Genomic DNA, 89,168 nt, shown 5'->3' on the forward strand with positions numbered 1-89,168 from the left:
GCGACGATCGAGGCCGCCTGCCCCGCATCGGCGCTGCGCAGGTCGTCGCGTGCGAGGTCCGCCTCGGTCAGGCTGCGCGCGGCGGCTTCGGCTGTACCCGCCTCCAGCCCGCCCAGTTCCAGCGCGCGCGCGCCCGTCGCGCGATAAAGCAGCCCCGTGTCGAGATGGGCAAAGCCGTAATGCGCGGCCACCGCGCGCGCGATGGTACCCTTGCCCGCCGCCGCGGGCCCGTCGATCGCGACCGTCAGAGCCATGCGCTCACCCCCCGGCATCCTTGTTCACAGCGACCTTCGTCGTCATTTCCGGATCGGCTTGCGGCGCCTGCCGCACGCCCGGTTCGATGTCGTAGTAATCGCCCTTGTCGTCGGTGAAGATGTGGCCCGCGATGCTCAGCCCCGTCTCCCCGTCGAGCGTGCCCGCCCAGATCGACAGGTTCTCGCCTCCGCCGTCGAAGAACACGGAGGAGCCGCAATCAGCGCAGAAGCCACGCTTGCCGGAATCGGAACTGACATACCACTTCACGTCCCCCGCAACGGTGATGTCCTCTCGCCGGGCCGCGGTCGCGGCACCGTAATGGCCGGAGGTCTTGCGGCACTGAACGCAGTGACAGGCGATCACCGGGCGCATCTCGCCCTCGACCATGTATTTCACCGCGCCGCACAGGCAGCTTCCGCTATGTCGCTCGCTCATCGACCTCTCCTTCGCTGCCCCCACATGTGGCGCGGGGGCCGCGCAGGGCAATTCAGCCGTTCACCAGACGGAAGGAGGCGCCCATCGCCTCCATCAGCGGCAGGAAGTTGGGGAAGGACGTCTCGACCACGCGCGCATCGTCGATGGTGACGGGGTTCTGCGCGGCCATGCCGAGGCAGAAGAAGCTCATCGCGATCCGGTGGTCGAGCCGGGTGCCGACCGTCGCCCCTCCCGGAACCGCGCCGCCGGTGCCATGCACGGTGAAGCTGTCCTCGGTCTCCTCGACCCGGACGCCGCACGCCTCCAGCCCGCGCGCCATCGCGTCGATCCGGTCGCTTTCCTTCACGCGCAGTTCCTTGACGCCGCGCATGACGGTCGTGCCCTCGGCCATCGCGGCGACGACCGAGAGGATGGGATATTCGTCGATCATGCTCGCGGCCCGCTCGGGCGGCACCTCGATGCCCTTCATCGGGCCGAAGCGGGCGCGCAGGTCGGCCACGGGCTCCCCCCCCTCCTCCCGCTCGTTCTCGAAGGTCAGGTCCGCGCCCATCTCGCGCAGCGTGGTGTAGAGCCCGGCGCGCGTGGGGTTAAGACCGATGCCCGGCACCAGTACGTCCGACCCTTCGCAGATCAGCGCGGCGCAGACGGGGAAGGCGGCGGAGGACGGATCGCGCGGCACCGCGATCGCCTGCGGGCGCAGCTCCGGCTGGCCCTTGAGCGTGATGACCAGCCCGTCCGTCTCGACCTCGGCGCCGAAGCCGCGCAGCATCCGCTCGGTATGGTCGCGGGTGGCCTCGATCTCCCGCACGATGGTGTCGCCGGGTGTGTTGAGCCCGGCCAGCAGCACGGCGGACTTCACCTGTGCGGAGGGCACCGGCACCTCGTAATCGACCGGGCGCGGACGGTCCGCGCCCACCAGCGTCAACGGCAGCCGCCCGCCGGAGCGTCCGTGCGCCTGCGCCCCGAACAGCGACAGCGGGTCGGTCACGCGGCCCATGGGGCGGGAGCGCAGGCTGGCATCGCCGGTGAAGGTCGTCGCGAAGCCGTGCGTCGCGACCGTGCCCATCAGCAGCCGCACCCCGGTGCCGGAATTTCCGCAGTCGATCAGGTCCGACGGCTCGGAGAACCCGCCGACGCCCACACCGTGCACCGACCAGTCGCCCGGCCCGTGCCGGATCACGTCCGCGCCCAGCGCCTGCATGGCCTTGGCGGTGTCGAGCACGTCCTGCCCTTCGAGCAGGCCCGTCACCGTCGTCTCGCCCACCGCCATCGCGCCGAAGATCAGCGAACGGTGCGAGACGGACTTGTCGCCCGGAATCTCGGCCGTGCCGTTCAGGCGCGCGCCGGGAACGGCTTGCATGGGACGGGGATCGCCGGGCTGGGACATGGATGCTCCTCGTGTTGCTGGCGCCTGACTAGCGCGCGGCGGGCGCGGCGCGAAGTGGAAATTCAGGTCCGGCGGAAGGTCAGGTAATGCGGCACGCGCCCCTCGCGCAGGGCCTTGGCCTCGTAGCGGGTGCGGTGCCAGTCGTCCCACGGTTCGCGCCAGTCGGTCGGGCCCTCGGCCAGCCACTCGAACTCCGGCAGGGTTCCCGTGACTTCGAGCGTCTGGCGCACGTAGTCGGGAATGTCGGTGGCGACACGGAACTCCCCGTCCGGTCTCAAGGCGCGGGCGACCGCGACAAGGTTCTCGGGCACGACGAAGCGACGCCGGTGATGCCGTGTCTTGGGCCACGGATCGGGGTAGAGCAGGAAGACCTTGTCGAGCGATGCCTCCGGCAGCACCTCTAGCAGATCGCGCGCGTCGCCGGGATGGACGCGCACATTCTCGACCCCTGCCTCGCGCATCTTCGACATGAACTGCGCCACGCCGTTGATGAAGGGTTCGCACCCGATGATGCCCACTTGCGGGTAGGTGCGCGCCTGGTGGAACAGATGCTCGCCCGCGCCGAAGCCGATCTCCAGCCAGACCGGCGCATCGCGCCCGAAGAGCGCAGCCAGGTCGAGCGGTGTCCGCTCCGGGTTGTCCGCACGCGTCACGCCCGTCGGCTGGATCTCGCGCAGCGCACCGTCCATGTCGCGCTGCTGGGCGGGGCGCAGCTTCTTGCCATGCCGCCGTCCGTAGAAGTTGCGCCAGGGCGTGCCGTCGGGCCGCAGGGCCGAGCGGGTCTTGGCCATCAGGACCATCGGCAGCTCGACGCCGTCCTTGGTGGTCGCGACCGTGCCGCCCCGCTCCTCGTAGCCGTGCGCGGCGTAGAAGCCCCGCGCGCCCATGCTCGACGTCACCTCGATCGCGCGCGCGCCCTCCTCGAACAGCGCCGCCTCCGCGTGCTGCAACAGCTGCTGGCCGATGCGCCGTCCCTGAAAGGCCGGATCGATCCAGAGCGCGGTGATCCGCCCTCCGGAGGTTTCCTCCACCGGGGCGAAGCCGACGAACCCGGCAAGCGTCCCCCCGGCCAGAGCGAGGCGGTGGCGCACGCCCTCCGCCTCGGCCTCAGCATAGGCGTCCTGCCGCCGGTTCGCAGCCCAGGCGGCGCGCTGGGCCGCGTCGTAATGGGTATCGGACAGCGCCGCGATGGCCGCGCGGTGCACGCGCAGCATCTCGGTCGCATCTTCGGCGCAGGCCGGGCGAAAGGCGATCTCGGTCATGGGGCGCTCCGCCTGCGAAGAAGGTCGGCGTGGCCGGTCAGATCGCGCGCTTGAGCGCGTCGACGAGGTCGGTCTTCTCCCACGAGAAGCCGCCATCCGCCTCGGGCGCGCGGCCGAAATGGCCATAGGCCGCCGTGCGCTCGTAGATCGGCTTGCCCAGTCCGAGGTGATCGCGGATGCCGGAGGGCGTCAGCGTCATGACCTCGGCCACGGCCTCCTCGATCACGCTCTCGTCCACCTCGCCGGTGCCGTAGGTGTCGCAATAGATCGACAGCGGCGCGGGCACGCCGATGGCGTAGCTCAGCTGGATCGTGCAGCGGCTGGCGAGACCCGCGGCCACCACGTTCTTCGCAAGATACCGCGCGGCGTAGGCGGCGGAGCGGTCGACCTTGGTCGGATCCTTGCCCGAGAAGGCGCCGCCGCCATGCGGGGCCGCCCCGCCATAGGTGTCGACGATGATCTTGCGGCCCGTCAGGCCCGCGTCGCCATCCGGCCCGCCGATCACGAACTTGCCCGTCGGGTTCACATGCCAGACGGTCTTGGGCGTGATCCAGCCATCGGGCAGCTCGCCGCGGATATAGGGCTCGACGATCTCGCGCACCGCGGCGCTGTCGAGGCTCTCGTCCATGTGCTGAGTGGACAGCACGATCGAGGTCACCTCCTTGGGCATGCCATGCTCGTAGCGCAGCGAGATCTGCGATTTCGCGTCCGGGCCCAGCACCGCGGCCTCGCCCGACTTGCGCGCCTCGGCCAGCTTCTTGAGGATCGCGTGCGAATAGAGGATGGGGGCCGGCATCAGCTCGGGCGTCTCGGTGCAGGCATAGCCGAACATGATCCCCTGGTCGCCCGCCCCGTCGGTATCCACGCCCTGGGCGATGTGGCTCGACTGTTCGTGCAGCAGGTTGGTGACCTCCATGCTCTCCCAGTGGAAGCCCTCCTGCTCGTAGCCGATATCCTTGACGCAGGCGCGGGCGATCTCCTCGATCCGGCCCATGACGCTCTCGGGTCCCCGGACCTCACCGCCGATCACGACACGGTTCGTGGTCGCGAACGCCTCGCATGCCACCCGCGACTGCGGATCCTCGGCCATGAACGCATCGAGAATCGCATCCGAGATCCGATCGCAGACCTTGTCGGGATGCCCCTCGGACACCGATTCCGAGGTGAAGAGGTAGTTCTGACGCGCCATGAAAGTTGCTCCGCATTAAACTGTACAGACCGGCGAAGCAGGAAGCCGCCGCAACCGGAAGGGAAGCCCGGCGGGCTTCAACGCAGCGGTCTAGCCAAGCCGCACGGGAATGCCAAGCGAATCCGCAGGTTCGTCATCGCGGCACAACGGCTTATCTGGCCCGCCATCTGCCGTCAGGAACCGGACATGCTGCAGCTCGACCCAAGGGACGTCTTCTACTCGATCGTCGGACTGTCGCTGCTGCTGCTGACGCTGCAGCCCGCGCTTGCCCGGTATCGCCTGCTGAACCTGCCGTTGCTCTTCGTCGCGATCGGGGCCGGGCTCGGCATTGCCGGGGCCCCGATGCTCGACCCGCGTGGCGGGGGGCTGATCGCGCTGGTCATCGAACATTCGGCCGAACTGATCGTCATCATCTCGCTATCGGGCGCGGGTCTCGCCATCGACACGCCCTTCGGATGGAAGCGGTGGCAGCCGACGATTCGGCTGCTGGCCATCGCGATGCCGCTCACGATGCTCGGCGTGGCCCTCGCCGGAAGCTGGATCACCGGCCTGTCGGTGGCGGGCGCGGTGCTGCTGGCCGCGGCGATGGCCCCGACCGATCCGGTGCTGGCCCGCTCCGTCCAGGTCGGCCCGCCCGGAAAGACCGAGTCGCCGGTGGAACTGGCCCTGACGGCGGAGGCGGGTCTGAACGACGGGCTGGCCTTCCCCTTCATCTATCTCGCCATCACGCTCGCCGCGGTCGCCGCGCAGGGGGGCGGCGCCTGGTTCGTCGACTGGCTGGGCTACGACGTGCTCTACCGCATCGCGGTCGGGGTCGCCGTCGGCTACGCCACGGGCGCGATCATCTCGCGCCTGGCGATGAGCCGATACGGCGACGCCCATCAAGGCGCGTGGAACTCCATCGTGATGATCCTCGGCGCGACGATGGTGTCCTACGGCGTGACCGAGGCGGTCGATGGCTACGGCTTCCTCGCCGTGTTCTTCGCCACGCGCGCGGGCCGCGCCAACACCCGCGGAACCGAGAACGAGGGCTACGAGAAATACGTCCATCACGGCGCGGACCAGCTCGAATCGATCCTGCTGGTCCTGCTCCTGATCTGGTTCGGCAGCTTCGTCGCCGGCGGCGGGCTCGCCGGGCTGCGCGCGGGCGAGGTGGCGGTCGCCGTGCTCCTCCTGTTCGTGATCCGCCCGCTGGCGGGCTGGATCGCAATGCTGGGTTATCGCTGCGAGCGGGTCGAGGCGCACAAGATCGCCTTCTTCGGCATCCGCGGCATGGGGTCGGTCTTCTACATCGCCTACGCCCAGAACCACGGGCAGTTCGCGGACATCGATTCGATCTGGCGAATCGCCGCTGTGACCATCCTCGGCTCGATCGTCGTCCACGGGTTCGCCGCCAATTTCATGCTGCCCGGAGAAGAGGATGACGAGGTCCACCCCTACCGCGCGGACGACCCCGAAATCACCACCGAGGCCCCCCGTGAAAAAATTTCGGGGGAGTGAATTTTTCATCTTCACAGGTGGCATCATTGGTCCTATGTGACCGCTCAGACGCCAACGCACGCGCCTCTGGCACGGCAAATCGCACGGTTACGCAGCGACGGTAACGTCTCCCTTGGAAGTGAGCGGTCATATATGGCCGGGTCTATTGGAGATGACCATGAACGCCTTCGTAACCGACCTGTCGGGTCGTCCCCGTATTGCTGTCTCCTCGCGTGTGGAGCAGTATATCGCAGCCCATGATTTCGACCGCCCGACGCTCGTGCTCGACACCGAAGTCGTCGCGCGCAACTACGCCGCCCTCGCGCAGGGCCTGGGCCGCGCGCGCATCCACTACGCGGTGAAGGCGAACCCGGCGCGGGAGATCGTCTCGACCCTCGTCGGTCTCGGCTCCGGCTTCGACGCGGCCTCGCGCGGCGAGATCGAGCTGTGCCTGTCGCTCGGCGCCCGCCCCGAGAGCATCTCCTTCGGCAATACCGTCAAGCGCGCCTCCGACATCGCCTTCGCGCATGAGGCCGGCATCACCCTCTTCGCCGCCGATGCGGAGGAAGAGCTGGAGAAGATCGCCGCCCACGCCCCCGGCGCGCAGGTCTACATCCGCCTGATCGTCGACGCGTCCGAGGCCGACTGGCCGCTCAGCCGCAAGTTCGGCTGTGCCCGCGACAAGGCGGTCGACCTGCTCGACCGGGCCGTTCTGCTGGGGCTGGAGCCGGTCGGCTTCTCCTTCCATGTCGGCTCGCAGACGCGCAAGTCGTCCATGTGGCGCACCACGCTCGACCAGATCGCCTCGATCTGGCGCGAGGCACGCCGCTCGGGCCACGATCTGACCCTGCTCAACATCGGCGGCGGCTTCCCGGCCTTCTACGGCGAGGCGATCGACGATCCCGCGACCTATGCGGCGGAAGTCATGGCCGAGATCGCGCAGCGCTTCGGCGACGTCCCCCACGTGATGGCGGAGCCGGGTCGCGGCCTCGTGGCCGAGGCGGGCGCCATCGCGGCGGAAGTCCTGCTGGTCAGCCGCAAGTCGGACAACGACCTGCACCGCTGGGTCTATCTCGACATCGGCAAGTTCTCGGGCCTGGCCGAGACCATCGACGAGGCGATCCGCTACCAGTTCCTGACCGCCCGCGATCACGAGGCGACGGGCCCGTGCATCCTGGCCGGTCCGTCCTGCGACAGCGCCGACGTGCTCTATGAAAAGCGCCCGGTGAACCTGCCGCTGGGTCTGCGCGGTGGCGACAAGGTGATCATCCGCAACTGCGGTGCCTACACCTCGTCCTATTCCTCTGTCGGCTTCAACGGCTTCCCGCCGCTCGACGTCGTCGTGATCTGATCCCGCGGCGGCGGCCCGGTCCGCACGCGCGGTGGCGCCATCCTACGCCACCCTGCGGACCGCCCGCCGCTTCACTTCCTGCAAATATCCCCGCCGGAGGCTCCATCGCCCGCAACCCGGCACGAAAAAGGCCCCCGGCGTCATACCGGGGGCCTTCTCGCATATCAGTGCATCTGGATCAGGCGAGGGTCTCGTCGATCTCCTTGCAGGCCTTGACCAAGCCCTTCACCGCGTCGATCGAGTTGTCGAGCATGCCCTGCTCGTCCTCGTTCAGCGAGATCTCCACGACTCGCTCGATCCCGCCCTTGCCGATCACCGTCGGCACGCCGACATACATGCCGTCGAGCCCGTAGGCCCCGTCCACATAAGCCGCGGCGGGCAGCACCCGCTTCTGGTCCTTCAGATAGGCCTCGGCCATCTGCACGGCGGACGCCGCGGGGGCGTAGAAGGCCGAGCCGGTCTTGAGGAGGCCCACGATCTCCGCCCCGCCGTCGCGCGTGCGCTGCACGATCTGGTCGAGCTTGTCCTGCGTGGTCCAGCCCATCTGCACCAGGTCCGGCAGCGGGATGCCCGCGACGGTGGAATAGCGCGTCAGCGGCACCATCGTGTCGCCATGCCCGCCCAGCACGAAGGCCGTCACATCCTTGACCGACACGTCGAACTCGTCGGCGAGGAAGTGGCGGAAGCGCGCGCTGTCGAGCACGCCGGCCATGCCCACGACCTTCTCGGTCGGCAGGCCCGAGAATTTCTGCAGCGCCCAGACCATCGCGTCGAGCGGGTTGGTGATGCAGATGACGAAGGCGTCGGGCGCGTGGTCGCGGATGCCCTCGCCCACGGCCTTCATGACCTTGAGGTTGATGCCCAGCAGGTCGTCGCGACTCATGCCCGGCTTGCGCGCGACGCCGGCGGTGACAATGCACACATCCGCACCCGCGATCGCGGAATAGTCGTTGGCACCCGACATGTCGGCATCGAACCCGTCGACCGGCGCGCTTTCCGCGATGTCGAGCGCCTTGCCCTGCGGCGTGCCTTCCGCGATGTCGAACAGCACCACGTCGCCCAGTTCCTTGAGCGCCAGCAGATGCGCCAGCGTCCCGCCGATCTGTCCCGCCCCGATCAGGGCAATCTTCGCTCTCGCCATCTCCGCTCTCCCTATTGGCCAGTGAGGTTGGCGCTTGCCTATCGCCAAATCTTGTGCGCTGCAAGAATTGTGCAACGCGTTCACGTGGCTATAACCATTTGTGGTTCACGCCTATCGAATGACGACCCTTGCTCGGACGACAAATGACACGCCTCAACACCCCCGCTTCCGGTCGCATGGACCGACCCGCCGTCTCGTCCCGACTCCTTCTCGTCGTGATCTTCGCCGTCCTCGCGCTCGCCGTGGGCGTCCTGACCTTCAGTTTCCTGGGCGAGAGTGCCGCCCGCGAACAGGTGCGGCAGACCACGCAGGTCCTCACCCATCTGCGCGGCGCGATGCGCGCGGGGCTGAGTGCCGAGACGGGCCAGCGCGGCTATCTGCTGACCGGGGCACCGGCCTATCTCACGCCCTATACGAGCGGTCGTATCGACTGGATCGACGAGTTGGACGCCCTCGCAGCGGTCATCGAAGCCGATCATGTCGACGATGTGGCCGCTTTGCGGGACATGGCCGAAGAGAAACTGGCGGAACTGGCCGAGACGGTGGATCTCGCCAACGAGGGGCGCAGCGGCGCGGCCTTGGCCATCGTGACCTCCGACCGCGGCAAGCGCTTGATGGACGAGTATCGTCGCGCGTCGGACGAGCTGGAGGCCACACGGCTGGCGCGCCTGGACGACGCCGCCGACCGCGCCCAGCGCCGCAATGTCGCGGTGATCGTGATCCTGCTCACGCTCGGGCTCGTCGTCATCGGCCTCATCCTGCTCAGCCTGTCGCTCGAACGCCGCACGGTGCTGGCCGAGGCGGCGAGCCGCGACATGTCCGCCCTGCGCGCCGCGCGGGAGAAATCGGACCTGCTGGCACGCGAGCTGGACCACCGGGTCAAGAACCTGTTCGCCGTGGTCATGGCCATCATCTCCCGCTCGCGAGGGGCGGAGGAGGAGAGCACCGAAGACGTGCTCGCCAAGCTGCGCAAGCGGATTCATGCCCTGTCGGTCGCGCATTCCGTCAGCACGGGTCAGCTGGAACAGCGTGTCGCGTCGATCGAGGATCTCGTCCACGCGGCACTGGATCCGTACGACGACGGATCGACCGAGATCCGCATCGACGGCCCCGCCGCCACGGTGTCGGCCGGCTCCATCACCTCGTTGGGCCTGATCCTGCACGAACTCGCGACCAATGCCGCCAAATACGGCGCGCTATCGACGCCTTCGGGCACGCTCGACATCGCCTGGCGCGAGGATGGCCCCGACCTGCACCTGACATGGCGGGAGCGCGGGGCGAAGATCGCGCCCGACGCAGGCGAGGACAACGGTTTCGGCTCCGTCATGATGCGCGCATCGGCCCGCCAGATCGGCGGCGAGCTCGAACGAACATTCGAACCGGACGGTATTCTGATCAATTTGCGCTTCCCGTTGGACGGTTTGTCGCATTAACTTGTGTTATGCAATTGGAGTGCGTGGAATGGTGATCGCTGCAAACGGGCCCCTAAATGGCGGCGGTGCGAGCGTATCGCTCACCGATCGTCGTATCCTCCTGGTGGAGGACGAGGGGATGCTGGCCCTCGATCTCGAACTCGCGCTCGAAGATGCGGGCGCGCGCCCGCTTGGGCCTGTGATGCGCGTCGCGCAGGGACTCGAATTGCTGGCAGCCGATCGCGAGGCGATCGACGCCGCGATCCTCGATCTCGACCTGCATGGCGAGGATGTCTATCCGATCGCCGACAGCCTGGTCGAACGGGGCGTGCCGTTCCTGTTCCACACCGGACACGGGCGCCGGTCGGAGTTGCAGGCGCGCTACCCCGATGCGCCCGTCTTCCTCAAGCCCTCGATGGTCGAGAAGCTGCTGGCCTGCGTCGCGGACCTCGCCGACGGCTGAGGTGGAGCTGAACCTCGCCTTCTTCGCGCTCGCGATCCCTGCGGTCCTGTTCGCGGGCATCTCGAAAGGCGGGTTCGGCTCCGGAGCGGCCTTCGCCGCCGCCCCTTTCCTCGCCGTGGCGGTCCCCCCGCAACTTGCGGTCGGTGTCATGCTGCCCTTGCTGATGCTGATGGACGTGACGAACCTGCGCAGCTACTGGCGCAAATGGGTCTGGCCGGACGCGCGGGTGCTGATGATCGGCATGGTGCCGGGGGTCGTGCTCGGCGCGCTCCTGTTCAGCGTCACCAGCGACGATGTCGTCCGGGTGGCGATCGGGCTGATCGCGCTCGGCTTCGTCGCCTTCCAGATCGCGCGCGCACGCGGCTGGATCCGGGTTCCCCCGACGCGGACCTCGCTGCTGCGCGGCGGGGTGTGGGGTGCGGCGTCGGGCTTCACGTCCTTCGTCAGCCACGCGGGCGGGCCGCCCGCCGCCGTCTACCTTCTGGGCCGCGGCCTCGACAAGCAGAGCTATCAGGCCACGACGGTGCTCATCTTCTGGTGGGTGAACATCCTCAAGTTCTTCCCCTATGCGGCACTCGGGCTCTTCACGCGCGAGACCGTCATCGCCAATCTCGCCCTCGCCCCCGTGGCGATCGCAGGCGCGCTGATGGGCGTCCGCGCACACCGGCTGGTGCCGGAGCGCGCCTTCTTCGCGCTGACCTACATCTTTCTCGTCGCCACCGCGCTGAAGCTGTTCTGGGACGCGGCGACCTAGCTCGCCACCCCGGTCGCGGGGCGGCCGGGCGCGTCCGTCCAGTACTCCCCGGCCGCCAGCACGCAGGTGCGCCCCTCGGGCACCGTCAGCGTGACGGTCCAGCGTCCCGTCTCCTCGGAGACGTAGACCTCGACGATGCCGCGACGGTCGAGCGCCATGGCCCGGCGCGATTCCCCCAGGTCGTCGGTCAGACGACGGATCAGTTCGTTGCGCTCGGGGCAGCGCCCGGTATCGGCGCTGGCATCGGTGGCGATCAGGCCCGCGCCGAACAGGATCAGCGCGCTGGAAAAGGCTTTCTGGGCAAAGGTCATGACAATCCTTTCATCCGCCGAAACACGGTGGCGGGAGGTGAAAATGGCTCTGGCTGGAAAAGCGGCGCGATCAATCCTGCGCCTCCCAGAACTCTCGTCGACTGGCCCTAATGAAAGGTTAACGGCAGAAAATCACGGGAGCGGCATCAACCGCGACATTTTGTTTCGCACCCACTTGCACATCGCGGCCGAGCGGCTAGTGTGCGGCGCAACACAACGAGGTATCCGCCCATGACACATCGCCCCCGCCGCTCCGTCCTCTACATGCCCGGCGCCAAGGAGCGTGCGCTGCAAAAGGCCGCGACCCTCGCCGCCGACGCGCTGATCCTCGATCTGGAGGATGCCGTCGCCCCGCAGGACAAGCCCGCGGCGCGCGACCTCGTAGCCCGCACGGTGGCCGAGCGTCCCTACGGTCCGCGCGAGGTGGTGATCCGCATCAACGGTGCCGATACCGAGTGGGGCGCAGACGACCTCGCCGCCGCCGCGCAGGCCCGCCCCGACGCGATCCTGCTGCCCAAGGTCGAGAGCGCGGCGCAGCTCGCCACCGCCCGAGAGGTCGCGGGGGACGTGCCCCTGTGGGCGATGATGGAGACGCCGCGCGGCATCCTCAACGCGTCCGAAATCGCCGCCGCACCCGGCCTCGCCTGCCTCGTCATGGGCACCAACGACCTAGTCAAGGATCTGCACGCAGCCCACGTTCCGGGCCGCGCGCCTCTGATCCCCGCGCTGGCACAGTGCCTGCTGGCCGCCCGCGCGGAAGGCATCGCCGCCATCGACGGCGTCTTCAACGCCTTCAAGGACGACGAGGGCCTGCGCGCCGAATGCGAGCAGGGCCGCGACATGGGCTTCGACGGCAAGACCCTGATCCACCCCGCGCAGCTTTCCGTCACCAACGCGGTCTACGGCCCCTCCGACGCCGCGCTGGAGGAGGCGCGCGCCCAGATCGCCGCCTTCGATGCGGCGGAGGGCGGCGTCGCCGTCCATGACGGGCGCATCGTCGAGAACCTGCATGTCGAGAACGCCCGCCGCCTGCTGGCCGAGGCCGAGGCGATTGCGGCGTTGGAGGCGGCGGCGTCCTGACATAGTCTCGACCCGCAACCGGCCGGCGGAGGGTTTTCCATGTCCATGCTCATCCTGATCTTCGGCGTCGCCCTGTGGTGGGGCGCGCACCTGTTCAAGCGGATGGCCCCCGATGCGCGCGCGCAGATGGGGGACCGGGGCAAGGGCCTCGTCGCCCTCGGCCTCGTGGTGTCGATCGTGCTGATGATCGTCGGCTATCGCGGGGCCGATCACGTGGATATCTGGTTCCCGCCCGCCTGGACCGTTCACATCAACAACCTGATGATGTTCGTTGCGATCTTCCTGCTGGGTGCGGGCAGTTCGAAGGGCCGCGCGCGCAGCTGGTTCCGGCACCCGATGTTGCTGGGCTTCCTCACCTGGACCATCGCGCACCTGCTTGTGAACGGCGACCTCGCCTCCATCGTGATGTTCGGCGGGCTGGGTCTGTGGGCCATCGTCTCGATGCTCGTCATCAACCGCGCCACGCCCGATTGGCATCGCCCCCCCGCGGGGGCTATCGGCGGCGATGTCCGCCTCGTCGTGATCACACTCGTCCTGTTCGCCGTGATCACGGCGATCCATTCCTATTTTGTCTGGCCATTTCCGGGGTAAACCATGATCGCCTACCGCCTGCTGACCCATGAGGATAGCTCCGCCTTCTGCCACAAGGTCACCGACGCGCTCGCCAAGGGCTGGACGCTCTATGGCGACCCGACCTACGCCTATGACGCGGACAAGGGCGTGATGATGTGCGCGCAGGCCGTCACCAAGGACGTGCCTGGCGATTACGACCCGTCGATGAAGCTGGGGGCGCTGTGATGGCGGCCAAGACCAATCCCGGCCGCTTCTTCGAGGATTACCGCGTCGGCGACACCATCCCCCACGCCATCCCGCGCACCGTCGGCGATGGCGAGCGCGCGCTCTACCACGCGCTCTACCCGGCCCGCCACGCGCTGCACTCCGCCGACAGCTTCGCGCAAGCCTGCGGCCTCTCCGCCAGCCCCCTCGACGACCTGATCGCCTTTCACACCGTGTTCGGCAAATCCGTCCCCGACATCTCGCTCAACGCGGTCGCGAACCTGGGCTATGCCGAGGGTCGCTTCCACCGCCCCGTCATGCCGGGCGACACGCTGTCGGCGAGCTCCGAGGTGATCGGCGTCAAGCAGAACTCCAACGGGCGCACCGGCGTGGTCTGGGTGCACACCACGGGCCGCAACCAGCGCGAGGAGATCGTGCTGGACTTCAAGCGCTGGGTCATGCTGCGCAAGCGCGATGCGGACAGCCCGGCGCCCGAAACGGTCGTCCCCGACCTGGCCGAGGCCGTCGCCGCCGACGCCCTGACCGTGCCGGAGGGCCTGACCTTCGCCGATTACGACTTCACCGTCGCGGGCGAGCCGCACCGGCTCTCCGACTACACGGTCGGCGAGATCATCGACCACGTGGACGGTGTCACGATCGAGGAAGCGGAGCACATGCTCGCCACCCGCCTCTGGCAGAACACCGCCAAGGTCCATTTCGACGCGACCCATCGCGAGGATGGCAAGCGGCTGATCTATGGCGGCCACGTCATCAGCCTCGCCCGCGCACTCAGCTTCAACGGGCTGGCCAATGCGCAGCTGATCGCGGCGATCAATGGCGGGGCCCATGCCAATCCCTGCTTCGCGGGCGACACCGTGCGCGCCTGGTCCGAGGTTCTGGACGTGGCGCAAACCGCGCATCCCGGCATCGGCGCGTTGCGTCTGCGGCTGGTCGCGACACGCGGCGCGGCGGGCGAGCTGCGCGGCGAGGACGGAAAGTACCTGCCCGAGGTCCTGCTCGACCTCGACTGCTGGGCCCTGATGCCGAGCTGACGCGTGTGGAGCCAATGCGTGATCACACGGCAATTCGTGTGATCACAAAACCTCGCGACCGGGCGAATTCGCTCGCAACTGCGGCAAAAGGCCGGGATTCGAGGGTTTGGCCACGCCGCCCTTTGGTCTAGGTTGCGCCGCAGGACATGTAAGCACGCCCCCTTCCCGAGCGGGGCCAGCCAATCACCGGAGGGCCCATGGCCGACGTGAACCGCGGGAACCGCCCGCTCTCGCCGCACCTGACCATCTACAAGCCGCAGCTGACATCGATGACGTCGATCCTGACGCGGATCACCGGCAACGCGATGCTGATCGCGGCGCTGCTCATCACCTGGTGGTTCCTGGCCCTGGCCGCGGGCCCCGAAGCGTTCGAGACCGCGACCTGGTGGATCACCTCGATCGTCGGCGACATCGTGATGCTCGGCTCGGTCTGGGCGCTGTGGTACCACTACCTCGCCGGGCTGCGGCACCTCTATTGGGACACCGGCGCGGGCCTCGATCTGGAGACGGCCTACAAGCTGGGCTACGCCGTGATCGGCGGCTCCTTCGTCCTGACCCTTCTCACCATCATCGTCGTCTGAGGGAGGCCCCCATGGATTTCCGCACCGACCGCAAGCGCGTCATGGGCCTCGGCTCGGCCAAGGACGGGACCGAGCATGCCTGGAACATCAAGCTCAGCTCCATCGGCCTCGCCATCCTGATTCCGCTCTTCATCTTCACCTTCGGCGCGACGCTGGGTTCGGATTACGAGACCGCACTCGCCACCTACCAGCGCCCCTTCCCCGCCATCGTCGCGATCCTGACGCTTCTGGTCGGCTGGCTGCACTTCAAGCAGGGCGTGCAGGTGCTGATCGAGGACTATACCGGCGGCGGCACGCGCACCGCCCTGATCGTCGCGATGACCTGCCTCAGCTACGCCGCGGCGGCTGCTGGCGTCTTCGCCATCGTGACCATCGCGCTCTGAGAGGAACACCATGTCGTCTTACGAATTCACCGATCACGTCTACGATGTCGTCGTCGTGGGTGCCGGCGGCGCCGGTCTGCGCGCGACGCTCGGGATGGCCGAACAGGGCCTGCGCACGGCCTGCATCTCCAAGGTCTTCCCGACCCGCTCCCACACCGTCGCGGCGCAGGGCGGCATCGCCGCGTCGCTCGGCAACATGGGGCCGGACAGCTGGCAATGGCACATGTACGACACCGTGAAGGGGTCTGACTGGCTGGGCGACACCGACGCGATGGAATACCTCGCGCGCGAGGCGCCCAAGGCGGTCTACGAGCTGGAGCATTACGGTGTCCCCTTCTCCCGCACCGAAGAGGGCAAGATCTACCAGCGCCCCTTCGGCGGACACACCACCGAGTTCGGCGAAGGCCCGCCCGTGCAGCGCACCTGCGCCGCCGCCGACCGGACCGGCCACGCGATCCTGCACACGCTCTACGGCCAGTCGCTGAAACAGCAGGCCGAGTTCTACATCGAGTATTTCGCGACCGACCTCATCATGTCCGAGGACGGACAGTGCCAGGGCGTCATCGCGTGGAAGCTCGACGACGGCACCATGCACCGCTTCTCCGCCAAGATGGTGGTGCTCGCGACCGGCGGCTATGGCCGCGCCTATTTCTCCGCCACCTCCGCGCATACCTGCACGGGTGACGGCGGCGGCATGGTCGCGCGCCAGGGCCTACCGCTGCAGGACATGGAGTTCGTCCAGTTCCACCCGACCGGCATCTACGGCGCGGGCTGCCTGATCACCGAAGGCGCACGCGGCGAGGGCGGCTACCTCACCAATTCCGAAGGCGAGCGGTTCATGGAGCGCTATGCGCCCACCTACAAGGACCTCGCCTCCCGCGACGTCGTCTCGCGCTGCATGACCATGGAGATCCGCGAGGGTCGCGGCGTCGGCAAGGATGGCGACCACATCCACCTGCATCTCGACCACCTGCCCGCCGAGGCACTGGCCGAACGGCTGCCGGGCATCTCCGAGAGCGCGCGCATCTTCGCGGGCGTGGACGTGACGAAGGAGCCGATCCCGGTGCTGCCGACCGTCCACTACAACATGGGCGGCATTCCCACGAACTACTGGGGCGAGGTGCTGAACCCCACCGCCGATAACCCCGACGCGATCGTGCCGGGCTTGATGGCCGTGGGCGAGGCGGGCTGCGCCTCCGTGCACGGGGCGAACCGCCTCGGCTCCAACTCGCTGATCGACCTCGTGGTCTTCGGCCGTGCGGCGGCGATCAAGGCGGGCAAGGTCGTGGACCCCGAGGCCGCGAATCCCGAGATGAACCAGGCCAGCATCGACGCGGCGATGGAGCGCTTCGACGGGCTGCGCCACGCGGACGGCTCCACCCCGACCGCCGAGCTGCGCCTCGACATGCAAAAGGCGATGCAGGCCGACGCCGCCGTCTTCCGCACCGACAAGACACTCGGCGAGGGCGTCGAGAAGATGAAGGTGATCGCGGGGCGGATGTCCGACATCAAGGTCACCGACCGCTCGATGATCTGGAATTCCGACCTGATGGAGACGCTGGAGCTGACGAACCTGATGCCCAACGCGCTGGCCACCGTGGTCGCCGCCGAGGCGCGCAAGGAAAGCCGCGGCGCCCATGCGCACGAGGACTACCCCGATCGCGACGACGAGAACTGGCGCGTCCACAGCCTCGCAGTCGTCGACGGCGCGGACGTGGACCTCGCCATCCGGCCGGTGCATCTCGACCCGCTGACCGCAGCGAACGATGGCGGCATCGACCTCGCCAAGATCGCGCCGAAGAAACGCGTGTACTGAGGAGACGGACGAATGGTTGAACTAGCCCTCCCCAAGAACTCCCGGATCACCAAGGGCAAGACGTGGCCCAAGCCGTCCGGCAGCAATATCCGCACGTTCAAGATCTATCGGTGGGACCCCGACACGGGCGAGAACCCGCGTCTCGACACGTACTTCCTCGACATGGACGAGTGCGGGCCGATGGTTCTCGACGCGCTCATCAAGATCAAGAACGAGATCGACCCGACGCTGACCTTCCGCCGCTCCTGCCGCGAGGGGATCTGCGGGTCCTGCGCGATGAATATCGGCGGCATCAACACGCTGGCCTGCATCTACGGCCTCGACGAGGTCACGGGCGACATCGCGATCTACCCGCTGCCGCACATGCCGGTGGTCAAGGATCTGATCCCCGACCTCACGCATTTCTACGCCCAGCACGCGAGCATCATGCCGTGGCTGGAGACCAAGACGAACCGCCCCGCGAAGGAGTGGCGCCAGTCGATCGAGGATCGCAAGAAGCTCGACGGCCTCTACGAGTGCGTGATGTGCGCGTCCTGCTCCACCGCCTGCCCGTCCTACTGGTGGAACGGTGACCGCTATCTCGGCCCGGCGGCGCTGCTGCACGCCTATCGCTGGATCATCGACAGCCGCGACGAGGCGACGGGCGAGCGGCTCGACCAGCTCGAGGATCCGTTCAAGCTCTACCGTTGCCACACCATCATGAACTGCACCAAGACCTGCCCGAAGGGCCTGAACCCGGCGAAATCGATCGCCGAGATCAAGAAGATGATGCTCGAACGCCGGGTTTGATCCGCGCTGCAAGAGACGAAGGCCCCGGCACCGCGCCGGGGCCTTTCTCGTTTCGGGATCAAACGACCGTGCCGACCCCCAGCGAGATCGCGACGTAGAAGCAGATCGTCGCCGCCAGCACGAAACCGTGCCAGATCGCATTGGAAAATTTCAGCCCTTCCCAGCGGTAGAAGATAACCCCCACGGTGTAGAGCAGCCCGCCCACGATCACGAGGACCGAGACGGCCACGGGCAGCGTCGTCACCGCACCGAGGATCACCCACGCCCCCATCCACCCCATCGCGAGGTAGAGCAGCACGCTGCCCCGCGACGAGCGGAAGAAGATCTTGCGCAGCACGCCGTAGAGCGCGACGCACCACATCGCGGCCAGCAAGACGTAAGCCGACGCGGTGCCGATTAGCACGACGAAGGGCGTGTAGGTGCCCGCGATCTTGACGAAGATCGCCGCGTGGTCGAACCGGCGGAAGATCGGCCGCGCCGCCTCCCACGGCGTGAAGTGGTAGAGCGACGAGGCGACATAGGTCGCGATCAATGCCAGCCCGTAGACCGTGACTGCCGCGACCCGCGCCGCGTCCTGCGTCATCGCGGTCCAAAGCACGATGGCCGTGGCGCCCATCAACGCGCCGATCACGCCGATTGCGTGCACGGTGCCGTCGGCGACGCGTTCGCCGCAAGAATAGCTCGGGTAGTGATTGGGATCGCTCGTCATGCCTCGCAAGATAGGACGCCCGAAGCCCGCTGACGATGCACGAATGCGTGCCTGCGACCTCCTGCCCCGACGTCACGGTTTCGTGCGGCGCCCCGCTCGCCGCTTTCCCGGCGCGGGGCGGCGACCTATCGTTGCAACAGGGGGCCAGATGCGCCGGTATATCATCATCATCGCGGCCGTCCTCGGGGCGGCGCTGACCGGCTGGGCCGGCTACGAGAGCTGGCAGTGGCTGCGCCGCGCCCCGCTGCGCGCGGTGGAGGCTGCGAACGCGGCGCTCTACACCCGCATGACCGAGGCGCGAGGCGACTGGGCGCAGGGCTGCTCGCAGGCCGCGCTGACGCCCGCGCTGACCGACAACGTTCTGCCCTATTCGACCTTCTCCCATTGGGGCATCGCCCGCTCGGACGGTGTGGCCTGCACGCAGGACACATGGCTCGCCGTGACCTGCACGATGCCGCCGGGCGGCACGGTGGTGCTGACGCGCGGCATGGCGACGACCGGGTTGATCAACACGGCCGGATCGGCGCGGATCGTTCTGGTCACCGCCGACGCCATCGGCTGCCTCGCCGCGGACTGATCACTCCGCCCCCCAGCCCTCGCTCGCCATCTCGTGCAGACGGCTGGCCGTGCGCTGGAACTCGAAGGCCCCGTCCCCTTCGGCATAGAGCGCATCGGGCTCAGCCGCCGCCGAGATCACCAGCCCCCGCTTCGCCTCATAGAGCGCGTCGACCAGCGTGACGAAGCGCTTGGCCGCATTGGCACCGTCGCGGCTCAGCCGCGGCACGTCGTCGATCATCAGGGTGCGCACCGTCTCGGCCAGCGCCAGGTAGTCCCCTGGCCCCCAGGGCTGCTCGCACAGTTGCGCGAAGGTCCCGCGCCCGATTCCGTTGCGATAGCGCGGCACGGTGATGTCACGCCCCTTGCGCGGAATGTCGAGCGGCGCGCCATCCCCGCCCGCCAGATCGTGCCACAGGTCGTCCATCTTCGCATCGGCCTCCGGCCCGGTGAAATAGACTTCCCGCCCCGCCAGCCGCCCCAGCCGGTGATCGGTGCCGCTGTCGAGATGGTGCACCTCCATCCGCTCCTTGATCAGCTCGATGAAGGGCAGGAACAGCTGCCGGTTCAGCCCGTTCTTGTAGAGCTGGTCCGGGTGCCGGTTCGAGGTCGCCACCACGATCGAGCCGCGGGCGAACAGCTTTTCGAACAATCGCCCCACAAGCATCGCATCGGTGATGTCGGTGATCTGCATCTCGTCGAAGCACAACAGCACGGCGTCCTCGGCGATCGCCTCCGCCACCGGCTCCACCGGATCCTCGCGGCCCCGCGCGCGCGCGCGGCCGATCCGCTCGTGCACGTCCTGCATGAAGGCGTGGAAATGCACGCGTCGCTTGGCCTCGACAGGAGCGCCGTCGAAGAACAGGTCCATCAGCATCGACTTGCCCCGCCCCACCCCGCCATAGAGGTAGAGCCCCGGAATATCCGCCTCGCGCGTCCGCTCGCGGCCCCAGCCGAACAGCCCCAGCCGCACCTTGCGCCCCGCTCCGGGCTCATAGCCCTTCAGCCGCGTGTGCAGCAGTTGCAGCTTCTCGACTGCCAGCCGCTGGGCGGGGTCCGCCTCCAGCGTGCCGTCGGCGATCAGCTTGCGGTAGCGGGGCAGCGGGCCGGATGTCGTGTCGTCACTCATGGCCTCGCAGATAGGCCAACCCGGCCCCGCCCGCCATCCCGACGGTTCAGGAAAACTGAACCGTGCCCCCACAATTCCGCGTTTGCGCCCGCGCGCGCGCCGTCGCATCCTACGCCCCGCGAAGGAGACCCGACATGAGCCAGAGCCGCCTCGTCACCCCCGTCCTGATCGCCGGATCGCTCATCATGCTCGTGGGCTTCGGCATCCGCGCCAGCTTCGGCGTGTTCCAGATCCCGATCGCCGAGGAGTTCGGCTGGCTGCGCGCCGAGTTCTCGCTGGCCATCGCGGTGCAGAACCTCGCCTGGGGGATCGGGCAGCCGATCTTCTCCGCCATTGCCGAGCGGTTCGGGGATCGCAAGGCCATCGTGCTGGGCGCGATCACCTACGCCATCGGCCTCGCGCTGACCGCCTGGGCCGTGACGCCAGCGCAGATGCAGCTTCTGGAGATCCTCGTCGGCTTCGGCATCGCGGGCACCGGCTTCGGCGTGATCCTCGCCGTGGTGGGACGGGCTACGGCGGACGCGCATCGCTCGATGGCACTCGGCATCGCGACCGCCGCAGGCTCCGCCGGTCAGGTCGTGGGCCCGCCTGTGGCCGCGGCCCTGCTGGGCGTGATGGACTGGTCGGGTGTGTTCCTCATCTTCGCCGCGCTGATCCTCGCCTCCCTCGCCTTCCTGCCGCTGATGAAGGTGCCCCAGCCCGCGCCGCAAAGCGCCGTGGACGAGACGATGGGCCAGATCCTCGGCCGCGCCTTTCGCGACCCGTCCTACGTGCTGATCTTCGTCGGGTTCTTCTCCTGCGGCTACCAGCTGGGCTTCATCACGGCCCACTTCCCCGCCTTCGTGGCCGAGGTCTGCGGCCCGATCGCGCCGGGCGGCCTGCTGGACGGGATCGGCATTTCCGACACCGCGACGCTGGGTGCCTGGTCCATCGCCCTGATCGGCATCGCCAATATCGGCGGCACGATCCTGGCGGGCAAACTCGGCGGAACCATGACGCGCAAGTATCTGCTGACCGGCATCTATGCAGGCCGCACGGTGATCGCCGCCGCCTTCATCCTGATGCCGATGACACCGCTGACAGTCATCGTCTTCTCGATCACGATGGGCAGCCTGTGGCTCGCCACCGTACCGCTGACCTCGGGGCTGATCGCGCATATCTACGGGCTGCGCTTCATGGGTACGCTCTACGGCATCGTGTTCTTCTCCCACCAGCTCGGCAGCTTCCTCGGCGTCTGGCTGGGCGGGCGGCTCTACGACATCTACGGCACGTATGACGCGGTCTGGTGGGTCGGCGTGGGCGTCGGCGCGTTCTCGGCCATCGTGCACCTCCCGATACGGGAGGCGCGCCCCGCCGCCCCCCTCGCCGCCTAGCCGCGGCGCCGCAGCCAAGCCACGACCGGCAGCGTCACCAGATACATCGTGATGCCATAGACCCCGGAGGCGAGCGCGAAGGGCCCCAGCGTCTCGCCCCCGCCCACCAGCGCACCGACGGTGATGCCGAGCGATCCGTTCTGCACCCCCGCCTCGATCGCCACGGCGATCCGCTCCGCCCGGCTTAGCCCCGCACCCCGCGCGAAGGCATAGCCGAGGCCGAGCATCACCAGGTTCAGCACGATCAGCAGCGGCCCCAGCACCGGCAGGTTCTCGACGAAGATCCCCCAGTTCGCCACCAGCGCGCCCAGGATGATGATGACGAACAGCACCGTCGCCACCGCCGACACCCCCCGCTCGATCCGCTCGGCCAAGCCGGTGGCGAAGCGGCGCAAGGCGACGCCGAGGCCCACCGGCACAGCCGTCAGCGCGAACATCGTGAAGGCCAGCCCGGTGACATCCACCTCCGGCGCCTCGGCCCCCAGGAAATACCCCACGGCCCCGGCGACGATCAGCGGCACCGTCACCACGCTCAGCAGGCTGACCACCGCCGTCAGGCTGACCGACAGCGCCACCGCCCCGCCCGCCAGCTTGGTGATGATGTTAGAGGTCACGCCCCCCGGCGCGCAGGCGAGGATCATCACCCCCACCGCCAGTTCCGGCGGCAGGCGGAACACGAACAACAACGCGAAGGCCACCAGCGGCAGCAGCACCACCTGGCACGCCGCCCCGATCAGAAAGGCACGCGGCATCCGCGCCACCCGCCCGAAATCGGCGGGCACCAGCCCCACCCCCAGCGAGAACATGATGAACGCGAGCGACAGCGGCAGCACGACGGTCAGCAACATTTTCCATCCCCTTTATCGTTGTTTTGCCGCCAGCTTGACCCGCCGCGCGGCGCTTGCCCACCCCGTTCGCGCCCCCGAAACCGCTTTGATTGGCCGCGACACGCAACACTCCCTTGCCATGACGCCCCCGCACCGCAACAAAGACCGCGACCCATGATCTGCCCATCAGCGAGGACCACCCGATGCCCAAGACCGACCAGCTCTTCTCCGACCGAATGCTCAGCCTCGGCCTCGCCCGCGTGTCGGAGGCCGCGGCCATCGCATCGGCGAAATTGATCGGCTCGGGCGACGAGAAGGCCGCCGACCAGGCCGCCGTCGACGCGATGCGCACGCAGCTCAACATGCTCGACATCTCGGGCGTCGTGGTGATCGGCGAGGGGGAGCGGGACGAGGCGCCCATGCTCTATATCGGCGAGGAGGTCGGCACCGGGAAAGGACCGGGCGTCGACATCGCGCTCGACCCGCTCGAAGGCACCACGCTGACCGCGAAGGACATGCCCAATGCGCTCGCCGTCATCGCGATGGGCCCGCGCGGCTCGATGCTGCATGCGCCCGACGTCTACATGGACAAGCTCGCCATCGGGCCGGGTTATCCCAAGGGGCTCGTGACGCTCGACATGTCCCCGACCCAGCGCATCCAGGTCATGGCCGCCGCCAAGGGGGTGGAGACCTCGGGCGTCATGGTCTGCGTGCTCGAACGCCCCCGCCATCAGGAGCTGATCGAGGAGATCCGCGCGACCGGCGCGCGCATTCGCCTGATCACAGATGGCGACGTGGCCGGCATCATCCACACCGCCGAGGCCGAGAAGACCGGCATCGACATGTACATGGGATCCGGCGGCGCACCCGAAGGCGTGCTGGCCGCCGCCGCGCTGAAATGCATGGGCGGCCAGATGCAGGGTCGCCTGCTGTTCCGCAACGACGATGAGCGGGGCCGGGCCGAAAAGGCAGGGATCGAGGATCTCGACCGCGTCTACGACCGCGACGACCTGGTGACCGAGGACGTGATCTTCGCCGCGACCGGCGTCACCGACGGCTCGGTCGTGCAGGGCGCACGGCGCGACGGCGACTACCTGGAGACCGAGACGATCCTCATGCGCTCCAAGACCGGCTCCGTCCGCCGCCTGTTCTACCGCCAGAAGAACCAGTAACCCCTCTGCCGCGCCCGCGGCAGGCCCCCTCTCCCGCGTGCGGGAGAGGGCGGGGGGTGAGGGAGAGACCCGCATGACCGACGCCCTGATCCTCGTCGACATCCAGACCGCCTTCGCCGACACCGCCTATTGGGGCGCACGCAACAACCCTGATGCCGAAGCGAACGCCGCCCGCCTCCTCGCCCACTGGCGCGAGCGGAACCGGCCGGTGATCTTCATCCGCCACATCAGCACGACCCCCGGCTCACCGCTGAAGGGCGACGGCACCGCGATCCAGCCCATCGTCGCCCCGCAAAGCGGCGAGCCGGTGCTGGAGAAATCCGTCAACTCCGCCTTCATCGGCACCGATCTGGAGGCGCGCCTGCACGCGCTCGACGCGCGCGCCGTCACCATCTGCGGCCTGACCACCCCGCATTGCGTGTCGACCACCACGCGCATGGCCGCCAATCTCGGCTTCGACGTGACGCTCGCCCACGACGCCTGCGCCGCCTTCACCCAGAACGTCCAGACTTCGTGGCGCGGCGGCCCCCTGCCCGATCCGCAGACGATCCACGAAGCCGCAATCGACGCGCTGCATGGCGAGTTCTGCACCGCACTCGCGACCGACGCGATCCTTCAGCGATAATCCTGCGGGCGGAAGCCGTCACCATCGCGCAGATGCGTCTCCGCCCCCGGCACGATATCGGTGTTCTGCACCGCCACCGCCTGCCAGCCCTCCCCTCCGCGCATGCAGACGAAGATCAGGATGGTCTGCCGGTCCTCCGCGACCGTGCCATCCGGCGCGATCTGCCCGCTCAGCCGCATCCGCGCGTGGACCACGGCCACGCGGTCGCCCAGCCGCCGGACCTCGACCCGCCGGACGCTCAGTTCGGAATTGCGAAAGAAGGTCGTCAGCCCGTAGTGATGCGCCCGCTCGATCGCCGCGCGATCGCGCCACCACAACCCCACCACGTTGACGAAATCCGCATCGGCCGTGCAGAGCCGCGCCAGCGCCCCCGCATCGCGCGCCATCCAGGCCGCGGCGAAGGCATGGGGCAGGTCCTCGGGCGCCTCCACCATTTCATCTTCCCCCAAATACGCGAGATTCCGCGCTCAGTTCACCTCGACCACCTTGCCGGGGTTGAGGATGCCCTTCGGATCCATCGCCTGCTTGATCGTGGCCATCAGCTGCCAGCCGTCGCCATGCTCGTCCTGCATGTATTTCAGCTTGCCCATGCCGACCCCGTGCTCCCCGGTCACGGTCCCGCCCAGCCGCAGCGCCCGCTCGGCCATGCGGTGTGCCAGCCGCTTGGCCTCGGCCAGTTCCTCCGCGCTGCCCTCCTCGATCAGCAGGGCGGCATGGAAATTGCCATCGCCCACATGGCCCAGGATCGGACCCATCAGCACGCTTTGCGAAATATCGTCCGCCGTCTCCCGCACCGCCTGCGCGAGCGCCGAGATCGGCACGCACACATCCGTCGTCACCGCCCGGCAGCCGGGGCGCAGCGCCTTGACCGAGTAGTAGGCATTGTGCCGCGCGTGCCACAGCTTCGCGCGCACCTGATGATCGGTCGACCAGTCGAAGGCCGATCCGCCGAACTCGTCGGCGATGTCGCGCACCGTCTCCGCCTGCTCGGCCACGCCGGCCTCCGAGCCGTGGAATTCCAGGAACAGGTGCGGCGTCTCCGGCATCTCGCGCCCGTCGGCGAGGTTCACGGCCCGCACGCATTCGGCGTCCAGGAACTCGATCCGCGCCATCGGAACGCCCATCTGCATCACCGCCTGCACCGCGCCCACCGCCGCGTCGATGTCGGGAAAGCCGCAGACCGCGCTCGCCGCCGCCTCGGGCTGGCCCTGCAGCCGCAAGGTCAACTCGGTGATGATGGCGAGCGTCCCCTCGCTGCCGACGATCAGCTTGGTCAGGTCGTACCCGGCCGAGGATTTGCGCGCCCGGCTTCCGGTGCGCACGATCCGCCCGTCGGCCAGCACCACCTCCAGCGCCAGCACGTTCTCGCGCATCGTGCCGTAGCGCACGGCGGTCGTCCCGCTCGCCCGCGTGGCCGCCATGCCGCCCAGCGAGGCATTGGCACCGGGATCGACCGGGAAGAACAGACCGGTCGCGCGCAGCTCGGTATTCAGCGCCTCGCGCGTGCAGCCCGGCTGCACCCGGCAATCCATGTCGCCCTGGTTGACCTCCAGCACCGCCGCCATCTCCGCGAAGTCGAGCGTGATGCCACCGCGCACCGCCAGCGCATGCGCCTCCAGCGAGGTGCCCGTGCCCCAGGCCACGATCGGGCAGTCATGCGCGGCACAGGTCTTCACGATCTCGCTGACCTCGTCGGTCGAGCGGGGCAGGATCACCGCGTCGGGCAGGATCTCGTCGAAATAGCTCTCGTTGCCGCCATGCAGCGCCCGCACGCTGTCGCCGGTCTGCACGCGGTCGCCGAAGCGCTTGCCCAGCTCCGCAATGGCCGATTGAATGCTCATATGTCCTCCCCCGGTTTAGACGCACCTTCTGCGCAGCCGCTTTGTAACTGTCAAAGGACGACCCATGACCGAAGGCCATGACGGCCCCTACCCCGCCCCGATCGAGACCGCGCCGCGCCGCGTTCCGGCCGAGTGGATCGACTATAACGGCCACATGAATGTCGGCTACTACTCGATCGCGATGGACCAGGCGCTCGACCGCATGTTCGACGCGCATCTCGGCCTCGGCGCCGCCTATACCGAACGCACCCGCCACGGCCCCTACGTCTTGCAGATGCACATGCACTACCTGGGCGAGATCCTCGAAGGGGAAAGCTTCACTGCCCGGTTCACCCTGCTCGACCACGATGCGAAGCGCCTGCACATCCTGGGCGAACTGGTCGTCGACGGCACCGTGCGCGCGCTCAGCGAACAGCTCATCATGGGTGTGGATCTGGAAACGAGGCGCAGCGCCCCCTATCCCGACTGGGCGCAGGCCCGCTTCGCCCGGATGCTCGCCGACCATGCGCACGCCCCGCGCCCGCCCCAGATCGGCAGGCCGCTCGGCATCCGGCGCTAGAACACCATGCCCCAGACTCGCCACAGCATGTAGACCGTGCCCGCCACGAAGACGTAGCCGATCAGCGCCAGCAACCCGTCGCGCCCCAACAGCGCCAGTCCGAAGGCCATGATCGCGATGGCCGCGGGCAACATCGCGAAGGGCACGAAGCCCAGGATATAGATCGACAGCGCCAGCAGCGCGCAGATCACCGAGATCAGCGTGCGCGCCGCGGCGTTATTCACGAACATCTTGAACCGGGTCTTGAGCAGGCGGTCGATCCGCTTTGCCCAGGGCCGCGCCTTGTCGACCGCGCCGCTCAGCTTTTCCCGCTCGATCTCCTTCTTCTCCAGGAAATCCGGGATCCAGATCCCGCCCGAGCCGAACCAGCTGTGGAAGATGAACAGCAGGATCAGCGTCGCCACCACGTCCGGCACGCCCGGAATGCCGCCCACGAACGGAATGATGAGGATGCCCGACAGCACCACCAGCACCGCGCCGAGCGAACGATCCTCGAAAGAATGGACCAGATCGCCCACGCTGGTCCCCTCCTCGTCGACGGTTTCACAGAAATCGTCGAGCACGTCTTCGAGCGGTCTGTTTTCCTTCGCCATGTGGTCCTCCTCGCACGGCAACGCGACAAAGGCGGCAAGGTTCGGCGCAATCGTGCCCGACGCCTGTTGCGCCGTGCCGCGACCGCGCGTAAACCACCGCCAATTTGCGCTCCATCTAGCCCGAGGATGCACTATGCCCAAGCGGACCGATATCTCCTCCATCATGATCATCGGGGCGGGGCCCATCGTCATCGGCCAGGCTTGCGAGTTCGACTACTCCGGCGCCCAGGCCTGCAAGGCCCTGCGCGAGGAAGGCTACCGCGTCATCCTGGTCAACTCGAACCCCGCCACGATCATGACCGATCCGGGCATGGCCGACGCCACCTATATCGAGCCGATCACGCCCGAGGTCGTCGCCAAGATCATCGAGAAGGAGCGCCCCGACGCGATCCTGCCCACGATGGGCGGCCAGACCGGCCTCAACACCGCGCTGGAACTCGACGACATGGGCGTGCTGGAAAAGTTCGGCGTCGAGCTGATCGGCGCCAAGCGCGCCGCGATCGAGATGGCCGAGGACCGCAAGCTCTTCCGCGAGGCGATGGACCGGCTCGGCCTCGAAAACCCCAAGGCCACCATCGCCAACTCGATGGAGGAGGCGATGGCCGCGGTCAACGAGGTCGGCCTGCCCGCCATCATCCGCCCCGCCTTCACGCTGGGCGGCACCGGCGGGGGCGTCGCCTATAACCGCGAGGATTACGAGGCGATCTGCCGCTCCGGCCTCGACGCCTCCCCCGTCAGCCAGATCCTGATCGACGAAAGCCTGCTGGGCTGGAAGGAATACGAGATGGAGGTCGTGCGCGACCGCGCCGACAACGCCATCATCGTCTGCTCCATCGAAAACGTGGACCCGATGGGCGTCCACACAGGCGATTCGATCACCGTCGCCCCGGCGCTGACCCTGACAGACCGCGAATATCAGGAGATGCGCAACGCCAGCATCGCCGTCCTGCGCGAGATCGGGGTGGAGACCGGCGGCTCCAATGTGCAATGGGCCGTGAACCCCGAAAACGGCCGCATGGTCGTGATCGAGATGAATCCGCGCGTCTCCCGCTCCTCGGCGCTGGCGTCCAAGGCGACGGGCTTCCCGATCGCCAAGATCGCGGCGAAGCTCGCCGTCGGCTACACGCTCGACGAGCTCGACAACGACATCACCGGCGTGACCCCCGCCAGCTTCGAGCCGACCATCGACTATGTCGTGACCAAGATCCCGCGCTTCGCCTTCGAGAAGTTCCCCGGCTCCCAGAACAACCTGACCACCGCGATGAAATCGGTGGGCGAGGCCATGTCCATCGGCCGCACGATCCACGAATCGATGCAGAAGGCCCTCGCCTCGATGGAGACCGGCCTCACCGGCTTCGACGAGATCGCCTTCGACAGCCGCGAGGCACTGGTAGCCGAGCTTGCCCGCGCCACGCCCGACCGGTTGCGCGTAATCGCGCAGGCCATGCGCGACGGCCTGTCGGACCTCGACATCCAGGGCATCACCGCCTTCGATCCGTGGTTCATCGCCCGCATCCGCGAGATCGTCGCGGCGGAGGAGACCGTGCGCGAAAACGGCCTGCCCGAGGACACCGACGGCATCCGAGAGCTCAAGATGCTGGGCTTCACCGATGCCCGCCTCGCCACGCTCACGGGCCGCACCGAGACCGAGATCCGCCATGCCCGCCACCGCGCCGGCGTGCGCGCCGTGTTCAAGCGCATCGACACCTGCGCCGCCGAGTTCGAGGCGCAGACCCCCTACATGTACTCGACCTACGAGGCCGACATGATGGGCGAGGTCGAGTGCGAGGCCCGGCCCACCGACGCGAAGAAGGTCGTCATCCTCGGCGGCGGCCCAAACCGGATCGGCCAGGGGATCGAGTTCGACTATTGCTGCTGCCACGCCTGCTTCGCGCTGACCGACGCGGGCTACGAGACCATCATGGTCAACTGCAACCCGGAAACCGTCTCGACCGATTACGACACCTCCGACCGCCTCTATTTCGAGCCGCTGACGCTGGAGCATGTGCTGGAGATCCTGCGCGTCGAGCAGGAGAACGGCTCGCTCCACGGCGTCATCGTCCAGTTCGGTGGCCAGACGCCCCTGAAACTCGCCAACGCGCTGGAGGCGGAGGGCATCCCGATTCTCGGCACCTCGCCCGACGCGATCGACCTCGCCGAGGACCGCGAGCGTTTCCAGGCCATGCTGGGCAAGCTCGACCTCAAGCAGCCCCGCAACGGCATCGCCCATTCCGAGGCGGAGGCCATGCAGATCGCGGCGGAAGTCGGCTACCCGCTGGTCATCCGCCCCTCCTACGTGCTGGGCGGTCGCGGGATGGAGATCGTGCGCGACACCGCGCATCTGGAACGCTACATCGCCACCGCCGTGCAGGTCTCGGGCGACAGCCCCGTCCTGCTCGACAGCTACCTCTCGGGCGCGGTCGAGGTCGACGTGGATTGCCTCTGCGACGGCACATCCGTCCATGTCGCGGGCGTGATGGAGCATATCGAGGAGGCCGGTGTGCATTCGGGCGACAGCGCCTGCTCCCTGCCGCCCCATTCGCTCGACGCCGACATCGTGGCGGAGCTGAAGCGTCAGTCCGAGGCGATGGCGCTGGAACTCGGCGTCGTCGGACTGATGAACGTGCAGTTCGCCATCAAGGACGGCGAGATCTTCGTGCTGGAGGTCAACCCCCGCGCCAGCCGCACCGTGCCCTTCGTGGCCAAGGCCGTGAACTCTCCAATCGCCAGCATCGCCGCGCGCCTGATGGCGGGCGAGATGCTCGGCGCCTTCGAGCTCAAACCGGCCGAGACCGACCACATCGCGGTCAAGGAGGCGGTCCTCCCCTTCGCCCGCTTCCCCGGCGTCGATACCCTTCTCGGGCCGGAAATGCGCTCGACCGGAGAGGTCATGGGCCTCGACACCAATTTCCCCCGTGCCTTCCTCAAGGCGCAGATGGGCGCGGGCGTGAAGCTGCCCGATCACGGCACCGCCTTCGTCTCGATCAAGGATGCCGACAAGGGCGCCCTGATGCTGGAGGCCGCCACTGTTCTCTTCGCGATGGGCTTCGAGATCCTCGCCACATCCGGCACCGCCGCCTGGCTGGCCGAGAACGGGATCGAGGCGACGCGCGTGAACAAGGCGCACGAGGGTCGCCCGAACATCGTCGACGCGATGAAGGATGGCCGCATCTCGATCGTGTTCAACACGACCGAGGGGGCTCAGTCGATCGAGGACAGCCGCGAGATCCGGCGCGTCGCGCTCTACGACAAGATCCCCTACTACACGACCGCGGCAGGCTCCCGCGCCGCGGCCCTCGCCATGCGCAACCGCCTCGAAGGCGACATCACGGTCACCCCTCTGCAAGCCCTCTGACCTCGGTCACGAACGGCTCCGCAAGCGCCCCCTCCCCCGCCCGCGGGGGAGGGCCGGGGTGGGGGTATCCGCCACAAGGCGACCGTTAACTCCCCGTTAACACCCGCCGACAACTGCCATACGCATGCCATACGCGTGCCATACGCATCGCATACACGGTTTTTCAGCGTTTCAGCGCCGCCACCACGGCGTCCGCACCCAGCGGATCCTCGGGCGCGGGGCGGTGGCTCAGCACATGCGTGGTGCGCTTGTGCAACGGCCTCTCCCCCCCACGCCCGATGCGCAGCAGCCGATACCGCCCCCCCGACAGCTCGGCCTGCACCTCTACCGCATCCGGCCCCGGCCGGACCAAGCCCCTGACTTCGAAGCGAAATCTCATGCCCTCCCGGCCGTCGAGCCAGATGGCGCCGAGGTGATCGTCAAGGGTCGGGAAACTGCTGCTGTCGAACACGGGTGCGATCTTTTCTTGATCTTCCTTAACTCCAGATTTCGCGGCAACGCGGTTCCTGTCAACCAGATATTGCGGTATTGTGACGGTCCGACCGAGATGCGAGGCCACCGGAAAAATCGAGACATGGCAAAGCTTTACTTCAATTACTCCACGATGAACGCGGGCAAGAGCACCGTCCTGTTGCAGGCCAGCTACAATTATCGCGAACGGGGCATGGACACGCTCCTGCTCACCGCCGATCTCGACCGCCGCGCGGGCGAAGGCCGCATCGCCAGCCGCATCGGCATCGGCGCCGAGGCCGAGACCTACCGCCCCGAGGACGATCTTTTCGCACGCGTTTCCAGTCACTTGGATGAGCGTAAGCTGGCCTGCATCTTCGTCGACGAGGCGCAGTTCCTGACCAAGGATCAGGTCTGGCAACTCGCCCGCGTGGCCGACGATCTCAAGGTGCCCGTCATGGCCTTCGGCCTGCGCGTCGACTTTCAGGGGGAGCTGTTTCCCGGCTCCGCCACCCTGCTGGCCCTCGCCGATTCCTTACGTGAAATCAGGACGATCTGCCATTGCGGGCGCAAGGCGACGATGGTCATCCGCCAGGACGAGGACGGGCGCGCCATCACCGAAGGCGCGCAGGTCCAGATCGGCGGCAACGAGACCTATGTGTCCCTCTGCCGCCGCCACTGGCGGGAGGCAACCGGCGACAGACAGGCCGCCGGTTAACCGAATCTCAACTCACGGCAGGTATTTCTGCGTGAAGCGGACGACTTTCTTCACCGTGTCGTTCTGGAACAGGCGCGGCACGTAATACTGCCCCGCCGCCCGCTTGGTGACCTCGGTCATCGTCGGATAGGGAGAGACCATGTTCGTCAGGGCAGAGATCTTCAGCCCGTTCGCGATGGCCAGCGCATAAGGCTGAATCAGCTCGCCCGCCCGCATCCCGACGACGGAGGCACCGACCGGCTTTCCCTTCACGACCATCACCTTGATCAGGCCCTCGGTCCGCCGCTCCGCCTGCGCCCGGTCGTTCTCGTCGAACTTGAATCGCAGCACCTCGACCGCGTCGCCATGCTCCTCGCGCGCCTGCGCCTCAGTCAGGCCGATCTGCGCGATCTCCGGGTCGATATAGGTGGCCCACGGAATATGCCCGGTCTTGGCCTTCGACGGCAGACCGAACAGCATCGAGCGGATGATGACGCCCGCGTCATACCCCGCCTTGTGCGTGAATTGCAGCCCGCCGGTCACGTCCCCGATGGCGTAGATCCGGCGATTAGAGGTGCGCAAACCGTCGTCTACTTTCACCGCGCGGTCATGCTCCACCCCCGCCTTGTCGAGGTCGAGCGAGCCGATATTGGCCTTCCGCCCCACCGCGACCAGCAGGTGCGAGCCGCGGATCGTGCGCCCGTCCTCCGACGTCACGCTCACCCCGCCGTCCGACGACACGGAGGCGACCTTGAACCCCTCCTCGATGGCCACGCCATCGGCGCGCACATGCTCCAGCGCGATCTCCACCAGCTCGGGATCGTCCTTGCCGAGCGCCTTGTCCCCCTCCAGCACCGTCACCGGCACGCCGAGCCGCGCATGGGCCTGCGCCATCTCCATCCCGATGGGACCGCCGCCGATGATGATCAGCCGGTCGGGCGTTTCGCGCAGGTCGAAGATCGTCTCGTTGGTCAGGTAGTCGACACCGTCGATTCCCTCGATCGGCGGCACGAAGGGGGAGGAGCCGGTGGCGATGACGAAACGGCGCGCCTCGATCACCGTATCGCCCGCCTGCACCTCGGTCTCGGAGATGAAGCGGCCATAGTCCTGTATGACCTTTACGCCCATCCCCTCGAACCGCTCGACGCTGTCATGCGGCGCGATGGCCCCGATCACGCCCGCGACGTGATCCTTCACCGCGGCGTAGTCGACCTCGGGCGTGACGGATTTTACCCCGAACACGTCGGAATTGGACTGCGCGTGCGCATGGTGGGCCGCGGCGATCATCGCCTTCGACGGAACGCAGCCGTAATTGAGGCAGTCGCCCCCCATCTTGCCGCCTTCGATCAGCACCACCTCGGCGCCCATCTGGACGGCCCCCGCCGCGACGGAGAGCCCGCCGGAGCCTGCGCCGAGGATGCAGATATCTGTCTTGATGCGGTTCATGTCTCAGTCCTCCACCGGCAGGGCGGACTTGCCCCGGACGGCCTTGATGATGATGGGAAGGGCGGCGAGCGCGCAGAGGCCCAGGATCGGCCCGATGATCTGCGGCTCGAAGATGATGCCGAAATCCGGCGTCTCGCCGCGGGCGAATACCTCGCCCAGACCGACGCCGACCCAGGTGAAGACGATGGAGCCGGGCATGATCCCGAAGAAGGTCGTGAAGGCGAAGTTGCGCAGCGACACGCCCACCAGCGCCGGGATCAGGTTCGCGGCGAAGAAGGGAATCGCCGGCACGAGGCGCAGCAGGAACAGGACCGATATCTCGTTGTCGCGCAACGCCTGCTTGATCTGCGCGACCTTGCCGCCCGACGCGTCCATCTTGGCCGCCAGCGACTCGCCCAAGCCCGCCTTCGCGGCGAGGAAGATCGCGATGGCCCCGATCGTCGCCCCCGTGACGGAGAACAGCACGCCGAAGACCAGCCCGAACAGGAAGCCGCCCGTCAGCGTCATGATCGCGGCACCGGGCAGCGAGAACGCGACGATGACGATATAGGCGACGATATAGACCAGAGCGGCCAGCACGTAGTTCTCGTCCCGCCAGGCGATCAGCGCCTCGCGATTGTCGCGCAGAGTTTCGAAGGTCAGGTAGTCGCGCAGGAAGACGAAGCCGAGAACGGCGACGACCAGTATGGCGATCAGCGGCAGGGCACGGCGGAGGTCGAAGCCCTTGTCGGGCGCGGGATCGGACATGGGGTTTCCTTTCGGGCAGATGGGGTGTCGTTGACTTGCGGGACATCTGCGGTTGGCGGCCACGGGCTGAAAGGGGCCTCACGCCGGGTTGACCCCGACCGCCAAAATGTTTCACCCGTGGCCTTCGACAAATCGACCTCGCGGCAATTGACTTCGCCAAAGGCCCGGCATAGTCAGGCGGCTCATTGAGACAACGGGTGACGAATCCGGCCATCGGGTCGTCACCGCCGCGCGCCCTCGAGGTCAGCCGCGGCCCGAGCTGAAGGCCCCCGCGGGGGATGAGGAGACTGAGATGAAGCGCACCTTCCAGCCCAGCAATCTGGTCCGCAAGCGCCGCCACGGCTTCCGTGCCCGCATGGCGACCAAGAACGGCCGCAAGATCCTGAACGCGCGCCGCGCCCGCGGCCGCAAGAGCCTCAGCGCCTGATAGCGCAGGCCATGACGGTTCAGCCGCCGGCCGCGTCGCCCGACCGGGACGATGCGTCGGCGGTTTCGTCATGCGCGGGTGATACACCGCGACAAACCATGTCGGTCCTGAAGGAGCGGCGCGATTTCGTCGCCGCTTCGCGCGCGCGCAAGCACGCGGCAAAGGGGATGATCGTGCAGATGCGCACCCGGCGCGCCGACGAGCCCTCTCCCACGTCCATCCGCGTTGGCTTCACCTGTTCCAAGAAGGTCGGCAACGCCGTCGCCCGCAACCGGGCCAAGCGGCGCCTGCGCGAGGTCGCGCGCGCGGTCCTGCCGGGCGAGGGCCGTGCAGGGCAGGACTACGTGCTGATCGGGCGCAACACGATTACGGCAGAGCGGGATTTCGAGGCCCTGAAACAGGATCTGCGCGACGCGCTCGCGCGCCTGCATCGATGAGCCCGCTCGCCCGGTTGCTCGCCCTGCCCGTGCAGGCCTACCGGACGGTCTTCTCCCCCTTTGTCGGCCATAACTGCCGCTACCAGCCGACCTGCTCGGCCTATGCGCTGGAGGCGCTGGAGCGGCACGGCGCCGTGAAGGGTGGCTGGCTCGCCGCGCGGCGCATCGCGCGCTGCCATCCCTGGGGCGGGTCGGGCATCGACAACGTGCCCGAGTGATGTCCCAACGGAAAAGGCCCCGGACGATGCCGGGGCCTTCGCTCGATCCGATCTTGCGCGAAGATCAGAGGCTTTCCTCGATCCAGCCCTGCAGCGCAGCCTTGGGGGCCGCACCGGTCTTGTTGCTGACGACCTGGCCGTCCTTGAACAGGAACAGTGCCGGGATGCCGCGCACGCCCAGCTGCGCGGGCGAATTGGGGTTCTCGTCCACGTTGACCTTGGCGATCTTCACGCGGCCCTCGTAGGCGTCGGACAGCTCTTCGAGCGCCGGGCCGATCTGCTTGCAGGGGCCGCACCACTCCGCCCAGAAATCGACGACGACGGGGATGTCGGATTTCAGGACGTCGGCGTCGAAGCTGTCATCGGTGACTTTCACGGTGGCCATGGCGGGGCTCCTTTCGAGCTGCATCAGGTATGTCTCAGGCGTCGGAGGCCAAACCTAGGGACGCCCCCGACCCCGGTCAAGGGAGGCGCACGCGACCCAGCGCAGCGGTCACCAGCGCATGCGGCAGCACATCCATCCGCCCGGTCGCTGTCCAGACCAGCGCCAGCTCGACGGGCACCGGATCGAAGGCCGGGCCGAGCACGGCGAGATAGGCGCCCATCTGCCGCAGCAGCGCCTCGGGTGTGTCCTCGACGCTCGCAGGAACGACGCGGTTCGACTTGAAATCGGCCACCAGCACACGGTCCGGCAGACGGACCAGCCGGTCCACCCGGCCCGTCAGGACATGGCCGCCGATGCGACCCGCGACCGCCGCCTCGGCCAATGCGTCCGGCCCGAACAGCGGCGCAAGGTCTGGCTCCGCCAGCAGCGCGTCCACCTCCGCCACGACGGCCGCTCGCAGGTCCTCGGGCAAGCGTGCCAACGCCGTGTCGCGCAGGATATCGGGATCGGCGGCACGCGGCAGGTGGTCGAGCAGATGGTGGATCACCTCGCCACGCAGCAGGGCGAGTGCGGTCTCGTCGCCCTCTCCCGGCAGCGCGTGCGCTCCGCCCAGATCGGAGGGGCGCAGCACGCTCTCCGCCTTGGGCGGCGCGACGATCTCCCATCCAGGGGGCGCGGCGGATGGCGTGTCCTGACCGGCCTCGGGCGTCGTGGTTTCCTCCGCTGGCCAGAGGTGGTCGAGCCTTCGCATCGAACCGTCGAGCCCCTCGATCGCATCCGCCTCCACCGGGTCGAGCGTCGCGAGGCCCGCTTCGACAAGATCGTACCAGGATGATGCAGATTTCCCGCGATTCCCGGCGCCCGCCACGATCAGCCAGTGCTCCGCCCGCGTGAGCGCGACGTAGAGCAGGCGCTCCCGTTCCCGCTGCTCGTCCTCCTTCTTCGCCGCCACCGGCCCGTCCTCGAAGGCGGTCTGCGGCGTCTCGCGCCAGACCGGGCCCAGCGGGGTGTCGAGCACGAGCGGCGCGCCGTGGCTGTCCCAGCGCCCGGTCTGGGGCAGGATCACCACGGGTGCCTCAAGTCCCTTCGCGCCATGGACCGTCATGATGCGCACCGCGCCGCCGCCCTCGTCGAGCTCGCGCTTGATCTCCAGCGTGTCGGGGGTCAGCCAGTCGAGGAACCCGCCCAGCGTCGGCGCCTCGGTTCGCTCGTATGCGAGCGCCTGGTTCAGAAGCTCGTCCAGCGCCTCCGCCGCTTGCGGGCCGAGGCGCGCGACCATGCGCCGCCGCCCGTCATGGCGGATCAGGATGCGTTCGAGGAACTCGTAGGGCCGGATGAAATCGCTCTCGTCGCGCAGGTCCTGCAGCAGCGCCGCCGCGTCCGCATGGGCCGGATCGTCCTGCAACCGCGCCAGCAGCCGCGTGCGACCACGATCATGCGCCAGACGAAACAGCGCGTCCTCGTCCACCTCGAACAAGGGCGAGCGCAGGGCGGCGGCCAGCGAGAGGTCGTCATCGGGCGTGACGGCGAAGCGCATCAGCGCCAGCAGGTCGAGCACCGCCAGCTCGTCCCCCAGCTTCATCCGGTCTGCCCCGGCGACCGGCACGCCTTCGTCCTTCAGGAAGTAGATCAGCGCGTGGAACATCGGCCCGCGGGAGCGAAAGAGGATCAGGATATCCGACGGGCGCAGGGGCCGCGCGCCATCCTCGCCGGGCATCGGCGTCCCCGCCCGCAGCATCGCCGCGACCTGCCGCGCGATGATCCGCGCCAGCCGCAGATCGGCCCGGTCGGCGGAGGGCATGTCGACGGGATCGTACCAGGCCCCCTCGCTGTCGTCCTTCTCGCTCTCGAGGAAGGGCCACAGGTCCACGCGTCCCGGCTTGTCCTGCGCGAAGGCTTCGTGGCGCACCTCCTCCGCCACGCCGCCGCGCCCCTCGACGGCGAAGACCGCATCGGTCAGGCGCAGGATCGGCGCGGCCGAGCGGAAGGAGACGTCGAGCGCCACGGGCGCGAAGGGCTTTCCCGCCGCGTCAAGCCGGTCCCGGAACAGGTCGCGCATCCGACCGAAGGAGGCGGGCTGCGCGCCTTGGAACGAGTAGATCGACTGCTTCTGATCACCCACGACGAACAGGGTCCGCTCGGCCCGTTCGACGCCCTCGCCCGCGTAGAATTCCGGCGTCAGCGCCTCGATCACCTGCCATTGCAGCGGCGAGGTGTCCTGCGCCTCGTCCACCAGGATATGCTCGATCCCGCCGTCGAGCTTGTAGAGCACCCAGTCCGCGATGCCCGGCTGCGTCAGCAACACATGCGTGCGCCGGATCAGGTCCTCGAAATCGAGCGCGCCGACCTCCGCCTTGGCCGCGTCGTAGCGATCGAGGAAGGCCCGCGCGAAATCGTGCAGGGCCTGCGTACGGGCGATCAGGGCGCGCGCCAACCGCGCGCGGCGTGCCTCTGCGACCCGCTCGGCCAGCGCGGTCAGCCGGTCCGCCTCGTCGCCCGCCAATGCCTTGGCCGTCGGCTTGTTCACACCGGCGAAGGGTTTTGGCCCGAACGGGTCCTTCGCGCCCGAACCGAACAGCGCCACCTCCTCAAGCGCCGCGACGGCCTTGTCCGGCGTATCGGCATTCAGGGCGCGCACGACCTTCGGCAACTTGTCGCGCTGCTCCGCCGGCGATCCGATCTCGGCCATCACCTCCGCCAGCCGCGCCAGCAACGCGCGGTCGGCATCGTCCACGACCGGACTCGTCGCGAGCGGGTCGAGTTCCAGCGCAGCCTCCAGCGCGGCTTGGTCGAGCGGTTCGGCGAAGGCGTCCCGCTCCTTGAGGATGCCCTCGATGACCGCCTGCGGCCCGTCGCCGGGACAGTGGCGCGCAAGGGCGGCGAAGACCTCCGGCTCCTCCTCCGCGATCCGGTCCATCAGGTCGGCCTGCAGCGCCTGCGCCTCCGGCTCGTCGATCTCGCGAAAGCCCGGCGACACCCCGGCCTCCAGGGGAAAGCGGCGCAAGATCGTGCCGCAGAAGGCGTGGATCGTCTGGATCTTCAGCTCGCCCGGCGTCTCCAGCGCGCGGGCGAAGAGCTGCCGTGCGTGGGCGAGGTCGACCTCTCCCGTCTCCTCCAACGCGGCGAGCTCGGCGCGCAGCTTCGCATCGGGCATCATCGACCAGGCGCCCAGCCGCGCGAAGAGGCGGTTCTTCATCTCGGCCGCCGCGGCCTTGGTATAGGTCAGGCACAGGATGTGCTCGGGCGCGGCACCATGCAGCAGCAGCCGCGCCACCCGGTCGGTCAGCACCCGCGTCTTGCCCGAGCCCGCGTTCGCCCCCACCCAGGCCGATCCCGCCGGGTCGGAGGCGCGGTTCTGCGCCCGGCTCGCCGCGCTCAATTCGACGGTCAGTCCCATGACCCCACCTTCATGCGCACCGGCTCCGCCTCGTCCGTCCACTCGCCGTAGCGTGAGAGGTGATCGTAGTCGGAGGGATACTTGATGAATTTCGGCCGCATCCGGGCGGGGTAGCCGACCTCGCCGAAATAGTGCCGTGACAAGAGCGCCTCCAGCCGCGCCCACACATCGGCGAGGCTGTCGGCACCCTCGTCGATTATCCGCACCGTGGCGGCGGAGTCGAGGCCGATATAGGCCAGCCGCTCGACCGCCTGCACGCCCAGCGACGCGAACCCGCCATCCCGCGCGATCGCGGCCTCAAGCGGCAATTGCAGGGCGAAGTTCTCGACCTCCGGCTGCGTGGGCGGCTTGCCGGTCTTGTAGTCGTAGATGCGCAGGCCTTTCGCGCCCCGGTCGATCCGGTCCGCCTTGGCTGTCAGCCGAAAACCGAGCGCGGGTATATCGCGCCCGCCCTCGATCTCGTAGGCGACGGGGGCGGCGTGCTCCAACCGCTCCACCTCCCCCTCGATCAGCGGATCGGCGATGCGCATCAGCCGCGCATGCCACAGCGCGCGCGTGGAGGGCCACGGCACGCGGGCCGACAGGACCTCGCGCGCCGCCGTTTCCAGCGCCTCGCGCGGCTCCTCGCCCGCGTGCATCGCCGGGACGAAGCGCTCCATCACCTTGTGCAGCACGTCGCCCCGTTCGAGCGCATCCGCCTCGCGCCCCGGCTGATCGAGCCGTCGCAAGCCGAGGATGTAGCGCGCGTAGATGGCGTAGGGATCACGAATCAACGTCTCGACCCCCGTGGCACCGAGCTTCGCGATCCGCGCCGCCTTGGGTCGCGGCGCGGGTCGGGGCGCGCGGGGCCAATCGTGCGAAGGCCGGTCGAGGGCCGCAGCCGCGCGCAGATGTGCCGCGCCGCGGGCCCGCATATCGTCCAGGGCCTGTTTTCCCGGATCGCCCATCCCGCCGATCAGGTTCGTCAGGCGGATCAGCCACCGGCTCGCCACGCTGGGGGAGCCGTCCGTCCGGGCAGCGCGGCTGAGGATGACCTCCGGCGCGTTCGCCGCGTTCTGCACATCATGTGCGGCGAGGCCCGTCTCGCGCTCGGGCATCGGCAGACCGAGCGTGCGCCGCATCCCGCGGCTTAGCCACGGATCGGGCGCGGGGCGTTCCGGCCAGATCCCCTCGTTGAGACCGGCGAGGATCGTCACGTCCGCTCGCAGCATCCGGGCCTCCAGCGCGCCGAGGATCGCGACGCCGGGATGCGGCAGGAAGGCGGCAGGGCGCACCATCGCGGCGCGCATCTCGGCATCCAGCAGGCGCATGAGATCGTCGCGCGTCAGGCCCGCCATCGCGTCGCTGGCCTGTTCCATCTGCAGGAACACCTGTTCGAGCGCCGCACCCGTCTCTTCGAGCCAGAAGCTGGGCGCGCCGCCGTCCACGCCCGCGGACAGGGTCGTCGCGACGCTGCGCAGCGTGGCGAGGACGACCGACGGCTCCGCATCCGCGCCGATCCTGGCCAGCGGGTCGAGCGCCGCGCGCAGCCAGGCCATCCAGGCTTGCGCCCCCTCATCGTTCTTCCGCTCGCGCGCCCAGTCCTCCAGCCGCTGCCAAACGACCTCGGGGGTGGCGAGCGTCTTGCACCCCGTCTGCAATCCGATGACGCGCCGCAGGTGCAGCCGCCGCGTCTCGCCAGCGCCGCCGATCAGCGGATGCTTGAGCAGGGCGACCAGCGCCGCGGGGTCGGGCGGGTCGCCGATCATGTCCATCATGAGCCGCATCGCGATGCCCGGCGGCACGAGGTGCAGGGGGCGGCCGGCGCTGTCATCCGGGATCAGCCGCCAGTGGTCGAGCGCCGCGCCGACCCGGCGCGACAGCGTCCGGTCCGGGGTGACGAGCGCGACGCTGCGGCCCTCCTCGACCGCCGAGCGCATGGCGCAGGCGATGGCGAGCGCCTCCTCCCGCTCCGTCGCGGCCTCGATCAGCCCCAGACCCGCCGTGGACTCCGCCAGTTCGGCCGCGCGTGCCGGGGCTTCCTCCAGCCAACTCGCCGTGACGGGCGCGGGGCGCAAAGCCAGCGAGATCAACCGCCCGCGCGCGGTGTTGCGGTCGGTCGCGACCCATTGGCCCAGGTCGGCGGGCTCCACGTCGAGGTCGAGCAACAGACGCGCCAGTCCCGCCTGCGGGTGGTCGGGAGAGGCGGCGACGCCGTCCTCGGCCCAGAACGCCTCGGGCAGGTCGGGATCGTGACCGGGCAACAGCACCGCGCCCTGCGGCAGGCGCAGCACCGCCGCCATCAGGCGCCGCATCCAGGGGCGGGAGCCGGTCGACCCGGCTATGATCACGGGATGTTCGGGCGGCGCGGCGCTCCAAGCGGCCTCCAGTTCCGTGACCGCCGCGTGACACGCGACTTGCGGGTCGACATGGCCTGGCTCGACCTCCGCGAGGATGGCGGGCCACGCCTCCACGACCAGCTTGAGGAATTCGAGCGACAGCTGCCAGTGCCGCGAGGCGTCCCCGACCTCCGCGTCGAGCAGCCGCTCGGGCGGCACGCCCTCCTCCTGCATCAGGTCGAGCAGGTCGAGCAGCCGGTCGGTCAGGTCGAACACCGCCATGCGCGGCGCGAGATCGGGCCGCGCCTCCACCAGCCCTCGCACCAGGCGCGCGACATGCAGCTTGCGCCGCAGCGGATCGACGGCGCGCGCGGTGGCGAAGCCGGTCAACAAATCCTCGACCCCGCCGATGCGCGGAAGCAACCCGGCGAAACGCCCGTCGCGCTCCATCCGCTGTTGCAGGCTGCGCTGCGCCCGGCGGGTGTTGAGCCGAAGCTCGACACCGGCACGCGCGAAGGGGTCGAGCCCCGACATGCGCTGCGCCAGCCCGTCAATCAGGCTGCCCGCGAAATCCGCTCCGGCCGGAAGGGCGAAGACACGCGGCCCCCCGGCGAACATCAGCACGCCTCCGCCAGCATCGCCTCCGCCACGCCGATGCCTTCGGGTGTGCCGACATCGACCCAGGGCGCGTCGCAGACCGTTCCGTGGAGCGTTCCGGCCGCGAGCATCTCGTCCCAGACCCGGTTGAGCGAATAGGGCGAGGCGCCGATGCGCGCGATCCGTTCGGTTCGCAGGATCTGCCAGCCCGAGTAGACATAGGGCGCGCTGTCGCGGTCGCCGCGCCGGACCAGCCGCTTATCCTCGGCCAGAAAGAAATCACCCGGCCCGGCATGCGCGCGACATTGGTCGCGCGGCACGAGGAGCAGGCAGGCCTCCATCCGCTCTGCCCATGCGGCGGACAGCGCCGCCAGCGGGTCGGCATGGTCGGCCCACACGGCATCGGGGTTCACCGTCAGCACCGGGTCCGCGTCCAGCAGCGGCAAGGCAAGGGCCAGCCCGCCGCCCGTCTCAAGAATCTCCTCCTCCCGCGACAGATGCGCCCGGTTTCCGATCGCCGCCGCCACCTTGTCCGCGTGGTGATGTGCGTTGACGACGATCCGGTCGATCCCCGCGCCCGCGACCCGGTCCAGGGCCCGGTCCAGCAGGCTGCGACCGGCGACCTCCAGCAGCGGCTTGGCCGTGTCGCGCGTGAGCTCGCGCATGCGGGTGCCGAACCCGGCGGCGAAGATCATGGCGGCGTCGGGCAGGCTCATCGCGCGGCCCTCAGCGTTTCACGCAGATCCGCCTCGGGCGCCGGCACCTGACGCTCGATCCAGGCGCGAAGCTCCGCCAGGTCGGGATGGGCGAGGTCGCGCTGCAGATGATCCCAGACCCGTGGCATGAGATCCAGATAGCTCGACTTGCCGTCGCGCAGCCACAGCCGTGCGAAGATGCCGAGGATCTTGATGTTGCGCTGCGCGCCCCAGGCGGCGTAGGCCGCGCGGAACTCGCGCTCGTCCGCGCCGCTGCGCGCCAGGTGACGCCGGATCATCGCCTCCCGCATCTCTTCCGTGGTGTCGCGCCGCGCATCCTCGAGCAGCGAAACGAGATCATAGGCCGGATGCCCCGCCAACGCATCCTGGTAGTCGAGCAACCCGACACGGCCCACGCCGTCGCGATCCGGCAGCCAGATCAGGTTCTCCGCATGATAGTCGCGCAGGACCACCGCCCGTGTCGACAGATGCGGCAGCAACGCCCGCGCGACGGCCGCCTCGAACGCGACGATCCGTGCTGCATCGCAGGCCCGCCCCGCGCCAGTCAGATACCAGTCCGTCAGCAGTCGCGCCTCGCGCAGGATGGTCGACAGGTCATAGGGCGCGAGCCCCTCCGTCCCCCGACCCTCGAGATCTCCGAGAAGGTCCACCGCCGCAGCGTAGAGCGTGGTCTCGTCCGCCGTCGCGGCGACGCGGGCATAGAGGTCGTCGCCCAGATCCTCCAGCAGCAGGAAGCCGCCGTCCTCGTCCCGCGCGATGATTTCGGGGGCGCTCAACCCTCGGGCACGCAGCAGTTGCGTGACCGCGACGAAGGGCCGGACATCCTCGCCCTTCTCGGGCGGCGCATCCATCAGCACCACGGCGCGCGGTCCCGCGACGCGCATGTAGCGCCTGTTGGAGGCATCGCCCGCCAGCAGCGCGATCTGCGCCCCCGCCCAGTCGGTGCCCGCCACGAAAGCGTGCATCCGCGTGTCGCGATCAGTCATTCGGCACCGCCTTTCGCGTCCAGTCCCATCCGTCCCCATAGGGCCGCAGGGTCGCGCGACGCCCGACCCCGACGATTTCCAGCGCGATCTCCAGGCACCGTCGCGGTCTCTCGGCCCCGAGGCGTTCCGGCCATTCGATCAGATGCATCACCGTGTCGTCCTCGAAATCGATGCCCAGTTCCGCCAGTTCCTCGACCGAACCGAGGCGGTAGAGGTCCATGTGCCACATGGTGCCGCGCGCGGTCTCGTATTCCTGCACCAGCGTGTAGGTGGGCGAGGGCACCTCCTGCCCCGGACTCGTCAAGGCACGGATGATCGCGCGCGAGAGATGCGACTTTCCCGCACCGACGACGCCCTGCATCAGGATCGCGTCTCCCCCGGCCAGCCCGTCCGCCAGCGCCGCGCCGAACCGATCGGTCGCGGCCGTGTCGGGCAGATCGATGATCAGCGGCGGGCTATCGGAAGGTTTCGGCGACATGCTTTCCGTCTATCAGACGGCCACACCTTCGCAAGCCGGATCGGATCGCGGCGGCGAAACCCGCGGCAGGTCCAGAATGGCGAGAGGGATGGTCGCGTCGATCCTCAGCGTGCCCCCCTCCGGCAGGAACAACTCTCCACCCACATCCGCGAGGTAGCGCCGCAGCAGCGTGATGGGGAGGGTTTCGGCGATATCGGACAGGCCTTGCGTCACGTCCGGGCAGCGCAGCGAGATGACCGCCGCGTCCGGGCGGCAGCACAGATGGATCGCCACGCACGTTTCCGGCTCCAACGTATCGGAGGCGGCGAGCAGCAGGTTGCGCACGGTCCGCCGCACCAGATCATCCATCCGGTGCACGGGGATGTCGCGATCCGGGGGCGGCAGGTCCACCTCGATCCCGAGGTCGGGATGGGTATTACCGAATTGCGAAACGCCGTCGCGCAGCAGGTCCGAAAGCGTGGGAACATGCACATCGACCCGTGGCGCCAGCGTCAGCATCGTCGCACCGCCGGTCAGATCGCGAAGCTCCACCGAGGTCGCACCCTGCGTCGCGCGCAACAGCACGCCATCTGAACCATCCGCCGTATCGCCCGCACGCGGATCGGTCACGAACTGGCGCAAATCGTCCCAGATGCGGCCTTCGCCGAACTGCTCTGCGCATCGCCGTGCCACCTCGCGAATCGCGCCCGCCCCGGCGAGCTTCGCCTCCTCGGCATTGTCGAGCAGGGCGCGGAAGGCTGCGTTGGCGAAGGGCATCGCACCGCTGACATCGAAGATCGCCTGGGCATCCGGTTGCAGGTCCAGCGCGGCGTCGCGCAGTTGCATGCCTTCGCGATACTGCTGCTCGAGCGTGACGGCAGGCGTGATGTCTTCCAGCAGGAACGCGATCGCTCCTTGCGGATGCGGGCGGCCCACGATGCGCAACGTGCGCCCCGAGGACTGGACCCAGACTTCCGAAAATTCGCTTGGCCCCCCGTCCCGGCCCAGCTTCACCAGCTGCTCGCGCCATTCGCGGAAATCGCGTCGATCGGGCAGCGTCTGCCGCTCCCGCAGGTGGTTGAGGAAGGCCGGCAGGCTGGGCCGACCCGCCAGCCAGGCCGGATCGAGCCGCAACAGCTCGGCCAGCGCCGGATTGAACAGTCCCAGCTCGCGCGCCTTGCCGAAGATCGCGAGCCCGATCGGCAGGTGCGCAAAGGTCTCGGTCAACGTCTCGACGAAGCGGTTGAGCGCCGCCTCCGCCTTGACCAGCCGGTCGACCGGCACGGCATGCAGGAGCGCCTCCCCCTGCCCGGCGGGCGTGATGTGCAGATCGTAATGATGCGGCGCTCCGCCATCGGTCGCCGCGACCTCGACTCGATGACAGCCGTCCAGTTCGTCGCGGCTCAGCTCCGCCCCCCGGCGGCGCAGTTCGACGGGTATGCCCTCGCAGCCCGCACGGGCATTCGTGCTTCGGACCGATTGCGCGGCATCGAGCGTCCAGCTCAGGATCGGGGCCGCCTGCAACAGCGCTGTCGCATCGTCCTCGCCGCTGCCCGCAGCCCGCTGGGGCATTCCCAGGGAAACCACCGACACGAATGCGAAGGCCCCGCGTACCTGCCCCGCGATGTCGAGCGTGCCGCCCGTCAGGGCACCGCATTGCAGCTGGAAAGGCGATCCCGTGCGCTCCAGCTCCGACAAAGCGGTGCCGAGCGTCGGACGATCCGCGGCCGACACCTGCTCGCAGAATGCGGGCAGGCCAAGTGTCGCGGTACCCGTCACGTCCCGCAGCATAGCGCGGTCGAGCCTGAAGATCCGCTCCCGCCGGGCGAGCGACGCCGAATCGCCGATCTGCCCGGCTTGGGCACGAAGGGTCCACAAACGGCGGGCGAGCAGGACGAGGCTGACCGCCCCCACCAGCAGCAGGCCCAGTACCGGGTTGTGGATCCATTCGCTTGACGACCCCAGCATCTTCGCGCTTCCTCCCCGTCCAGACCCCCATATGGCGCCCGAATGGTTAAGGGAGCGTTAAGCGACCCGTTAACGATTTCGTTGGTTCTCGCCCAGCGCCGCGCGCGACCTGTCGCCGACGGGGGCGATCGACTCGCGCGGCCAGACGACGTCGACCACGGCACCCGGGGCGCGGGCGAACTCGGCGGCGCCCTCGATCTGCCGACGCCGTCGCGACACATGCGCGTTGGCGAAGGTCAGCTTCGCGCCCGAGCGTTCCAGCAGGGTCTTGGCGATGAACAGCCCCAGCCCCATGCCCTGATAGCCCGGCCTGCGCCCGCGCCGCCGGCGCGCAAGGAACGGATCGCCGAGACGGCCCAGCAGCTCGGTCGGGAAACCCGGCCCGTCATCGCCTACCGCGATCCTCAGCCGCTCCAGATCCCAGGTCGCGTCGACCCAGACCGTCGTCTCGGCGAAATCGACCGCGTTCTGGATCAGGTTGCGCAACCCGTGCACGACCTCGGGTGCCCGGCGCACCACCGGCTGCCGATCGGTCGGATCGACATGGGTGATCCCGTCGAGCCGCCGGATCACCGCCTTGCCGCGATCGAGATGCGGCCCCGCCGCCTCGTCGATCAGAACCGACAGCGGCACGTAGCGCAGGTGCAGGTCATCCTTCCCCGCCTGCCCCATGTCGGCGAGGATCGTGCGGCACCGCTCGGCCTGCGCGCCGATCAGGCGCACGTCCTCGAACAGGTGCTCGGGAATGCCGTCGGTGTCCTCCAGATCGTCCGCCAATTCCGCCGCCGTCAGCTTGATGGTGGCCAGCGGCGTGCCCAGTTCGTGCGCCGCAGCGGCCACGACCCCGCCCAGCGAGGATAGACGCTGCTCGCGCGAGAGGGCCATCTGCGTCGCGATCAGCGCCTCGGACATGGCATGGTTGTCGCTCGTCACCTTGCCGGCGAAGATGCCGAAGAACGTCGTGAAGACGGACACCGACAACCACATGCCGAACAGGTAGATGTCGGGCAGGTCCATCACCGTCCCGCCCGCGGCCATCAGCGGCCGATACCAGAACAGCATCAGCGAGGCGAGCGCGATGGCCACCAGCCCAAGCGTCATCGTGTGGCGGACCGGCAGCGCCGTGGCCGCGACCACCACCGGGCCCACGATCATCACCACGAAAGGATTGGTCAGCCCACCGGTGATCGCGAGGATCAGCGCGAGCTGCACCACGTCGAACAGCAGGATGGAGAAGGTATAGCCCGCGGCGAGCCGCTTGTTCTCCGGCAGGACGATCGCGCCGATCAGGTTGACCGCGACGGACAGGGCGAGGATCGACAGGCACGCCGCGACCGGCAGGTCGAAACCCAGCGCGTAATTGCCGAACAACACGGCGGCGAGCTGACCGCAGATCGCGATCCAGCGCAGGTTGAAGACGGTCCGCCAGCGCACCCAGTCCCGGCGCGACGGCGTCGCCTCTATCCCGGTCTCCGCGACTGTGCTCACGAGGCGACCGGGACGCTTGCGGTCAGCGCTGCGTGGCGAGGAAGCGCGCGACCTCCGCCTGACCGCTGCGCGCACGGTAGGACATGCGTGAACGCGCGGAGTCGTCGCGCAGGAAGCTCTGCAGGAACCCGGTCGGGTCGCTCACGTATTGCGCGATGTTCTGCTCGGTCCAGACCAGGCCCGCCTGGCCCGCCGCGCGCACGCTGTCGCCATAGGCGAAGCCGGGCACACTGCCCGCGCGACGTCCGATCACGCCGTAGAGGTTCGGGCCCGTCCGGCCCCGCCCGGCGATCGTCGCACCGTTGGGCGCAGTGACCATGTGGCAGGACTGGCATTGCTGAAACGCCTGCGGGCTCTGCGCAAGGCCGGGCACGGTCGACAGCGCGATCGCGGCGAGGGCGATGAGAAAGCGATTCATAGGCATACTCCCGAAGACGCCCGGACAGGGGCGATGGCGTATAGGTTAGCCCCATATGCGCATCCGGACCAGACGATCAAGTCCGCGCACCCCCGCTCTCCGCTTCGTGAGCGGCCCGCTCAGGCCACCGCGCGGGCCAGCGCGCACTGGCTCCACAGGCTGTGCAGCGCCGTGACCAGCCGGTCGATATCGCCGTCATCGTGCAGCGGCGAGGGGGTGAAGCGCAGGCGTTCGGTCCCCTTGGGCACGGTTGGATAGTTGATCGGCTGCACGTAGATCCCGTGATCTGCCATCAGGATGTCGGCCAGCATCTTGCACTTCACCGGATCCTTCACCATCACCGGAACGATGTGCGACGGGTTGTCGAGATGCGGGATCCCCGCCTGATCGAGCTTCGCGCGCAACCGTGCGACCTGCCGCTGCTGGCGCGCGCGCAGGCCTGTTCCCTCGCCGCCCTTCAGGATGCGGATCGACTCCGCCGCCCCCGCCGCGACCGCGGGTGGCAGCGCGGTCGTGAAGATGAAGCCGCTGGCGAAGGAGCGGATGAAATCCACCAGTTCGACCGAGCCGGTGATGTAGCCGCCGACCACGCCGAACGCCTTGCCCAGTGTTCCCTCGATCAGCGTCACCCGGTCGGCGAGGCCGTCCCGCTCCGCGATGCCGCCGCCGCGCGGGCCGTAGAGCCCGACCGCGTGCACCTCGTCGAGATAGCTCATCGCGCCGTAGCGCTCGCACACGTCGAGGATCTCGCCGATCGGCGCGATGTCTCCGTCCATCGAATAAACGCTCTCGAACGCCACGACCTTCGGCGCGTCGGGATCGAGATCGGCCAGCTTGCGCTCCAGATCGCGGGGATCGTTATGCGCCCAGATCCGCTTTTCGCAGCGCGCATGTCGGATGCCCTCGATCATCGAGGCGTGGTTGTAGCTGTCGCTGAGGATTGTGCAGCCGGGCAACCGCGCGCCCAGCGTGCTCAGCGCCGCCCAGTTCGACACGTAGCCCGAGGTGAACAGCAGTGCCGCGTCCTTGCCATGCAGATCGGCCAACTCGTTCTCCAGCAGGACGTGGGAGTGGTTGGTGCCCGAGATATTGCGCGTCCCCCCCGCGCCCGCGCCGCATTTGTCGAGCGCGTCGTGCATAGCCTGAAGCACCTGCGGGTGCTGACCCATGCCCAGATAGTCGTTGCCGCACCAGACCGTGACCTCCTCGGCCCCCTCGCCATGGTTGCGCGCTCGGGGGAAGGAGCCGCGATGCCGTTCCAGTTCCGCGAAGACCCGGTAGTTGCCCTCGGCCCTGAGGGCGTCGAGCTGCCCGCGGAAAAGCGCGTCATAGTCCATCTGCCAGTCCCCTCGCGGCCGATGCCGCTTCTTCTTCCCGTTCTCGTTTCGCGCCCCGATCTAGGCGATCGTGCGCCGCAGCGCCAGCGCCGGGATGACGCAGGCGTCAGGTCCCTATGGCATGGAGCGTATGTCCCGGACCATGATTTAGATCAATTCCAATCCGCGGGGAAGTCTCCGACCGCGTGACACGACGTTTCGCAAGCCTATCATGCGAGCCATGTCCGATCTCGCCCCCCTGCCCGACCGCCTCGCCTTCCTCTTCGACGGGGCGGGACATGCGGTGAAGGACGCGCCCCCGGTTCCGCCGGGATCGCCGCCGCGCGGCGGGTTCAGCTGGCTGCACCTGCGCCGGGATGCGGAGGGCACGCGTGCCGCCCTAGATGCCTGCGACCTCGACGGGTTCGTCGTCGAGGCGCTGATGGCCGAGGAGACGCGCCCCCGTTGCACCGTGCACGGCGACGGCGCCCTCGTGAATCTGCGCGGCGTGAACCTCAATCCCGGCGCGGAGCCCGAGGACATGGTCTCGATCCGCCTTTGGGTGGAGGCGGAGCGGGTCATCGGTATCTGGATCCGACCACTTCGCGCCGTGCGCGACATTCTCGAGGCCGCCGATCGCGGACAGGCCCCGACCACACCCGGTGCCTTCGTCGCGCGGCTGGCCTTGCGTCTCGCCGACCGGGCCGAACCGTCGGTCGCGGCCCTCAACGAGCGGATCGACGATCTGGAGGATCTCGTCCTCGACGAACGCGCCAGCATCCCCCGCCTCGATCTGTCGGACCTGCGGCGGGAGGCGATCATCCTGCGCCGCTACATGCTGCCCCAGCGCGATGCTCTGACGACGCTGGAGATCGAGGATCTGCCCTGGCTGACAGCCGACGACCGCTCCCGCCTGCGCGAGGCGGCGGAGCGCGTGTTCCGTCTGGGCGAGGATCTCGACGCGATCCGCGACCGCGCGCAGGTGGTGCACGACCAGATCATGGACCGGCGGGCCGAGCGCATGAACGGCCAGATGCTGATCCTGTCGGTCGTCGCCGCGATCTTCCTGCCGCTGGGCCTGCTGACCGGGCTGCTCGGCATCAACGTGGGCGGCGTCCCCGGCACCGAGAGCCCCTACGCCTTCTGGTGGGTCTGCGCCGCCCTCGTCGCGCTGACCGGCGGGCTGGTCTGGCTGTTCCGCCATCTGGGCATGTTCCGCTAGAGCCCGACGCGTCGTCCAGTCTCTGGACAATACCGTCCGCGCCCGCATATGCGGGAAGGCGACCCACAGGCCCGAGGATCCGATGACCGACAAGCTCCTGCTGCGCGCCCTCGCGGGCGAGACCCTGCCCACGCCCCCCGTCTGGATGATGCGGCAGGCGGGCCGCTACCTGCCCGAATACCGCGCCACGCGCGCCAAGGCAGGCAGCTTCCTCGACCTGTGCTACACGCCCGAACTCGCCGCGGAGGTCACGCTCCAGCCGCTGCGCCGCTACGCCTTCGACGCGGCGATCCTGTTCGCGGACATCCTGCTGGTGCCCCAGGCGCTGGGTGCCGATCTGACCTTCGTGCAGGGCGAGGGGCCGCGCCTCTCGACCGTCACCTCCGTCGCCGATCTCGCGCGCCTCGGCCCCGTTGACGATATCGACGAGACCCTGTCTCCGATCTACGAGACCGTGCGCATCCTGCGCCGTGAACTGCCCGCGGACGTGCCGCTGATCGGCTTTGCCGGTGCGCCCTGGACGGTGGCCACCTACATGATCGCGGGCCGCGGCACGCCCGACCAGGCCCCCGCGCGGCGGCTTATGTATTCCGACCGCGCGACCTTCGAGGCGCTGCTCGACCGCATCACCGACGCCACCATCCACTACCTGTTGCAGCAGGTCCGGGCCGGGGCGGAAGTCATCAAGATCTTCGACAGCTGGGCCGGTGCCCTGCCCGGCACGGAATTCGCGAAATACGCCATCGCGCCCGCGAAGCGCATCGTCGACGCCCTGCGCGCCGAGCATCCCGACCTGCCGATCATCGGCTTCCCGCGCATGGCGGGCGGCAACTATGCCCGTTTCGCGGTGGAGACCGGCGTGCAGGGCCTTGCCCTCGATACCTCGGTCGATCCGGCCTGGGCGGCGGACCATCTGCAGCCGCGCACTTGCGTCCAGGGCAATCTCGACCCGCTGCTGCTGGTGCAGGGCGGGCAGGCGCTGACCGACAAGACGAAGGAGACCGTGCGCGCCTTCGCCAACGGGCCGCATATCTTCAACCTCGGGCACGGCATTACCCCGGACGCGAGCCCGGACAACGTGCACCGCATGCTCGAGGCCGTGCGTGGCTGAGGGTCGCCTGACCCTCACCTCTCCCGGCCTCCTGAGGCCCGGCCTCACCCGGACGGGCCCTCGCAACCTTCAGATCATGGCATATCCCGACCGCCTTGGCGGCATCGTCTCGGGCAAGTTCACCTATTTCAACCGCCTGGCCGACCATTGCGCCGAGATCGGCTTGCCCGTCCATCTCTACGACCTCAGGACCGCCTCCGTCCTGCGCCGGTCCGAGGATGATTTCCACCTGTTGATGACCGACAAGCCGAGCTACGCGCCCAACACCCTGGTCACTCTGCCGCATTACCTCAACGGCTACTGGTATCTCGACGAGCTTGCGCCCCGGCACCACTCGACCCTGCGCCTGCTGCCCTTCGACGCGGACAGCGTCCCGCTACCCGCCGCGCGCCAGACCTTCCGCCGCCTGCGCGCGAAGTTTGTGGAGGGCAACCGCTCGAAATATCAGCAGGCCCCCGCCGGGGCCGATCTGCCCCAAGGCCTGATCGCGATCTTCTGTCAGGAGCTCGTCCCGAGCGACCTGACGGTCCCCTATGTCGAGCAGTTCGCGATGATCGACGCCGTCATTACCGCGCGCGCCGACCGGCCCGTCTACATCAAGCCCCATCCCCTGCAATCGAAGGAAGCGCGGACGCGGCTGGATGCGCTGCACCGCCCCGAGGCGGGCGTGCACGTCACCGACGCCTCGATCCACGACCTGCTCGCCGCCGCCGCCGTCTCGGTCACGCAATGCTCCGCCGTCGCCTTCGAAGGCTACCTGCACCGCACGCCCGCCTTGCTGTGCGGCCAGACCGATTTCCACCACATCGCGACGGTCGCAAGACATGCGGACGAGATCGCGGCCGCGCTCGACACGGCCATCGCCGGCGCCCCACCCTTCGTTCCCTATCTGCACTGGCATATGAGCCACCTTCTGCAGCCCAAGGAGGACGATTTCCTCCCCCGCTTCTGCGCGCGGGTGCGGGACAAGGGCTTCGACCTGCCCGACCCGGTGATCCTGTCCCAGCGTTAACGCCGCCTTAACCCTGGGCCGTTGAGATGGGCGCAGGTCAGGGAGGATCGCATGGTCGCACGCGCGCACACGGTCGCATTCCAGGGCGTCGAGGCGCGCCTGGTCGAGGTGCAATGCGCGCTCTCCTCCGGCCTGCCCGCCTTCCACGTCGTCGGCCTGCCCGACAAGGCGGTGAGCGAGGCGCGCGAGCGGGTGCGCGCCGCCATGACCTCGATGGGTCTCGCCCTGCCGTCCAAGCGGATTACCGTGAACCTGTCGCCCGCCGACCTTCCCAAGGAGGGCTCGCATTTCGACCTGCCGATCGCGCTTGCCCTGCTGGCCGCGATGGACGTGATCCCGGCGGAGGAGGCAGACCGCCACGTAACGCTGGGCGAGCTGTCGCTCGACGGCTCGACGGTCAAGGTCGCGGGCGCACTACCTGCCGCGATGGCGGCGGCGGAGGCCGATTGCGGCCTGATCTGCCCCGAAGCCTGCGGGGCCGAGGCCGCCTGGGTCGGCGCCTGCCAGGTTCTCGCCACCCCGTCGCTGCTCGCCATCGTCAACCACTTCAAGGGCCGCATGACCCTCGCGCCCGCCCAGGCGGGGGAGGTCCGCGCCGACCTGCCTGCCCCGGATCTGGCGGACGTGAAGGGCCAGGAACGGGCCAAGCGCGCTCTGGAAATCGCCGCCGCGGGCCGCCATCACACCATCCTGGTGGGCGAACCCGGCTCCGGCAAATCCATGCTCGCCGCCCGCCTGCCCGGCCTGATGCCCGACCTCACGCCCGCCGAGGCGCTGGAAACCTCGATGATCCAGTCCCTCGCCGGAGAGATCGAATCCGGCGGCATCTCCCGCCGCCGCCCCTACCGCACGCCGCACCACACCGCCTCGATGGCGGCAATCGTCGGCGGCGGCAGGCGCGCGGGACCGGGGGAGATCAGCCTCGCCCATAACGGGGTGCTCTTCATGGACGAGTTTCCCGAGTTCTCGCGCCAGGTGCTCGAAACCCTGCGCCAGCCGGTCGAGACCGGTGACGTGGTGGTCGCGCGCGCCAATGCCCATGTCCGCTACCCCTGCCGCTTCATGCTCGTGGCCGCCGCCAATCCCTGTCGCTGCGGCTACCTGCCCGATCCCTCGCGCGCCTGCGCCAAGGCACCGGTCTGCGGGCAGGACTATCTCGGCCGCATCTCCGGCCCGCTGATGGACCGGTTCGACCTGCGCATCGACGTGGCCCCGGTCTCGGTCGCCGACCTGACCGGGGAGGCGCAGGGCGAAAGCTCCGCCACCGTGGCCGCCCGCATCGCCGCCGCGCGCGCGGCGCAGGCGCGCCGCTTCGCCGATCATCCCGGCCTGACGACCAATGCCGACATGGAGGGCGATCTGCTCGACCGCTACGCCGCGCCCGACGCCGAGGGCCGCGCGCTGATGACGAAAATCGCCGAGAAATACCGCCTGACCGCACGCGGCTATCACCGCATCCTGCGGGTCGCCCGCACCATCGCCGACCTCGCGGGCGATGCCGACGTGGCCCGCCCGCACGTGGCGGAGGCCGCCTCCTACCGCCTCGCGATCTGAAGGCGCGGATGCCTCCGGCGGGGATATTTGGACGAAGCAGAAAGCCACCTTCTTCTTCGTGATAGATATCCTCGCGCGGCAGCGCGAAACCGCGTCGCGTCAGAAGAAGCTCTGCGGATCGATGTCGATGGCGATCCGGTAATTCGCGCGCGGCACCACCCCTTCGACCCATTTCGCCAGCAGCGGTTGCAGAGCCAGCCCCTTCGGACCCTTCACCAGCAACCGCACGCGGGAGCGGCCCCGGATCCGGGCGATCGGCGCGGGCGCGGGTCCGAAGAGTTGCGCGCCCCCATCCGTCAGCACATGCGCACGCGCGGCCAAGGCGCGGGCGAGGTCGAAGGTCTCTCGTTCCTCCGGTCCCGACACGACGATGCCAGCCATCTTGCCGAAGGGCGGCGCGCCCGCCGCCTGCCGTTCGGCCGCCTCGGCGCGCCAGAACGCCTCCTCGTCGCTGCCGAGGATCGCGCGGATCACCGGATGGTCCGGCTGGTGCGACTGGATCAGGGCCAGCCCGGGGCGGTCCGCCCGCCCCGCGCGCCCCGCCACCTGCCGGATCAGCTGGAACGTCCGCTCCGCCGCGCGCAGCTCGCCCCCCTGCAGTCCGAGATCCGCGTCGATCACACCCACCAGCGTCAGCAGCGGGAAGTTGTGCCCCTTCGCCACCATCTGCGTGCCGATGACGATGTCGGCAGCCCCGCCCGCGATCTCCTCGATCCGGGCCTTCAGCGCCCGCGCGCTCATCGTCATGTCAGAGGACAGCACTGCCGTTCGCGCCTCCGGGAAGCGGCGGGCGACCTCCTCGGCCAGCCGCTCCACCCCCGGACCGAGCGCCGCCATGTGGTCGGGATTACCGCAAGCCGGGCACTCGGTCGGCACCGGCTTCGTCGCGCCGCATTGGTGGCACATGAGCCGCCCGAGGAACCGGTGCTCGACCATCCGCGCATCGCAATCGTCGCAGCCGACCTGGTGACCGCAGGCCCGGCACAGCGTGAGCGGCGCGTAGCCGCGCCGGTTGAGGAACAGCAGCGACTGCTCCCCGGCGTCGACCCGGGCGCGCACCGCATCGGCCAGTGGCTCCGAAATCCAGCTCTCCCGCTCCAGCTCATCGACCCGCAGGTCGATCGCACGCATCTCGGGCAGCCGCGCCTCGCCATACCGCTCCGTCAGGTCGAGCCGCGCGTACTTGCCCGCCTCGGCATTGCTCCACGTCTCGAGCGACGGCGTGGCCGAGGCCAGCACGACCTGCGCGCCCGACAGAGAGGCGCGCAACACCGCCATGTCGCGCGCGTTGTAGAGGATGCCGTCCTCCTGCTTGTAGGAACCGTCATGCTCCTCGTCGACGATAATAAGCCCCAGATCGGCGAAGGGCAGGAACAGCGCCGACCGCGCGCCCACCACCAGCCGCGCGCGCCCCTCGGCCACACCCATCCAGGCCCGCCTGCGCCCGGCCTGCGTCACGCCCGAATGCCACTCGGCAGGCGCGGCGCCGAACCGCGCCTCGACCCGCGCGATGAACTCGCCCGTCAGCGCGATCTCGGGCAGCAGCACCAGCGCCTGCCGCCCGGCGCGCAAGGTTTCGGCGACCGCCTCGAGATACACCTCCGTTTTGCCCGAGCCCGTCACCCCCTTCAGCAGCGTGGTGCCGTAGCGGCGCGCGCGCACCGCCTCGCTCAGCACCTCCGCCGCCGCGCGCTGGCCTTCATTCAGCACCTTGCCCGGCAAGTCGGGGTCGAGCGGCGCAAAGGGCGCGTCGCGCGGGGCCGCCTCGCGCAGCAGCACGCCCTGTTTCTCCAGCCCCTTCAGCACCGAGGAGGTCACGCCTACCAGCGCGGCCAGTTCGCCGGGCGCGAAGCCGAGCCCCTCGTGCTCCTCCAGGAACGCGATAACTCGCGTCCGCGCATCGGTCATCCGGTCGGGCCGCGCATCGGTCAGCCGCAGGACGTGCCGCTTTCCGGGCGGCTCGCCAAGCCCCGGCGCGCGTGTCGCCAGCCGCAGCGCCGCGGGCAGCGGCGTCATCGTGTAGTCCGCCAGCCGTGTCAGGAACTCGCGCATGGTGGCGCTCATCGGCGGCACGTCGAGCACGGCGGCGATGGGCCGGATCTTCGACAGATCGTAATCGCCCGCCCCCGGCCCCCAGACCACGCCGCCCACATGCCGCGGCCCCAGCGGCACCTTGACGAAGGCGCCGACCCGCACGCCCCCCTCCGGCGCACGGTAGTCGAGCGTCCGCTCCGGCATCGACGGCGTCAGGACCGCGGCGAGCGCCCCTTCGGGCAGGGAATCGGGTTGGGAGGACAAGATGCGCACCGCTCGCGGTTCCAGGGCCTCCAGATGTGCGCAGGCGCCCGGCAGGATCAAGACCCGCATCGCGGGGAACCGATCCCGATCATATTTCACGCGCAAAAATTATAAGTGCTGAAACTGCATAAAAACCGGGCATGTCAGCGCTGTCGCGACGCAACACAATTCGGGATAGCGATTTTTCGTTTGACTCGTGAATTAAAGTTCGCACTGTGTGACGCAACGTCGAGAGGCTTGCGCCAAGCAGGCCCGTTGGGAAGGAATCGCAGATGTTTTCGGCACGGGCACTCATCCTCGCCCTCGCCGCCGGTCTCGCCGGTGCGGCACAGGCGGACGAACTGGTCGTCGGCGTCAGCTGGTCGAACTTCCAGGAGGAGCGCTGGCGCACGGACGAGGCCGCGATCCGCCGCGCGCTCGATGCCGAGGGCGCGCAATACATCGCCGCTGACGCGCAATCCTCCTCATCGAAACAGCTCTCCGACATCGAGTCGCTGATCGCACAAGGCGCCGATGCGCTCATCATCCTCGCACAGGATGCCTTCTCGATCGGCCCTGCCGTGGCCCGTGCCCGCGACGAGGGCATCCCCGTCATCGCCTATGACCGCCTGATCGAGGATCCGGGCGTGTTCTACCTGACCTTCGACAATATCGAGGTCGGCCGGATGCAGGCTCGCGCGGTACTCGAGGCGCAGCCGCAAGGCAACTACGTGATGATCAAGGGCTCGCCGACCGATCCCAACGCCGATTTCCTGCGCATGGGACAGCAGGAGGTCCTGCAAGAGGCGCTCGACAGCGGCGCCATCACCATCGTCGGCGAATCCTATACGGATGGCTGGCTGCCCGCCAATGCTCAGCGCAACATGGAGCAGATCCTGACCGCACAGGACAACGACGTCGACGCGGTCGTCGCCTCGAACGACGGCACCGCGGGTGGAGTGGTGGCGGCCCTCGCCGCGCAGGGCATGGACGGTATCCCCGTCTCGGGTCAGGACGGCGACCGGGCCGCGCTCAACCGCGTGGCGCTCGGCACGCAGACCGTCTCCGTCTGGAAGGATGCGCGCGACCTGGGCGACGCGGCGGCCAAGATCGCGGTGATTCTCGCCGACGGCGTGCCGCTCGACGACATCGTCTACGCCTCCGACTGGACCTCGCCCTCGGGAACGGTGATGAACGCGATGTTCCTCGAACCCGTGCCGATTTTCCGCGACAACCTCGACCGCGTGGTTCGCGCCGGTTGGATCGATCGGGATACTCTCTGCCAGAACGTCGCGCCGGGCCAGGTCGAGGCCTGCGACTGACCACAGGACACGAGATCCCCCTTGGAGGGGGTAAGGGCGGTGGAAGGGGGCCAGCCTTCCCCGCCCGACCTTTTTCAGCCCCGCGACAGCGCGGCCGCCAGCCGGTCGAAGACCAGCCTGACCCGCGCGCTCGTCATCAACTCGGCATGCGCGACCAGCCACAGCGGCACCGGGATCGGCGGCAGATCGGGCAGCACCCGCTCCAGCCCCGGCACGGCCTCCGCCATGTCGCGCGTCATGAAGGTGATCGCCGCGCCGTGGCGTACCATCTCCCGCATCGCGATCCCGCTATGCGACACGACGGCGACCCGCATCTCATCCACCGGCAGGCCCATCTCGCGCAGGAAACCGTCCATCCGCGGCGACCGCTCGATCATCGCGAAGCCGTGTCCCGCCAGATCGGATGGCACCCTCGGCCGCCCGTGCCGCGAGATCCAGCCCGACGCTGCATAGAGATGCGCGGTCGTCTCCCCCAGCTTTCGGGCATACAGCTCCGGCTGCTCGGGCCGGGCATGGCGCAGCGCGATGTCCGCCTCGCGTCGCCGCAGATCGGACAACCCGTTCGAGGTCACGATCTCCAGTTCCAGCCCCGGCGCCTCCCGACGCAAGTCCGCGAGGATCGGCGGCAGCACGTCCACCGCCATCACGTCGGTGGCGGAAATACGGACCAGTCCCGTGACCTCACGCGCCTGCCCTGCCGCCAGCGCCGAGACATCCGCCGCCGCATCCGCCATCCGCTCCAGATGCGCGCAGAGCCGCGCGCCGATCTCGGTCAGCACCAGCGTCCTGCCCACCCGGTCGAACAGGGTGACGCCAAGTTCCGCCTCCAGCGCCGCGACCTGACGGCCGAGCGTCGGCTGCGCCAGCCCCAACGCCCGCGCCGCCGCCGACAGCGAGCCTTCGCGCGCGGTCACGAGGACGGCCCGCGCCTGATTCCAGTCGAAGGTGATCGCTTGCCAGTTCATGCATCTACGCATACCGCATCTGCTTAACCATGCAATTCCGTAGATCGCCAGCAAAGGCTACTCTCCTGCCGACCAAGGAGAAACCAATGACCGACGCCCAGTTCTGGACCCGTGAAGCCCCCGCCTATGCCGCCCGCCCCGTCGGCAACGTGCCCGCCTGGGACGCGACCCTCGCCCGCGTCCGCGCCTGGATGCCGCCCGAGGCGGAGATACTGGAATTCGGCTGTGGCACGGGGTCGAGCGCCATTCGCCTCGCCGACGCCGCCGCCCACATCACCGCGACCGACTATGCGGAGGGCATGATCGCACAGGCGAAGGCCAAGCCCGCCCCCGCGAACCTCACCTTCCTGACCGCCGCACCGGGCGACCCCACGCTGGCCGGGCGGCGCTTCGACATGGTGATGGCCTTCAACCTGCTGCACCTGATCCGCGACCTCGACGGCACGCTGGCGCAGATGCGCGACCACCTCGCGCCCGGCGGTCTGCTGGTCACGAAATCCGTCTGTCTTGGCGGACGCTGGCGCGTGTTCATGCCAGTGATCGGCGCATTGAGGCTGGTCGGAAAGGCCCCCTACGTGCGCTTCATGACCCGCGCCGGCCTCGAAACCGCCATCGACCGCGCGGGCTTCGAGATCCTCGAGACCGGCGACTACCCCGCCCGGCCGCCCTCGCGCCTCGTGATCGCGCGGCGCATCTGACGCGGCGTCTTTCCCCTTCCCCACCCTTCCGATATGGTGCGCCGCAAATCGCCAACCGAAGGGGCCGAGCCATGAAATTCTTCGTAGATACCGCCGATATCGACGCCATCGCCGAGCTGAACGAGCTGGGCTTCGTCGACGGTGTCACCACCAACCCGTCGCTGATCATGAAGTCTGGTCGCGACATCCTCGAAGTGACCAAGGAGATCTGCGATCTTGTCGACGGTCCCGTCTCCGCCGAGGTGACCGCGACCGAGGCCGACGACATGATCGCCGAGGGCCGCAAACTGGCCGAGATCGCCGAGAACATCGCGGTGAAGGTGCCGCTGACATGGGCCGGCCTCAAGACCTGCAAGACGCTCAGCGCCGAGGGCCGCATGGTCAACGTGACGCTCTGTTTCGCAGCGAACCAGGCGCTGCTGGCCGCCAAGGCGGGCGCGACCTTCATCTCCCCCTTCATCGGGCGGCTCGACGACATCAACGTCGATGGCATGGACCTGATCGCCGAGATCCGCCAGATCTACGACAATTACGGCTACGGGACCGAGATCCTCGCCGCGTCGATCCGCACGGTGAACCACGTCAAGCAAAGCGCGCTGATCGGCGCCGACGTCATCACCGCACCGCCGGGCGTGCTCAAGAAGCTGGCCGACCACCCGCTGACCGATGCCGGCCTCGACGCCTTCATGGCCGACTGGGCCAAGACCGGGCAGAAGATCCTCTGAGCATGGAGCGCGCCGCGATCCGTGACCTGATCCTCGCCGACCCGTCTCTGGTGCTGGGCGACGAGGAGGTGATGCGCGCCGTCGTCGCCGCCCAGGCGGACGATAGCGGCCGCGTCACCGACCTGCGCGGCGTGCTGGTCGACCGGCTGGAAGGGCGGCTCGGCACGCTGGAGGCGACGCACCGAACGGTGATCGCCGCGGCCTACGAGAATCTGTCGGGCGCGCAGCAGGTGCACCGTGCGGTGCTCGAATTGCTCGACCCGACCGAATTCGGGGGCTTCCTCACCGCGATGACCGGGCCCGTGGCGGATATTCTCAACGTGGACACGGTCCGCCTGGCGCTGGAACTGACCGAGGCCGAGCGGACGATCGCCAACGCGCCCGGCCTCGTCGCGCTGCCGCCCGGCGGCGTCGACAGCTATATCGGCGCGGGCTGGGACCGAGACCCCGACCGCGTCACCCTGCGCCGGGTCGACCGGACCGCGGCGGCGGTGTTCGAGGAGGAAACGCTGCTAATCCAGTCCGAAGCATTGATGCGCCTCGACTTGGGCACGGGTCGGCGCGCGGCGATGCTGGTCTTCGGAGCGGCGGACCCGGAGCGGTTCACGCCCGATCAGGCGACCGATTTCCTCGACTTCTTCGCCGGCTGTTTCGAGCGCGCTGTGCGCCGCTGGCTGGCGTGAGCGGGACGGGCATCGCGCCCGAAGGCAGCGACGGCGCGCTCGCGCTTCTCCACCGTTTTATCGAGCAGATCGTCGGAGTGCGCGGCCAATCCCGCGCCACCGCGGAGGCGTATCGCCATGACATCGCGATCTATCTGGGCTTCCTGACCGGCCATCGCGGCGAGCCCGTGGGCCTCGCCGGGCTGGGCCGTGTCACCTCGTCCGAGATGCGGGCCTGGATCGCGCATTTGCGCGGCGAGGGCCTGTCCGCCCGCTCCGCCGCGCGGGCGCTATCGGCGGTCAAGGGCTTTCACCGCTGGCTCGCCGAGGCGGAAGGGCTGGACGCCACCGCTGTGCTCGCCACACGCGCACCGCGGGTGAAGGCCGGATTGCCCCGCCCGCTATCGCCCGACGCGGCGCGGGACGTTCTCTCGCTGGCCGAGGTCCAACACGCAGAGCCGTGGGTCGCCGCGCGAGACGTGGCGGTGCTCACCCTGCTCTATGCCTGCGGGCTGCGGATCTCGGAGGCGTTGAACCTGACAGGTGCGGACGCACCGCTGGGCGAGCGATTGCGGATTCTCGGCAAGGGGAAGAAAGAGCGGGACGTCCCCGTCCTGCCCGCCGCGCGCGAGGCGGTCGCGACCTATACGCGCCTTTGCCCGCACGAACTGTCGCCCGACGCGCCGCTCTTCCGCGGGGTACGCGGCGGCAAGTTGAACGCCTCGCAGGTCGAGAAGATGATGGCGGACGTGCGCCTGCAACTGGGCCTGCCCGCGACCGCGACACCGCACGCGCTGCGCCATTCCTTCGCCACGCATCTGCTGGAGGCGGGGGGCGATCTGCGGGCCATCCAGACGCTGCTTGGCCATGCCTCGCTGTCGAGCACGCAGGTCTACACCGCGCTCGACCAAGCGCATCTGATGGACATCTACGACGCGGCCAGACGAAAACGCCCGCCCTCCTGACCGGAGGACGGGCGCATGTTCGGTCGTGGCGGTCGCCTTACTGAATGGGCGCGCCCTGCAGGTCCTGGCCGATGCTCTGCTCGGCGGTCGCGTCCACATCGTTATTGCGGTTGTTCACGTCGACGCCGGCACCACCCATCGGGGTCGGCTCGCATGCGGCGAGGGTCAGGGCGGTCACGGCGGCGAATGCGACGGTGAAGATACGGGTCATTTCAAATTCCTTTCATCCTGGCGGGTCATCCCGCCTCCCGTCATCAACACGCAAGAGGGCAATTCGTTCGACCCGATCGGCAAAAAATCGCGCATCCGCGAAAATTCCGAGTATTGATACGATCAGATTTCTGCCTGAGCCAGGATTTGCCAAGCATCACACGTCTTGCTCGACCGTTTCGCTCGCGAAACTGACAGTTTTAGGTAATTCGGCAAGATTTCGTTCATAGACTTGAAGGTTTGGTGAATCAAAGCTGCAGGGCCGCGCGATGCGGCCCGCCGGGCGGCATCCTGCGCGAGCGCCGGACGGCGTCTCGGCTCACGGCGCGCCAACTAACGGTTGCCCGAATTCATGCGTCTGCTAGGCAGGGGAACCCCCAGTCGAGAGTATGCCCATGTTCGTTCGTGCCTTCGCCGTCCACCTGCTGACCGCTACGGGTGCGGGTCTCGCCCTGATGGCGATCATCGCCGCCGGCCGCGCCGACTGGGCCTCGATGTTCCTGTGGCTGATCGCAGCCTTCGTGGTGGACGGCATCGACGGGCCGCTGGCGCGCAAGGTCGATATCAAGCGCAACGCGCCGCAATGGGATGGCGTGCTGCTCGACCTCATCATCGACTACCTGACCTACGTCTTCATTCCCGCCTATGCGCTGGTCGAGGCCGCGCTGATAGGCGAGGGGTGGAGCCTTGCCGCAGGGCTACTGATCTGCGTGACGGGCGTGGTCTATTTCGCCGATACGCGGATGAAGACCTCGGATAACAGCTTCTCGGGCTTTCCGGGCTGCTGGAACATGGTGGTGCTGGTGCTGTTCGCGATCGACTTCGGCGGGTGGGCGGCGATGTTCATGATCATCGGCATCTCGCTCGCGCAGTTCTTTCCGTGGAAGTTCATCCACCCCGTGCGGACCGAGCGCTGGCGGGCGCTGTCGCTGCCGGTGATGCTGATCTGGGGCGTGTTCGCGACCTGGCTCGCCTGGGTGGGCTTCGACGGACCGGCCTTCGCGCAGGCGGGGCTGGCGATCACCAGCCTCTACCTGCTGTTTGCCGGGATCGCGCAGCAGCTGATCCCTCAGCGCACTTCCTGACGCTGACGGCCGAGGCCCGCGACCTCCAGCTCCATCACGTCGCCGCGGCGCAGGAAGCGTTGCGGATCGCAGCCCATGCCGACGCCCGAAGGCGTGCCGGTCGCAATCACGTCGCCGGGCATCAGTGCCATGTGGCGGCTGAGATGCGCGATGATCTGCGGGACCGAGAAGATCAGGTCGGAGGTGTTGGAATTCTGACGCACCTCCCCGTTCAGGCTCAGCGACAGGTCGAGATCGCCGGGATCGGCCACCTCGTCCGCCGTGACGAGCCACGGGCCGATCGGGCCGAAGCCGGGGGCGGACTTGCCCTTGATCCATTGGCCCGTGCCCTCGATCTGCCAGGCGCGTTCGGAGATGTCGTTGACGGTGCAATAGCCCGCGACGTGGGAGAGCGCGTCGGCCTCGGACACTTGCCAGGCGCGGGTTCCGATGACGACGCCCAGCTCGACCTCCCAATCCGCCTTCTGCGCGTGCTCGGGCAGGATCAGGTCGTCGTTCGGGCCGGCGAGCGCCGAGATCGCCTTGGAGAACACGATCGGCTCCGCAGGCGGGGTCGCCCCGGCCTCCGCCGCATGGGCCGCATAGTTCAGCCCGATGCAGAAGAAGGTCGGCACGTCGAGCACGCAGGGCGCGATGCGCGTGCCCTCGGCCACCATCGGCAGGGTGCCCGGATCGACCGCGCCCAGCCGGTCAAGCGCGCCCGCGCGCAGGGCCGCGGCATCCACCCGGTCGAGATAACCGCCGAGGTCGCGCAGCCCGCCATCCGCATCGAGCATCGCGGCGCGTTCCGCGCCCGGTTCACCGACATTCAACAGTTTCATGGCGTTCCCCCTCAGTAGCTGTGTTCGACGTAGATGCGGCTCAGATCGCCGTTCCATTCGCCGTGATACTTGGCCAGCAACTCGTCGGCCATGCTCTCGCCCCGTGCCAGGCTGTCCTTGAGCGCGGCGAGGAAATGGGTCTCGTCCGGGATCAGGCCGCCCGCGCCGGTGCGTGCGCGTGCCTTCAGACCCGCCTCGGCGATGTCGACGCAGGCCCGCGCGAGGTCGAGCATCGTGCCGCCCGGTGCCTTGGCGGCGAGGCCTTCCTTCGCGGCATCGTGGCGCAACGCCTCGCGGTCCTCCTGCGTCCAGTCGCGGCACAGGTCCCAGGCGGCGTCGAGCGCGCCCTGGTCGTACATCAGCCCGACCCAGAAGGCGGGCAGCGCGCAGAGGCGCCGCCACGGGCCTGCATCGGCGCCGCGCATCTCCATGAACTTCTTGATCCGCGCCTCGGGGAAGATGGTGGTCAGGTGATCGGCCCAGTCGCTGAGCGTGGGCACCTCGCCCGGCAGCGCGGGCAGCTTTCCGTCGAGGAAGTCGCGGAAGCTCTGGCCCAGCGCGTCGACATATTCGCCGTCGCGATAGACGAAGTACATCGGCACATCGAGCGCGTAGTCCACATATCGCTCGAACCCCATCCCATCCTCGAAGACGAAGGGCAGACCGCCCGTGCGCGCCGCGTCGAGGTCGCGCCAGATGCGCTGGCGGAAGCTCTGCCAGCCGTTGATCTCGCCTTCCCAGAACGGGGAGTTGGCGAAAAGCGCGGTCGCCACCGGCTGCAGGGCAAGGGCCACGCGGAACTTCTGCACCATGTCGGCTTCCGAGCCGAAATCGAGATTGACCTGCACGGTGCAGGACCGGCGCATCATCCATTTCCCGGTGGTACCGACGCGGTCCATATAGCCGTCCATCAGCGCGTAGCGACCCTTGGGCATCAGCGGCATGTCGTCATGCGTCCAGTCGGGCGCCGCCCCGAGGCCGATGAAGCCCGCGCCGATCTCGTCGGCGATGGCCTTCACCTGCGCGAGGTGCGTATTCACCTCGTCGCAGGTCTGGTGGATGGTCTCCAGCGGCGCGCCGCTGAGTTCGAGCTGACCGCCCGGCTCCAAGCTGATATTCGCGCCCGCCTTCTCCAGCCCGATCAGCTTGCCCTGTTCGCGTACCGGCGCCCAGTCGAAGCGGGAGGACAGGCCCGACAGCATCGCGTGGATCGAGCAGTCGCCCTCGTAGGGCAGCGGACGGTGGGTCCGAAGCGTGTAGCCGAACTTCTCGTGCTCGGTGCCGATGCGCCAGTCGGCGGCGGGCTTGCAGCCCGATTCGAGATATTCGACCAGTTGCTCGCGCCGCTCGATCGGGCCGCCGCCGGACTGTGGGATGGACATGTGGCTCGGCTCCTTCGCGACGCGGCTGGTCTGTCCCGAGGTAGCGGGACGCCCCTGCCTTGGCAACGATGGAGCGTGAAATTCAGCGTTTCCCCGCTAGGTTCAGTGGCACCCTGAAACGAAGAGCCGAGATGCTGCGCCTGACCCTCATTGCCCTTTCGATCGCCAGCCCCGCGCTGGCCGAAGATATCGTCTTCACCTCGCCCAGCGGCAATATCCGGTGCATCCTGTCCGACAGCCTGGGCGGCGCGCGTTGCGACCTTGGGGTGACGACGCAGAGCTTCACGACCCCGCCCGCCGATTGCGACGGGGACTGGGGGCAGTCCTTCGGCGTCGGGCGCGACGGGGCGGGCGCGCCGCTTTGCGTGACGGATGCCATCGGCGGCGCGGACCCGCTGGTCCTGCCCTATGGCGCGGGGCTCTCCTATGGCGGGATCGAGTGCCTGTCGTCCGAGACGGGGATGACCTGCGTGAACCGTGACGGCGGCGGCTTCGCCCTGCGCCGGGCGGAGCAGTCCGTGTTCTGACGGATCCGTAGCGGATACAATCGCGGCGCTGACGTAAGACTGTGCAGCGGCTAGACCGGGTGGGAGGAGGACCGCCGATGCCCCACTGGCCCGACCGTTTCAGCGCCGCCATGGACCATGCCGAGCTGGTGCCGCTCTCGCACCATCACGCCGCCGACCTGGCCGGGGCCAGCGCCGAGGGCGAGCTGTCGCGCCTGTGGTACACGACGATCCCCGCGCCTGAGAACATGGCGGCGGAGATAGACCGCCGTCTCGGACTGGAGGCCGAAGGCCGCATGCGCCCCTTCGCGATCCGGGCGTGCGGCCGCGCCGTCGGCATGACCAGCTACATGAATATCGACGCGGCGAACCGGCGGCTGGAGATCGGATCCACCTGGCTCGCCCCCTCCGCGCAGCGCGGGCCGGTCAATACCGAATGCAAGCGGATGCTGCTGGGCCATGCCTTCGACGATCTCGACTGCATCGCGGTGGAGTTGAGAACCCACGTGATGAACCGGCAGAGCCGCGCCGCGATCGAGCGTCTGGGCGCGCGACTCGACGGAATCCTGCGCGCGCACATGATCCTGCCGAACGGCACGATCCGCGACACGGCGGTCTATTCTATCACCGCCGCCGACTGGCCGTCGGCGCGGGCGGGCCTCGACTTCAGGCTGGGCCGCTAGGAGGCGCGCCGCCGCGCCTCGCGCCACAGGACGTGGGTGGCAGCGCTTCGCTCACCCTCGACCAGCCGCACGGCGCGGCTCATCGGAAAGCCCGGCAGCGCCGAGAACACCTCGAAGAGCTGCCCGGCATCCTTGGCCGTCACAGGAATGATGAGCGTGCTGTCCGGCCCACGCAGCGTCCAGTGCGCGCCGGTCGGATAGGTCATCAACTCGACCGAGCGAATCTCCCCCATCTCGAAGAAGCCGCCGGTGTCGGGGCCGAAATAGCCCACCCGCCGCTCGTCGACGATGACGACGCCCGGATCGCCCTCCCCGCGCGAGAACCGCATCCGCATCAGCGCGTTGCGCATCAGGATCGCGCCGGTCACGGCGACCACGGTGCCGAGCGCTGCCAGCACCCAGCCGCCGCGCGTCGCGATCCACAGACCGAAGGCGAACAGGCCCAGCATCGCCAGCACTTCGCCATTGCGGCGCGCCCAGGCGGTAAGTTCGGGTCGGATCATCGGCGGCTTGCTCATGGAACGCCAGCATAGGTCCCGATCCACGACCGCGCCAGACCGGACCCGCGGGACGCGCAGCGCTACCAGTCGCCCAGCGTCGCCTGCCACAGGGTGATTGCCGCCACCGCCGCCGTGTCGGCGCGCAGGATGCGGGGGCCGAGGCCGACCTTGGTGACGAAGGGCAAGGCGGACAGTCGCGACGATTCGTCCTCGGTGAACCCGCCCTCGGGGCCGATCAGGACGGCCCAGGGACCGCCACCCGCCGCGCGCAGCGCCGCATCGGCCGCCAGCCCGTCCATCCGCTCGTCGCAGAACATCAGCCGCCTGTCGCCCCCCCACCCATCGAGCAGCCGGTCCAGCGGTTCCGGCTCGAACAACTCCGGCACGTGGAGGCCGCCGCACTGCTCCGCCGCCTCGATGCAATGCGCGCGCAGCTTGTCGAGGCGCACGCGCTCGGAATTGGTGAAGCGCGTGAAGACGGGCTGAATGCGCCGGACGCCGAGCTCCGTCGCCTTCTCCACGATGAAATCGGTTCGGGCCTTCTTGATCGGCGCGAAGATGAGGTCGAGATCGGGCGGCAGGCTCTGCGGCAAAGTCTGGTCGAGGCACTGCGCCGCCGCGCGCCGCTTGGCCGCGTCGGTCAGCTCGGCCCGCCACTCCCCGTCGCGCCCGTTGAAGAGCAGGACCTCCGCCCCCGCCGCCTGCCGCATCACGGCGCTCAGGTAATGCGCGTGCTCGCTCAGATCGACCGCGCGCCCTTCCGCGAGGTCCTGTTCGGTGAACAACCTGATCTTCGGCCCCGCCATCGCGCCCCTCCGCTTCTTCTTCGTTCCAAATATCCCCGCCGGAGGCTCCCGTCACCTGCAACCCGCGCCACGATCTGCCATAAGGGCGGCATGAGCTCCGAATCGCCCGACATGCGCGTCGCCGACGCGACCGACCGCAACTGGGTGGACCGCCACGCCCCGCGGGCCGCGCGGCCCTATCTGCGGCTGAGCCGCGCCGACCGGCCCGCAGGCACCTGGCTGTTGCTGATCCCCTGTTTCTGGGCGCTGGCCCTCGCCACCGCCGCAAGCGGAACGTGGGATGCGCGCACCGTCTGGTACGCGGTCGCCAGCGCTCTCGGCGCGTTCCTGATGCGCGGGGCGGGCTGCACCTGGAACGACCTCGCCGACCGCGAGTTCGACGCCGCCGTCGCGCGCACACGGTCGCGCCCCCTGCCCTCGGGCCAGGTCACTCCGCGCGGCGCGGCCATCTGGCTGGTGGTGCAGACGGCGATCGCCGGGACGATCCTGCTGACCTTTCCGCTGCCCGCCATCGCGATGGGCCTCGCCTCGCTGATCCCCGTCGCGATCTACCCGTTCGCCAAGCGGTTCACCTGGTGGCCGCAGGTCTTCCTCGGGCTCGCCTTCAACTGGGGGGCGCTGCTGCTGTGGGTCGCCGTGCGCGGCACGATGGAGGCGCCGGCGATCCTGCTCTACCTCGCCGGCATCGCCTGGACGCTGTTCTACGACACGATCTATGCCCATCAGGACAAGGAGGACGACGCCCTGATCGGGGTGAAGTCCACCGCGCGCCTGTTCGGCACAGCCACGCCGCGCTGGCTGATGATCTTTCTGATCGTGTCGGTGACGCTGGCCGCGCTGGCGGTCGTTTTGGCGCTGGTGGACGCGCCGCCGCTGCGCATGGTGATCGCACTTGCCGGGGTCTGGGGCTTCGGGCTGCACCTGTGGTGGCAGATGCGCCATCTCGACATCGACGACACGGGCATGTGCCTGCATCTGTTCCGCTCGAATCGCGATGCGGGCCTGATCCTGGCGGGCGCGCTGGCTCTCGCCGCCGTGATCCCCGCCTGACCTTCCCTTGCCGATGCCGCCTCGCAGGACTAGGACACAGGCCAGTTTGTGTGAGGTGACATGATGCGTATCCTGGCGATTGTCGTCGCCCTCGCGGGTCTTGCCGGTGCCGGTTACGGGGCGTGGCATCTTGCGGGCTACGGCGCGACCGTGATCGAGGAACGGACCGAGGTGGAGGTCGAGACGGCGCTCGACGCCGCCGGTCAGGACTGGGTCGAGGTCGAGGCGGATGGCCGCCGCGTGGCGCTGTCGGGCACCGCGCCCAGCGAGGCCGCCCGCTTCCGCGCGCTCGACGTGGCCGAGGCGCTGGTGTCCGAGGACGATCTCGACGATGCCATCACGCTCGCCGATGCGGAGGAACTGCCGCCCGAGCCGCTGGAACTGGCGGTGCTGCTAACCCGCGACCTCGTCACGTTGATGGGTCGCGTGCCCGACAGCGCGGAGGAGCAGATCGCCGCGCTGCGCGCGGCCCCCGAACGGCGCCTCGTCGATCTGATGACGCTGGACGAGGATCGCGACGCCCCGCTTTGGCCCGATGCCGTCATGCTCCTGACCGAAGCTCTGCCCCGGATCGAGACCGGGCAGATGCAGCTGTCGGACGGCACGCTGCGGGTCGAGGCCGCGCTGCCCGACGAGGAAAGCCGCCAGGCGCTGACCGCCCTGCTGCGTGACGGCGCGCCGGACGGGCTGGCGCTCGACCTCGCGCTGACCGCGCCGCGCATGGTCCTCAGCCCCTATCCGTTCACCCTTTCGGTCAGCGAGGGTGTCTACGCGCTCGACGCCTGCGCCGCCCCGGACGAGGCGACGGCCCGCGACATCCTGCGGACGGTGGCCTCCACCACCGGGCTTTCGGGCCTCACCTGCCCGGTCGCGCTCGGCGTGCCGGACGGAAACTGGCTCGCCACGGTGCGCACGGGCATCGACCTGCTGTCGGACCTGCCCGCGGCCACCCTGACGATCCGGGACCGCGTGGTCGCCGTCGAACCGGGCGAGGCGTTGGAGACGGAGGTTGCCGAACGCGCGGCTGAGCGGGTACGGGCGGATCTGCCGGAGGGCTACACTCTCACCGTGATGCGCCCCGCGACGGTGGCCGAGGCCCCCACCCCGACCGAGACCGCCGCCCCGATCGGCCTGACCCTCAGCCGGGGCGCGTCGGACCTGTCGGTCACCGGCGCGGTCAGCGGCATGGACGGGGTCGAGGCGCTCGAAAGCTATGCCGCGACCGCCTACCCCGCCGTCACCACCGAGATCGACCTGATCGCCGACGCGCCCGGCTCGGCGCTTCCGCTGGCCGATGCGCTGGTGCTGCTCGACGCGCTCGCCCTGCTCGACACCGGCTCGATCCGGGCGCAGGGGGACGAGGTCCGGATCACCGGCACCGGCGCGGGCGAGGATCTGGAGGCGCGGCTGCTCTCCACCCTCGATGGTCGACTGATGAGCGATCCCGAGATCGTCGTCGAGGTCGAGGGCTACGCCCCCCCGGTCGAGGCGCCCGCCGAAACCCCGATCGAGATCGAGACGCCCAGCGTTTCCGCCGCCGAATGCGACACGGCCGTCGCCCGCGTGCAGGCCGACCAGCGCATCGAGTTCGCACCGGGCTCCGCCACACTCGACATCGGATCGGCCGGACCGCTCGACGCCATCGCCTCCGTGCTGGCCACCTGTCCGGGCACGCAGGTCTTCATCGACGCGTTCACCGACAGCTCCGGCGGCGAGGATGGCAACATGCGCATCTCGCAGGCGCGGGCCGACAGCGTACTCGACGCGCTGCTGGCGCGTGGTGTATTCCTCGACCGGATGCAGGCCGAAGGCTTCGGCGAGGTGAACCCCATCGCCACAAACGAGACCGCCGAGGGGCGGGAGCTGAACCGTCGCATCGAGTTCCGCGTCGTCGACCCTGCCGGGCAAGAGCAGGACGGGACGCCGGAGACGGACGACGAGAGCGTCGATCAGACGGAAGACGAGGGCGAGGCAGACACCGGCACGCCCGACATCACTACGGGCGAAGAAGCGCCCGAAGCGGACACGGACGAGGAGGCGTCCGCCCCCGCCGAGTAAGAGGACAGAAGATGACACGCGACGAACTCATCCTCGCGATGACGGCGGCCCTGATGGGCGCGTTCGTGCTGGGCTGGCTGCTACGCTGGCTCTATGGCAGCCTAGCGCGGGCCGGCACATCGCGCGTCGAGACCGTGGAAGACATGACTTCCCGCCTCGCGCAGGCGGAGGAAGGCCAGGCCGCGATTGCTGCCCAGCTCGCCGCCACCGACCAGTCGCTGCGCGCGCAGTTGCGGGAAAAGCAGGCCGAGCTCGACGCCGCGATGGACGGACTTCGCGGCGCGCGCCAGCAGGTGCTCGACTGGCAGGCCGCCTACGAGGCTGAGCGGGCGCGGACCGCGGACTAGGCCATCAGTCGCGCCAGCGCGCCTCCGCCGCGTCGTCCGCCTCGCGCGCATCGACCCAGGAGGCGCCGTCGGGCGTGACCTCCTTCTTCCAGAAGGGGGCGCGGGTCTTGAGGTAGTCCATCATGAATTCCGCCGCCTCGAAGGCCGCGCGGCGATGAGGGGCCGCCGCCGCGACGAAGACGATCCGCGCGCCGGGGGCGAGCGGGCCGTAGCGGTGGACGATCAGGCTGGCGTTCAGTTCGAAGCGGCCCCGCGCCTCATCTTCGATGGCGGCGAGCGCCTTCTCGGTCACGCCGGGCCAGTGTTCCAGCACCATCTCGGTGACGTCGCCGCCGCGCACCAGCCCGGTGAAGCTCGCCACCGCGCCGACATCCGTCCGCCCCGCGACCAACGCATCGAGTTCCGCCCCCGGATCGAAGTCCGCTTCCTGAACGCGAACGGCCATCAGCCGCCCGTCATCGGCGGAAAGAAAGCGACCTCGCGTACGCCGGCGAGCGGCGCGGTCATCTCCGCCATCTCCTCGTCCAGCGCCACGCGCACCGCGCTCATGTCGGCGAAGGCGGCTGCATGCCGCGCGTCGCGCGCGGCCAGTTCGGCCACGAGGTCTGCGACGGTCGCGGCCTCGGTCGCGATGTCCTCGGACCCGGCACCGATCCGCTCCCGCAGCCAAGCGAAGTAGAGGACCCTCATCCCTTGTCCTCCAGGTAGGGCATGGCCTTGCGGAAATAGTCGGCCCCCGACCAGACGGTCAGCACGGCGGCGATCCAGAGCAGGATCAGCCCGATCGCGAACAGGAAATCGCGGCCCAGATGCAGCAGGACCAGCCCGCCGCGATCCTCGGCCTGCCCCGCCAGCACGGCCTCGACCTCGATGATCTCCATCGTGAAGGTCAGCGCGCGGTATTCCGCGTCGACGGCCCCCGCGCCCAGCAGCACGGCGATGGCGAACATCTGCGTCGTCGTCTTCCATTTCGCGACCTTGGTCACGTCGAGCTTCACGTTGCCGAGGAATTCCCGGAGGCCCGAGACCAGCACCTCGCGCAGCAGGATCAGCACGGTGGGCAGCACGTAGAACCAGTTGAGCCCGATCAGCGCAAAGAGTGCCGCGAGCGCGATGACCACCATCGCCTTGTCCGCGATCGGGTCGAGCATCTTGCCGAAGGGCGAGCCCATGTCGTAGCGCCGCGCCATCCAGCCATCGACGAAATCGGTCAGCGATGCGCCTATGAACAGTGCCAGCGCCACCCAGTCCGCCGCCGGGCGCGGCAGGATCAGGAAGACGATGGCGATCATCGGGGCCGCGGCGACCCGCAGAACGGTGAGTATATTCGGTACAGTCCAGCGCATGGGGTTCGATCTAGCCCGCCCCGCCCCCGTGGGGTAGTCCCCAACGGCTTCCAAGCACGAATTTCTCCGCGTCGGGCGCGAGCAGCCCGTCGATCTCCGCCGCAAAGGCCGCGTTATAGGCTGCGATGGGCGAGTCCGCCCCGTACATCGCCTGCAAGGTGTCGATCGAGATCGCGAGGTAGTGCATCTTGCCCAGCAGGCCGAACAGTGTCGCCGCGATCCGGTGAGCGGGCACGCCGGGCGCCACATCCGGTCCCAGTTCGACCAGTCGGTCGAGACAAGGTTTGAACCACCAGCGCCGGGCCGAGCCATCTGCGTCGAACAGGGCGCGCACCACCAGCGTCAGGTCCTCGCCGCCCTCCACCGATGCCGCACGCAGCCGGTGCAGTTGGCGCGACAGCAGATCCCGTGCCGCGCCGCCCTCCTCAGCCAGGTCTGCCATCAGACTGTCCGCGAGCCCTTCCAGCACCTAGGCCTGGAGCAGCTCCTCGCTGCCGAAATGGTGCAGCAGTGCCTGTTTGGTCACGCCCGCGTCCCCCGCGATGGCAGCGAGGCTGGTGCCCCCCAGCCCGTCGCGGGCGAGCGCGAGGTGGCGCGTGAGGCTGTCGGACATGAGCGGCTTTCCGTAAGGTCGGATCGCGACCCTCCGAGATCGAAGGCCCGCGCGCCTTCCTCACCCTGCGCTCCATGTACCTGCCGCTCCTGCTGACCCGCGACGATGACGACGATGTCCGCGTCCTTCCCAACGTCTGCCGCCATCGCGGCGCGACGCTGGAGCGGGAAGCTGCGGGCTGCAAACGCGTGTTCACTTGGGTAATCGCCGAACCGGACGTCGCGCACATGCCCGGTATCGACGCCAGGATCGGCGCGCTCGGAGCCGATTTCGACTGGATCGGCCTGCCGGACCACCGCATCGCCGCGATCGAGCAGATCGACATCGCCGCCAACTGGAAGCTACTGATCGAGGGGGGCCTGGAGGCCTACCATTTCCGCGTCGCGCACAAGGACACCATCGGCCCCTACTTTCCCGACAACCTGCTGATCTGGCAGAGCTTCGGCCCGCATATCCGTGCCATGCTGCCGCGCAACTCGATGCCCGATCTCGGCGACGCGCCCGAGGCGGACTGGCACCTGCGCCGGGATGCGAACCTCGTCTATCTGATGATGGTCAACACCCAGCCGCTCGTGCAGCAGGACCACGTGATGTGGTTCCACTTCGAGCCGGTGTCGGAGGCGCTGACCCGCGTGCGCATGGCCACACTCGTCCCGAACTCCGCCCCGCGGACACCGGAGATGCAGGCGCACTGGGACAAGAACCAACGCATCACCGTGATTGCGTTGATGGAGGATTTCGAGCTGGGCGAGGAGATCCAGTCCGGCTTCGCCTCGCGCGGGAACCCCAGCCACCTCTTCGGCCGCTTCGAGGGTGCGCTGGACCGCTTCAACCGTGTGGTGGAGGAGATGATCGCGGGGTGACGCGACCGCCCGTCAGATCCGCGCATCGAGATACCATTTCGTCAGCTCCACCATCGCCTCGAAGGCCGCATCGCCGATCGCCGGATCGAAACCGTCCGCCGCGCGCATCTCTGGCAGGCGTATGCTGACGAGGTCGCCGCGCCCCTTGGAGAAGGGCGCGTGGGTCGCGCCTTCGGGCGGCTCCTCGCGGAACAGGTGCCGTTCCGCGTCGGACGGATCGCGCACGATCAGGTCGACGGCACCGGCGGGGTCCTTCAGCGTCGTCCACAGCCGATGGCGCAACTCGATCCCCTCGCGCAGATCGGCGTGCCGGATGCGCCAGACCCAGCTGTCGCCGTCGTAATACTCGGCCGCGAGGGCCGGGAAGGCGAATGGCTCGCCACGCCGCGCGCACAGCTCCGCCATATGCGCGAGGTAGGCCTTCTTCAGCGCGTGGACCGCGGCATCGGGGATGCGCACGCCGCCCGTCGCCTTCTTTTGCAGCGCCCGCGCGATGATCCCGCGTCGCCAGGCGAGGCGCCTGTCGTCGGGATTGCGCATCGCGTCCGACACCGCCTCCAGATCGGCGCTCAGGTCGAAAGCATCCCGCTCCCCGCGATAGCTCGCGGGCGCGACGAGCACGGTCTCGACCGCCCAGCCCTCGGCGCGCATCCGGTCGGCATGGTCGGAGTATCGCTCCGCCTGCCGATGGCCCGCCGCCGCCCCGATCTTGTTCTCGACCAGCAGCGCGCGGCGCATGCCGTCGCGCCCCGTGCCCGTCACCAGCAGATCACCGAAACCCTCCCCACCCAGCGAAGGTTCGGCGATCGCCTCTTCCACATGGAACACGTCATCGTCCGACCCGCATGCATCGAGGAACCGCCGCGCGAAGTCGCGGTCGCAGCAGAACTCCTCCGCCAGCAGATGATCGATCTCGACCTCCTGTGCCGATTTGCGGATCTCCGCCATGCCCCCTAGCCCGCCTCGTGAAAATAGCCGTAGATCTTCTCCGCCAGTGCCTCCGAGATCCCGTCCACCGCCTTGAGATCGGCGAGGCCCGCGCGCGTCACCGCCTTGGCCGAGCCGAAATGGGCGAGCAACGACCGCTTGCGCGCAGCCCCCACGCCGGGGATCTCGTCGAGCGGGGTGGCCGTCGTCGCCTTGGCCCGCTTGGCGCGGTGGGTGCCGATGGCGAAGCGGTGCGCCTCGTCGCGCAGGCGCTGCGTGAAGTAGAGCACCGGGTCGCGGAAGGGCAGCGCCTTGGGCGCCATTCCCGCACGGTAGAACACCTCCTTGCCCGCGTCGCGCTCGGTCCCCTTTGCCACGCCGATCACGGTGACGTCCTCGACGCCCAGCTCGGCGAGCGCCGCCTCCGCCGCACTCACCTGCCCCGGCCCGCCGTCGATCAGCACCAGGTCGGGCCACTGGTCGGACTTGCGGTCCGGGTCCTCCTTCATCAGGCGGGAGAAACGGCGGTCAAGCACCTCGTTCATCATGCCGAAATCGTCGCCCGGCGTGATCTTGTCGCCCTTGATGTTGAACTTGCGATAGCTCGATTTCAGCCAGCCCTCCGGCCCTGCGACCACCATCGCGCCCACGGCGTGCGCGCCTTGGATGTGAGAGTTGTCGTAGACCTCGATCCGCTGCGGCGGTCCGTCGAGGTCGAACGCCTCCGCCAACCCTTCCAGGAGCCGCCCCTGCGTCGCCGTCTCGCTCATCCGGCGGCCGAGGCTCTCGCGCGCGTTCTTGACGGCCTGGTCGACCAGCATCCGCTTCTCCCCGCGCTGCGGCACGCCGATCACCACCTTGCGGCCCAGCTTCTCGCCCAGCGCATCGCGCATCAGGTCCGCGTTCTCGATCTCGTGGCTCATCAGGATCAGGCGCGCGGGCTCCTTGTTGGAGTAGAATTGCCCCATGAAGCTTTCGAGGATCTCCGCAGCACTCTCCGCCCCGCCGGTGCGTGGGAAATAGGCGCGGTTGCCCCAGTTCTGATGCGCGCGGAAGAAAAAGACCTGCACGCAAGCCTGCCCATCCTGTTCGTGCAGGCCGATCACGTCGGCCTCGGCCACGCCTTCGGGGTTGATGCCCTGCACCGACTGCACGTTGGTCATCGCGCGGATGCGGTCGCGCAGCGCGGCGGCGCGCTCGAATTCCATGTTCGCCGACGCTTCGGCCATCTCGCGCGCCAGCTCTCCCTGCACGCGGGTCGAGCGGCCCTGCAGGTATTTCACCGCATCCTCGACCAACTCGGCATAGTCCGCCTCGCCGATCTTGCCGACGCAGGGGCCAGAGCAGCGCTTGATCTGGTAGAGCAGGCAAGGGCGCGAGCGGCTGTCGAACATGGTGTCCGAGCAGTTTCGCAGCAGGAACGCCTTTTGCAGCGTGTTGAGCGTGTGGTTGACCGAACCCGCGCTCGCGAACGGCCCGAAATAGCGGCCCTTGCGCGTCTTTGCGCCGCGATGCTTGGTAATCGCGGGATAGCCGTGATCGTCCGTGACGAGGATATTGGGAAAGCTCTTGTCGTCGCGCAGCAGCACGTTGTAGCGCGGCTTGAGCTGCTTGATGAGGTTCTGCTCCAAGAGCAGCGCCTCGGTCTCCGTCTCGGTGCGCAGGAACATCATCGAGGCGGTGTTGGCGATCATCCGCCCGATGCGCGCGGACTGGCCCTGCAGCTTGGTATAGTTCGCCACCCGCTTGCGCAGGGACCGCGCCTTGCCGACGTAGAGAACCTCGCCCTGCCGGTCGAGCATCCGGTAGACGCCCGGCGCGTCCGGCAGGGTCTTCACGTAGTCGCGGATGATCTCGGCACCGGGTTTCTCACCGGCCTTTTCCCGCGCAACGCGCCCTTCCTCGTCGAAGCTGTGCTGGTTGTTGTGCGCCATACTCTCAGTCTCGTGATTCCCGTCCGGGCTGCAATGCGGCAGGGGGTGTTTCAAGGAAAAACATGTCCACGATTCCTGTGGATAAGTCTGGGGGCAGGTTTTGGGATTACGCTCCCTGCCCTTGAAAACAAGGTTCCTTAACGAATTGCCTCAATTTTAGGCACCAATCCAACCCATTGTTTTCGTTAAAAAGAAATTCGTCGCGCGTATATACCCCTGAAAAAACAACGAGTTTCACGACGGTTCGATGACGGTCCCGTGAGCGGTGGACAGATCACGTGACAGCGAATCGCGGCAGGCTACTCGACGCCCAGCACATCCGGCGTCCGCCACGCAAGATGCTGTCCGCCGTCGAGGCAGATCAGTTGTCCGGTGAAACCGTCCATCGCCAGCGCGAAGCGTAGCGCCGCCACGACCTCGTCGGGGTCGGAGCCGCGCTTCAGGATGGTCGCCGCGCGCTGCGCTTGCCAGTGCGCATCGGACTGACGCACGCCCTGCATCGTCGGCCCGGGCCCGATCGCATTGACCCGCACTTTCGGCGCCAGGCCCTGCGCCGCGGTCTGCGTCAGCGTCCACAGCGCCGACTTCGCCAGAGTGTAGGTCACGAATTGCGGGGTCAACTTGCGGACCCGCATGTCGCACATGTTGAGCACCATCGCGCGGGCCACCGGCTCTCCCCCCGTATCGCTGCCGACCTCGGGCGCCTGCCGCGCGAAGGCCTGAATCAACTGGAAGGGCGCGCGCAGGTTCGAGCCGAGATGCCGCTCCCAGCTCTCGGGCGTCGCGGTCTCGAAATCGTCATGCTCGAAGATCGAGGCATTGTTGATCAGGAGGGTCAGCGGCCCGCCCAGCGCCTCCGCCGCCCGGTCGACCAGACCGGCGGTCGCCTTCACGTCGAGCAGGTCCGCGCCCAGAGCCACGCCGCCGACCGCATCGGCCAGCGCCTCGGCATCCGTCGCGGAAGAGTTGTAATGCACCGCGACCTGCCAGCCATCGGCGGCCAGCGCCTCGACCATCGCGCGGCCCAGCCGCTGCGCCCCGCCCGTCACCAGTGCGCGGCCCGGCGCGATCATTGCGCCACCAGCATCAGCGCGACATAGCCCGCATAGGCCGCCACGAAGGCGATGCCCCAGATCCGGTTAACCTCGGTCCATCCGGCGACGAAGGGCACCAGCAGCAGCGACGCCCCCAGCATCACCCACAGGTCGAAGCCGAGGAAGCCCTCGGGCACCGGCAGCGGGCCGAAGAAGCTCGCCACCCCCATGATGGCCAGCAGGTTGAAGAGGTTGGAGCCGATCACGTTACCCAGCACCACATCCGCCTGGCGGCGCAGCGTCGCCATGATGGTCGTCGCGAGTTCCGGCAGCGAGGTGCCCACCGCGACAAGCGTCAGGCCGATCACGGCCTCGGACACGCCGAAGCGCATGGCGATGTTCTCCGCGCCCGTGATCAGCAGGTTCGCGCCGAGCGGAAGGCCGATCAGGCCCGCGATCAGAAATCCGGTCAGCTTCAGCCCCGGCATGTCGGGCTCCGCGTCCTCGAGTTCCGCCAGCTCGTCCTCGGGCTCCATGCCGGCGTGCCGGGCCGCCCGCGCCGCGCGATAGGCGTCGAGCAGCACGTAAGCTAGCGCCAGCAGCATCACCGCACCGTGCCAAGCCTCCAGCGGCCCCGCGAAACACATCGCGATGAACAGCGCGGTGGCGAAGATCATCTGCAGGAAGCTGCGCCGCGTCTCGCATTCGCGGGTGTGGATCGTCGTGATGATCGCGGGCAGCCCGATCACCAGCAGCACGTTGGCGATGTTGGAGCCGACGACATTGCCGTAGGCGATCCCCGGCAGGTCGTCGAGCGCGGACTGGATCGCGATCAGCAATTCGGGGGCCGAGGTGCCGAAGGCCACGATGGTCAGGCTGACCACCAGCGCCGGGATGCCCAGCTTCAGCGACAGCGCCACCGCGCCGCGCACAAGCAGATCGCCGGCAAAGACCAGCAGCACCAGTCCGGCCGCCGTCATCAACAGATCCATGAAGCCTCCCTCGCGCCGCGGTCCCGCGCGGCTGTGGCCCCATATAAGGGCGAGGGGCAAACCCGCAACCGTACCCGCCGCACCGTCACGCCTTCGTCGCGCCGCAGGGGCAGCTGCCCCCGATGACGTGGCCTCCGCATTTGCGGCAACGGCGCTTCGTGTTCGGCTTCGATCCGGGAAGGATCTTTCCGATCATGCCCAGCACGGCCATGAAGATCAGGAACAGGACGATGATCTTGAGGATCATGCGGTCACAGCCCCCAACGCTGCCACATCGCGCGCGCCTCCAGGCTGCCCAGCACCTCCTCGACGCCGAAGCCGAGGCGGGCCAGCAAGGGCTTGCGCGCGGAGGCGACGCGGAAGCGGATCTTGTCGCCAAAACGGGCCTTCATGGTCGGCACCAGGTGACCGATCCCGTCGATCAGTCCGACCTCCTGCGCCTGCCGCCCGACCCAGATCTCGCCGGTGAACAGATCGCGATCCGCGAGCTTGCCCGCGCGCTGCGTTTCCACCTGCCGCTTGAAATTGGCGTGGATCTCCGCCTGCAGCGCCTTCAGCCGCTCCACGTCCTCGGCCCGTTCGGGTCTGAACGGGTCGAGCATCGACTTGTCCTCGCCCGCCGTGTGCACCCGCCGCTCGATGCCGTAGCGCGACAGCAGCTCGTGAAACCCGAAGGAGGCGGAGATAACCCCGATCGACCCGACGATCGAGTTGTCGTCAGCGAAGATCTCGTCCCCCGCCGTGGCCAGCCAATAGCCGCCCGACGCCGCCACGTCCTCGCAAAAAGCGAAGACCCGCACCTCCTTCTCCGCCGCCAGCCGCCGGATGCGTGCGGCGATCATCGCCGATTGTGCGGGCGAGCCGCCGGGCGAGTTGATCGACAGCGCGACCGCCTCCAGCCCCTTGGTCTTGAACGCCTTCTCGATCAGCGGCGCGGTGGAGGCATCCGACAGCCCCGCCCGCCCTATGCCGAGGCTCGCCCCGATGGCGCCGTGCAGGCGGATGACGGCGACGGTCGGCTTGCGCTCGAAGCGCGCGCGGAGGGATTTGATCATGTCCATGACGAGGGGATGTAAGCTGCCGCACCCGCCGGGGCAACCGCGCCCTTGGCCGCCCGCGACCGGCGCGCTAAGATCGGGCGAGGAGGGCAGATCATGCGTGACACCGGCAACATGGACCGGCAGGAGGTCCTGCGCGTGCGCCTCGACACCCTGCTGAGGGAACATCGCGACCTCGACGAGGCGATCTCCGCCCTGCACGAGGCGGGCCGCGCCGACATGCTGACGCTGCGGCGACTGAAAAAGCAGAAGCTGGCTCTGAAAGACCAGATCGCGCGGCTCGAGGACGAATTGCACCCCGACATCATCGCTTGAGTTCGCGCGCCGCGCGAATATGGTGCGCGCCAACAGCGCGGAGGATCGGATGCAGCCACAGGTCGGGATCATCATGGGCAGCCAGTCCGACTGGCCGACGATGCGCGAGGCCGCCGCCATCCTCGACGAGCTCGACATCCCCTACGAGGCGAAGATCGTCAGCGCCCACCGTACCCCCGACCGGCTGTGGGACTACGGACGCGCCGCCGCGGGCCGGGGCCTGAAGGCGATCATCGCGGGCGCGGGCGGGGCGGCGCATCTGCCGGGCATGATGGCGTCGAAGACCCGCGTGCCCGTGATCGGCGTGCCGGTGCAGACCAGGGCGCTGTCGGGCGTCGACAGCCTCTACTCCATCGTGCAGATGCCCAAGGGCTTTCCGGTCGCCACGATGGCCATCGGCGCGGCGGGTGCCGCCAATGCGGGCCTGATGGCCGCCGCGATCCTCGCGAACGACGATGCGGGCCTCGCCGACCGTCTCGACGCCTGGCGCGCGGCGCTGTCGGCCTCCATCCCGGATGCGCCCTCCGATGAATGACATGCTGCCTCCCGGATCGACCATCGGCATCCTCGGTGGCGGACAGCTGGGCCGGATGCTGGCGCTGGCCGCCGCCCCGCTGGGCCTGCGCGTCCACATCTACGAGCCTGCGCCCGACTGCCCCGCCGCCCAGGTCGCCGACCGCTGCACGACCGCCCCCTACGAGGATGCCGAGGCCCTGCGCGCCTTCGCCGCCGCCTGCGATGTCGTGACCTACGAGTTCGAGAACGTCCCCGCCGACGCTCTCGACCTGATCGAGAGCATGGTCCCGATCCGCCCCAACCGTCGCGCGCTCGCCATCAGCCAGGACCGCGTGAGCGAGAAGGAGTTCCTGCAAGGCATCGGGCTGACCACCGCGCCCTTCGCCGCCGTGGACGATGACGCAGCCCTGCCCGGTGCTGTCGCGACCATCGGCACCCCCTCCATCCTCAAGACCCGCCGCCTCGGCTATGACGGCAAGGGGCAGGCCCGCCTCACCGGCGACACGCTGCCGAAGGTCGAGGCGCCCAGCGTGCTGGAAGGCTTCGTCGACTTCTCCGCCGAGATCTCGGTGATCGGCGCGCGCTCGCTCGACGGAGCCGTCGTCTGCTTCGATCCGGGGCAGAACGTGCATCTCGACGGCATCCTGCACACCACCACCGTGCCCGCGCCGCTGCCCCGCTCGGTCCAGACCGACGCGGTGTTGATCGCAGGGCGAATCCTGAACGCGTTAGATTACATCGGTGTGATGGGGGTGGAGCTGTTCGTGACGCGCGAGGGCCTCGTGGTGAACGAGATCGCGCCGCGCGTGCATAATTCCGGCCACTGGACACAGGACGCCTGCCTGATCGACCAGTTCGCCCAGCATATCCGCGCCGTGGCGGGCTGGCCGCTGGGCGACGGCCAGCGCCATTCGGACGCGGTCATGACCAACCTGATCGGGGCCGAGGCGGACGGATGGGCCGGATATGCGGCAATGCCGGGCAGCGCGCTGCACCTCTACGGCAAGGCCGAGGCGCGACCGGGCCGCAAGATGGGCCATGTGACCGCGATCACCCGGAAAGGGTGAGGGCGGCTGCGCCTCGGATCCGGGGCGTGTCACGACTCCGTAGCGCGGAGCCGCGCATCGACGGGCCGAGATGCGGCGATTCTCGGTTCGTGCGTGGCACTTTATCTCTGCAAAGTCCGTCCGGTCTGTCCAAGTCGCGCCGTCATCAGCCAGATCGCCGTGCCGGGCGGCGGGTCACGCCGGAGGCGTGCTTTCAGCACGACCGATGCGCGGCGGCCTTCGGCCTTGAGTCCGCGCTAAGCTAGAGATGCGCCCGCGCCTACTCCCCCACCAGCGGCGGATCCACGACCAGCAGCGTCCCCTCCCCGAACGCCGTATCCCGATCGAACGCGCCGGTATCGAGAAACGCGATCACCTGCGCGATTACGCCGGGATTGTTCATCATTGTGGTATGCGTGACCGGCAACACGATGTGGTCGGCCATGCCGTCGACCCGCGTGCTTTCGATCGAGACCTTGCCATCATCCGCACCGGGGATCAGTTCCGAGGTCAGCACGTTCCACGTCCGATCACCCGCGATCACGCCCAGATCGAACGCCACCGGCCCGAGCGTCTCGATCACACCGTCGGTGCCCATCTCCAGCCCCGCCGGGCCATTCATCCAACGAAACAGCGCCAGCCCGCCCAGCTGGTCCACCAGTTCCGACCCCTGATTGGGCGGCGCCAGCATCACCGTGCGACCCAGCCCCTCGATCGCGTGATCCTCGAGGTAATGCCGCAGCAGGATGCCGCCCATCGAATGGGTCACGAAATTCACCGGCCGCTCGTCGCCGCAGGCCGCGACCGACTGGCTGACCGCAGCCTCGGCCAGCACCGGTACCGCGTATTCCGTCGAGGGATAGGTCATGTTCACGGTGCGAAAGCCCGCACGGTCCAGCACGTTCTCCAGCACCAGCAGCGAGGCATCGGTGCGCGCCAACCCGTGCAGCAGCACCACGCACTCCGCCGCGGCGGGTACAGGCATCAGCGCCGCGATCAAGGCGAGCTTGCACATCCCGCCCGCGCGCGCGACGCTGCGCCCATGCCCGACCAATCCCCCCGCCTGTCCGTCCGTGCCGTCATTATGCGGGCGGGTCGCCTGCTCATCGTCAACGCCTATCCCGGCGACCGCTCCGACCTGTGGTGCGCGCCCGGCGGCGGGGTCGAGCGTCATGCGAGCCTCGCCGACAATCTCATCCGAGAGGTCGCGGAGGAGACCGGCCTGACGATCACGCCCGGTCGCCTTCTGGGCACGTCCGAATTCCATGATCCCGCGCATGACTACCACCAGGTCGAGCTGTTCTACGCCGCCACCGCCGAAGGGGAGGTCCGCGTGGACGACCCCGAGGGCGTGGTGAACCGGCATCTCTGGGTGGACGAAGTGGCCCTGCGCGCCCTGCGCTTCAAGCCCGACTTCCTGCCCCGCCTTGCGTTCGGCCAGCCGGGCGAGGTGCTGCACGACCCGCTCGAACGCATCATGCCATGAAAAAAGGGGGCCGCGGCGGCCCCCCTTTCCCGGTCTAGCGCAGTCAGGCGTCAGGCGAAGACGCTCTCCTTCCCCTGCTGCTTGGTGATGATGTAGTAGAGCACCGCGCGGTACTTGTTGCGGTTCGACCGGCCATAGGTCTCGATCGCCTTCTGGACCGCGCCCATCGCGCTGTCCTCGTCGGTGATGCCCAGCTTCTTCATCACGAAGTTGTTCTGCACGGTCAGCAACTCCTCCCGCGATCCGGCGGAGACGGACGAGCTGTCCGCATTGTAGATCGACGGGCCGCAGGCGATCGTGACCTTGGTCATCAGATCCTCGTCCGCGTCCATGCCGGTCTTGTCCTTGAGATCGGCGATGTATTTCTGGATCAGTTCCGCGCGCTTCGACATCGGGCGCTCCTCCTGTGATTGCGTCGGCGCGAATCGTGCCAGCCCGCAACCGTTACGGCAACTTCTTTCGCATCAGGCCCAGGCCCACGCCGCCCAGGATCAGCACGCTGGCGATTGCGAAGCGCAAATCGGGGGCTTCGCCCAGGAACGCCATCCCGCCCGCCAGCGCGATCAGCGGCACCGTCAGCTGCGCCAAAGCCGCCACCGAGGCGTCGAGCCGGGGCAGCACCGCGTACCACGCCGCGTAGCCGAGGCCCGAGGCCACCGCCCCCGACGCGACGGCGAGCGCGACGCCCGCGACGCTGGTCCCGCCGCCAACGAGCGCCCACAGGATCAACGTCACCGGTGCGGCCCACAGGAAATTGCCCGCCGTGGCCCGCGTCGCGTCGCCCGCCCGCGCCCCGATCAGCGAGTAGAGTCCCCAGGCCACCCCCGCCAGCGCCATGCAGCCCGCCGCCCAGCCCGGCGGCGCGCCCGCGCCCGGCACGCCCAGTACCGCCAGCCCGGCGAGGCCCAGCCCCGAGCCGATCCAGCGCCGCGCACCCGGCCGCTCTCCGCGCAGGATCGCGCCCGCGAACATGGTGACCTGGACCGCGCCGAACAGGATCAGCGCACCCAGCCCCGCCGGGATCGCGACATAGGCGAAGGAGAACAGCACCGCATAGGCCAGCAGGCTCGCCGCCCCGCCCGCCGAGCCGCCTCGCCACGGGGCCGCACCGCGCAAGGCCACGATCGCCCCGAGCACCAGCGCACCCGATGCCAGCCGGATCGCGGCGAAGGCGGCGGGCGCGATCGCTCCGTCCGCCAGCCCCGCGCGTGTCAGTACGGAATTGGCGGCGAAGGCGACCAGTACGGCCAGCGTGGCGAGAAACAGCCGCATGCGCCCTCCCCGTCCGCGCGCGCTTCAGCGCAGCTTGCCGATGGCCGCGGTCGGGCTCAGATCGTGCTTGCCGAGAAACGCCTCCAGCTTGCCCGGGTCTGGCTGGCGGTCGGTGCGCGTCTCCTCCGCCGCGAGGCCCCCGGTCACGAACAGCGTGTCGAACCCCTCCCCCACGCCGCCCGCGATATCCGTGGCGATACCGTCGCCCACGCACAGGATGCGCCCGTCGGACACGTCCTCGCCGCGCGCCTCGGCCAGCTTGCGCCGGGCGAGCACGTAGATCGGCGCGTGCGGCTTGCCGAAGGCCATCGCCTCGCCACCCGCCGCCTCGTAGGCCTGCGCGATGGCCCCCGCGCAATAGATCCGCTGGTCGCCCCGATCGACGAAAATGTCGGGATTGGCATTCAGCATCTTCAGCCCATGCGTCTGGCCGTAGAGGATCACGTCACGGTAATCATCCGGCGTCTCGGTGCTGTCGTCGTTCAGTCCCGTGCACACGATCCCCTCCGCCTCCGTCAGCGGAACCCGCTCCACCGGCATCCCGTCGAAGAAGCCGAGATCCCGCTCCGGCCCGATATGGTAGACCTTCTCTCCGAACATCCCCGAGGCCAGCGCGTCCCGCGCCGCATCGCCCGAGGAGGCGACCGCGTGGTAGAGGTCGCGCGGCACACCCATCCCGTCGAGTTGCTCGATCACCGACGGGGTCGGCCGGGGCGAGTTGGTCAGCAGCACCACCGTGCCCCCCGCCGCGCCGAAGTCGCGCAGCGCCGCGACCGCCTCGTCGAAGGGGCGCACACCGTTATGCAGGCACCCCCACAGGTCGCAGAACAGCGCGTCGTATTGCGGCGCGATCTCGCTCAGGCTCTCGATGATCCGGGTCATTGCGCCACCTCGCCGTCCAGGACCACCCGCTCGATGGCGAAGCCCTCGCCCTCCAGCAGGGTCAACAAGCCGTCCTCACCGCCCAGATGCAACGCGCCCACGGCGACGACCGCGGGGCCACGCGCCGCGGCATCGAGGATCGCGGGCATCCACGCGGCGTTGCGGTCGGTCAGCAAGCGGTCGAGATAGATTTCCTCGGCCATGTCGATATCGACCTCGGCCACCTGCTCACGCTCGGACACGATCATCGACAGCGACAGGATCTCGGCGATCCGGCCTTCCTCGTAGAGGTCCATCATCGTGGTGAACATCGCCTCGGCATCGTCGTTCATGCCCAGCGTCAGGCGCAGGATGTCCATCTGCTCGTCCCGCGACATGTCCGACAGGGCCGACAGCGCCTCCATCGGCGTCTCCAGCCCCTCGACCGTCACGCCCATCCCGGCCGCACGCGCGTCGATCACGCTGTCGATCGCGGTCGCGCCCTGCGCCTGCGCGCGGATCTCGCAGACCGGGAAGCTCATCATCAGCGTCACGAACCAGGGCTGCATCATCTCGACCGCCTGAACGGGCATCCCGACCTGGGTCATGTGCCCCTCGATCTGCGCCCATTCCTCCCCGCTCAGACCCTTGCGGACCGAGTTGCCGGGCTGGGCCATGAACAGGCCGGGATCGCTCTGCATCTGCGCCTCCAGCGCCGCCTGGTCGCCCGCGGTGATCTCGACCAGCAGCGTTTCGGCCCCGTCCAGCGCCGCCTCGACCGGCGCGGGGATGCCGCCCTCCACCTCGCTGTGGAACGTGCCGAACAGGAAGATCTCCTCCTCGCCCCGCTCGGCGGTGAAGGCACGACCGACGCCGTAGGGGGTCGCCGCGACCTCCGCCTCGATGCGCGCGCGGTCCGCGTCGGTCAGCGTTTCGGTCAGGTCGGCGCCGGTGCACTGGGCAAAGGCGGGGGCGGCGATCGTCAGCGCGGCATTCAAGGCCAGCGACAGGGTTGCGGATCTGGGGATCATGGTTAGGTCTCCTCGTGACGTCGGGTCGGGACATAGCACGCCCACCCCGCCGGGTCCGCGACAAAGAGGTGAAATTTCCGCCTCACGCACAGTTGACAGGCCCCGACACGCTCTCTAGATCGGCTCCGTTAGCACTCACCGGCGACGAGTGCCAAGGCACCCGTCGCCACGGCAAACCGAGCCTTTTGTAGGAGAGACTCATGAACTTCACCCCGCTGCACGACCGCGTTCTGGTCCGCCGCATCGAAAGCGACGAGAAGACCGCAGGCGGCCTGATCATCCCCGACTCCGCCAAGGAAAAGCCCGCCGAGGGCGAGGTGATCGCGGCAGGCGCAGGCGCGCGTGACGAAAATGGCGGCCGCATCGCCATGGACGTCAAGGCCGGCGACAAGATCCTATTCGGCAAGTGGTCCGGCACCGAGATCAAGATCGACGGCGAAGAGCTGCTGATCATGAAGGAAAGCGACATCCTCGGCATCCTCGCCTGAGCGATCCTTTCCCACACACTCATTCAAAGGAGCTAATCAATGGCTGCCAAAGACGTCAAATTCGGCACCGACGCCCGCAACAAGATGCTCAAGGGCGTCAACATCCTCGCGGACGCCGTGAAGGTCACGCTGGGCCCGAAAGGCCGTAACGTGGTCCTCGACAAATCCTTCGGCGCACCGCGCATCACCAAGGACGGCGTGTCCGTGGCGAAGGAAATCGAGCTCGAGGACAAGTTCGAGAACATGGGCGCCCAGATGGTGAAGGAAGTCGCTTCCCGCACCAATGACGAGGCGGGCGACGGCACCACCACCGCCACCGTTCTCGCCCAGGCGATCGTGAAGGAAGGCGCCAAGTCCGTCGCCGCCGGCATGAACCCGATGGACCTCAAGCGCGGCATCGACATGGCGACCGCCAAGGTGGTCGAGCAGATCCGCGCGATGGCCCGCGACGTGACCGACAGCGACGAAGTCGCGCAGGTCGGCACCATCTCCGCGAACGGCGAAGCCGAAATCGGCCGCCAGATCGCCGACGCCATGCAGCGCGTGGGCAACGAGGGTGTCATCACCGTCGAGGAGAACAAGGGCCTCGAGACCGAGACCGAAGTGGTCGAGGGCATGCAGTTCGACCGCGGCTACCTCTCCCCCTACTTCGTGACCAATCCCGACAAGATGGTCGCCGAGCTCGAGGACGCCATCGTCCTGCTGCACGAGAAGAAGCTCTCCTCGCTGCAGCCGATGGTTCCCCTGCTCGAGCAGGTCATCCAGTCGCAAAAGCCCCTCCTCATCATCGCCGAGGACGTGGACGGCGAGGCGCTCGCCACCCTCGTGGTCAACAAGCTGCGCGGCGGCCTGAAGATCGCGGCCGTCAAGGCACCGGGCTTCGGCGACCGTCGCAAGGCCATGCTGCAGGACATCGCGATCCTGACCGGCGGCCAGGTGATCTCCGAGGATCTCGGCATGAAGCTCGAGAACGTAACGATGGACATGCTGGGCTCCGCCAAGCGCATCTCCATCACCAAGGACGAGACCACCATCGTCGACGGTGCCGGTGAGAAGGCCGAGATCGAGGCCCGCGTCACCCAGATCAAGCAGCAGATCGAGGAGACCACCTCCGATTACGATCGCGAGAAGCTGCAGGAGCGTCTGGCCAAGCTCGCGGGCGGCGTCGCCGTGATCCGCGTCGGTGGCTCCACCGAAGTGGAAGTGAAGGAGCGCAAGGACCGCGTCGATGACGCGCTCAACGCGACCCGCGCCGCCGTTCAGGAAGGCGTGGTCGTCGGTGGCGGCGTGGCACTGGTGCAGGCCGCGAAGGCGCTGGACGGGATGGAAGGCTCCAACTCCGACCAGAACGCCGGCATCGCCATCGTGCGCCGCGCGCTGGAGGCTCCGCTGCGCCAGATAGCAGAGAACGCCGGTGTGGACGGCGCGGTCGTGGCCGGCAAGGTCCGCGAAAGCTCCGACACCGCCTTCGGCTTCAACGCGCAGACCGAGGAGTACGGCGACCTGTTCTCCTTCGGTGTGATCGACCCGGCGAAGGTCGTGCGGACCGCTTTGGAAGACGCGGCCTCCGTCGCCTCGCTGCTGATCACCACCGAAGCGATGGTCGCCGACCGTCCGCAAAAGGACAACGGCGGCGCCGGCGGCGGCATGCCCGACATGGGCGGCATGGGCGGCATGATGTAATCACCCCCGCCAGGGTTGAGACGGGAAAGGCCGCACCGAAAGGTGCGGCCTTTTTTCTTGGCTAGGACAAATTAGCCCTTTGCGGACGTGCACGAGCAGATGAGAATGCTGCGGTGCGATCTTGCGACGCTGTCATTGCTGGCAATCGCGAAGCCCAGAGCGGTTGGGAGGGCCAGGGGCCGGACATGGCCGACCTCCAGGTTCACCGAATTACACCGTGATCGATCTTGGCTGGTTCGCGTTCGGTCGACAGCTTGGTGCCTGCTCGACTGCTCTTCGGCGGCACGCCTTTCCCTCCAGCGGATCACAATATTCGCGCCGATGTCGCGCACCGGGCGGGGCGGCAGGCGCATCGGCTCGCACTCGGCCCTCAGATGTAGGGTGATCTCACACGTCTCCCCACGTGCAAGTTCCGCGGCGGCCATGCCGATGAGGGCGCCGCGCGTGGTGCCTAGGCCATTCCGGACCGAAGCCGAGTATAGCCCCGGCTCGAGTTCGCGCGTGACGGAGACGCCAGAGGGAATGAAGTGGTCCCACCTATTCGGACAGGTTTGGAGCGTTTCTAAGGTGTATCGGGTTTAGGTTTCATGCTGCTTTTTGCTCTTCGAAGCCCGCCCAG

94 protein-coding genes and 1 pseudogene are annotated in these 89,168 nt (G+C 68.6%); 45 read left to right on the forward strand and 50 right to left on the reverse strand.

Going from position 1 to position 89,168, the window contains the following annotated elements; translation table 11 throughout:
* The 6 genes and pseudogenes from RX333_RS11645 to metK form a co-directional block, all read right to left on the reverse strand.
* Window positions 1-254: nucleoside monophosphate kinase (locus RX333_RS11645; RefSeq protein WP_316015116.1), on the reverse strand; the 254-nt coding region annotated here is incomplete at its 3' end.
* Between the two features lie 4 nt (window positions 255-258).
* On the reverse strand, window positions 259-690 hold the full coding sequence (locus tag RX333_RS11650; RefSeq protein ID WP_316015117.1) for a GFA family protein: 432 nt from the start codon (window positions 688-690) through the stop codon (window positions 259-261).
* A 52-nt stretch (window positions 691-742) separates the two neighbouring features.
* The gene (aroA, locus tag RX333_RS11655; protein ID WP_410056068.1) at window positions 743-2,077 is read right to left on the reverse strand and encodes a 3-phosphoshikimate 1-carboxyvinyltransferase; all 1,335 of its coding nucleotides are present in this window, start codon (window positions 2,075-2,077) and stop codon (window positions 743-745) included.
* 62 nt (window positions 2,078-2,139) lie between these two features.
* The gene (gene trmB, locus RX333_RS11660; protein ID WP_316015205.1) at window positions 2,140-2,868 is read right to left on the reverse strand and encodes a tRNA (guanosine(46)-N7)-methyltransferase TrmB; all 729 of its coding nucleotides are present in this window, start codon (window positions 2,866-2,868) and stop codon (window positions 2,140-2,142) included.
* Between the two features lie 27 nt (window positions 2,869-2,895).
* A pseudogene (locus RX333_RS11665) lies at window positions 2,896-3,465 on the reverse strand (GNAT family N-acetyltransferase); the annotation flags it as partial.
* Window positions 3,377-4,528 (reverse strand): methionine adenosyltransferase, encoded by a 1,152-nt coding sequence (gene metK / locus RX333_RS11670; RefSeq protein WP_316015118.1) that lies wholly within the window; start codon window positions 4,526-4,528, stop codon window positions 3,377-3,379. The gene metK and the pseudogene RX333_RS11665, both read right to left, overlap by 89 nt.
* A gap of 186 nt (window positions 4,529-4,714) precedes the next feature.
* Here metK and RX333_RS11675 point away from each other — a divergent pair, with 186 nt between their 5' ends.
* A complete protein-coding gene (locus RX333_RS11675; protein WP_316015119.1) occupies window positions 4,715-6,028 on the forward strand; it encodes a cation:proton antiporter in 1,314 nt (437 codons plus the stop codon).
* A gap of 157 nt (window positions 6,029-6,185) precedes the next feature.
* On the forward strand, window positions 6,186-7,358 hold the full coding sequence (locus tag RX333_RS11680) for a type III PLP-dependent enzyme (RefSeq protein WP_316015120.1): 1,173 nt from the start codon (window positions 6,186-6,188) through the stop codon (window positions 7,356-7,358).
* 178 nt (window positions 7,359-7,536) lie between these two features.
* Here RX333_RS11680 and mdh read toward each other — a convergent pair whose 3' ends face one another.
* Window positions 7,537-8,499, reverse strand: a complete 963-nt coding sequence (mdh, locus tag RX333_RS11685) for a malate dehydrogenase (RefSeq protein ID WP_316015121.1) — start codon at window positions 8,497-8,499, stop codon at window positions 7,537-7,539.
* 176 nt (window positions 8,500-8,675) lie between these two features.
* Between mdh and RX333_RS11690 the strand changes: the two genes are divergently transcribed.
* Genes RX333_RS11690 through RX333_RS11700 form a run of 3 tightly spaced genes read left to right on the forward strand, consistent with a single transcriptional unit; the run spans window position 8,676 to window position 11,128 of the window.
* A complete protein-coding gene (locus tag RX333_RS11690; protein ID WP_316015122.1) occupies window positions 8,676-9,932 on the forward strand; it encodes a CHASE3 domain-containing protein in 1,257 nt (418 codons plus the stop codon).
* A 28-nt stretch (window positions 9,933-9,960) separates the two neighbouring features.
* Complete coding sequence (locus tag RX333_RS11695; RefSeq protein ID WP_316015123.1) at window positions 9,961-10,374, forward strand: response regulator; 414 nt, start codon at window positions 9,961-9,963, stop codon at window positions 10,372-10,374.
* A gap of 1 nt (window position 10,375) precedes the next feature.
* Window positions 10,376-11,128, forward strand: coding sequence for a sulfite exporter TauE/SafE family protein (locus RX333_RS11700; protein ID WP_316015124.1), 753 nt, complete (start codon window positions 10,376-10,378; stop codon window positions 11,126-11,128).
* Here RX333_RS11700 and RX333_RS11705 read toward each other — a convergent pair.
* Window positions 11,125-11,439 (reverse strand): hypothetical protein, encoded by a 315-nt coding sequence (locus tag RX333_RS11705; protein WP_316015125.1) that lies wholly within the window; start codon window positions 11,437-11,439, stop codon window positions 11,125-11,127. The two genes, RX333_RS11700 and RX333_RS11705, sit on opposite strands and share 4 nt — an antisense overlap.
* A 231-nt stretch (window positions 11,440-11,670) precedes the next feature.
* Between RX333_RS11705 and RX333_RS11710 the strand changes: the two genes are divergently transcribed.
* From RX333_RS11710 to RX333_RS11745, 8 genes are all read left to right on the forward strand, one after another.
* Entirely contained in the window at window positions 11,671-12,519 is an 849-nt protein-coding gene (locus RX333_RS11710; protein WP_316015126.1) for a CoA ester lyase, read from the forward strand.
* 39 nt (window positions 12,520-12,558) lie between these two features.
* The gene (locus RX333_RS11715; RefSeq protein ID WP_316015127.1) at window positions 12,559-13,110 is read left to right on the forward strand and encodes an NnrU family protein; all 552 of its coding nucleotides are present in this window, start codon (window positions 12,559-12,561) and stop codon (window positions 13,108-13,110) included.
* A 3-nt stretch (window positions 13,111-13,113) separates the two neighbouring features.
* Window positions 13,114-13,317, forward strand: a complete 204-nt coding sequence (locus tag RX333_RS11720) for a DUF1737 domain-containing protein (RefSeq protein WP_316015128.1) — start codon at window positions 13,114-13,116, stop codon at window positions 13,315-13,317.
* Window positions 13,317-14,348: a MaoC family dehydratase gene (locus tag RX333_RS11725; RefSeq protein ID WP_316015129.1), complete on the forward strand. Its 1,032-nt coding sequence runs from the start codon at window positions 13,317-13,319 to the stop codon at window positions 14,346-14,348. The genes RX333_RS11720 and RX333_RS11725 overlap by 1 nt, the downstream gene beginning before the upstream one ends.
* A 197-nt stretch (window positions 14,349-14,545) precedes the next feature.
* Entirely contained in the window at window positions 14,546-14,929 is a 384-nt protein-coding gene (gene sdhC, locus RX333_RS11730) for a succinate dehydrogenase, cytochrome b556 subunit (RefSeq protein WP_316015130.1), read from the forward strand.
* Between the two features lie 11 nt (window positions 14,930-14,940).
* Window positions 14,941-15,312, forward strand: a complete 372-nt coding sequence (gene sdhD / locus RX333_RS11735; protein ID WP_316015131.1) for a succinate dehydrogenase, hydrophobic membrane anchor protein — start codon at window positions 14,941-14,943, stop codon at window positions 15,310-15,312.
* Between the two features lie 10 nt (window positions 15,313-15,322).
* Entirely contained in the window at window positions 15,323-17,128 is a 1,806-nt protein-coding gene (gene sdhA, locus RX333_RS11740; RefSeq protein WP_316015132.1) for a succinate dehydrogenase flavoprotein subunit, read from the forward strand.
* Between the two features lie 12 nt (window positions 17,129-17,140).
* Window positions 17,141-17,917, forward strand: a complete 777-nt coding sequence (locus RX333_RS11745) for a succinate dehydrogenase iron-sulfur subunit (RefSeq protein WP_316015133.1) — start codon at window positions 17,141-17,143, stop codon at window positions 17,915-17,917.
* Between the two features lie 58 nt (window positions 17,918-17,975).
* On the opposite strand, the gene trhA is transcribed toward RX333_RS11745, so the two are convergent.
* Window positions 17,976-18,626 carry a PAQR family membrane homeostasis protein TrhA gene (gene trhA / locus RX333_RS11750; protein WP_316015134.1) on the reverse strand — a complete coding sequence of 217 codons (651 nt, stop codon included), beginning with the start codon at window positions 18,624-18,626 and terminating at the stop codon, window positions 17,976-17,978.
* Between the two features lie 148 nt (window positions 18,627-18,774).
* Here trhA and RX333_RS11755 point away from each other — a divergent pair, with 148 nt between their 5' ends.
* Window positions 18,775-19,203, forward strand: coding sequence for a hypothetical protein (locus RX333_RS11755; RefSeq protein WP_316015135.1), 429 nt, complete (start codon window positions 18,775-18,777; stop codon window positions 19,201-19,203).
* Here RX333_RS11755 and zapE read toward each other — a convergent pair whose 3' ends face one another.
* Window positions 19,204-20,310: a cell division protein ZapE gene (gene zapE / locus RX333_RS11760; protein WP_316015136.1), complete on the reverse strand. Its 1,107-nt coding sequence runs from the start codon at window positions 20,308-20,310 to the stop codon at window positions 19,204-19,206.
* Between the two features lie 134 nt (window positions 20,311-20,444).
* Here zapE and RX333_RS11765 point away from each other — a divergent pair, with 134 nt between their 5' ends.
* On the forward strand, window positions 20,445-21,683 hold the full coding sequence (locus RX333_RS11765) for an MFS transporter (RefSeq protein ID WP_316015137.1): 1,239 nt from the start codon (window positions 20,445-20,447) through the stop codon (window positions 21,681-21,683).
* On the opposite strand, the gene RX333_RS11770 is transcribed toward RX333_RS11765, so the two are convergent.
* Window positions 21,680-22,531: a bile acid:sodium symporter family protein gene (locus RX333_RS11770; RefSeq protein ID WP_316015138.1), complete on the reverse strand. Its 852-nt coding sequence runs from the start codon at window positions 22,529-22,531 to the stop codon at window positions 21,680-21,682. The genes RX333_RS11765 and RX333_RS11770 overlap by 4 nt on opposite strands.
* 182 nt (window positions 22,532-22,713) lie before the next feature.
* Between RX333_RS11770 and glpX the strand changes: the two genes are divergently transcribed.
* Entirely contained in the window at window positions 22,714-23,682 is a 969-nt protein-coding gene (glpX, locus tag RX333_RS11775) for a class II fructose-bisphosphatase (protein ID WP_316015139.1), read from the forward strand.
* Window positions 23,683-23,755: 73 nt separating this feature from the next.
* Window positions 23,756-24,307, forward strand: coding sequence for a cysteine hydrolase family protein (locus tag RX333_RS11780; protein ID WP_316015140.1), 552 nt, complete (start codon window positions 23,756-23,758; stop codon window positions 24,305-24,307).
* Here the strand turns inward: RX333_RS11780 and RX333_RS11785 are convergent.
* Both RX333_RS11785 and RX333_RS11790 read right to left on the reverse strand, forming a co-directional pair.
* Window positions 24,298-24,741, reverse strand: coding sequence for an SgcJ/EcaC family oxidoreductase (locus tag RX333_RS11785; RefSeq protein WP_316015141.1), 444 nt, complete (start codon window positions 24,739-24,741; stop codon window positions 24,298-24,300). The two genes, RX333_RS11780 and RX333_RS11785, sit on opposite strands and share 10 nt — an antisense overlap.
* Window positions 24,742-24,774: 33 nt before the next feature.
* On the reverse strand, window positions 24,775-26,148 hold the full coding sequence (locus RX333_RS11790) for an FAD-binding oxidoreductase (RefSeq protein ID WP_316015142.1): 1,374 nt from the start codon (window positions 26,146-26,148) through the stop codon (window positions 24,775-24,777).
* A 64-nt stretch (window positions 26,149-26,212) separates the two neighbouring features.
* Between RX333_RS11790 and RX333_RS11795 the strand changes: the two genes are divergently transcribed.
* Window positions 26,213-26,707, forward strand: coding sequence for a thioesterase family protein (locus RX333_RS11795; protein ID WP_316015143.1), 495 nt, complete (start codon window positions 26,213-26,215; stop codon window positions 26,705-26,707).
* Here RX333_RS11795 and RX333_RS11800 read toward each other — a convergent pair.
* Window positions 26,704-27,300: an exopolysaccharide biosynthesis protein gene (locus tag RX333_RS11800; protein WP_316015144.1), complete on the reverse strand. Its 597-nt coding sequence runs from the start codon at window positions 27,298-27,300 to the stop codon at window positions 26,704-26,706. The genes RX333_RS11795 and RX333_RS11800 overlap by 4 nt on opposite strands.
* Before the next feature lie 133 nt (window positions 27,301-27,433).
* Here RX333_RS11800 and carB point away from each other — a divergent pair, with 133 nt between their 5' ends.
* Window positions 27,434-30,655 (forward strand): carbamoyl-phosphate synthase large subunit, encoded by a 3,222-nt coding sequence (gene carB / locus RX333_RS11805; RefSeq protein ID WP_316015145.1) that lies wholly within the window; start codon window positions 27,434-27,436, stop codon window positions 30,653-30,655.
* Between the two features lie 163 nt (window positions 30,656-30,818).
* Here the strand turns inward: carB and RX333_RS11810 are convergent, their stop codons facing one another.
* A complete protein-coding gene (locus RX333_RS11810) occupies window positions 30,819-31,034 on the reverse strand; it encodes a hypothetical protein (protein WP_316015146.1) in 216 nt (71 codons plus the stop codon).
* Between the two features lie 195 nt (window positions 31,035-31,229).
* Between RX333_RS11810 and RX333_RS11815 the strand changes: the two genes are divergently transcribed.
* Window positions 31,230-31,823: a thymidine kinase gene (locus RX333_RS11815; protein WP_316015206.1), complete on the forward strand. Its 594-nt coding sequence runs from the start codon at window positions 31,230-31,232 to the stop codon at window positions 31,821-31,823.
* Between the two features lie 12 nt (window positions 31,824-31,835).
* Here RX333_RS11815 and RX333_RS11820 read toward each other — a convergent pair whose 3' ends face one another.
* Both RX333_RS11820 and RX333_RS11825 read right to left on the reverse strand, forming a co-directional pair.
* Window positions 31,836-33,248, reverse strand: coding sequence for a dihydrolipoyl dehydrogenase family protein (locus RX333_RS11820; protein ID WP_316015147.1), 1,413 nt, complete (start codon window positions 33,246-33,248; stop codon window positions 31,836-31,838).
* Between the two features lie 3 nt (window positions 33,249-33,251).
* Window positions 33,252-33,995 carry a TVP38/TMEM64 family protein gene (locus RX333_RS11825; RefSeq protein ID WP_316015148.1) on the reverse strand — a complete coding sequence of 248 codons (744 nt, stop codon included), beginning with the start codon at window positions 33,993-33,995 and terminating at the stop codon, window positions 33,252-33,254.
* Window positions 33,996-34,287: 292 nt separating this feature from the next.
* On the opposite strand from RX333_RS11825, the gene rpmH reads away from it, so the two are divergent.
* From rpmH to yidD, 3 genes are read left to right on the forward strand one after another with little or no spacing between them, the layout of a single operon-like run.
* Window positions 34,288-34,422, forward strand: a complete 135-nt coding sequence (rpmH, locus tag RX333_RS11830) for a 50S ribosomal protein L34 (RefSeq protein ID WP_196102053.1) — start codon at window positions 34,288-34,290, stop codon at window positions 34,420-34,422.
* 11 nt (window positions 34,423-34,433) lie between these two features.
* Window positions 34,434-34,859, forward strand: coding sequence for a ribonuclease P protein component (gene rnpA, locus RX333_RS11835; protein WP_410056070.1), 426 nt, complete (start codon window positions 34,434-34,436; stop codon window positions 34,857-34,859).
* Window positions 34,856-35,077: a membrane protein insertion efficiency factor YidD gene (yidD, locus tag RX333_RS11840; RefSeq protein WP_316015150.1), complete on the forward strand. Its 222-nt coding sequence runs from the start codon at window positions 34,856-34,858 to the stop codon at window positions 35,075-35,077. The genes rnpA and yidD overlap by 4 nt, the downstream gene beginning before the upstream one ends.
* A gap of 64 nt (window positions 35,078-35,141) precedes the next feature.
* On the opposite strand, the gene trxA is transcribed toward yidD, so the two are convergent.
* From trxA to hemA, 10 genes are all read right to left on the reverse strand, one after another.
* The gene (trxA, locus tag RX333_RS11845) at window positions 35,142-35,462 is read right to left on the reverse strand and encodes a thioredoxin (protein ID WP_316015151.1); all 321 of its coding nucleotides are present in this window, start codon (window positions 35,460-35,462) and stop codon (window positions 35,142-35,144) included.
* 76 nt (window positions 35,463-35,538) lie between these two features.
* A complete protein-coding gene (addA, locus tag RX333_RS11850; RefSeq protein ID WP_316015152.1) occupies window positions 35,539-38,859 on the reverse strand; it encodes a double-strand break repair helicase AddA in 3,321 nt (1,106 codons plus the stop codon).
* Window positions 38,850-41,795: a double-strand break repair protein AddB gene (gene addB / locus RX333_RS11855; protein ID WP_316015153.1), complete on the reverse strand. Its 2,946-nt coding sequence runs from the start codon at window positions 41,793-41,795 to the stop codon at window positions 38,850-38,852. Before addB ends, addA begins: the two co-directional genes overlap by 10 nt.
* Window positions 41,795-42,490, reverse strand: a complete 696-nt coding sequence (locus RX333_RS11860; protein WP_316015154.1) for a nucleotidyltransferase family protein — start codon at window positions 42,488-42,490, stop codon at window positions 41,795-41,797. Before RX333_RS11860 ends, addB begins: the two co-directional genes overlap by 1 nt.
* Window positions 42,487-43,476: an aminoglycoside phosphotransferase family protein gene (locus tag RX333_RS11865; RefSeq protein WP_316015155.1), complete on the reverse strand. Its 990-nt coding sequence runs from the start codon at window positions 43,474-43,476 to the stop codon at window positions 42,487-42,489. Before RX333_RS11865 ends, RX333_RS11860 begins: the two co-directional genes overlap by 4 nt.
* Window positions 43,469-43,954, reverse strand: coding sequence for a tRNA (adenosine(37)-N6)-threonylcarbamoyltransferase complex ATPase subunit type 1 TsaE (tsaE, locus tag RX333_RS11870; protein ID WP_316015156.1), 486 nt, complete (start codon window positions 43,952-43,954; stop codon window positions 43,469-43,471). Before tsaE ends, RX333_RS11865 begins: the two co-directional genes overlap by 8 nt.
* Before the next feature lie 12 nt (window positions 43,955-43,966).
* The gene (locus RX333_RS11875; protein WP_316015157.1) at window positions 43,967-45,901 is read right to left on the reverse strand and encodes a PAS-domain containing protein; all 1,935 of its coding nucleotides are present in this window, start codon (window positions 45,899-45,901) and stop codon (window positions 43,967-43,969) included.
* 69 nt (window positions 45,902-45,970) lie between these two features.
* Window positions 45,971-47,389, reverse strand: coding sequence for a sensor histidine kinase RegB (regB, locus tag RX333_RS11880; RefSeq protein ID WP_316015158.1), 1,419 nt, complete (start codon window positions 47,387-47,389; stop codon window positions 45,971-45,973).
* Between the two features lie 22 nt (window positions 47,390-47,411).
* Complete coding sequence (locus RX333_RS11885; protein WP_316015159.1) at window positions 47,412-47,807, reverse strand: cytochrome C; 396 nt, start codon at window positions 47,805-47,807, stop codon at window positions 47,412-47,414.
* A 119-nt stretch (window positions 47,808-47,926) separates the two neighbouring features.
* Window positions 47,927-49,144, reverse strand: a complete 1,218-nt coding sequence (gene hemA, locus RX333_RS11890; protein WP_316015160.1) for a 5-aminolevulinate synthase — start codon at window positions 49,142-49,144, stop codon at window positions 47,927-47,929.
* Window positions 49,145-49,364: 220 nt separating this feature from the next.
* Here hemA and RX333_RS11895 point away from each other — a divergent pair, with 220 nt between their 5' ends.
* From RX333_RS11895 to RX333_RS11910, 4 genes are all read left to right on the forward strand, one after another.
* On the forward strand, window positions 49,365-50,345 hold the full coding sequence (locus tag RX333_RS11895) for a zinc transporter ZntB (protein WP_316015161.1): 981 nt from the start codon (window positions 49,365-49,367) through the stop codon (window positions 50,343-50,345).
* A gap of 82 nt (window positions 50,346-50,427) precedes the next feature.
* The gene (gene hemE / locus RX333_RS11900) at window positions 50,428-51,456 is read left to right on the forward strand and encodes a uroporphyrinogen decarboxylase (RefSeq protein ID WP_316015162.1); all 1,029 of its coding nucleotides are present in this window, start codon (window positions 50,428-50,430) and stop codon (window positions 51,454-51,456) included.
* Between the two features lie 76 nt (window positions 51,457-51,532).
* Window positions 51,533-52,468, forward strand: a complete 936-nt coding sequence (locus RX333_RS11905) for a hypothetical protein (protein WP_316015163.1) — start codon at window positions 51,533-51,535, stop codon at window positions 52,466-52,468.
* Between the two features lie 51 nt (window positions 52,469-52,519).
* Window positions 52,520-54,022 carry a YifB family Mg chelatase-like AAA ATPase gene (locus RX333_RS11910; protein WP_316015164.1) on the forward strand — a complete coding sequence of 501 codons (1,503 nt, stop codon included), beginning with the start codon at window positions 52,520-52,522 and terminating at the stop codon, window positions 54,020-54,022.
* A gap of 99 nt (window positions 54,023-54,121) precedes the next feature.
* Here RX333_RS11910 and RX333_RS11915 read toward each other — a convergent pair whose 3' ends face one another.
* Window positions 54,122-56,389: a primosomal protein N' gene (locus RX333_RS11915; protein ID WP_316015165.1), complete on the reverse strand. Its 2,268-nt coding sequence runs from the start codon at window positions 56,387-56,389 to the stop codon at window positions 54,122-54,124.
* Between the two features lie 203 nt (window positions 56,390-56,592).
* On the opposite strand from RX333_RS11915, the gene xylF reads away from it, so the two are divergent.
* The gene (gene xylF, locus RX333_RS11920; protein WP_316015166.1) at window positions 56,593-57,621 is read left to right on the forward strand and encodes a D-xylose ABC transporter substrate-binding protein; all 1,029 of its coding nucleotides are present in this window, start codon (window positions 56,593-56,595) and stop codon (window positions 57,619-57,621) included.
* 74 nt (window positions 57,622-57,695) lie between these two features.
* On the opposite strand, the gene RX333_RS11925 is transcribed toward xylF, so the two are convergent.
* Entirely contained in the window at window positions 57,696-58,586 is an 891-nt protein-coding gene (locus tag RX333_RS11925; RefSeq protein WP_316015167.1) for a LysR family transcriptional regulator, read from the reverse strand.
* 86 nt (window positions 58,587-58,672) lie between these two features.
* On the opposite strand from RX333_RS11925, the gene RX333_RS11930 reads away from it, so the two are divergent.
* The 4 genes from RX333_RS11930 (at window position 58,673) to RX333_RS11945 (ending at window position 61,636) form a co-directional block, all read left to right on the forward strand.
* Window positions 58,673-59,284 carry a class I SAM-dependent methyltransferase gene (locus RX333_RS11930; protein ID WP_316015168.1) on the forward strand — a complete coding sequence of 204 codons (612 nt, stop codon included), beginning with the start codon at window positions 58,673-58,675 and terminating at the stop codon, window positions 59,282-59,284.
* A 71-nt stretch (window positions 59,285-59,355) separates the two neighbouring features.
* Complete coding sequence (gene fsa / locus RX333_RS11935; protein ID WP_316015169.1) at window positions 59,356-60,009, forward strand: fructose-6-phosphate aldolase; 654 nt, start codon at window positions 59,356-59,358, stop codon at window positions 60,007-60,009.
* Between the two features lie 2 nt (window positions 60,010-60,011).
* On the forward strand, window positions 60,012-60,692 hold the full coding sequence (locus tag RX333_RS11940; protein WP_316015170.1) for a DUF484 family protein: 681 nt from the start codon (window positions 60,012-60,014) through the stop codon (window positions 60,690-60,692).
* Entirely contained in the window at window positions 60,680-61,636 is a 957-nt protein-coding gene (locus RX333_RS11945; RefSeq protein ID WP_410056072.1) for a tyrosine recombinase XerC, read from the forward strand. Before RX333_RS11940 ends, RX333_RS11945 begins: the two co-directional genes overlap by 13 nt.
* A 37-nt stretch (window positions 61,637-61,673) precedes the next feature.
* Here RX333_RS11945 and RX333_RS11950 read toward each other — a convergent pair whose 3' ends face one another.
* Complete coding sequence (locus RX333_RS11950; RefSeq protein WP_316015171.1) at window positions 61,674-61,847, reverse strand: hypothetical protein; 174 nt, start codon at window positions 61,845-61,847, stop codon at window positions 61,674-61,676.
* A 388-nt stretch (window positions 61,848-62,235) separates the two neighbouring features.
* Here RX333_RS11950 and RX333_RS11955 point away from each other — a divergent pair, with 388 nt between their 5' ends.
* The gene (locus RX333_RS11955) at window positions 62,236-62,931 is read left to right on the forward strand and encodes a CDP-alcohol phosphatidyltransferase family protein (RefSeq protein WP_316015172.1); all 696 of its coding nucleotides are present in this window, start codon (window positions 62,236-62,238) and stop codon (window positions 62,929-62,931) included.
* Here the strand turns inward: RX333_RS11955 and RX333_RS11960 are convergent.
* Both RX333_RS11960 and RX333_RS11965 read right to left on the reverse strand, forming a co-directional pair.
* Window positions 62,916-63,752, reverse strand: a complete 837-nt coding sequence (locus RX333_RS11960; RefSeq protein WP_316015173.1) for a fumarylacetoacetate hydrolase family protein — start codon at window positions 63,750-63,752, stop codon at window positions 62,916-62,918. The genes RX333_RS11955 and RX333_RS11960 overlap by 16 nt on opposite strands.
* Window positions 63,753-63,763: 11 nt before the next feature.
* Window positions 63,764-65,134, reverse strand: coding sequence for a glutamate--cysteine ligase (locus tag RX333_RS11965; protein WP_316015174.1), 1,371 nt, complete (start codon window positions 65,132-65,134; stop codon window positions 63,764-63,766).
* 131 nt (window positions 65,135-65,265) lie between these two features.
* Between RX333_RS11965 and RX333_RS11970 the strand changes: the two genes are divergently transcribed.
* Both RX333_RS11970 and RX333_RS11975 read left to right on the forward strand, forming a co-directional pair.
* Window positions 65,266-65,661, forward strand: coding sequence for a DUF6636 domain-containing protein (locus RX333_RS11970; protein WP_316015175.1), 396 nt, complete (start codon window positions 65,266-65,268; stop codon window positions 65,659-65,661).
* A 77-nt stretch (window positions 65,662-65,738) separates the two neighbouring features.
* Window positions 65,739-66,323, forward strand: coding sequence for a GNAT family protein (locus RX333_RS11975; protein ID WP_316015176.1), 585 nt, complete (start codon window positions 65,739-65,741; stop codon window positions 66,321-66,323).
* Here the strand turns inward: RX333_RS11975 and RX333_RS11980 are convergent.
* Together RX333_RS11980 and RX333_RS11985 are read right to left on the reverse strand one after the other, a co-directional pair.
* Window positions 66,320-66,841 carry a hypothetical protein gene (locus RX333_RS11980; protein WP_316015177.1) on the reverse strand — a complete coding sequence of 174 codons (522 nt, stop codon included), beginning with the start codon at window positions 66,839-66,841 and terminating at the stop codon, window positions 66,320-66,322. The two genes, RX333_RS11975 and RX333_RS11980, sit on opposite strands and share 4 nt — an antisense overlap.
* A gap of 62 nt (window positions 66,842-66,903) precedes the next feature.
* A complete protein-coding gene (locus tag RX333_RS11985; protein ID WP_316015178.1) occupies window positions 66,904-67,629 on the reverse strand; it encodes a 16S rRNA (uracil(1498)-N(3))-methyltransferase in 726 nt (241 codons plus the stop codon).
* A 90-nt stretch (window positions 67,630-67,719) separates the two neighbouring features.
* On the opposite strand from RX333_RS11985, the gene ubiA reads away from it, so the two are divergent.
* The 3 genes from ubiA to RX333_RS12000 are packed head-to-tail and all read left to right on the forward strand — an operon-like array spanning window position 67,720 to window position 71,084.
* Complete coding sequence (ubiA, locus tag RX333_RS11990) at window positions 67,720-68,679, forward strand: 4-hydroxybenzoate octaprenyltransferase (protein ID WP_316015179.1); 960 nt, start codon at window positions 67,720-67,722, stop codon at window positions 68,677-68,679.
* A gap of 60 nt (window positions 68,680-68,739) precedes the next feature.
* Window positions 68,740-70,737 carry an OmpA family protein gene (locus RX333_RS11995; protein ID WP_316015180.1) on the forward strand — a complete coding sequence of 666 codons (1,998 nt, stop codon included), beginning with the start codon at window positions 68,740-68,742 and terminating at the stop codon, window positions 70,735-70,737.
* Window positions 70,738-70,748: 11 nt separating this feature from the next.
* Window positions 70,749-71,084 (forward strand): hypothetical protein, encoded by a 336-nt coding sequence (locus tag RX333_RS12000; RefSeq protein ID WP_316015181.1) that lies wholly within the window; start codon window positions 70,749-70,751, stop codon window positions 71,082-71,084.
* A gap of 4 nt (window positions 71,085-71,088) precedes the next feature.
* Here RX333_RS12000 and RX333_RS12005 read toward each other — a convergent pair whose 3' ends face one another.
* From RX333_RS12005 to RX333_RS12025, 5 genes are read right to left on the reverse strand one after another with little or no spacing between them, the layout of a single operon-like run.
* Complete coding sequence (locus RX333_RS12005; RefSeq protein WP_316015182.1) at window positions 71,089-71,529, reverse strand: molybdenum cofactor biosynthesis protein MoaE; 441 nt, start codon at window positions 71,527-71,529, stop codon at window positions 71,089-71,091.
* Window positions 71,529-71,774, reverse strand: a complete 246-nt coding sequence (gene moaD, locus RX333_RS12010; RefSeq protein WP_316015183.1) for a molybdopterin converting factor subunit 1 — start codon at window positions 71,772-71,774, stop codon at window positions 71,529-71,531. The genes RX333_RS12005 and moaD overlap by 1 nt, the downstream gene beginning before the upstream one ends.
* On the reverse strand, window positions 71,771-72,430 hold the full coding sequence (pgsA, locus tag RX333_RS12015; protein ID WP_316015184.1) for a CDP-diacylglycerol--glycerol-3-phosphate 3-phosphatidyltransferase: 660 nt from the start codon (window positions 72,428-72,430) through the stop codon (window positions 71,771-71,773). Before pgsA ends, moaD begins: the two co-directional genes overlap by 4 nt.
* Window positions 72,431-72,440: 10 nt before the next feature.
* Window positions 72,441-72,872 carry a hypothetical protein gene (locus RX333_RS12020; RefSeq protein ID WP_316015185.1) on the reverse strand — a complete coding sequence of 144 codons (432 nt, stop codon included), beginning with the start codon at window positions 72,870-72,872 and terminating at the stop codon, window positions 72,441-72,443.
* A 27-nt stretch (window positions 72,873-72,899) separates the two neighbouring features.
* Entirely contained in the window at window positions 72,900-73,043 is a 144-nt protein-coding gene (locus tag RX333_RS12025) for a TetR family transcriptional regulator (RefSeq protein WP_316015186.1), read from the reverse strand.
* 74 nt (window positions 73,044-73,117) lie between these two features.
* Here RX333_RS12025 and RX333_RS12030 point away from each other — a divergent pair, with 74 nt between their 5' ends.
* Window positions 73,118-73,906 carry an SRPBCC family protein gene (locus RX333_RS12030; RefSeq protein ID WP_410056071.1) on the forward strand — a complete coding sequence of 263 codons (789 nt, stop codon included), beginning with the start codon at window positions 73,118-73,120 and terminating at the stop codon, window positions 73,904-73,906.
* 12 nt (window positions 73,907-73,918) lie between these two features.
* On the opposite strand, the gene RX333_RS12035 is transcribed toward RX333_RS12030, so the two are convergent.
* The 6 genes from RX333_RS12035 to RX333_RS12060 all read right to left on the reverse strand — a co-directional run bounded on the left by RX333_RS12035 (window position 73,919) and on the right by RX333_RS12060 (window position 79,848).
* A complete protein-coding gene (locus tag RX333_RS12035; RefSeq protein ID WP_316015187.1) occupies window positions 73,919-74,854 on the reverse strand; it encodes a hypothetical protein in 936 nt (311 codons plus the stop codon).
* A gap of 5 nt (window positions 74,855-74,859) precedes the next feature.
* Window positions 74,860-76,767: an excinuclease ABC subunit UvrC gene (uvrC, locus tag RX333_RS12040; protein ID WP_316015188.1), complete on the reverse strand. Its 1,908-nt coding sequence runs from the start codon at window positions 76,765-76,767 to the stop codon at window positions 74,860-74,862.
* Between the two features lie 299 nt (window positions 76,768-77,066).
* Window positions 77,067-77,840, reverse strand: a complete 774-nt coding sequence (locus tag RX333_RS12045) for an SDR family oxidoreductase (protein ID WP_316015189.1) — start codon at window positions 77,838-77,840, stop codon at window positions 77,067-77,069.
* A complete protein-coding gene (locus RX333_RS12050; protein WP_316015190.1) occupies window positions 77,837-78,793 on the reverse strand; it encodes a calcium/sodium antiporter in 957 nt (318 codons plus the stop codon). The genes RX333_RS12045 and RX333_RS12050 overlap by 4 nt, the downstream gene beginning before the upstream one ends.
* 85 nt (window positions 78,794-78,878) lie before the next feature.
* Window positions 78,879-79,040, reverse strand: coding sequence for a hypothetical protein (locus RX333_RS12055; RefSeq protein ID WP_316015191.1), 162 nt, complete (start codon window positions 79,038-79,040; stop codon window positions 78,879-78,881).
* 4 nt (window positions 79,041-79,044) lie between these two features.
* Window positions 79,045-79,848 (reverse strand): S49 family peptidase, encoded by an 804-nt coding sequence (locus RX333_RS12060; protein ID WP_316015192.1) that lies wholly within the window; start codon window positions 79,846-79,848, stop codon window positions 79,045-79,047.
* A 99-nt stretch (window positions 79,849-79,947) separates the two neighbouring features.
* Here RX333_RS12060 and RX333_RS12065 point away from each other — a divergent pair, with 99 nt between their 5' ends.
* The 3 genes from RX333_RS12065 to RX333_RS12075 are packed head-to-tail and all read left to right on the forward strand — an operon-like array spanning window position 79,948 to window position 81,749.
* A complete protein-coding gene (locus RX333_RS12065; protein WP_316015193.1) occupies window positions 79,948-80,166 on the forward strand; it encodes a YdcH family protein in 219 nt (72 codons plus the stop codon).
* Window positions 80,167-80,215: 49 nt separating this feature from the next.
* Entirely contained in the window at window positions 80,216-80,701 is a 486-nt protein-coding gene (gene purE, locus RX333_RS12070) for a 5-(carboxyamino)imidazole ribonucleotide mutase (protein ID WP_316015194.1), read from the forward strand.
* Entirely contained in the window at window positions 80,694-81,749 is a 1,056-nt protein-coding gene (locus RX333_RS12075; protein ID WP_316015195.1) for a 5-(carboxyamino)imidazole ribonucleotide synthase, read from the forward strand. Before purE ends, RX333_RS12075 begins: the two co-directional genes overlap by 8 nt.
* 259 nt (window positions 81,750-82,008) lie before the next feature.
* Here RX333_RS12075 and RX333_RS12080 read toward each other — a convergent pair whose 3' ends face one another.
* Window positions 82,009-82,713: an esterase/lipase family protein gene (locus RX333_RS12080; protein WP_316015196.1), complete on the reverse strand. Its 705-nt coding sequence runs from the start codon at window positions 82,711-82,713 to the stop codon at window positions 82,009-82,011.
* A gap of 57 nt (window positions 82,714-82,770) precedes the next feature.
* Between RX333_RS12080 and RX333_RS12085 the strand changes: the two genes are divergently transcribed.
* The gene (locus RX333_RS12085; RefSeq protein ID WP_316015197.1) at window positions 82,771-83,214 is read left to right on the forward strand and encodes an NUDIX hydrolase; all 444 of its coding nucleotides are present in this window, start codon (window positions 82,771-82,773) and stop codon (window positions 83,212-83,214) included.
* 50 nt (window positions 83,215-83,264) lie between these two features.
* On the opposite strand, the gene RX333_RS12090 is transcribed toward RX333_RS12085, so the two are convergent.
* From RX333_RS12090 to RX333_RS12105, 4 genes are read right to left on the reverse strand one after another with little or no spacing between them, the layout of a single operon-like run.
* Window positions 83,265-83,606 (reverse strand): DUF2853 family protein, encoded by a 342-nt coding sequence (locus tag RX333_RS12090; protein WP_316015198.1) that lies wholly within the window; start codon window positions 83,604-83,606, stop codon window positions 83,265-83,267.
* 52 nt (window positions 83,607-83,658) lie between these two features.
* Window positions 83,659-84,486, reverse strand: a complete 828-nt coding sequence (locus RX333_RS12095; protein WP_316015199.1) for a DMT family transporter — start codon at window positions 84,484-84,486, stop codon at window positions 83,659-83,661.
* A gap of 24 nt (window positions 84,487-84,510) precedes the next feature.
* A complete protein-coding gene (locus RX333_RS12100) occupies window positions 84,511-85,368 on the reverse strand; it encodes a TIGR01459 family HAD-type hydrolase (RefSeq protein WP_316015200.1) in 858 nt (285 codons plus the stop codon).
* Entirely contained in the window at window positions 85,365-86,378 is a 1,014-nt protein-coding gene (locus tag RX333_RS12105; protein WP_316015201.1) for a TraB/GumN family protein, read from the reverse strand. Before RX333_RS12105 ends, RX333_RS12100 begins: the two co-directional genes overlap by 4 nt.
* A gap of 200 nt (window positions 86,379-86,578) precedes the next feature.
* Between RX333_RS12105 and RX333_RS12110 the strand changes: the two genes are divergently transcribed.
* Entirely contained in the window at window positions 86,579-86,866 is a 288-nt protein-coding gene (locus RX333_RS12110) for a co-chaperone GroES (protein WP_316015202.1), read from the forward strand.
* Window positions 86,867-86,905: 39 nt separating this feature from the next.
* On the forward strand, window positions 86,906-88,549 hold the full coding sequence (gene groL / locus RX333_RS12115) for a chaperonin GroEL (protein WP_316015203.1): 1,644 nt from the start codon (window positions 86,906-86,908) through the stop codon (window positions 88,547-88,549).
* The last annotated feature ends 619 nt before the right edge of the window (window positions 88,550-89,168 follow it).

Source organism: Roseobacter sp. HKCCA0434 (assembly GCF_032464675.1).
GTDB lineage: Bacteria > Pseudomonadota > Alphaproteobacteria > Rhodobacterales > Rhodobacteraceae > Pontivivens.

Excerpts from the sequence above, each read along its gene's own strand:
- RX333_RS11650 (WP_316015117.1), bottom strand. The coding sequence starts at position 690 with ATGAGCGAGCGACATAGCGGAAGCTGCCTGTGCGGCGCGGTGAAATAC.
- aroA (WP_410056068.1), bottom strand. The coding sequence starts at position 2,077 with ATGTCCCAGCCCGGCGATCCCCGTCCCATGCAAGCCGTTCCCGGCGCG.
- trmB (WP_316015205.1), bottom strand. The coding sequence starts at position 2,868 with ATGGCCAAGACCCGCTCGGCCCTGCGGCCCGACGGCACGCCCTGGCGC.
- metK (WP_316015118.1), bottom strand. The coding sequence starts at position 4,528 with ATGGCGCGTCAGAACTACCTCTTCACCTCGGAATCGGTGTCCGAGGGG.
- RX333_RS11675 (WP_316015119.1), top strand. The coding sequence starts at position 4,715 with ATGCTGCAGCTCGACCCAAGGGACGTCTTCTACTCGATCGTCGGACTG.
- RX333_RS11680 (WP_316015120.1), top strand. The coding sequence starts at position 6,186 with ATGAACGCCTTCGTAACCGACCTGTCGGGTCGTCCCCGTATTGCTGTC.
- mdh (WP_316015121.1), bottom strand. The coding sequence starts at position 8,499 with ATGGCGAGAGCGAAGATTGCCCTGATCGGGGCGGGACAGATCGGCGGG.
- RX333_RS11690 (WP_316015122.1), top strand. The coding sequence starts at position 8,676 with ATGGACCGACCCGCCGTCTCGTCCCGACTCCTTCTCGTCGTGATCTTC.
- RX333_RS11695 (WP_316015123.1), top strand. The coding sequence starts at position 9,961 with ATGGTGATCGCTGCAAACGGGCCCCTAAATGGCGGCGGTGCGAGCGTA.
- RX333_RS11705 (WP_316015125.1), bottom strand. The coding sequence starts at position 11,439 with ATGACCTTTGCCCAGAAAGCCTTTTCCAGCGCGCTGATCCTGTTCGGC.
- RX333_RS11710 (WP_316015126.1), top strand. The coding sequence starts at position 11,671 with ATGACACATCGCCCCCGCCGCTCCGTCCTCTACATGCCCGGCGCCAAG.
- RX333_RS11715 (WP_316015127.1), top strand. The coding sequence starts at position 12,559 with ATGTCCATGCTCATCCTGATCTTCGGCGTCGCCCTGTGGTGGGGCGCG.
- RX333_RS11720 (WP_316015128.1), top strand. The coding sequence starts at position 13,114 with ATGATCGCCTACCGCCTGCTGACCCATGAGGATAGCTCCGCCTTCTGC.
- RX333_RS11725 (WP_316015129.1), top strand. The coding sequence starts at position 13,317 with ATGGCGGCCAAGACCAATCCCGGCCGCTTCTTCGAGGATTACCGCGTC.
- sdhC (WP_316015130.1), top strand. The coding sequence starts at position 14,546 with ATGGCCGACGTGAACCGCGGGAACCGCCCGCTCTCGCCGCACCTGACC.
- sdhD (WP_316015131.1), top strand. The coding sequence starts at position 14,941 with ATGGATTTCCGCACCGACCGCAAGCGCGTCATGGGCCTCGGCTCGGCC.
- sdhA (WP_316015132.1), top strand. The coding sequence starts at position 15,323 with ATGTCGTCTTACGAATTCACCGATCACGTCTACGATGTCGTCGTCGTG.
- RX333_RS11745 (WP_316015133.1), top strand. The coding sequence starts at position 17,141 with ATGGTTGAACTAGCCCTCCCCAAGAACTCCCGGATCACCAAGGGCAAG.
- trhA (WP_316015134.1), bottom strand. The coding sequence starts at position 18,626 with ATGACGAGCGATCCCAATCACTACCCGAGCTATTCTTGCGGCGAACGC.
- RX333_RS11755 (WP_316015135.1), top strand. The coding sequence starts at position 18,775 with ATGCGCCGGTATATCATCATCATCGCGGCCGTCCTCGGGGCGGCGCTG.
- zapE (WP_316015136.1), bottom strand. The coding sequence starts at position 20,310 with ATGAGTGACGACACGACATCCGGCCCGCTGCCCCGCTACCGCAAGCTG.
- RX333_RS11765 (WP_316015137.1), top strand. The coding sequence starts at position 20,445 with ATGAGCCAGAGCCGCCTCGTCACCCCCGTCCTGATCGCCGGATCGCTC.
- RX333_RS11770 (WP_316015138.1), bottom strand. The coding sequence starts at position 22,531 with ATGTTGCTGACCGTCGTGCTGCCGCTGTCGCTCGCGTTCATCATGTTC.
- glpX (WP_316015139.1), top strand. The coding sequence starts at position 22,714 with ATGCCCAAGACCGACCAGCTCTTCTCCGACCGAATGCTCAGCCTCGGC.
- RX333_RS11780 (WP_316015140.1), top strand. The coding sequence starts at position 23,756 with ATGACCGACGCCCTGATCCTCGTCGACATCCAGACCGCCTTCGCCGAC.
- RX333_RS11785 (WP_316015141.1), bottom strand. The coding sequence starts at position 24,741 with ATGGTGGAGGCGCCCGAGGACCTGCCCCATGCCTTCGCCGCGGCCTGG.
- RX333_RS11790 (WP_316015142.1), bottom strand. The coding sequence starts at position 26,148 with ATGAGCATTCAATCGGCCATTGCGGAGCTGGGCAAGCGCTTCGGCGAC.
- RX333_RS11795 (WP_316015143.1), top strand. The coding sequence starts at position 26,213 with ATGACCGAAGGCCATGACGGCCCCTACCCCGCCCCGATCGAGACCGCG.
- RX333_RS11800 (WP_316015144.1), bottom strand. The coding sequence starts at position 27,300 with ATGGCGAAGGAAAACAGACCGCTCGAAGACGTGCTCGACGATTTCTGT.
- carB (WP_316015145.1), top strand. The coding sequence starts at position 27,434 with ATGCCCAAGCGGACCGATATCTCCTCCATCATGATCATCGGGGCGGGG.
- RX333_RS11810 (WP_316015146.1), bottom strand. The coding sequence starts at position 31,034 with ATGAGATTTCGCTTCGAAGTCAGGGGCTTGGTCCGGCCGGGGCCGGAT.
- RX333_RS11815 (WP_316015206.1), top strand. The coding sequence starts at position 31,230 with ATGGCAAAGCTTTACTTCAATTACTCCACGATGAACGCGGGCAAGAGC.
- RX333_RS11820 (WP_316015147.1), bottom strand. The coding sequence starts at position 33,248 with ATGAACCGCATCAAGACAGATATCTGCATCCTCGGCGCAGGCTCCGGC.
- RX333_RS11825 (WP_316015148.1), bottom strand. The coding sequence starts at position 33,995 with ATGTCCGATCCCGCGCCCGACAAGGGCTTCGACCTCCGCCGTGCCCTG.
- rpmH (WP_196102053.1), top strand. The coding sequence starts at position 34,288 with ATGAAGCGCACCTTCCAGCCCAGCAATCTGGTCCGCAAGCGCCGCCAC.
- rnpA (WP_410056070.1), top strand. The coding sequence starts at position 34,434 with ATGACGGTTCAGCCGCCGGCCGCGTCGCCCGACCGGGACGATGCGTCG.
- yidD (WP_316015150.1), top strand. The coding sequence starts at position 34,856 with ATGAGCCCGCTCGCCCGGTTGCTCGCCCTGCCCGTGCAGGCCTACCGG.
- trxA (WP_316015151.1), bottom strand. The coding sequence starts at position 35,462 with ATGGCCACCGTGAAAGTCACCGATGACAGCTTCGACGCCGACGTCCTG.
- addA (WP_316015152.1), bottom strand. The coding sequence starts at position 38,859 with ATGGGACTGACCGTCGAATTGAGCGCGGCGAGCCGGGCGCAGAACCGC.
- addB (WP_316015153.1), bottom strand. The coding sequence starts at position 41,795 with ATGTTCGCCGGGGGGCCGCGTGTCTTCGCCCTTCCGGCCGGAGCGGAT.
- RX333_RS11860 (WP_316015154.1), bottom strand. The coding sequence starts at position 42,490 with ATGAGCCTGCCCGACGCCGCCATGATCTTCGCCGCCGGGTTCGGCACC.
- RX333_RS11865 (WP_316015155.1), bottom strand. The coding sequence starts at position 43,476 with ATGACTGATCGCGACACGCGGATGCACGCTTTCGTGGCGGGCACCGAC.
- tsaE (WP_316015156.1), bottom strand. The coding sequence starts at position 43,954 with ATGTCGCCGAAACCTTCCGATAGCCCGCCGCTGATCATCGATCTGCCC.
- RX333_RS11875 (WP_316015157.1), bottom strand. The coding sequence starts at position 45,901 with ATGCTGGGGTCGTCAAGCGAATGGATCCACAACCCGGTACTGGGCCTG.
- RX333_RS11885 (WP_316015159.1), bottom strand. The coding sequence starts at position 47,807 with ATGAATCGCTTTCTCATCGCCCTCGCCGCGATCGCGCTGTCGACCGTG.
- hemA (WP_316015160.1), bottom strand. The coding sequence starts at position 49,144 with ATGGACTATGACGCGCTTTTCCGCGGGCAGCTCGACGCCCTCAGGGCC.
- RX333_RS11895 (WP_316015161.1), top strand. The coding sequence starts at position 49,365 with ATGTCCGATCTCGCCCCCCTGCCCGACCGCCTCGCCTTCCTCTTCGAC.
- hemE (WP_316015162.1), top strand. The coding sequence starts at position 50,428 with ATGACCGACAAGCTCCTGCTGCGCGCCCTCGCGGGCGAGACCCTGCCC.
- RX333_RS11905 (WP_316015163.1), top strand. The coding sequence starts at position 51,533 with ATGGCATATCCCGACCGCCTTGGCGGCATCGTCTCGGGCAAGTTCACC.
- RX333_RS11910 (WP_316015164.1), top strand. The coding sequence starts at position 52,520 with ATGGTCGCACGCGCGCACACGGTCGCATTCCAGGGCGTCGAGGCGCGC.
- RX333_RS11915 (WP_316015165.1), bottom strand. The coding sequence starts at position 56,389 with ATGCGGGTCTTGATCCTGCCGGGCGCCTGCGCACATCTGGAGGCCCTG.
- xylF (WP_316015166.1), top strand. The coding sequence starts at position 56,593 with ATGTTTTCGGCACGGGCACTCATCCTCGCCCTCGCCGCCGGTCTCGCC.
- RX333_RS11925 (WP_316015167.1), bottom strand. The coding sequence starts at position 58,586 with ATGAACTGGCAAGCGATCACCTTCGACTGGAATCAGGCGCGGGCCGTC.
- RX333_RS11930 (WP_316015168.1), top strand. The coding sequence starts at position 58,673 with ATGACCGACGCCCAGTTCTGGACCCGTGAAGCCCCCGCCTATGCCGCC.
- fsa (WP_316015169.1), top strand. The coding sequence starts at position 59,356 with ATGAAATTCTTCGTAGATACCGCCGATATCGACGCCATCGCCGAGCTG.
- RX333_RS11940 (WP_316015170.1), top strand. The coding sequence starts at position 60,012 with ATGGAGCGCGCCGCGATCCGTGACCTGATCCTCGCCGACCCGTCTCTG.
- RX333_RS11950 (WP_316015171.1), bottom strand. The coding sequence starts at position 61,847 with ATGACCCGTATCTTCACCGTCGCATTCGCCGCCGTGACCGCCCTGACC.
- RX333_RS11955 (WP_316015172.1), top strand. The coding sequence starts at position 62,236 with ATGCCCATGTTCGTTCGTGCCTTCGCCGTCCACCTGCTGACCGCTACG.
- RX333_RS11960 (WP_316015173.1), bottom strand. The coding sequence starts at position 63,752 with ATGAAACTGTTGAATGTCGGTGAACCGGGCGCGGAACGCGCCGCGATG.
- RX333_RS11965 (WP_316015174.1), bottom strand. The coding sequence starts at position 65,134 with ATGTCCATCCCACAGTCCGGCGGCGGCCCGATCGAGCGGCGCGAGCAA.
- RX333_RS11970 (WP_316015175.1), top strand. The coding sequence starts at position 65,266 with ATGCTGCGCCTGACCCTCATTGCCCTTTCGATCGCCAGCCCCGCGCTG.
- RX333_RS11975 (WP_316015176.1), top strand. The coding sequence starts at position 65,739 with ATGCCCCACTGGCCCGACCGTTTCAGCGCCGCCATGGACCATGCCGAG.
- RX333_RS11980 (WP_316015177.1), bottom strand. The coding sequence starts at position 66,841 with ATGAGCAAGCCGCCGATGATCCGACCCGAACTTACCGCCTGGGCGCGC.
- RX333_RS11985 (WP_316015178.1), bottom strand. The coding sequence starts at position 67,629 with ATGGCGGGGCCGAAGATCAGGTTGTTCACCGAACAGGACCTCGCGGAA.
- ubiA (WP_316015179.1), top strand. The coding sequence starts at position 67,720 with ATGAGCTCCGAATCGCCCGACATGCGCGTCGCCGACGCGACCGACCGC.
- RX333_RS11995 (WP_316015180.1), top strand. The coding sequence starts at position 68,740 with ATGATGCGTATCCTGGCGATTGTCGTCGCCCTCGCGGGTCTTGCCGGT.
- RX333_RS12000 (WP_316015181.1), top strand. The coding sequence starts at position 70,749 with ATGACACGCGACGAACTCATCCTCGCGATGACGGCGGCCCTGATGGGC.
- RX333_RS12005 (WP_316015182.1), bottom strand. The coding sequence starts at position 71,529 with ATGGCCGTTCGCGTTCAGGAAGCGGACTTCGATCCGGGGGCGGAACTC.
- moaD (WP_316015183.1), bottom strand. The coding sequence starts at position 71,774 with ATGAGGGTCCTCTACTTCGCTTGGCTGCGGGAGCGGATCGGTGCCGGG.
- pgsA (WP_316015184.1), bottom strand. The coding sequence starts at position 72,430 with ATGCGCTGGACTGTACCGAATATACTCACCGTTCTGCGGGTCGCCGCG.
- RX333_RS12020 (WP_316015185.1), bottom strand. The coding sequence starts at position 72,872 with ATGGCAGACCTGGCTGAGGAGGGCGGCGCGGCACGGGATCTGCTGTCG.
- RX333_RS12025 (WP_316015186.1), bottom strand. The coding sequence starts at position 73,043 with ATGTCCGACAGCCTCACGCGCCACCTCGCGCTCGCCCGCGACGGGCTG.
- RX333_RS12030 (WP_410056071.1), top strand. The coding sequence starts at position 73,118 with ATGTACCTGCCGCTCCTGCTGACCCGCGACGATGACGACGATGTCCGC.
- RX333_RS12035 (WP_316015187.1), bottom strand. The coding sequence starts at position 74,854 with ATGGCGGAGATCCGCAAATCGGCACAGGAGGTCGAGATCGATCATCTG.
- uvrC (WP_316015188.1), bottom strand. The coding sequence starts at position 76,767 with ATGGCGCACAACAACCAGCACAGCTTCGACGAGGAAGGGCGCGTTGCG.
- RX333_RS12045 (WP_316015189.1), bottom strand. The coding sequence starts at position 77,840 with ATGATCGCGCCGGGCCGCGCACTGGTGACGGGCGGGGCGCAGCGGCTG.
- RX333_RS12050 (WP_316015190.1), bottom strand. The coding sequence starts at position 78,793 with ATGGATCTGTTGATGACGGCGGCCGGACTGGTGCTGCTGGTCTTTGCC.
- RX333_RS12055 (WP_316015191.1), bottom strand. The coding sequence starts at position 79,040 with ATGATCCTCAAGATCATCGTCCTGTTCCTGATCTTCATGGCCGTGCTG.
- RX333_RS12060 (WP_316015192.1), bottom strand. The coding sequence starts at position 79,848 with ATGATCAAATCCCTCCGCGCGCGCTTCGAGCGCAAGCCGACCGTCGCC.
- RX333_RS12065 (WP_316015193.1), top strand. The coding sequence starts at position 79,948 with ATGCGTGACACCGGCAACATGGACCGGCAGGAGGTCCTGCGCGTGCGC.
- purE (WP_316015194.1), top strand. The coding sequence starts at position 80,216 with ATGCAGCCACAGGTCGGGATCATCATGGGCAGCCAGTCCGACTGGCCG.
- RX333_RS12075 (WP_316015195.1), top strand. The coding sequence starts at position 80,694 with ATGAATGACATGCTGCCTCCCGGATCGACCATCGGCATCCTCGGTGGC.
- RX333_RS12080 (WP_316015196.1), bottom strand. The coding sequence starts at position 82,713 with ATGCCTGTACCCGCCGCGGCGGAGTGCGTGGTGCTGCTGCACGGGTTG.
- RX333_RS12085 (WP_316015197.1), top strand. The coding sequence starts at position 82,771 with ATGCCCGACCAATCCCCCCGCCTGTCCGTCCGTGCCGTCATTATGCGG.
- RX333_RS12090 (WP_316015198.1), bottom strand. The coding sequence starts at position 83,606 with ATGTCGAAGCGCGCGGAACTGATCCAGAAATACATCGCCGATCTCAAG.
- RX333_RS12095 (WP_316015199.1), bottom strand. The coding sequence starts at position 84,486 with ATGCGGCTGTTTCTCGCCACGCTGGCCGTACTGGTCGCCTTCGCCGCC.
- RX333_RS12100 (WP_316015200.1), bottom strand. The coding sequence starts at position 85,368 with ATGACCCGGATCATCGAGAGCCTGAGCGAGATCGCGCCGCAATACGAC.
- RX333_RS12105 (WP_316015201.1), bottom strand. The coding sequence starts at position 86,378 with ATGATCCCCAGATCCGCAACCCTGTCGCTGGCCTTGAATGCCGCGCTG.
- RX333_RS12110 (WP_316015202.1), top strand. The coding sequence starts at position 86,579 with ATGAACTTCACCCCGCTGCACGACCGCGTTCTGGTCCGCCGCATCGAA.
- groL (WP_316015203.1), top strand. The coding sequence starts at position 86,906 with ATGGCTGCCAAAGACGTCAAATTCGGCACCGACGCCCGCAACAAGATG.